The organism is Aeromonas sp. FDAARGOS 1410 (assembly GCF_019048745.1).
Taxonomy (GTDB): Bacteria; Pseudomonadota; Gammaproteobacteria; order Enterobacterales; family Aeromonadaceae; genus Aeromonas; species Aeromonas jandaei.
This window is the reverse complement of sequence record NZ_CP077401.1, coordinates 2,223,027-2,338,369: the sequence shown is the minus strand read 5'-3', so window position 1 is coordinate 2,338,369 and position 115,343 is coordinate 2,223,027. Positions and strand designations below refer to the sequence as shown.

At 57.4% G+C, this 115,343-nt stretch carries 102 protein-coding genes and 1 other RNA gene (2 of these 103 cut by a window edge); 45 read left to right on the top strand and 58 right to left on the bottom strand.

Features of this window, described 5'->3' with window-relative positions:
• Together rnt and I6L40_RS10975 are read left to right on the top strand one after the other, a co-directional pair.
• A protein-coding gene (gene rnt, locus I6L40_RS10980) for a ribonuclease T (RefSeq protein WP_041209394.1) crosses the window boundary here: on the top strand, nt 1-313 show its 3' end. 356 nt of this gene lie to the left of the window's left edge; the window shows 313 of its 669 coding nt (coding positions 357-669); its start codon lies beyond the left edge, outside the window; its stop codon occupies nt 311-313.
• A 282-nt stretch (nt 314-595) separates the two neighbouring features.
• Nucleotides 596-1,918, top strand: coding sequence for a Na+/H+ antiporter family protein (locus tag I6L40_RS10975; protein WP_071911429.1), 1,323 nt, complete (start codon nt 596-598; stop codon nt 1,916-1,918).
• A 79-nt stretch (nt 1,919-1,997) separates the two neighbouring features.
• On the opposite strand, the gene I6L40_RS10970 is transcribed toward I6L40_RS10975, so the two are convergent.
• The 6 genes from I6L40_RS10970 to I6L40_RS10945 form a co-directional block, all read right to left on the bottom strand.
• Nucleotides 1,998-3,914: a bifunctional diguanylate cyclase/phosphodiesterase gene (locus I6L40_RS10970; protein WP_071911431.1), complete on the bottom strand. Its 1,917-nt coding sequence runs from the start codon at nt 3,912-3,914 to the stop codon at nt 1,998-2,000.
• 1 nt (nt 3,915) lies between these two features.
• Entirely contained in the window at nt 3,916-4,398 is a 483-nt protein-coding gene (locus tag I6L40_RS10965; protein ID WP_071911433.1) for a molybdopterin-dependent oxidoreductase, read from the bottom strand.
• A 327-nt stretch (nt 4,399-4,725) separates the two neighbouring features.
• Nucleotides 4,726-6,621 carry a DEAD/DEAH box helicase gene (locus I6L40_RS10960; RefSeq protein ID WP_041209390.1) on the bottom strand — a complete coding sequence of 632 codons (1,896 nt, stop codon included), beginning with the start codon at nt 6,619-6,621 and terminating at the stop codon, nt 4,726-4,728.
• A 156-nt stretch (nt 6,622-6,777) separates the two neighbouring features.
• A complete protein-coding gene (locus tag I6L40_RS10955) occupies nt 6,778-7,263 on the bottom strand; it encodes a hotdog fold thioesterase (protein WP_071911435.1) in 486 nt (161 codons plus the stop codon).
• 109 nt (nt 7,264-7,372) lie between these two features.
• Nucleotides 7,373-7,861 (bottom strand): hypothetical protein, encoded by a 489-nt coding sequence (locus tag I6L40_RS10950; protein ID WP_071911437.1) that lies wholly within the window; start codon nt 7,859-7,861, stop codon nt 7,373-7,375.
• A complete protein-coding gene (locus I6L40_RS10945) occupies nt 7,861-10,917 on the bottom strand; it encodes an FAD-binding and (Fe-S)-binding domain-containing protein (protein WP_071911439.1) in 3,057 nt (1,018 codons plus the stop codon). The genes I6L40_RS10950 and I6L40_RS10945 overlap by 1 nt, the downstream gene beginning before the upstream one ends.
• Nucleotides 10,918-11,083: 166 nt before the next feature.
• Between I6L40_RS10945 and I6L40_RS10940 the strand changes: the two genes are divergently transcribed.
• From I6L40_RS10940 to I6L40_RS10925, 4 genes are all read left to right on the top strand, one after another.
• On the top strand, nt 11,084-12,010 hold the full coding sequence (locus I6L40_RS10940; protein WP_216994249.1) for a cation diffusion facilitator family transporter: 927 nt from the start codon (nt 11,084-11,086) through the stop codon (nt 12,008-12,010).
• Nucleotides 12,011-12,294: 284 nt separating this feature from the next.
• Nucleotides 12,295-13,830 (top strand): TerC family protein, encoded by a 1,536-nt coding sequence (locus tag I6L40_RS10935; protein WP_071911441.1) that lies wholly within the window; start codon nt 12,295-12,297, stop codon nt 13,828-13,830.
• A 241-nt stretch (nt 13,831-14,071) separates the two neighbouring features.
• Nucleotides 14,072-15,181, top strand: a complete 1,110-nt coding sequence (locus tag I6L40_RS10930; protein ID WP_071911443.1) for an alkene reductase — start codon at nt 14,072-14,074, stop codon at nt 15,179-15,181.
• A gap of 159 nt (nt 15,182-15,340) precedes the next feature.
• Complete coding sequence (locus I6L40_RS10925) at nt 15,341-16,327, top strand: zinc-binding dehydrogenase (RefSeq protein WP_071911445.1); 987 nt, start codon at nt 15,341-15,343, stop codon at nt 16,325-16,327.
• Nucleotides 16,328-16,440: 113 nt separating this feature from the next.
• On the opposite strand, the gene I6L40_RS10920 is transcribed toward I6L40_RS10925, so the two are convergent.
• A complete protein-coding gene (locus tag I6L40_RS10920; RefSeq protein WP_071911447.1) occupies nt 16,441-17,475 on the bottom strand; it encodes an adenosine deaminase in 1,035 nt (344 codons plus the stop codon).
• Between the two features lie 198 nt (nt 17,476-17,673).
• Here I6L40_RS10920 and I6L40_RS10915 point away from each other — a divergent pair, with 198 nt between their 5' ends.
• The 5 genes from I6L40_RS10915 (at nt 17,674) to I6L40_RS10895 (ending at nt 23,432) form a co-directional block, all read left to right on the top strand.
• Nucleotides 17,674-18,420, top strand: coding sequence for an HAD-IIA family hydrolase (locus I6L40_RS10915; protein WP_033115984.1), 747 nt, complete (start codon nt 17,674-17,676; stop codon nt 18,418-18,420).
• Nucleotides 18,421-18,471: 51 nt separating this feature from the next.
• Nucleotides 18,472-20,046 (top strand): cation:proton antiporter family protein, encoded by a 1,575-nt coding sequence (locus tag I6L40_RS10910; RefSeq protein ID WP_041209381.1) that lies wholly within the window; start codon nt 18,472-18,474, stop codon nt 20,044-20,046.
• A 129-nt stretch (nt 20,047-20,175) separates the two neighbouring features.
• The gene (locus I6L40_RS10905) at nt 20,176-20,544 is read left to right on the top strand and encodes a cupin domain-containing protein (protein ID WP_071911449.1); all 369 of its coding nucleotides are present in this window, start codon (nt 20,176-20,178) and stop codon (nt 20,542-20,544) included.
• 192 nt (nt 20,545-20,736) lie between these two features.
• Nucleotides 20,737-22,401: an asparagine synthase B gene (asnB, locus tag I6L40_RS10900; protein WP_216994248.1), complete on the top strand. Its 1,665-nt coding sequence runs from the start codon at nt 20,737-20,739 to the stop codon at nt 22,399-22,401.
• 362 nt (nt 22,402-22,763) lie between these two features.
• Nucleotides 22,764-23,432: an ATP-dependent Clp protease proteolytic subunit gene (locus tag I6L40_RS10895; RefSeq protein WP_071911451.1), complete on the top strand. Its 669-nt coding sequence runs from the start codon at nt 22,764-22,766 to the stop codon at nt 23,430-23,432.
• Between the two features lie 175 nt (nt 23,433-23,607).
• Here the strand turns inward: I6L40_RS10895 and maiA are convergent, their stop codons facing one another.
• The 10 genes from maiA to I6L40_RS10845 all read right to left on the bottom strand — a co-directional run bounded on the left by maiA (nt 23,608) and on the right by I6L40_RS10845 (nt 32,603).
• Nucleotides 23,608-24,246 carry a maleylacetoacetate isomerase gene (gene maiA / locus I6L40_RS10890; protein WP_071911453.1) on the bottom strand — a complete coding sequence of 213 codons (639 nt, stop codon included), beginning with the start codon at nt 24,244-24,246 and terminating at the stop codon, nt 23,608-23,610.
• 69 nt (nt 24,247-24,315) lie between these two features.
• On the bottom strand, nt 24,316-25,311 hold the full coding sequence (locus I6L40_RS10885; RefSeq protein WP_071911454.1) for a fumarylacetoacetate hydrolase family protein: 996 nt from the start codon (nt 25,309-25,311) through the stop codon (nt 24,316-24,318).
• Between the two features lie 10 nt (nt 25,312-25,321).
• Nucleotides 25,322-26,473 (bottom strand): homogentisate 1,2-dioxygenase, encoded by a 1,152-nt coding sequence (locus I6L40_RS10880; protein ID WP_071911456.1) that lies wholly within the window; start codon nt 26,471-26,473, stop codon nt 25,322-25,324.
• Nucleotides 26,466-27,602, bottom strand: coding sequence for a 4-hydroxyphenylpyruvate dioxygenase (gene hppD, locus I6L40_RS10875; RefSeq protein ID WP_071911458.1), 1,137 nt, complete (start codon nt 27,600-27,602; stop codon nt 26,466-26,468). Before hppD ends, I6L40_RS10880 begins: the two co-directional genes overlap by 8 nt.
• A 223-nt stretch (nt 27,603-27,825) precedes the next feature.
• Nucleotides 27,826-28,524: an HAD family hydrolase gene (locus tag I6L40_RS10870; protein WP_254204018.1), complete on the bottom strand. Its 699-nt coding sequence runs from the start codon at nt 28,522-28,524 to the stop codon at nt 27,826-27,828.
• A gap of 7 nt (nt 28,525-28,531) precedes the next feature.
• Nucleotides 28,532-29,194, bottom strand: coding sequence for a TIGR01621 family pseudouridine synthase (locus I6L40_RS10865; protein ID WP_201907050.1), 663 nt, complete (start codon nt 29,192-29,194; stop codon nt 28,532-28,534).
• A 162-nt stretch (nt 29,195-29,356) separates the two neighbouring features.
• Nucleotides 29,357-30,049, bottom strand: a complete 693-nt coding sequence (locus tag I6L40_RS10860; RefSeq protein WP_042029963.1) for an ABC transporter permease — start codon at nt 30,047-30,049, stop codon at nt 29,357-29,359.
• A 3-nt stretch (nt 30,050-30,052) separates the two neighbouring features.
• Nucleotides 30,053-30,793, bottom strand: a complete 741-nt coding sequence (locus I6L40_RS10855) for an ABC transporter permease (protein ID WP_041209370.1) — start codon at nt 30,791-30,793, stop codon at nt 30,053-30,055.
• A 215-nt stretch (nt 30,794-31,008) separates the two neighbouring features.
• Complete coding sequence (locus tag I6L40_RS10850) at nt 31,009-31,782, bottom strand: ABC transporter substrate-binding protein (RefSeq protein WP_041209369.1); 774 nt, start codon at nt 31,780-31,782, stop codon at nt 31,009-31,011.
• A gap of 50 nt (nt 31,783-31,832) precedes the next feature.
• Entirely contained in the window at nt 31,833-32,603 is a 771-nt protein-coding gene (locus I6L40_RS10845) for an ABC transporter ATP-binding protein (RefSeq protein WP_033115996.1), read from the bottom strand.
• A gap of 533 nt (nt 32,604-33,136) precedes the next feature.
• Between I6L40_RS10845 and I6L40_RS10840 the strand changes: the two genes are divergently transcribed.
• Nucleotides 33,137-34,039 (top strand): lysine exporter LysO family protein, encoded by a 903-nt coding sequence (locus tag I6L40_RS10840; protein WP_216994247.1) that lies wholly within the window; start codon nt 33,137-33,139, stop codon nt 34,037-34,039.
• A gap of 91 nt (nt 34,040-34,130) precedes the next feature.
• On the opposite strand, the gene iadA is transcribed toward I6L40_RS10840, so the two are convergent.
• Nucleotides 34,131-35,261: a beta-aspartyl-peptidase gene (iadA, locus tag I6L40_RS10835; RefSeq protein WP_064340140.1), complete on the bottom strand. Its 1,131-nt coding sequence runs from the start codon at nt 35,259-35,261 to the stop codon at nt 34,131-34,133.
• 163 nt (nt 35,262-35,424) lie between these two features.
• Here iadA and I6L40_RS10830 point away from each other — a divergent pair, with 163 nt between their 5' ends.
• On the top strand, nt 35,425-36,042 hold the full coding sequence (locus tag I6L40_RS10830; RefSeq protein WP_216994246.1) for an ACP phosphodiesterase: 618 nt from the start codon (nt 35,425-35,427) through the stop codon (nt 36,040-36,042).
• A 67-nt stretch (nt 36,043-36,109) separates the two neighbouring features.
• Here the strand turns inward: I6L40_RS10830 and I6L40_RS10825 are convergent, their stop codons facing one another.
• Both I6L40_RS10825 and arsC read right to left on the bottom strand, forming a co-directional pair.
• Nucleotides 36,110-36,493 carry a DUF2069 domain-containing protein gene (locus I6L40_RS10825; RefSeq protein ID WP_216994245.1) on the bottom strand — a complete coding sequence of 128 codons (384 nt, stop codon included), beginning with the start codon at nt 36,491-36,493 and terminating at the stop codon, nt 36,110-36,112.
• A complete protein-coding gene (arsC, locus tag I6L40_RS10820; protein ID WP_216994244.1) occupies nt 36,490-36,840 on the bottom strand; it encodes an arsenate reductase (glutaredoxin) in 351 nt (116 codons plus the stop codon). Before arsC ends, I6L40_RS10825 begins: the two co-directional genes overlap by 4 nt.
• Nucleotides 36,841-36,900: 60 nt before the next feature.
• On the opposite strand from arsC, the gene I6L40_RS10815 reads away from it, so the two are divergent.
• On the top strand, nt 36,901-37,383 hold the full coding sequence (locus I6L40_RS10815) for a TlpA disulfide reductase family protein (RefSeq protein ID WP_071911466.1): 483 nt from the start codon (nt 36,901-36,903) through the stop codon (nt 37,381-37,383).
• Nucleotides 37,384-37,467: 84 nt separating this feature from the next.
• Here the strand turns inward: I6L40_RS10815 and I6L40_RS10810 are convergent, their stop codons facing one another.
• Complete coding sequence (locus I6L40_RS10810) at nt 37,468-38,922, bottom strand: M48 family metalloprotease (RefSeq protein ID WP_367948931.1); 1,455 nt, start codon at nt 38,920-38,922, stop codon at nt 37,468-37,470.
• 121 nt (nt 38,923-39,043) lie between these two features.
• Between I6L40_RS10810 and I6L40_RS10805 the strand changes: the two genes are divergently transcribed.
• The 3 genes from I6L40_RS10805 to I6L40_RS10795 are packed head-to-tail and all read left to right on the top strand — an operon-like array spanning nt 39,044 to nt 41,215.
• Nucleotides 39,044-39,277, top strand: a complete 234-nt coding sequence (locus tag I6L40_RS10805; RefSeq protein WP_042029966.1) for a sulfurtransferase TusA family protein — start codon at nt 39,044-39,046, stop codon at nt 39,275-39,277.
• Between the two features lie 25 nt (nt 39,278-39,302).
• The gene (locus I6L40_RS10800; RefSeq protein ID WP_216994243.1) at nt 39,303-40,373 is read left to right on the top strand and encodes an AI-2E family transporter; all 1,071 of its coding nucleotides are present in this window, start codon (nt 39,303-39,305) and stop codon (nt 40,371-40,373) included.
• Nucleotides 40,374-40,408: 35 nt separating this feature from the next.
• Complete coding sequence (locus I6L40_RS10795) at nt 40,409-41,215, top strand: MipA/OmpV family protein (RefSeq protein WP_071911470.1); 807 nt, start codon at nt 40,409-40,411, stop codon at nt 41,213-41,215.
• 85 nt (nt 41,216-41,300) lie between these two features.
• Here the strand turns inward: I6L40_RS10795 and I6L40_RS10790 are convergent, their stop codons facing one another.
• Nucleotides 41,301-42,101, bottom strand: a complete 801-nt coding sequence (locus I6L40_RS10790; RefSeq protein ID WP_071911472.1) for an alpha/beta fold hydrolase — start codon at nt 42,099-42,101, stop codon at nt 41,301-41,303.
• Nucleotides 42,102-42,215: 114 nt separating this feature from the next.
• Between I6L40_RS10790 and ppk2 the strand changes: the two genes are divergently transcribed.
• A complete protein-coding gene (gene ppk2 / locus I6L40_RS10785; RefSeq protein ID WP_043849822.1) occupies nt 42,216-43,031 on the top strand; it encodes a polyphosphate kinase 2 in 816 nt (271 codons plus the stop codon).
• 108 nt (nt 43,032-43,139) lie between these two features.
• Here ppk2 and I6L40_RS10780 read toward each other — a convergent pair whose 3' ends face one another.
• The 5 genes from I6L40_RS10780 to yejK all read right to left on the bottom strand — a co-directional run bounded on the left by I6L40_RS10780 (nt 43,140) and on the right by yejK (nt 49,614).
• Complete coding sequence (locus I6L40_RS10780) at nt 43,140-44,276, bottom strand: ABC transporter ATP-binding protein (RefSeq protein WP_042029975.1); 1,137 nt, start codon at nt 44,274-44,276, stop codon at nt 43,140-43,142.
• 68 nt (nt 44,277-44,344) lie between these two features.
• Nucleotides 44,345-45,235 (bottom strand): maltose ABC transporter permease MalG, encoded by an 891-nt coding sequence (malG, locus tag I6L40_RS10775; RefSeq protein WP_041209357.1) that lies wholly within the window; start codon nt 45,233-45,235, stop codon nt 44,345-44,347.
• 12 nt (nt 45,236-45,247) lie between these two features.
• A complete protein-coding gene (malF, locus tag I6L40_RS10770) occupies nt 45,248-46,900 on the bottom strand; it encodes a maltose ABC transporter permease MalF (protein ID WP_071911474.1) in 1,653 nt (550 codons plus the stop codon).
• A 75-nt stretch (nt 46,901-46,975) separates the two neighbouring features.
• Entirely contained in the window at nt 46,976-48,157 is a 1,182-nt protein-coding gene (gene malE, locus I6L40_RS10765) for a maltose/maltodextrin ABC transporter substrate-binding protein MalE (RefSeq protein WP_033116010.1), read from the bottom strand.
• A 395-nt stretch (nt 48,158-48,552) separates the two neighbouring features.
• Entirely contained in the window at nt 48,553-49,614 is a 1,062-nt protein-coding gene (gene yejK, locus I6L40_RS10760; RefSeq protein ID WP_071911476.1) for a nucleoid-associated protein YejK, read from the bottom strand.
• A 73-nt stretch (nt 49,615-49,687) separates the two neighbouring features.
• Between yejK and I6L40_RS10755 the strand changes: the two genes are divergently transcribed.
• Together I6L40_RS10755 and I6L40_RS10750 are read left to right on the top strand one after the other, a co-directional pair.
• On the top strand, nt 49,688-49,915 hold the full coding sequence (locus I6L40_RS10755) for a YejL family protein (RefSeq protein ID WP_005344699.1): 228 nt from the start codon (nt 49,688-49,690) through the stop codon (nt 49,913-49,915).
• A gap of 47 nt (nt 49,916-49,962) precedes the next feature.
• Nucleotides 49,963-51,813, top strand: a complete 1,851-nt coding sequence (locus I6L40_RS10750; RefSeq protein WP_071911478.1) for a DUF3413 domain-containing protein — start codon at nt 49,963-49,965, stop codon at nt 51,811-51,813.
• A 79-nt stretch (nt 51,814-51,892) separates the two neighbouring features.
• On the opposite strand, the gene I6L40_RS10745 is transcribed toward I6L40_RS10750, so the two are convergent.
• Nucleotides 51,893-52,720, bottom strand: a complete 828-nt coding sequence (locus tag I6L40_RS10745; RefSeq protein WP_071911480.1) for a MetQ/NlpA family ABC transporter substrate-binding protein — start codon at nt 52,718-52,720, stop codon at nt 51,893-51,895.
• Nucleotides 52,721-53,181: 461 nt separating this feature from the next.
• Here I6L40_RS10745 and I6L40_RS10740 point away from each other — a divergent pair, with 461 nt between their 5' ends.
• The gene (locus tag I6L40_RS10740) at nt 53,182-55,056 is read left to right on the top strand and encodes a S8 family serine peptidase (protein ID WP_071911481.1); all 1,875 of its coding nucleotides are present in this window, start codon (nt 53,182-53,184) and stop codon (nt 55,054-55,056) included.
• Between the two features lie 18 nt (nt 55,057-55,074).
• Complete coding sequence (locus tag I6L40_RS10735) at nt 55,075-55,533, top strand: hypothetical protein (RefSeq protein WP_104015108.1); 459 nt, start codon at nt 55,075-55,077, stop codon at nt 55,531-55,533.
• 69 nt (nt 55,534-55,602) lie between these two features.
• On the opposite strand, the gene ppsA is transcribed toward I6L40_RS10735, so the two are convergent.
• On the bottom strand, nt 55,603-57,981 hold the full coding sequence (ppsA, locus tag I6L40_RS10730; protein ID WP_216994242.1) for a phosphoenolpyruvate synthase: 2,379 nt from the start codon (nt 57,979-57,981) through the stop codon (nt 55,603-55,605).
• 318 nt (nt 57,982-58,299) lie between these two features.
• On the opposite strand from ppsA, the gene I6L40_RS10725 reads away from it, so the two are divergent.
• Nucleotides 58,300-59,112, top strand: coding sequence for a pyruvate, water dikinase regulatory protein (locus I6L40_RS10725; protein WP_033116017.1), 813 nt, complete (start codon nt 58,300-58,302; stop codon nt 59,110-59,112).
• Between the two features lie 120 nt (nt 59,113-59,232).
• On the opposite strand, the gene I6L40_RS10720 is transcribed toward I6L40_RS10725, so the two are convergent.
• On the bottom strand, nt 59,233-59,556 hold the full coding sequence (locus I6L40_RS10720) for a hypothetical protein (protein ID WP_108572476.1): 324 nt from the start codon (nt 59,554-59,556) through the stop codon (nt 59,233-59,235).
• A gap of 348 nt (nt 59,557-59,904) precedes the next feature.
• Here I6L40_RS10720 and I6L40_RS10715 point away from each other — a divergent pair, with 348 nt between their 5' ends.
• On the top strand, nt 59,905-61,287 hold the full coding sequence (locus I6L40_RS10715) for an amino acid permease (RefSeq protein ID WP_156852039.1): 1,383 nt from the start codon (nt 59,905-59,907) through the stop codon (nt 61,285-61,287).
• Nucleotides 61,288-61,353: 66 nt separating this feature from the next.
• Here the strand turns inward: I6L40_RS10715 and I6L40_RS10710 are convergent, their stop codons facing one another.
• The gene (locus tag I6L40_RS10710) at nt 61,354-61,689 is read right to left on the bottom strand and encodes a helix-turn-helix transcriptional regulator (RefSeq protein ID WP_043849830.1); all 336 of its coding nucleotides are present in this window, start codon (nt 61,687-61,689) and stop codon (nt 61,354-61,356) included.
• 108 nt (nt 61,690-61,797) lie between these two features.
• On the opposite strand from I6L40_RS10710, the gene I6L40_RS10705 reads away from it, so the two are divergent.
• Entirely contained in the window at nt 61,798-62,874 is a 1,077-nt protein-coding gene (locus I6L40_RS10705; protein ID WP_071911487.1) for a permease, read from the top strand.
• 81 nt (nt 62,875-62,955) lie between these two features.
• Here I6L40_RS10705 and I6L40_RS10700 read toward each other — a convergent pair whose 3' ends face one another.
• A complete protein-coding gene (locus tag I6L40_RS10700; RefSeq protein WP_071911489.1) occupies nt 62,956-63,666 on the bottom strand; it encodes an HAD family hydrolase in 711 nt (236 codons plus the stop codon).
• A gap of 197 nt (nt 63,667-63,863) precedes the next feature.
• Between I6L40_RS10700 and I6L40_RS10695 the strand changes: the two genes are divergently transcribed.
• Complete coding sequence (locus I6L40_RS10695; protein ID WP_216994241.1) at nt 63,864-65,417, top strand: PAS domain-containing methyl-accepting chemotaxis protein; 1,554 nt, start codon at nt 63,864-63,866, stop codon at nt 65,415-65,417.
• A 77-nt stretch (nt 65,418-65,494) separates the two neighbouring features.
• On the opposite strand, the gene gcvP is transcribed toward I6L40_RS10695, so the two are convergent.
• The 6 genes from gcvP to I6L40_RS10665 form a co-directional block, all read right to left on the bottom strand.
• Nucleotides 65,495-68,371 (bottom strand): aminomethyl-transferring glycine dehydrogenase, encoded by a 2,877-nt coding sequence (gcvP, locus tag I6L40_RS10690; RefSeq protein ID WP_216994240.1) that lies wholly within the window; start codon nt 68,369-68,371, stop codon nt 65,495-65,497.
• Nucleotides 68,372-68,631: 260 nt separating this feature from the next.
• Entirely contained in the window at nt 68,632-69,021 is a 390-nt protein-coding gene (gcvH, locus tag I6L40_RS10685) for a glycine cleavage system protein GcvH (protein WP_033116021.1), read from the bottom strand.
• Nucleotides 69,022-69,110: 89 nt separating this feature from the next.
• Complete coding sequence (gene gcvT, locus I6L40_RS10680) at nt 69,111-70,208, bottom strand: glycine cleavage system aminomethyltransferase GcvT (protein ID WP_216994239.1); 1,098 nt, start codon at nt 70,206-70,208, stop codon at nt 69,111-69,113.
• A 417-nt stretch (nt 70,209-70,625) separates the two neighbouring features.
• Nucleotides 70,626-71,894, bottom strand: coding sequence for an FAD-dependent 2-octaprenylphenol hydroxylase (locus I6L40_RS10675; RefSeq protein WP_216994238.1), 1,269 nt, complete (start codon nt 71,892-71,894; stop codon nt 70,626-70,628).
• A gap of 108 nt (nt 71,895-72,002) precedes the next feature.
• Nucleotides 72,003-73,253, bottom strand: a complete 1,251-nt coding sequence (ubiH, locus tag I6L40_RS10670; protein WP_216994237.1) for a 2-octaprenyl-6-methoxyphenyl hydroxylase — start codon at nt 73,251-73,253, stop codon at nt 72,003-72,005.
• Nucleotides 73,254-73,430: 177 nt separating this feature from the next.
• Nucleotides 73,431-74,000: a UPF0149 family protein gene (locus tag I6L40_RS10665; protein WP_033116025.1), complete on the bottom strand. Its 570-nt coding sequence runs from the start codon at nt 73,998-74,000 to the stop codon at nt 73,431-73,433.
• A gap of 173 nt (nt 74,001-74,173) precedes the next feature.
• On the opposite strand from I6L40_RS10665, the gene zapA reads away from it, so the two are divergent.
• Nucleotides 74,174-74,506, top strand: coding sequence for a cell division protein ZapA (gene zapA, locus I6L40_RS10660; protein WP_033116026.1), 333 nt, complete (start codon nt 74,174-74,176; stop codon nt 74,504-74,506).
• A gap of 16 nt (nt 74,507-74,522) precedes the next feature.
• A non-coding RNA gene (gene ssrS, locus I6L40_RS10655) (6S RNA) lies at nt 74,523-74,705 on the top strand.
• 173 nt (nt 74,706-74,878) lie between these two features.
• Here ssrS and I6L40_RS10650 read toward each other — a convergent pair.
• Entirely contained in the window at nt 74,879-77,170 is a 2,292-nt protein-coding gene (locus tag I6L40_RS10650) for an FdhF/YdeP family oxidoreductase (protein ID WP_216994236.1), read from the bottom strand.
• A complete protein-coding gene (gene fdhD / locus I6L40_RS10645; RefSeq protein WP_216994235.1) occupies nt 77,157-77,954 on the bottom strand; it encodes a formate dehydrogenase accessory sulfurtransferase FdhD in 798 nt (265 codons plus the stop codon). Before fdhD ends, I6L40_RS10650 begins: the two co-directional genes overlap by 14 nt.
• A gap of 161 nt (nt 77,955-78,115) precedes the next feature.
• On the opposite strand from fdhD, the gene I6L40_RS10640 reads away from it, so the two are divergent.
• Nucleotides 78,116-79,024: a LysR family transcriptional regulator gene (locus tag I6L40_RS10640; protein ID WP_071911505.1), complete on the top strand. Its 909-nt coding sequence runs from the start codon at nt 78,116-78,118 to the stop codon at nt 79,022-79,024.
• 84 nt (nt 79,025-79,108) lie between these two features.
• Here I6L40_RS10640 and emrD read toward each other — a convergent pair whose 3' ends face one another.
• The 3 genes from emrD to I6L40_RS10625 form a co-directional block, all read right to left on the bottom strand.
• A complete protein-coding gene (emrD, locus tag I6L40_RS10635; protein ID WP_005333920.1) occupies nt 79,109-80,305 on the bottom strand; it encodes a multidrug efflux MFS transporter EmrD in 1,197 nt (398 codons plus the stop codon).
• Nucleotides 80,306-80,566: 261 nt separating this feature from the next.
• On the bottom strand, nt 80,567-81,229 hold the full coding sequence (locus tag I6L40_RS10630) for a glutathione S-transferase family protein (RefSeq protein ID WP_071911507.1): 663 nt from the start codon (nt 81,227-81,229) through the stop codon (nt 80,567-80,569).
• A 152-nt stretch (nt 81,230-81,381) separates the two neighbouring features.
• Nucleotides 81,382-81,837, bottom strand: a complete 456-nt coding sequence (locus I6L40_RS10625; RefSeq protein WP_042030005.1) for a hypothetical protein — start codon at nt 81,835-81,837, stop codon at nt 81,382-81,384.
• A 199-nt stretch (nt 81,838-82,036) separates the two neighbouring features.
• Between I6L40_RS10625 and suhB the strand changes: the two genes are divergently transcribed.
• Entirely contained in the window at nt 82,037-82,840 is an 804-nt protein-coding gene (suhB, locus tag I6L40_RS10620) for an inositol-1-monophosphatase (RefSeq protein ID WP_162516794.1), read from the top strand.
• A 391-nt stretch (nt 82,841-83,231) separates the two neighbouring features.
• Here the strand turns inward: suhB and I6L40_RS10615 are convergent, their stop codons facing one another.
• Nucleotides 83,232-84,863: a methyl-accepting chemotaxis protein gene (locus I6L40_RS10615; RefSeq protein WP_033116033.1), complete on the bottom strand. Its 1,632-nt coding sequence runs from the start codon at nt 84,861-84,863 to the stop codon at nt 83,232-83,234.
• Between the two features lie 387 nt (nt 84,864-85,250).
• Between I6L40_RS10615 and I6L40_RS10610 the strand changes: the two genes are divergently transcribed.
• From I6L40_RS10610 to I6L40_RS10570, 9 genes are all read left to right on the top strand, one after another.
• Nucleotides 85,251-86,183 carry a ZIP family metal transporter gene (locus I6L40_RS10610; protein WP_216994234.1) on the top strand — a complete coding sequence of 311 codons (933 nt, stop codon included), beginning with the start codon at nt 85,251-85,253 and terminating at the stop codon, nt 86,181-86,183.
• 168 nt (nt 86,184-86,351) lie between these two features.
• Complete coding sequence (gene mtnN / locus I6L40_RS10605; RefSeq protein WP_021230869.1) at nt 86,352-87,044, top strand: 5'-methylthioadenosine/S-adenosylhomocysteine nucleosidase; 693 nt, start codon at nt 86,352-86,354, stop codon at nt 87,042-87,044.
• Nucleotides 87,041-88,003: a cobalamin biosynthesis protein gene (locus tag I6L40_RS10600; RefSeq protein ID WP_216994233.1), complete on the top strand. Its 963-nt coding sequence runs from the start codon at nt 87,041-87,043 to the stop codon at nt 88,001-88,003. Before mtnN ends, I6L40_RS10600 begins: the two co-directional genes overlap by 4 nt.
• Nucleotides 87,996-88,841 carry a cobalamin-binding protein gene (locus I6L40_RS10595; protein WP_254204014.1) on the top strand — a complete coding sequence of 282 codons (846 nt, stop codon included), beginning with the start codon at nt 87,996-87,998 and terminating at the stop codon, nt 88,839-88,841. The genes I6L40_RS10600 and I6L40_RS10595 overlap by 8 nt, the downstream gene beginning before the upstream one ends.
• A gap of 104 nt (nt 88,842-88,945) precedes the next feature.
• Nucleotides 88,946-89,950, top strand: a complete 1,005-nt coding sequence (gene pseB, locus I6L40_RS10590) for a UDP-N-acetylglucosamine 4,6-dehydratase (inverting) (RefSeq protein WP_071911514.1) — start codon at nt 88,946-88,948, stop codon at nt 89,948-89,950.
• A complete protein-coding gene (gene pseC, locus I6L40_RS10585; protein WP_071911517.1) occupies nt 89,947-91,077 on the top strand; it encodes a UDP-4-amino-4,6-dideoxy-N-acetyl-beta-L-altrosamine transaminase in 1,131 nt (376 codons plus the stop codon). Before pseB ends, pseC begins: the two co-directional genes overlap by 4 nt.
• Nucleotides 91,074-91,919 carry an aldo/keto reductase gene (locus tag I6L40_RS10580; protein WP_216995394.1) on the top strand — a complete coding sequence of 282 codons (846 nt, stop codon included), beginning with the start codon at nt 91,074-91,076 and terminating at the stop codon, nt 91,917-91,919. Before pseC ends, I6L40_RS10580 begins: the two co-directional genes overlap by 4 nt.
• Nucleotides 91,916-92,671, top strand: coding sequence for an NTP transferase domain-containing protein (locus tag I6L40_RS10575; RefSeq protein ID WP_071911521.1), 756 nt, complete (start codon nt 91,916-91,918; stop codon nt 92,669-92,671). The genes I6L40_RS10580 and I6L40_RS10575 overlap by 4 nt, the downstream gene beginning before the upstream one ends.
• Complete coding sequence (locus I6L40_RS10570; protein ID WP_071911523.1) at nt 92,668-93,957, top strand: aminotransferase class III-fold pyridoxal phosphate-dependent enzyme; 1,290 nt, start codon at nt 92,668-92,670, stop codon at nt 93,955-93,957. Before I6L40_RS10575 ends, I6L40_RS10570 begins: the two co-directional genes overlap by 4 nt.
• Nucleotides 93,958-94,107: 150 nt before the next feature.
• Here the strand turns inward: I6L40_RS10570 and I6L40_RS10565 are convergent, their stop codons facing one another.
• A complete protein-coding gene (locus I6L40_RS10565) occupies nt 94,108-94,746 on the bottom strand; it encodes an HAD family phosphatase (protein WP_158025280.1) in 639 nt (212 codons plus the stop codon).
• Nucleotides 94,747-94,766: 20 nt separating this feature from the next.
• A complete protein-coding gene (locus I6L40_RS10560; protein ID WP_139731915.1) occupies nt 94,767-95,597 on the bottom strand; it encodes a bifunctional 2-polyprenyl-6-hydroxyphenol methylase/3-demethylubiquinol 3-O-methyltransferase UbiG in 831 nt (276 codons plus the stop codon).
• A gap of 66 nt (nt 95,598-95,663) precedes the next feature.
• Between I6L40_RS10560 and I6L40_RS10555 the strand changes: the two genes are divergently transcribed.
• From I6L40_RS10555 to I6L40_RS10545, 3 genes are read left to right on the top strand one after another with little or no spacing between them, the layout of a single operon-like run.
• Nucleotides 95,664-96,377 carry a hypothetical protein gene (locus I6L40_RS10555; protein ID WP_071911529.1) on the top strand — a complete coding sequence of 238 codons (714 nt, stop codon included), beginning with the start codon at nt 95,664-95,666 and terminating at the stop codon, nt 96,375-96,377.
• Between the two features lie 37 nt (nt 96,378-96,414).
• Nucleotides 96,415-97,461, top strand: coding sequence for a pseudaminic acid synthase (gene pseI, locus I6L40_RS10550; protein ID WP_071911531.1), 1,047 nt, complete (start codon nt 96,415-96,417; stop codon nt 97,459-97,461).
• 47 nt (nt 97,462-97,508) lie between these two features.
• A complete protein-coding gene (locus I6L40_RS10545; protein WP_071911533.1) occupies nt 97,509-98,180 on the top strand; it encodes a bifunctional 2-polyprenyl-6-hydroxyphenol methylase/3-demethylubiquinol 3-O-methyltransferase UbiG in 672 nt (223 codons plus the stop codon).
• Nucleotides 98,181-98,245: 65 nt separating this feature from the next.
• Here I6L40_RS10545 and I6L40_RS10540 read toward each other — a convergent pair whose 3' ends face one another.
• From I6L40_RS10540 to I6L40_RS10505, 8 genes are all read right to left on the bottom strand, one after another.
• Nucleotides 98,246-100,336 (bottom strand): 6-hydroxymethylpterin diphosphokinase MptE-like protein, encoded by a 2,091-nt coding sequence (locus tag I6L40_RS10540; RefSeq protein WP_071911535.1) that lies wholly within the window; start codon nt 100,334-100,336, stop codon nt 98,246-98,248.
• Nucleotides 100,336-100,662, bottom strand: coding sequence for a hypothetical protein (locus tag I6L40_RS10535; RefSeq protein WP_071911537.1), 327 nt, complete (start codon nt 100,660-100,662; stop codon nt 100,336-100,338). The genes I6L40_RS10540 and I6L40_RS10535 overlap by 1 nt, the downstream gene beginning before the upstream one ends.
• A complete protein-coding gene (fliS, locus tag I6L40_RS10530; RefSeq protein WP_041209323.1) occupies nt 100,662-101,084 on the bottom strand; it encodes a flagellar export chaperone FliS in 423 nt (140 codons plus the stop codon). Before fliS ends, I6L40_RS10535 begins: the two co-directional genes overlap by 1 nt.
• Before the next feature lie 33 nt (nt 101,085-101,117).
• Nucleotides 101,118-102,515: a flagellar filament capping protein FliD gene (gene fliD, locus I6L40_RS10525; protein WP_071911539.1), complete on the bottom strand. Its 1,398-nt coding sequence runs from the start codon at nt 102,513-102,515 to the stop codon at nt 101,118-101,120.
• A gap of 25 nt (nt 102,516-102,540) precedes the next feature.
• A complete protein-coding gene (locus I6L40_RS10520) occupies nt 102,541-102,966 on the bottom strand; it encodes a flagellar protein FlaG (protein ID WP_041209321.1) in 426 nt (141 codons plus the stop codon).
• A 36-nt stretch (nt 102,967-103,002) separates the two neighbouring features.
• Nucleotides 103,003-103,902 carry a flagellin gene (locus I6L40_RS10515; RefSeq protein WP_043851939.1) on the bottom strand — a complete coding sequence of 300 codons (900 nt, stop codon included), beginning with the start codon at nt 103,900-103,902 and terminating at the stop codon, nt 103,003-103,005.
• 461 nt (nt 103,903-104,363) lie between these two features.
• The gene (locus tag I6L40_RS10510; RefSeq protein WP_043851940.1) at nt 104,364-105,263 is read right to left on the bottom strand and encodes a flagellin; all 900 of its coding nucleotides are present in this window, start codon (nt 105,261-105,263) and stop codon (nt 104,364-104,366) included.
• A gap of 585 nt (nt 105,264-105,848) precedes the next feature.
• Nucleotides 105,849-106,751 (bottom strand): flagellin, encoded by a 903-nt coding sequence (locus tag I6L40_RS10505; RefSeq protein WP_041209926.1) that lies wholly within the window; start codon nt 106,749-106,751, stop codon nt 105,849-105,851.
• A 382-nt stretch (nt 106,752-107,133) separates the two neighbouring features.
• Between I6L40_RS10505 and I6L40_RS10500 the strand changes: the two genes are divergently transcribed.
• Together I6L40_RS10500 and I6L40_RS10495 are read left to right on the top strand one after the other, a co-directional pair.
• Nucleotides 107,134-107,769 (top strand): trimeric intracellular cation channel family protein, encoded by a 636-nt coding sequence (locus tag I6L40_RS10500; RefSeq protein ID WP_041209925.1) that lies wholly within the window; start codon nt 107,134-107,136, stop codon nt 107,767-107,769.
• A gap of 92 nt (nt 107,770-107,861) precedes the next feature.
• Nucleotides 107,862-108,254, top strand: coding sequence for a hypothetical protein (locus tag I6L40_RS10495; protein WP_033113821.1), 393 nt, complete (start codon nt 107,862-107,864; stop codon nt 108,252-108,254).
• A gap of 74 nt (nt 108,255-108,328) precedes the next feature.
• Here the strand turns inward: I6L40_RS10495 and thiI are convergent, their stop codons facing one another.
• Nucleotides 108,329-109,777, bottom strand: coding sequence for a tRNA uracil 4-sulfurtransferase ThiI (gene thiI, locus I6L40_RS10490; protein WP_043851942.1), 1,449 nt, complete (start codon nt 109,775-109,777; stop codon nt 108,329-108,331).
• A gap of 178 nt (nt 109,778-109,955) precedes the next feature.
• On the opposite strand from thiI, the gene I6L40_RS10485 reads away from it, so the two are divergent.
• Entirely contained in the window at nt 109,956-110,921 is a 966-nt protein-coding gene (locus I6L40_RS10485) for a hypothetical protein (RefSeq protein ID WP_216995393.1), read from the top strand.
• Nucleotides 110,922-110,976: 55 nt separating this feature from the next.
• Here I6L40_RS10485 and I6L40_RS10480 read toward each other — a convergent pair whose 3' ends face one another.
• The 3 genes from I6L40_RS10480 to I6L40_RS10470 form a co-directional block, all read right to left on the bottom strand.
• Nucleotides 110,977-111,228, bottom strand: coding sequence for a hypothetical protein (locus I6L40_RS10480; RefSeq protein WP_071911556.1), 252 nt, complete (start codon nt 111,226-111,228; stop codon nt 110,977-110,979).
• A 130-nt stretch (nt 111,229-111,358) separates the two neighbouring features.
• The gene (pbpC, locus tag I6L40_RS10475) at nt 111,359-113,785 is read right to left on the bottom strand and encodes a penicillin-binding protein 1C (RefSeq protein ID WP_216995392.1); all 2,427 of its coding nucleotides are present in this window, start codon (nt 113,783-113,785) and stop codon (nt 111,359-111,361) included.
• A gap of 10 nt (nt 113,786-113,795) precedes the next feature.
• Nucleotides 113,796-115,343: the end of an alpha-2-macroglobulin gene (locus I6L40_RS10470; protein ID WP_216995391.1), read on the bottom strand. 3,342 nt of this gene lie beyond the right edge of the window; the window shows 1,548 of its 4,890 coding nt (coding positions 3,343-4,890); the start codon falls outside the window, past its right edge; it ends in the stop codon at nt 113,796-113,798.

The following is a 115,343-nucleotide window of genomic DNA, read 5'->3' as shown; positions in this document are numbered from 1 at the left end:
CGCCACCTTCGATCACGGCTTCGTGATGGCGGCAGCCGAGCGGGCTGGCCTCAAGCGCAATCCGTTCCATCCGTTCGCCACCTTCGATACCGCCGCCCTCTCCGGGCTGGCGCTCGGCCAGACCGTGCTGGCCAAGGCGTGCCAGAGCGCCCGCATTCCGTTTGACAACAAAGAGGCTCACTCTGCTCTCTATGATACCGAGCGGACCACCGACCTCTTCTGCCATATCGTCAACCGTTGGAAGAGCATGGGCGGCTGGCCGCCAGTCGGGCCGGATAGCGACTCAGCCTCCGGAGATGAGGATCTGGAATAAGTTGCAAAGGCTGCCGCAGGCAGCCTTTCTTTATGGTGCTTTGACTCTCTTTTCCTCTATTACCCCTTCCCCGCCTGCTTTCTCCCCCAGGCGATTCCCGCACGATTGCAAGATGGGGGTCATAATGCACGAAGGGCAAATACCATCCCCGATCAACTTTGTTGCAGATGACCTTGGTCAGAAGCCAGTTTTGACCGATTTTTTTCTCGACATTTGTCACATTTTTCGCAAACTAACTCCCCTTCACATGACAGACAGCAATAACAAACATAAGGAAATCAAATGAATCCAGTTGTTATCGCAGTCGGGCTGATGCTGGTACTCAGTCTGCTGCGGATCAATGTGGTGGTCTCACTTGCGCTGGGCGCCATTGCCGGCGGTCTGGTCGGCGGGCTCTCCCTGACCGATACCCTGACTACCTTCAGCGGCGGTCTGGGTGGCGGCGCCGAGATCGCGCTCTCCTACGCCATGCTCGGGGCCTTTGCGGTCGCCATCTCCCGCTCCGGGATCACCGACCTGCTGGCCAGCAAGGTGATCAGCCAGCTGGGCAAGGATGCCAGCAGCAGCCGTATTTTGTGGGTCAAGACCCTGCTGCTCTCATCCGTTCTGGCAGTATCCATCTCCTCGCAAAACATCATCCCGGTGCATATCGCCTTTATTCCGATCCTGATCCCACCTCTCCTCCACGTGATGGCGCAGATGCAGATCGACCGTCGTCAGGTGGCCTGTGTCATCACCTTCGGCCTGACAGCCACCTATATGGTGCTGCCGATCGGCTTTGGCGGCATCTTCCTGAACAATATTCTGGCCAAAAACCTCATCGATAACGGTGTGCCGATCACCTCCAGCCAGATCCCGCTGGCCATGGCCATCCCGGGCTGTGGCATGGTACTGGGCCTGTTGATTGCAGTGTTCTTCAGTTACCGCAAACCCCGCCAGTATGACCTGGCCAAGATCCTGGAAGCCGAGCCGGAAACCGTTGAGCTCAATCTCAACCATATCTGGGTTGCCCTGCTGGCTATCGGTGTCGCACTTGGTCTCCAGCTGACGACCAACAGCATAGTGCTGGGTGCGCTGGCCGGTTTCGTCATCTTCACCTGCGGTGGCGTCATCAAGTTTCGCGAGAGCCAGGATGCTTTCACCCAGGGGGTACGCATGATGTCGCTGATCGGCTTCATCATGATCTCCGCCGCCGGCTTTGCCGCCGTCATGAAGGCGACTCACGGCGTCGAAAGTCTGGTTCAGGTCGTTTCCAGCTCCATCGGTCAGCACAAAGGCATTGCCGCCTTCCTGATGCTGCTGGTGGGTCTGCTCATCACCATGGGGATCGGTTCCTCCTTCTCCACCGTGCCCATTATCGCCACCATCTATGTGCCGCTCTGCCTGCAGCTGGGTTTCTCTCCCATGGCAATCATCGCGCTGGTCGGTACCGCCGGTGCGCTGGGGGATGCAGGCTCGCCTGCTTCGGACTCAACCCTCGGCCCCACATCGGGCCTTAACGCTGATGGTCAGCACGACCATATCTGGGACAGCGTGGTGCCCACCTTCATCCACTACAATATCCCGCTGGTTATCTTCGGCTGGATTGCCGCCATGGTGCTCTGATCTGAAAATGGCACTGTCTAGATAGCAAAGGCGGCCTGTTGGCCGCCTTTTTGTTGCTGATGGCAAGCTGTTTGCTGCTCTACCCGAGCGCCACTTCCTGCATGATGGCGCGATTTACAAAGTAGCGGTGGCAGAACTGGAGAAAGTCCTGCAAGGTCAACGGCCTTGAGTAGAAGTACCCTTGGATCTCGTCTACCCCTATGCTCAGCACCGCCTTGAGTTCGTCGTTGTTTTCCACCCCTTCGGCCACGACGCGCACCCCCAGCTGATGAGAGAGCGAGGTGATAGCCTCAACAAAGAGTGCTTGCCGGGTATCGTTGTCGATGGCGGTGATAAAGGAGCGGTCAATCTTCAGCTTGTCGAAATAGAGCTCACGCAGATATGAGAATGAGGACCAGCCGGTTCCAAAATCATCGAGCGCCACCCGCACCCCGATGTGGCGCAATGAGGCGATGATCTGCTTGCTCAGCTCGATATCATCCAGCGCTATGGTCTCGGTCAGTTCCACGATCAACTGCTGTAACCCGAGCGGACCGACACTCATCCTCTCCTCTACATTGGCGGCCAGCCCCATATTGAACATGGAGCTGGAGAGGTTGACCGAGATCTCCAGCAACTCCACCAGATCTTGCGGGAAGATGGAAAGATCACGCTGCAAACGGTGGAAAATCCAGAGCCCCAGCGCCTCTCCCAGACCGTTTTCCTCTGCCAGCGCGATGATATCGAGCGGCGGAATAAAGCCATATTCCGGATGATTCCAGCGGATCAGCACCTCGGCCCCCAGCCGGACAGCACTCTGACCACGCACTATCGGCTGATAGTAGAGGCAGAGCTGCTGGCACTCGGGGCTCTGGATCAATTCACGCAACTCGGTCGAGAGGCGGCGGTTGCGCAGGTAGTGTTGATGCATGGCTCGGGAGAAGACCACTGAACGATGAAGCCGCTGGCGCTTGGCACTATCGAGGGCGATATCGGCAAACAGCAGCATCTCTTCCGGAGTATGTACCGGACGAGCGTATTGGCTCACCCCCATAAAGACCCTGACCCGGTGCGCCGGATCTGCCGCAAAGGCCAGATCGGCCAACTCGGTGCGCAACTGCTCCAGAAAGGGGAAACGCAGATAGGTCGGCATGGCGCCGGAGATAATGATGGCAAACTCGTCGCTGCCGGTGCGGGCCACAAAAATACCTGGTGCCGCCACGCTATGAATCCGTTCGGCTAGCTGTTTCAGCAGCCCATCCCCTATCTCATATCCCAGGCTGTCGTTCACTTCACGAAAGTGGCCCAGATCCACCAGGCAGACAGTGATACTGCTGCCGCCGCCACGATAGGCTGCCCGCAACTTCAGGTGCTTGATAAGCGCCGCCCGATTGGGGAGACGGGTCAGGGGATCGTTCCACGCAAGAAACTGCTGGTGACGCACTTCGCGAAACAGCATCACCAGCATCACCATAGTTGCCGACATCAGAAAGGCGAGAATGGCAAAATTCTGGGTACGCGACTCATTGAGCAGTTCGCGCTGAGCAATGGCAGAGGGGCCGGTAAAGTTCTTCACCATGACATCACGAATAGCCGCCAGATCGCGATCGAGTTCTATCGAGAAACGAGCTAACCGGGTCGAATCGCGCGTTCCGCTCACCACATCCTGTTCGTACTCTTCAAACAGCGACATCAGCTGCCCCGCGGCTTGGGCAGCACCAAAGCGAGACCTGACCGGCTTTGCCTCTTCACCATGCAGGAAAACATCAAGTCGGTTCCAGGCGATGTCAAACCGCTTGTTCATCTCCTCCTGACTCACCGAGCTGGCGCGATAAAGCTGGAGTGATTCGCCAAAACCGTGAACTTCCAACTCCAACTGTGCCAACGCCCAGGCTGACAACTGGGTATAGCGAGTCACTGCATTGAATGCGCGGTCATAGTTCCAGACCGACCAGATGGCGACCCCCAAAAAGGCAGTCACCATCAGGATCAGGCTGACAAACTTGCCGCGCAGCATGTTACTTGCTCTCTAGCCCAATCAGCTGCCACACCATGCGGCTGTGATAGAGCTCCTTGTTCAGGTCGGGGTAATCAGAGAGCGGGTAGATAATCCAGAGAGGTCCTTTGTTGCGCAGGGTCAGCGGCTTGCCATCCTGCTTCTCGGCAACCAGCACAGGATACTTGCCACCATCCTCGACAGGCACGGCAGCCCAGTAATCATTGACGGCTATCGCCTTCACTTCGCTGCTCTTTAGGCCGTATTTCTTCACCAGCTCCCGCAGCAGCACCCCGCGGTAAGTGTGACTGCCTTCGGTCCAGGGCGTTTTGGTGGTCACTTCGCTTTGCGGCAGTGCCTCAAACTCGGCCCGGGTCAGACTAATCTGCCCCTTGCCATTGCAACACCCATCACCCTTAATCGTCAGAAACGCATCGTCTGCCAGCACCACGCTTGATACGAGACACCCAGACAACAACAGCACTCTGCCAAACCATCCGGTCATGATGAACCTCCATGTCATTGTGTTCAGTTTATTAATCGTACTCTCTTCTGCCATATGCAAACGAAAGAGAGGGGATACCGACTAAAGTCGCAGCCACACAACACAAGCAGAGGCACACCTTATTGACTACGACCTCAATGTCCTGAGACAGGATGACACCACTCCCCTATCACTCACAACCGTTTAACAAAAAAATAATGCCCTTTTGGCTCTCGTTTCTATCACCGAAGTGAGTTGTGCACCCTCGATTCGCTATGGCGAAGCACCATCAGGAAAACATAAAAAAGGCCGCTCAATGAGCGGCCTTCTGGCATTACCAATCAGGGATTAGCTATCGCGGCGCTTGCCACCGAACTTGCGACCCTTGTCGAAACCGCCTTCACGGCGATCCTTGTTGAAGGGACGGTCACCCTGCGGACGGCGATCCTTGTTGAAAGGACGGTCGCCACGGAACGGACGATCACCGCGCGGCGGACGGCTGCTGGTGTTGCCACCGGCCGGCACTTCGGTGTAGCGAGTGATCTGCAGCGGACGCTGGCAAACACGGGCTTTCTTGATCACTTCCAGCACATCGGCGCTCATGCCCTTGGGCAGATCGACGGTGGAGAAGTCGTCAGCGATGTCGATGTTGCCGATGAAGCGGCTCTCGATGTTCGCTTCGTTGGCGATGGCGCCCACGATCTGGCCCGGCTTGACGCCGTGATGGGCACCCACGTCTACGCGGTAGCGCTCCATCTCCACATCCGGGTTGTCTTTGAGCGGACGCGGCTCCAGGGAAGGCATACGACGGGCCGGACGATCGCCACGGTCACCGAAGTCACGACCGCCACGGTCATTGAAGTCACGACGCTCGAAGCCACCGCGATCGTTGCTGTTGTTGAACAGCGGATCCGGGATGGAGTCATCCAGCAGCAGCGGTTGGTCGCCCTGTACCAGCTTGGCCAGTGCGGCAGCCAGCTCCAGCGGATCGGCAGAATCTTCTTCGATCAGCTCGTTTACCAGGTTGTGGTAGATCTCGAGCTCTTCGCCCATCATGGTTTCGCGGATACGCTCTTTGAACTTGGCCAGACGGTGCTGGTTGATGTCCTCGGTGCTCGGCATCTTCATCGGCTCGATGGCCTGACGGGTTGCGTGCTCGATGGCGCGCAGCATGCGGCGCTCGCGCGGAGCCACGAACAGGATGGCCTCGCCCTTGCGACCGGCACGACCAGTACGGCCGATACGGTGAACGTAGGATTCGGTGTCGTACGGAATGTCGTAGTTCACTACGTGAGTGATGCGCTCAACGTCCAGACCACGGGCAACCACATCGGTGGCGATCAGGATGTCCAGCTGGCCCTGACGCAGCTTGTCAACGGTACGCTCACGCAGCTTCTGCGGGATGTCGCCGTGCAGCGCTTCACAGGCGTGGCCACGAGCGGCCAGCTTGCCAGCCAGCTCTTCAGCGGCGTTCTTGGTACGCACAAACACCAGCAGAGCTTCGTAAGGCTCGACTTCCAGCAGACGGGTCATGGCGTCCAGCTTGTGCAGACCGGTCACCTGCCAGTAACGCTGGCGGATGGTGGTGGCGGTAGCAGTCTTGGAGGCGATCTTGATCTCTTTGGGCTGCTTCAGGTGCTTCTGGGCCACACGACGGATCTGCTCCGGCATGGTGGCGGAGAAGAGCGCAACCTGACGACCGGCCGGGCACTGATCCATGATCCAGTCCACGTCGTCGATGAAGCCCATGCGCAGCATTTCGTCCGCTTCGTCCAGCACCAGAGCTTTCAGACCGGAGAGATCCAGGTTCTTGCGACGGATCAGATCCATCACGCGGCCCGGAGTACCGACGACAACCTGAGCACCGCGACGCAGAGCGCGGGTCTGGGTTTCGTAGGAGGCGCCACCGTAGATGGGCAGCACGTGGAAATCAGGCATGTGGTGGGCATAGCGTTGGCACGCTTCAGCCACCTGCAGAGCCAGTTCGCGAGTCGGCGCCAGCACCAGGATCTGGGTGTTGCGGTTACCAGCTTCCAGACGAGACAACAGAGGCAAGGCAAAAGCAGCGGTCTTCCCTGTACCGGTTTGCGCCTGCCCCAGCAGATCGTGGCCCGCCATCAGGTGGGGAATTGCTGCGGCCTGGATGGGGGACGGGCGCTCATAGCCCACGTCCTGCAGCGCTTTCAATACAGGCGCGGCCAGTCCAAGCTCACTAAAAAGGGGCAGTTGTTCGGTATCAGACATAGATTCTTCCAGATTAAGGCAGGCGGCTAACACCGCGGAATAGCAAAAAGGCGGCGATTATAGCGCCACTTTGTTCTGCTGTCTTGAAAAATGTGATAAGCCTCTCAAGACGTTGGCAATTATAGAGGGATCTTGCGAGTTAAGCTTGCTTATTTTTCACTCATGATGCGTTATTGCAGATCGTTCCTCTCCGGAGTCCTTGCCCCGCTTGTGCTTGAGCACCGCCATGGTCAACCGGCTGGTGCACAATAAACGACCACGTTCATCGCGAATTTCTATCTGCCACACCTGAGTCGTCGCCCCCAGATGCAGTGGCGAGCAGCGCCCCGTTACCACCCCTTCCCGCTTGGCTCGCAGATGGTTGGCGTTCACCTCCAGACCCACACAATAGCTGTCAGGCCCGACCGCCATATTGGCCGCGAGCGATCCCAGCGTCTCTGCCAGCACCACAGAGGCACCACCGTGCAACATACCGAGCGGCTGGTGGGTGCGGTGATCCACCGGCATGGTGGCCTCCAGCCAGTCGGAGCCAAAGGCGGTATAGATGATATCGAGGTGGGCCATCAGGGTATTACGGGAGCTAGCGTTGAGCCCTTCAAGGCTCATGGGTCTGCGCCAGATGGGGGATGATTCCTGACTCATGAAAAGAGAACTCCTTCAATTGCATGGGGAAAATGGAGCATCACTGCATTGCACAACAAGCCTGCCCCGGCCAGCAGCCGGGGCAGGAAAAAACCTGAAACCGGCCCCCTTACCAGGGGTAGGTGACGCCGGGCCACTCGGCCCAGGGCATCTCCCGACCCGGCAAGCGGGGCTCTGACCACTGCCACACGTTGGCGAGCCAGTCGCGCAGCAGTCCTTCCAACTCTTCATCACTGATGGGAGCCTCGGCCACCTTCCAGAAAAAGAGCTCCGCCTCCACTTCCGGCAGTACCGAAGGGTAGAGATAAACCCCGCCCCAGAATTGCGGCTCCCGATCCGGACTCCAGAGGCCATAGGCGAACGAGCGCTTGGCCAGAAACTCCGACTGCTGCCACTCCAGATCCCCTTCGTGCTGACTCAGGCTGAAATTGGCGGAGGGCCAGAGATCGTTTGGCCGAAACAGCTGATGGAGTTGCTCGCGCTCGCGCAGGATGGCGACAAACTCCACCACCGCCTGAGCGGGGGTGGCGGGCAACAACAAGAAACGCGGGTGCCGATAGGCTTTCGGCACCCGAAACCGCTTGGGAAATCGCAGCATCAGAGCAGCTCCAGCAGGGCTTGCAGCGGATGTTTGATCTTCTCTCCCTCCATCCGTTTGACCTGACTGCGGCAGGAATAACCGGTAGCCAGACAGCGATCCTGTGGCAAACGGGCCAGCGGTTCGGCCCAGCTCAACCCATAAATTCCCTTGGAGTTCTCCACCTGTTTGACATCGTGGCCATAAGTGCCCGCCATGCCGCAGCAACCGACCGAGACCGGTTGCAGTTTGGCGCCAAAGCGGCCAAACAGGGTACCCCAGTCGCCGTGGGTCGAGGGCTTGGCAGTCTTCTCGGTGCAGTGGGCAAAGAGATACCAGGGCTCTGCAGTCTGATCTTCACGTTTCGGCAGCACGTCGGCCGGAAGCGAGAGCAGCCACTCCTGCGGCAACATCACCTGAAAATCACCGCGCGCCGGCCCCAGCGCCTTGGCGTACTCGTCGCGATAGCAGAGCACCATGGCCGGATCCACCCCCACCATGGGAATGCCGAGCGCCGCAATCTTGTTGAGGAACTGGGCGCTGCTCGCCGCGGTGCGGGCAAAGGCGCGCAGGAACCCCTTGATATGCTGGGGCTTGCCGTTGGGCTTGAAGGGCAGCAGGTAGGGCTGGAACCCGAGCTTGCTGGCGAGTTTCACCAGATCCCGCACCACGGGGGCATCGTAATAACTGGTGAAGGGGTCCTGCACGATCAGCACCACCTTCTGGCGCTGCTCGGGAGTCATGGCCTCCAGACCCGGCAGGTCGAAGTAACGGGCGCGGTTATCACGCAGTTCCTCTGCCAGAGTCGGCACGCTCAAGAGCGGCACATCGACCATGCCGATGCCCTTTTCAGCCGCCTTCTGGGCCCACTCTTTTTCCAGGAAGAAGTTGACCAGCTTCGGCGCTTTGGCGAGCAGCGGCGCATAGCTTTCAACGGTGCCGACGAAATAATCCTTGGGCGCGCGCAGGTAGCGACCGTGGTAGAGCTGCATAAAGCGGGCGCGAAAATCGGGCACATCCACCTTGATCGGGCACTGGCTGGTGCACGCCTTGCAGGCAAGGCAGCCAGCCATCGCCTCCATCACCTCGTGGGAGAAGTCATACTCGCCGCGCTGTTTGGCCCAGCTGTTGCGCACCTTGTCCACCAGCTGTTTGAAGCGCACGCCGCCGGAGTGAAGTGCCACCTCTTCCGCCAACGGATCGAACCCCTGCTCCGCCAACTGACGCAGCCACTCGCGCATCAGGCCGGCCCGCCCCTTGGGTGAGTGACGGCGGTCGCGGCTTATTTTAACCGAGGGACACATGGGGGAGTCGGTTTCGAAGGTGAAGCAGAGACCGTTGCCGTTGCAATCGAGGGCCCGGGTATAACTCTCGCGCACCGCCACCGGGATCTGGCGATCATACTTGCCGCGCTTGGGCCCATCCACCGACACCAGCTCGGCATCGCAGCCATAGGGGACGCAGATCTTGCCCGGGTTGATGCGGTTGGCCGGGTCGAACGCCCCCTTGACCCGCTGCAGCTCTTCCCACAGCTCGCCAAAGAAGGCGGGGCTGTATTCGGAGCGAAAGCCCTTACCGTGCTCACCCCACATCAGGCCGCCATATTTGGCGGTAAGGGCCACCACCTGATCGGAGATGCGCCGCAGCAGCACCTCCTGTTCGGGATCGCACAAATCGAGCGCCGGTCGCACATGCAGCACACCGGCATCGACGTGGCCAAACATGCCGTAGTCAAGGCCGTGGGCGTCCAGCAAAGCACGAAACTCCATGATGAAATCGGCCAGCGACTCTGGCGGCACCGCGGTATCTTCAGTGAACGCCACCGGCTTCTTGCGCCCTTCGGCGTTGCCGAGCAGCCCCACCGACTTCTTGCGCATGGCGTAGATGGTCTCTATGCTCGGCAGGTGGTCACACACCTGATAGCCGATGATCCCGGCTTCACCGTTGGCCAGCAGCGCGTCGATACGGCGGCAGAGCTCCGCCACCTTGGCCTTGTGCGCAGCCTCGTCGGTATCGGCAAATTCGACGATGTTGAGCCCCTGCAGATCCTTGCCGGGCACATCCTGAATAAGTTCTTTCACCGAATGCCAGATGATGTCGGCGCGGGCCAGCCCGAGCACCCGGGAGTCCACAGTCTCCACCGACAGCGCTTGGGCCTCAACCATAAAGGGGGCGTTGCGCAGGGCGGAGGGGAAGCTGTCGTATTTGACGTTGACCAGGGTGCGGTAGCGCGGGATGGGTGTGATGTTGAGTCTGGCTTCGGTGATAAAGCCGAGAGACCCTTCAGATCCGCACAGCACCCGGCTGACATCCAGCGTATCGGTATCAGGTTGATAGAGGTGCTTCAGATCGTAACCGGTCAAAAAGCGGTTGAGCTTGGGGAAGGTCGCCTCGATGTCGGCGCGGCGCTCCTTGCCGATACGATAGAGGGTGCGATAGATCTCCCCTTCCCGATTCTCCAGCGCCAGCTTGTCGGCAAGTCGCTCACCGGTCAGCGGCTCGGTCGCCATCAGGTCACCATTCTCCAGCACGGCTTTGAGGCCAAGCACGTGATCCGAGGTTTTGCCGTAAACCAGCGAGCCCTGCCCCGAGGCGTCGGTGTTGATCATGCCACCCAGGGTAGCGCGGTTGGAGGTGGAAAGATCCGGCGAGAAGAAGTAGCCGTGGGGTTTCAAATAGGCGTTGAGCTGGTCTTTCACCACCCCGGCCTGGGCACGCACCCACCCCTCTTCCAGATTAATTTCCATGATCTGGTTCATATGACGGGAGAGATCGACGATAATGCCGCCGCCCAATGACTGACCGTTGGTGCCGGTACCGCCACCGCGAGGGAAAAAACTCAGAGTGTGGTACGCCGGCTCCGCCGCCAGCTTGAGCATCACTGCTATGTCGTCCGCACTGCGCGGATAGAGAACCGCCTGAGGTACTACCTGATAGACGCTGTTGTCCGTCGCCATCGCCAACCGGCTTGCATAAGACTTTTCGATATCACCACGAAAGGCGCTGCGCCCTAGCAACTCTAGGAACGACAGGGTTGTGGGTGACAAACTGTCCTGGTAATCGAGTCTCGGGATCATGAATCCTTGTTCCCTTATTTGCTTGATGCCGGCACCCCGGCGACTACGACTGACCCATCGCCCGTCAATGGTAATCAGGCCAGTCCGCTCACATGTGAGCGGGCAGTATATCAGCTCGAAAACCGCTTGCGCGTAGCAATATTAACCATTTGAAAGGAGGACTCTTATGGCTCACCACAGCCATGTTATCAGTACGCTGGTCACCACAGAGAAGCAGGCGCTCACCCTGTCGCTGTTTGGCTGCATCACTTTCGCCATCTTCGGCATCGGCTACGGCCTGTTCGTTGGCTCCAACGCCATCATGCTCGATGGTATCTTTACCCTGTTCAGCATGGGCATGACGGGCCTCGGTCTGGTCACCGCCTACCTCGTCACCCGCCCCTCCGATGACCGTTTCCAGTATGGCTATGCGCACTTCGAGCCTATCGCCAACGTCATCAATGGCTCCATTATTCTGCTGCTCTGTCTGGCGGCACTCTACAACGGCCTCACCACCCTGTTTGAAGGGGGACGGGAGATCGATCTCGGTCATGCCCTCATCTATGCCGTTGTCTCCACCTTCTTCTGCGCCATCCTCTACCGGATTGAAGCCCAGGTCGCCGAGCAGGTTGACTCCGAACTGGTGCGGGTAGACTCCAAGGAGTGGCTGGTGGATACCCTGCTCAGTGCCACCCTGCTTATCGGTTTCGTGGTTGCCATCGGCCTCGATGCCATCGGCTACGGCCAATACAACCGCTATATCGACCCGGTGCTGGTTTCACTGCTGGCCCTCTGCGCCACCCTCATTCCCATCAAGGTGCTCGGTCGCAACCTGCGGGAAGTGCTGAAAATCGCCCCCAGAGGGGATGTTTCCCAGCTGGTCGAGAACGAAGTCGAGGCGCTGCGCCAGCGTCACGGCGTCGAGTGCTACAGCCATCTGGCGAAAAGTGGTCGCCGCTTCGATCTCGAACTCAACATTCTGGTCGCCCCGGGTCAGGAGTGGCCCGTCGAGCGGCAGGATACCCTGCGTCAGGAGCTCTGGTCCCGCCTCGGCGACACCCTGGGCGATGCCTGGCTCTCGGTCTGTTTCACCCGCGAAAAGCGCTGGTTGTAACCCGATAACCGGTGGAGGCTGCCTGCCAGCCTCCACCGGCTGCGTCACATCCCGACACCGCCCACTTGCCAAATTGGCGCCAGCCGCTATCATCAGGGCTCATTTTTAACCCGAGGTTTTATTGCCCATCATGGACAATCCCCGAAGTTGCCCTTCGTTTCTTCCCGTCAAAAGCTATCTGTTTCTGCTTAACCAGCGCCTCTGAATAACGCCATTGCCTTGCTGCTGCGGCTTTCGCTAGCCCTGTTCACTGTTCGCTCTGTCTGTTTTTTTGAGGTCACATAATGGAATTGCTGCTGGATCCCCACATCTGGATCGGTCTTTTTACCCTGATCATTCTCGAGATCGTGCTCGGGATCGACAACCTGGTCTTCATCGCCATTCTGGTGAAAAAGCTGCCCCCCGCCCAGCGGGACAAGGCGCGCGTACTCGGCCTTGGCCTCGCCCTGCTGATGCGGCTGGTGCTCTTGAGCGTGATGTCGTGGCTGGTCACCCTCACCACCCCCATTTTGCATATCTGGGATCACCCCTTCTCCGGTCGCGATCTGATCCTGATGGGGGGCGGTATCTTCCTGCTGTTCAAGGCAACCTCCGAGCTGCACGAGCGGTTGGAGGCCAAACCTCACGATGATGGCCCGGTCGGCGCCTACGCCAGCTTCGGCGTGGTGATCGCCCAAATTCTGGTGCTGGACGCGGTCTTCTCGCTGGACTCCATCATCACCGCCGTCGGCATGGTGGAACACCTCGGTGTGATGATGGCCGCCGTGACCATCGCCATGGTGGTGATGGTGCTCGCCTCCAAGCCGCTGACCCGCTTCGTCAACGCCCACCCGACCGTGGTGGTGCTCTGCCTGAGCTTCCTGCTGATGATCGGTTTCAGCCTAGTGGCGGAGGGCTTCGGCTTCCATATTCCGAAGGGCTACCTCTACGCGGCCATCGGCTTCTCGGTGCTGATTGAGTTTTTCAACCAGCTGGCCCAGCACAGCGCCATGCGCCACGAAGCCAAACAGCCGCTGCGCGAGCGCACCACCGCAGCCATCTTCAAGCTGATGGGGAGCAAGGCGTATCAGGACCGACCGGATGACGATCTGGATGCCCCGGCCGCCGCACCGGTGAGCTTTGGCGAGGAGGAGCGCTACATGGTGACCGGCGTGCTGTCGCTGGCCGAGCGCTCCATCCGCACCATCATGACGCCGCGCTCCGAGATGGCCTGGATCGATATCAACGACTCCAGCGAGGATATCCGCATCCTGCTGCAACGCGAACCCCACAGCCTGTTCCCGGTCTGTGACGGGGATCTGGACGAGGTGATCGGCGTGGTCAAGGCGCGCGACCTGCTGTTTGCCCTCAACGAAGGGCAATCCTTAAGCGCGCTGGCCAAGCAGAACGACCCCATTATCGTGCCGCAGACCATCAACGTGATTAAGCTGCTGGCGGAGCTGCGCAAGGCGAAGGGGAGCCTCATTCTGGTGGCCGACGAGTTCGGCGTGATCCAGGGTCTGGTCACCACCCACGACCTGCTGGAGGCGATTGTCGGCGAACTGCCGGATGAAGATGAAACCCCAGACATGATCCGCGATGGCGAAGGGTGGCTCATCAATGGCAGCACCAACATCCACCATGTGGAGCAGGTGCTGGAGCACGAGGGGCTGGTGAGCGAGAGCGACGAGTACGTGACCCTGGCCGGCATGCTGCTCTCCCACTTCGGCACCCTGCCCACCCCGGGCCAGCAGCTGCAACTGCAGGCGCTCAACTTCGAGGTGCTGGAGGTGAGCGAGCGGCGCATCGAGCGGGTGCGGGTGATGCCGGTCGCTGGCTAATCCTGCGTAAAACCACCATGACAAGAGGGCCTGTGAGCCCTCTTTTTTTATTCGCCTTTCCTTTGCATATGATGCACCGATTGCGGCGCCCGCTTGGCCCCGCCAGCCATCCGCCGCGACGTTCATTCCCTTCCAATCGCGATTGCTGCATGCAGTGCAATTCAATGGTGCAATTACCCCTCTTTGTTGCAACGCTATTGGCGGCTAGAGTCACCCTCAATCCCACCATGAGGAACTCAAGATGAGCCACGATCACCTGTTTTGCCCGCAGCGACTGGGTCAGCTGCACCTTGCCAACCGCATCGTCATGCCCCCCATGACCCGCTCCCGTGCCAGTCAGCCCGGTGATGTGGCCAACGCCATGATGGCCACCTACTACGCCCAGCGTGCCGGTGCCGGCCTTATCATCAGCGAGGGCACCCAGATCGATCCCATGGGCAAGGGCTACGCCTGGACGCCGGGTATCTACAGCGCCGATCAGATCGCCGGCTGGAAGGGGGTGACCGACGCCGTTCACGCCAAACATGGCACCATCTTCGCCCAGCTCTGGCACGTCGGTCGGGTCACCCATCCGGACAACATCGGCGGCGCCCAGCCCATCTCGGCCTCGGCCCTGCCCGCGGTCGGCGTCAAGGTGTTTGTCGATAACGGCAGCGATGCCCCCGGTTTTGTCGAGACCGTCACCCCGCGCGCCATGACCCAGGCCGATATCGATGCGGTAGTGGGCCAGTTCCGTCAGGCGGCTCGCAACGCCATCAGCGCCGGTTTTGACGGCATCGAGCTGCACGCCGCCAACGGCTACCTCATCAACCAGTTCCTCGACTCCGAGTCCAACGCCCGCACCGACGGCTACGGCGGTTCGCTGGAGAACCGGCTGCGTTTTCTCAAAGAGGTGACCGAAGCGGTCTGCAGCGAGATCGGGGCTGACCGGGTCGGGGTGCGTCTTGCGCCGCTCACCACCCTCAACGGCACCGTGGATGCCAACCCGCAGGAGACCTATCTGGCGGCCGCCCGCCTGCTGGGCCAGCTCAACGTGGTCTACCTGCACATCGCCGAAGCGGACTGGGACGATGCCCCCCTGATGCCGGAGAACTTCAAGCAGGGTCTGCGCGATGCCTTCCCCAACACCCTGATCTATGCCGGCAAATATGACGGCGAGCGGGCGCGCGCCGCCCTCAAGGCGGGCTGGGCCGACATGATTGGCTTTGGCCGCCCCTTCGTCGCCAACCCGGACCTGCCGGAGCGGCTGCGCCACGGCTATCCGCTGGCCCCCCACGATCCGGCCACCCTGTTTGGCGGTGGCGAGAAGGGGCTGACTGACTACCCGACCTATCAGGCCGATGACGCATAAAACCGGCCGTTGCTTGCCAATGGCCAGCAAACCACGTTAAGCAGGCCCCACAGGTTGGGGCCTGCCGTATTGTTGCGCAATTGCAACAGTGGAATTTTTACTGTCTTGCTGTTGCAATAATCTCATCAAGCTCTCCCCACTGTTTCGCAAGGAGTCATCATGAATCACACCCAAGCCTGGTGCTGGCATGCCCCGGGTGAACCGGAGCAGCTCACCCTCGCCGACCTCCCGCTCTCCCCCCTTGGCCCCGATGAGGTAGTGGTGGCCAACCGGGTCATCGCCTTCAATCCGGTGGACTGGAAGCTGATCGAATATGGCCACTCCAACTGGCAGGACGGTCAGGTGCCCGGCGTCGATGGCATGGGCACGATCGTGGCGCTCGGCGCCAACGTCAGCCATCTGCGTCTCGGCGCCCGGGTCGCCTACCACACCGATCTGCGCCACCACGGCAGCTTTGCCCGCCACACCAAAGTGCCGGCACGCGCCCTGCTGCCGGTACCCGATGCCCTGAGCGACGAGGCGGCCGCCGCCCTGCCCTGTCCCGGTCTCACCGCCTGGCAGGCACTGGCCAAGCTGCCGCGCCTGCACGGGGAAGCGCTGCTCATCACCGGCGCCGGCAGCAGCGTCGGCCGCTTTGCGGTGCAGCTCGCCCTCCAGCAGGGGGCGCGGGTATTTGCCAGCGCCAGTCCACGCCACCATCAGTGGCTCAAACAGATCGGGGTGCAGGGGGTGGCCGATTATCGGGATCCCGACTGGCTGGCCACCTTGCAGGCCGCCAACGGCAGCGAGCCGTTCGAGGGGATCATCGATCTGGTCTCGAGCCAACAGGCAGAGAGCCTGCTGCCTACCCTTGGCTACTACGGCCATATGGTGACTGTGCTCGGGCGCATCCCGCACAATCCGCTACCCGCTTTTGCCCATTGCCACTCGTTGCACGAGATTGCACTGGGTGCCCAGCACGCCTTTGGCTCGGACAAACAGTGGAGCCGACTGGTCGCCGCCGGTGTCGCCATGATGGAGCAGATGGCGAGCGGCGAGCTGACCCTGCCGCCGCTGATGGTCGGCGACTTTGAGTCACTGCCGACCCTGCTCGAGCGCTTCAAGCGCGAAGGACAGGGCGAGAAGTTTCTGGTGCGGGTGGCATAGCGCTGACCTTCCTCGATAATCACACCGACCATTGAAACGAAAGAGGCCCGCCAGTGATGGCGAGCCTCTTTTTAAATCAACTGCATTTCATATCGACGGCATTGATGCCTGACTCAGTGCAGCTGCACCCCGTGGCGGGCGGCATGCGTGCGAATATCACGGGTCAGCCGCGCCTTGTCGGCCAAGCTCAGCCAGCTCGCCTCCACCGCATTGAGCGAGAGACGGCAGAGCTGATCCGCAGTGGCACCGAGATCGTCCGCCAGCGCCGCAAAGTTGGCCCCCATGTAACCACCGAAGTAGGCGGGATCGTCGGAGTTGATGGTGACGCAGATCCCCTGCTCCAGCAGCCGCAGCACATTGTGGTGGGCCATCTGGTCAAACACCTTGAGCCGGGTGTTGGAGAGGGGGCAGACGGTGAGCGGCAACCGGGTATCGGCCAGATAGCGCAGCAGCTCGGGATCGTCGGCCGAGCGCACCCCGTGATCAATGCGACACACCTGCAGCTCGTTGATCGCCTGCCAGATGTAGTCGGCAGGCCCCTCTTCGCCCGCATGGGCCACCACCGGCAGCCCCAGTTCGCGGCATTTGGCAAAAATCCGGGCAAACTTGCTGGGCGGATTGCCCTTCTCACCCGAGTCGAGGCCGATGCCGTGGATCCGTGACAGGAAGGGCATAGCCTCTACCAGCGTAGCGAACGCCTCCTCCTCACTCAGGTGGCGCAAAAAACTCATGATAAGGCGCCAGCTGATGCCAAACTCCTGCTCCCCGCGCTGCAGCGCCCGCTCGATACCGCCGAGCACGGTAGCAAAGGGGATGCCGCGGGCAGTGTGGGTCTGCGGGTCGAAGAAGATCTCCACATGCACCACCTTGTCGGCGGCGCACCGCTCAAGATAGGCCCAGGTGAGGTCGAAGAAGTCCTGCTCGGTCACCAGCACACTGGCACCGCGATAGTAGAGGTCGAGAAAGGATTGCAGGCAGTCAAAGTCATAGGCGGCGCGCACGCTGGCCACGTCGGGCCAGGGCAGCGGCACATTGTTGCGTTTGCCAAGCTCGAACATCAGCTCGGGTTCGAGGGTGCCCTCAATGTGAAGGTGCAGCTCCAGCTTGGGCAATTCGGCTATAAAGTGTTCGGCAATAGGGTTATCCATGGCGACGGCTCCATCAGCGACCAGATCCCGAGGGCAACCCCTCCACACGATTGCCCCGACTTCATGCTTATTGTGCGCTCAAGTTGCAAGACAGGGGAGACTTGTCATCAAACAGATTTATAATGGCGTCACAAAAATCATAAATGATTGAACGTCTTACCGATTGGCAGCTCGTCTGCGCCCTGACAAGGAGTTTTCATGAAGAACGTCATCTGTGACATCGACGGTGTCATCCTGCACAACAACGATCTCATTCCCGGCGCCGACCGCTTCGTCCATCGCCTGCTGGAGCAGGGCAGCAAGCTGCTGTTTCTGACCAACTACCCGGCCCAGACCCAGAAAGATCTGCAAAACCGCTTCCGCTCCGCCGGAATCGAGGTGCCGGAGGAGTGCTTCTACACCTCCGCCATGGGCACCGCCGACTTTCTCAAGCGTCAGGATGGCAAGAAGGCCTATGTGATCGGCGAAGGGGCGCTGACCCACGAGCTCTACAAGGCCGGCTTTACCATCACCGATATCGACCCCGACTTCGTGGTGGTGGGCGAGACCCGCAACTACAACTGGACCATGATCCAGCAGGGGGCCAAGTTCGTCGATCAGGGGGCCCGCTTTATCGCCACCAACCCGGATACCCACGGCCCCATGATGCACCCGGCCTGCGGCGCCCTGTGCGCCCCCATCGAGCGGATGACCGGCAAGAAGCCGTTCTACGTCGGCAAGCCGAGCGCCTGGATCATCCGCGCGGCGCTCAACCGGATGGAGGCCCACTCCGACGACACCATCATCATCGGCGACAACCTGCGCACCGACATTCTGGCGGGCTTTCAGGCAGGCCTCGAGACGGTGCTGGTGCTCTCCGGGGTGAGCAAGGTCGCCGATATCGACCGCATGCCGTTTCGGCCGAACCACATCTTCGACTCCGTGGTCGACATCGATATCGTCTGATACCCAAGGATTTAAACCGGGCAGGTCTCCCCTGCCCCAGCTGGACCTGTTATGGAACCCATTCTCATCGCCGTGGCCTTTGGCTGCGGCATGCTGGTCAATCTGATTGGCCTGCCCCCTCTGCTCGGCTTTCTGGCCGCCGGTTTTATCCTCAATGGCATGGGCTATCACAATACCCCGGCCCTCAACGAGATCGCCGATCTCGGCGTCACCCTGCTGCTGTTCACCATCGGTCTCAAGCTCAATATCAAGACCCTGATGCGGCGCGATGTGTGGGGCACCACCAGCCTGCACCTGCTGCTCTCCACCCTGCTCTTTACCGTGGTACTGCTGGTTTGCAAGGGGCTCGGGCTGGTGCTGGCCCTGTCGCTGGACTGGAAGCTGGCACTGCTGCTGGGCTTTGCCCTCTCCTTCTCCAGCACCGTCTTTGCGGTCAAGGTGCTGGAAGATCGCAGTGACATGAATGCCCTCTACGCCCGCATCGCCATCGGCGTGCTGGTGATGCAGGATGTGTTCGCGGTGGCGTTTCTGGCCTTTTCCAGCGGCAAGTGGCCCAGCATCTGGGCGCTCTGGGTGCTGGGACTGCCGCTGCTGCGCCCGCTGCTGTTCAAGCTCTTGGAGCGGGCCGGTCACGGCGAGCTGCAGGTGCTGTTCGGGGTCTTTCTGGCGCTGGTGGTGGGGGCAGCCGGGTTTGAAGTGGTCGGCCTCAAGCCGGATCTCGGAGCCCTCATCATCGGTATGATGCTCGCCTCTCATCCGGCAGCGGCGGGCCTTGCCAAGGCGCTCTTCAACCTCAAAGACCTGTTTCTTATCTGCTTCTTCCTCACCATCGGTCTCAACGGTCTGCCGACCCACGACACCATGTTGCTGGCACTGGCGCTGGTACTGGCCCTGCCGCTCAAAAGCGCCCTCTACTATCTGGTCTACAGCGGCGCTCACCTGCGGGTACGCACCGCCCTGCTCTCCACCCTGGCGCTCACCAACTTCTCGGAATTTGGCCTGATCGTCGCGGCCATCGCCGCCAAGGCGGGCTGGCTCTCCTACGAGTGGCTGGTGGCGGTTTCGCTGGCGCTGGCGGCGAGCTTTATGATCTCCGCTCCGCTCAATGCCCAGAGCGAGCGGATCTACCATCGCATCGGTCACTGGCTCAAGGGGTTGCAGGCGAGCAACCTTCATCCGGAAGACAGACCCATCGAGCTGGGCGATGCGGAGGTGATCATCCTCGGCATGGGGCGGATCGGTCAGGGGGCCTACTTCGAGCTGGAGAACAAGTACGGCAACGTCATCCTCGGGGTGGAGAACGACAGCGAGAAGCTGCCCACCCTGCGCGCCCAGGGGATGAACGTCATCGAGGGGGATGCCACCGATACCGACTTCTGGGACAAGGTACTGCTCTCCAATCAGGTCAATCTGGTGCTACTGGCGATGCCCCACCACTCGGGGAATCTCTATGCCATCGAGAAGCTGCGCAGCCACGGCTTTGCCGGCAAGATCGCCGCCATCGTTCGCTTCGAGGATGATATCGCCTCCCTCAAGGAGCAGGGGGTGGATGCGGTGTTCAACGTCTACAACGAAGCGGGCAGCGGCTTTGCCCGCCATGTGATCCGCCGTTTGCAGCCGCTCTGATCCTGCAGCCAGCGGCCCTTGGCAAGGGAATGTGCATCGTTTAAGTTATGCACAACCTCGTTTAATAAAACGAACAAACGCGGGACCGGATGGCCCCGCGTTCCTATCTGCCGAAGCCAAGGAGGCACCATGAAGACCCTCAACGACTGGATTTTGCTCGACCGCCACGAGGCGGCCCCTACCCCGCTGATGCCCGCCCCCGAGCGCATTAAAGCGGGCCACCCGAGCCAGACGGTGTGGAACCACTACTCAGATCCCAGCCAGCAGTTTCACGTGGGCTTCTGGGCTTGCGAGCCGGGCCGCTGGGCCATCCACTACACAGAGCACGAGTATTGCCAGCTGCTGGAGGGGGATGTGGTGATCCACGACAGTCAGGGCGGCCAGCTGGCCCTCAAACCCGGCGATCAATTCGTGATTCCGGCCGGCTTTGTCGGCGAGTGGGAGACCCTTACCCCCTGTCGCAAGGTCTACGTCATCTTCGAACCCGCCTCGGCTTGACGTTCACGTCACCCAGCCCCGTTGCAGCAGCCCTTATCCTGTTGATCCGCTTGACGCTTACGGCATGATTTTCTGCGGTTTTCCCGCTTGCAAAAGGTTTTTCCGCTAGGCATTGTGTCTGACGAGGAATGTAAATGGAATTTCGAGCCCAAACGTGGGGGGCTCATATAAAAATCAAGAGGATTACCGCCAATGTGTTCAATTTTCGGCATTCTGGATATCAAGTCCGATGCAGTAGCCCTGCGCAAATCGGCGCTGGAGATGTCCAAGCGACTGCGTCACCGCGGGCCTGACTGGTCCGGCGTCTACAGCTCAGACAAAGCCATTCTGGTGCATGAGCGTCTGGCCATCGTCGACCCGGGCAATGGCGCCCAGCCGCTCTACAACCCCGAGCGCACCCATGTGCTGGCGGTCAACGGCGAGATTTACAACCACAAGGAGCTGGAGAAGACCCTCAAGGTCGACTTCCAGTTTCAGACCAAATCTGACTGTGAAGTGCTGCTCGCCCTCTACAAGGAGAAGGGCCCGGCGTTTCTCGACGATCTCAACGGCATCTTTGCCTTCATTCTTTATGACGCCGAACAGGATGCCTACCTGATTGGTCGCGACCACATGGGGATCATCCCCCTCTATACCGGCCGCGACGAGCACGGCAACTTCTATGTCGCCTCCGAAATGAAGGCGCTGGTACCGGTCTGCAAGAGCGTCGAAACCTTCCCGCCAGGACACTACCTGTGGAGCAAGGATGGCGAACTCAAACAGTGGTACAAGCGCGACTGGATGGAGTACGCCGCGGTCGAGCACAACGTCAGCGACAAGGCCGAGCTGAAAGCGGCGCTGGAAGCGGCGGTCAAACGCCAGCTGATGTGCGACGTACCTTATGGCGTGCTGCTCTCCGGCGGGCTGGACTCCTCCGTCATCTCCGCCATCACCAAACTCTATGCGGCGCGCCGCATCGAGGACGATGGCAAGAGCGAAGCCTGGTGGCCGCAACTGCACTCCTTCGCCGTGGGGCTCGAAGGCTCACCTGATCTCGCCGCCGCCCGTAAAGTGGCCGATCACCTCGGCACCATCCACCACCAGATCCACTTCACCGTGCAGGAGGGTCTGGATGCCCTGCGCGACGTCATCTATCACCTCGAGACCTATGACGTCACCACCATCCGCGCCTCCACGCCCATGTATCTGATGGCCCGCTACATCAAGGCGATGGGGATCAAGATGGTGCTCTCCGGCGAAGGCTCTGACGAGCTGTTCGGTGGCTACCTCTATTTCCACAAAGCGCCCAATGCCCGCGAGTTCCACGAAGAGAACGTGCGCAAGCTCGCCTCCTTGCACCTCTATGACTGCCTGCGTGCCAACAAATCGATGGCCGCCTGGGGTGTGGAGGGTCGCGTGCCCTTCCTCGACAAGGAGTTCATGGACGTGGCGATGCGCTTGCAGCCGGCTGACAAGATGTGCGGCAAGGGCAAGATCGAGAAACACATTCTGCGCGAAGCGTTCGAGGCCCTGCTGCCCCACGAAGTGGCGTGGCGTCAGAAGGAGCAGTTCTCCGACGGCGTGGGCTATTCGTGGATCGACAGCCTGAAAGCCATGGTAGAGCAGGAAGTGACGGATCAGATGTTCGAGGCGGCCGCATTCCGCTTCCCCATCAACACCCCGCTCACCAAGGAGGCCTACTTCTACCGCGCCATCTTCGACGAGCACTTCCCGCTGGAAGCTGCCGCCCGCACCGTGCCCTACGGCAAGTCGGTCGCCTGCTCCACCCCCACCGCGCTGGAGTGGGATGCCAAGTTCAAGGAGATGGCCGACCCGTCTGGCCGCGCCGTAATGGACGTGCACCAGCAGGGCTACTAAACCCGGACAGAGCAACCCAAGCGGATAAAGGCCAGATAGCAAAAAGCCCTTCACCACGGTGAAGGGCTTTTTCTTATGGCAAATAGAGTAAACCGACGATCAGAACATGGCCCACAAAACCGACGTTGAAAGTGTGAGCATAGGCTCGGACAGAGCACCACGTATCGAAGAATGGGATGGTGTATTCCCCTGCTACATAACTGGCACTATGGCATTCGTCATGTGGAGGTGAAATCAGGGTAGCTGACACTGAATTAATGTAAGTATCAATTAACAGCAATCCTTTTTTCAGATGCCGATATTTGAAATAGTGATATTGTCAGCAACCATGTGTCCCTGAATATATTATCGATGAGGTATCTATGTTGAGAAAAAAACTAATTTTGCTTGCTCTGGCATTACCGCTACATGTGCACGCCAACATTTTTTTCATCAAGGGAAATACGGTCAATGACACAGATGTAGATAAGGCAGCCATCTACTTCAATGCAGGCATAGATCCGCAGACAGTGGCCTGGCTGTTATCCTCTGTTGATGAAATTAACGGCAATTATCGCAACATTAAAAATATAGACATATACCTCAATAGCGGAGGCGGCGATATGGACTCCGGGTATATGGCCTACGAGGCGTTGCGTAAAAATCCAACGAAGCTGAATATGATTAACGCATCAAATGTCGCCTCTTCTGCAACTATAATTTACTGTGCATCGAATGAGCGTTATGCCATGCCAATGGCATCTTTCTTACTTCATCCTGCTGCCGCGGCAAATGAAATCAATGATTACCTGAAGCCGGATCAGGCACAGCGTATTTTGGACGACGCTGAAAAATACAACTCGCTCTTTCGCACCATTTACTCCTCCTGCACCAAAATTCCGGCAGAGGAGCTAAAGGCCATCACCTCGTCTGAGAGTCGACGTGCAACCTACAACATTGAAAATGCCAAAAAAGTAGGTCTCGTGAATCAGGACATGAAAAAACCGATAACATATCCCGTGACCTATTACATCACGGATATGCAGAACTAATTGATGCCAATCCCACCATGGCAGCCATTCCAACACACAGGAAGGGCTGCCATGGCAGTTCACAAAACAAGCTGAGTTTTGGCAACAGCGCGAACATATTTCGTGAGTGAGCCAGTCATCTCACTGGCTCAACGAGTATTTGCTGCTTTAACCATCAAAATGCAGCATCGCGCGCTCAGGGCTGCGCATCCGGCTGGTTGGCAGGGGCTGCCTTGATAAAGGCCTGCAACTGTTCGCAGTTGGCGACGATGCGGCGGATAGTGGGGTAATCGTCCAGCGTCATCTCGTAGCGGCGGGCGTTGTAGACCTGGGGCACCAGCATGCAATCCGCCAGAGTGACCTCGTTGCCGACGCAGTAGATACCGGCGGTGGTCATCAACAGCTGTTCAAGGGCGGTAAAGGTTTCGTCAATCCAGTGGCGATACCAAACCGCCTCCTGCTCCTTGCCCACCCTGAAGTGCTCTTCCAGATAGTTGAGCACCCGCAGGTTGTTGAGCGGGTGGATATCACAGGCGATCATGTTGACTATCTGGCGTACCTTGGCGCGTGCCTCGGGGGCCGAGGGCATCAGGGGGTGGGCGGGATAGGTCTCGTCAAGGTACTCCATGATGGCGACCGACTGACCGATCTGCACATCGCCATCCACCAGAAAGGGCACCAGCCCCTGCGGGTTGATCCGTTTGTAACTCTTCTCGCGCTGCTCCCCCTGCCGCAAATTGATCGGGTGCTGCTCATAATCCAGTCCCTTGAGCTGCAACACGATCCGCACCCGAAAACTGGCTGACGAGCGCCAGTAGCCAAACAACTGCAACATACTTCGTCCTTCTTTTGTCAACCGACAGGCAGCCTCGCCCCCTGTCGGCCCCCCATCTCTCGGGGATCATCACTCTGTCTGGCTGCCACCCTGCACCACTTGCTGGGAGAGTGTGCCAAACAGACTCTTGCCATTGCGATCCAGCATGGTGATGGCCACTCTATCACCAAATTTCATATAGGGGGTTATAGCTTGATCACAATCAAGAATTTCCAGCATGCGCCGCTCGGCGATGCAGGATGAACCGGCGCTGCGATCGTAGTTGGAGACGGTGCCGGAGCCGATGATGCAGCCCGCACCAAGGGGCCGGGTCTTGGCCGCATGGGCAATCAGCTCGAAGAAGTTGAAGGTCATGTCCACCCCGGCTTCTGGCGCACCGAACAGCGCACCGTTGAGGTGGGTCAGAAGCGGCAGATGCACTTTGCCATCACGCCAGTCATCGCCGAGCTCGTCCGGAGTGATGGCCACCGGCGAGAAGGCGCTGGACGGTTTGGACTGGAAGAAGCCAAAGCCCTTGGCCAGCTCCCCCGGGATCAGGTTGCGCAGGCTTACATCGTTGACCAGCATCAGCAGCTTGATGTGGCTGGCAGCCCCCTGCGGGCTTACCCCCATCGGCACATCATCGGTGATGATGGCCACTTCCGACTCGAAATCGATCCCCCACTCCTCGGAGCCCATGACAATCGGCCCACGGGGGGCGAGAAAACTGTCGGAGCCCCCCTGATACATCAGCGGATCGTGCCAGAAGCTCTCCGGCATCTCGGCGCCGCGGGCCTTGCGCACCAGCTCCACATGGTTGACGTAGGCGCTGCCATCGGCCCACTGGTAGGCACGCGGCAGCGGAGATAGGCAAGACGCTTCGTCAAAGGGGAATGCCTCGGTCACACGGCCCTCGTTAAGCTGCTGATAGACAGCCTCCAGCTTGGGGGCAACCTCGGCCCACTCATCGAGGGCGGCCTGCAGGGTGGAAGCAATCTCGCTCACCCGCACCGCCCGGGTCAGATCCCGGCTCACTACCACCAAAGCGCCATCGCGCTTGCCATTATTCAATGTTGCCAATTTCATAAGCGATTCCTTATTTGCCAGCAGCCGCGTCCGGGCGCTGCCAGCTGGAGACATACCGGGTGTTCTCGATCCGTTCGCACAGACTGCCGACGTTCAGCGCATCGCGGGTATCTAGCATCACCGCCACCTCGTCGGTGAACTTCTTGGCATAGGCCTGCCCTGCCGCAAACGCCTTGGGATGGGGGCCGTGGGTGAATCCGGCAGGATGGAAGGTGACCATTCCCCGCTCGATATTGTCCCGGCTGAAGAAGTCCCCGGCGTGGTAAAAGAGCACTTCGTCGTAATCGTCGTTGCTGTGATAGAAGGGCACCTTGAGGGCGCCGGGGTCGCTCTCGATGGGGCGCGGCACGAAGGTACAAATCACGAAGCGGCTCGCCACAAAGGTCGAATGAGCCGACGGCGGCAGATGGTAGCGGTGGCTCATCAGCGGGCGGATATCCCGCCAGTTGAGGCGCACCACGCACAAATCCCCGTGCCACCCTTGTGCATCCAACGGGTTGAACGGCCAGGTGATGACCGACACCTGATCGTGGCGTTTGACCTGCAGCGACCAGGGATTCTCATCCTGCTGGGCCAAAAAGCGTTCGTTGATGGCGGGCACATCCAGCGCCGCCGGGTCGAAGATGGCGTGATTGCCCACCAGCCCCTTCTCCGGTAGCTGATAGCTGTCGTTGGTCGCCTCGATCATCAGGATGAACAGGGGCGCCGTCGGCTCAATGCGCCACATGGTACCGCGGGGGATCACCACATAGTCGCCATCGCGAAGAGTCAGGTGGCCGTAGTCGCAGAAGAACTCGCCGCTCCCTTCGTGGATAAAGAGCAGCTCGTCGCCGTCGGCATTGCGCACCAGAAACGGCATCGCCTCGGATAGCCGCCAGACTCGGTAGCGGCAGTGGGGGTTGCTGAGAATGTCGGGGGCCACCCAGGGGGAGTGTGAACTCACCTCCTCCTGGAGGGCATTCAAGTCAAACAGCCGTGGCCGCAGCGGCCCCTCCCAACTGCTCCAGTCGGTAGGGGCATGCTTGTGGTGCATGTGGGTGGCGGGGCCGAAAAAGCCACTACGCCCCAGCTCGCGCTCATAGATGGCCTGTTCAGGCAGGTCGGCATGAGCCTGTCGGGAGTGGGTTCCCTCCCGGTGGGGAAAGTTAATCCAGTTACGCATTGCTCGCTCCCTCTTTGCGGGCACCCTTCTCATCCTCGCAGCCATCCAGCACGCCGCGGCGGATCTGGTCCAGCTCGATCGATTCAAAGAGCGCCTTGAAATTGCCCTCGCCAAACCCTTCGTTGCCCTTGCGCTGAATGATCTCGAAGAAGACCGGGCCTATCACGGTATCGGTAAAGATCTGCAGCAGGATGCCATCCTTGGTGGGGGAGCCGTCGATGAGGATGCGTAGCTCTTTGAGGGCAGACAGATCCTCCTGATGCCCCTCGACCCGGCTGTTCACCTTCTCGTAGTAGGTATCCGGCGTCGGCATAAAACCGGTGCCGCGGCTGCGCAGGGTGCGGATGGTGTGGTAGATGTCGGCCGAGGAGAGTGCGATATGCTGGATCCCCTCCCCCTTGTACTGGCGCAGGTACTCCTCAATCTGGGACTTGTCATCCGCCGACTCGTTGATGGGGATGCGGATCTTGCCGCAGGGAGCCGTCATAGCGCGTGAATGCAACCCGGTCAGCTTGCCCTCGATATCGAAGTAACGAATTTCACGGAAGTTGCCGATCCGCTCGTAGAAGTTGGACCAGACATCCATATTGCCGCGATGGACGTTGTGGGTCAGGTGATCGATCTCGATGAGACCGGCATCCACCTCCGCCATCCGGGCCTGCCAGTCGGGGTAGAAGACAAAATCCACGTCATAGATGGAGCCCTTGTCGCCGTAGCGGTCGACAAAGGAGAGGGTGCTCTCGCCGATACCGTAGATGGCGGGAATGTTGAGCTCCATGGGGCCAATCTTGCCGACAAAGGGCTTGGCCCCCTTGGCGATGGCGAACTGCTGTGCCTTGCCCGCATCGCTCACCCGAAATGCCATGCCGCAGACGCTAGGCCCGTGCAGGCTGGCAAACTGCTCCGCCTGGGAGTGGGGCTCGGCGTTGACCACGAAGTTGATATCCCCCTGCCGGTAGAGCCAGCACTGCTTGTGTTTGTGCTTGGCGACCTCGGCAAACCCGAGCGACACAAACAGGCTCTTGAGGGCGGCAATCCCCTTGGCATCGGGGGCCGTGTACTCGACGAACTCGAAACCGTCAGTGCCTAACGGATTGATGGTATGGGTGGCGGAAGAGGTGGCATTCATCGGGCGCTCCTTGCTCTTGATTCGGTTAAAACGGATTGCGGCACGCAGCGCGCAGCAAGTGTTAACAACTTGTTTCATTAGAGGCAGGGCGTAGCAGGAAGAGAAGAGGCAGGTTGCAGATAGTTTTTCGTAGCTGGCAGCAAAAGATGTAAATGGATTGTGACATTCAAGCCGCAGCCCTGCGGATCAAAGTGTGACGACCCGCATGGCTGTCAGCTTTGCCTTACAGTTGCCAGTTTTTGACCATCAGATGGGGCAAGCGGGCACGGGCTTTTTGCAGTCGCGTGGGCGTCGGATTGATCAACCACGCCTCTTTCCCCAACCCCAGCAGCGGCAGATCGTGCAGGCTATCGCTCAAGGCCAGCTCGGTATCAAGGGCGCAGATCTCTGGCAGCAGCTTGTGCTGACCGTGGCAGTAGAAGCGCGGCATCAGGCCGCCAAGCCGGTAGTGCATTTGCGAGCCAATAATCCGGTGGGGCAACTGGCCGGGCAGTTGCTGATAGAGCTGGGCTCGCACCAGTGCGCAGGGGCTGGCGGAGATCACCCAGCAGCGATGCCCTTCTTCTTCAAGCAGCCGATGCGCCTCGCGAAAGAGCCCCGGACGAGTGTGGCAGTAGGCGCGCACCAGCTTGCGCCAGCCGAGGGGAGAGAGCCAAAGCGTGATGGCCCACCAGATAAGGGATATACCTCGCCGCCGCTGGCTGGGCACCAGATAGACCAACCCACCCAGCGCAATCACCGGCAACAACAGCAGCGGCCAGATCCGGCGCCGCAGGATATAGCGCAGCAGACCAGCGTGGCTGTCGCCGGGGGCCAGGGTGTCGTCAAAGTCGGCAAGGATCCAGCGCGCAGCACTCCCGCACTCTCGATTCCCCCCACTCTCTTTCGGCACCACTGGTTCAGCTGGCGAGCGGCTTATCATGGGAGCCTCAAGGTGCAAGAGCGGCAATCGCGGCGGTCAGCTCGGGGGTGACAAACTCTGCCCCCTGCGTGGGGGGACAGACAAAGTCGAAGGGCTCGCCGGCCAGGGTGAAACTGAGCCGCCAGGCATGCAGATAACCGCGATCGGCTGACGTACCGCCATAGCGCTCATCCCCGAGAATGGGGGCGCCGATGCTTTTGAGGGCAACCCGGATCTGGTGGGTCTTGCCGGTCTGCGGTTTGATGCGATAGAGCCGCAGCCCCTCGCGCACCGATACCGAATCAAACCAGCTGATGGCAGGATTATCCAGAGTACGCGCCAGCATCCAGCTGCCGCCGCGCCCCTTTTGCATATCCCCCTTCACCCAACCCTGTTTCTTCTTGGGTTTGCGATCGGAGAGCGCCAGATACTGTTTACTCACCTCACGGGCCGCAAAGGCCATGCTCAGTTCGCGGTTCGCCTCCGTGGTGCGGGCCAGCAGCACCAAGCCGGAGGTCATCTTGTCGAGCCGGTGTACCGGATAGAGGGTCAGACCCGTATCGGCCTTCACCCGATTGACCAGCCCGGGCGCAGTCTCTCCTCCCTCTTCTCCCTTCTCGTCATGCATGCCGATGCCGGGCTGCTTGTCGATAACCAGAAAATCGGCGTGTTGAAACAGGATCCGGTACATAACACCTCGTCGAACTGGAAAAAGGCCAGCAACCGGTACGCCGGCAGCTCTCGGGCAGGCATTGTCCCTGCTCGGCCACAATTTGGCAAACGGCCGATGGCAATTGCCGGGCGAAAAAAAGCCCCGTCGACGTGGCGGGGCTTTTCATCTGGCGTTAACCGGTCACACACTGCGCGGCCGCAGATGGGCGTGCCAGCGTGTCTCCCACTTCTTGAACAGCCAGACGATGACAAAGGTGAGCAGCATATAGAGCAGACCGGCTGTCAAAAACGCCTCGAACGGACTGTAGTAGCGGGAGTTGATGATCCGCGCAGCGCCGGTCAGATCGACGATGGTGATGATGCCCGCCACCGCCGAGCCTTGCAGCATGAAGATCACCTCGTTGCTGTAGGCAGGCAGCGCTCGGCGAAACGAGTTGGGCAGAATGATCCGGGTCAGGGTCTGCCAGCGGGTCATGCCAAAGGCGTTGGCCGCCTCAATCTGGCCACGCGGCATGTTGTGTACCGCCCCGCGCACGATTTCTGCGGTATAGGCGCCGGTGTTGAGGGTAAATGCAAGCAGCGCGCAGAACCAGGCCTCGGAGAAGAGCGACCAGGCTGCACTGTTCTTCAGCCACTCCCACTGGGCAGCGCCGTAGTAGATGATAAAGAGCTGCACCAGCAGCGGAGTGCCGCGAAAGAAGTAGATGTAGGCCCAGATCGGCCCCTTGATCAGCCAATTGCGGCTATTGCGCAAAATGCCCAGGGGGATGGCGATCATCAGGCCAAGCAGCAGGGAGAGTGCCACCAGCCAGACCGTGGTGTAGAGGCCCTCCCAGTAGGTGGGCCACTCTTTGAGAATGATTGAAAAATCCATGGCTTACCTCGTTTTGATGGCGTAGTGACGCTCGGCCCACTTGAGCGCCGAGGTAGAGACGGCAGTGAAGATCAGGAAGATGAGCGCCACGGCCATGTAGAAGGTAAAGGGTTGCTGGGTCGAACCCGCCGCCAGCGACGCTTTGCGCACCATGTCATCGAGCCCGATGATGGAGACCAGCGCGGTGGTTTTGAGCAGCACCAGCCAGTTGTTGCCAAAGCCAGGCAGGGCGTGGCGCATCATCTGGGGGAAGAGGATCCGCACAAAGAGTTGACTCGAACGCATGCCAAAAGCACGGGCGGCCTCCAGCTCCCCCTTGTCCACCGCCAGAATGGCGCCGCGGAAGGTCTCGGTCATATAGGCGCCGAAGATAAAGCCGATGGTCGCCACACCGGCGGCAAACGGGCTGATATCCACATAATCGGGCAGCAGGGAGACCCACTCCTGAGACGGGTTGCTCTGCAGCAACCAGTTATTGTAGGTCTCGTTGACCCAGGAACAGACAGCGTTGATGAACACCTGGCCGCCAAAGAAGAGCAGCATCATCAGCACCAGATCGGGAATGCCGCGGATCAGGGTGGTATAGCTGCTGGCAATGGCGCGGGCCCACTTGTAAGGGGAGAGCTTGGCGAGCGCCCCCAGCATGCCGAGCAGCAGCGCCAGCAGCAGGGAGGCGAGCGCCACCTCCAGGGTGACCCAGGCGCCCTCCAGCAACGAGGCTTCGTATCCTTTCAAATCAAACATATGCAGCTCCATTGCAACTTCTTGAGTGGGCTGATGCCTCTGAACAACAAGAGAACCCACATCCTTAACACGGTCAGATGCAGCTCCATTGCAATTAATAGGGCCCATCGCTCCACACGGAGAGAACGGGCCCGATGACGACTGACGAGGTGAGCCGGTCGGCCTGTTATTCGCTATCTATGTGGCGAATGACTCAGCGTGCACGGCTCCAGTTTTTACTCGCCGTATACGTCGAACTCAAAGTACTTGTCGTTGATCGCCTTGTACTTGCCATTGGCACGCAGCGCCAGAATGGCGGCGTTGAATTTCTCTTTCAGATCCTTGTCAGCCTTGCGCACTGCAATACCGGCACCCTCGCCAAACCACTTGGGATCGGTCAGTTTCGGGCCGACGAATTCAAAGGCATCGCCCCCCTCTTTCTTGAACAGACCGTCGGTGATGGCAGCGGAGTCGGCCAGCACATAGTCGACACGGCCGGATTTCAGATCGAGATAGGCTTCATCGGCAGTGCCGTAACGCTTGATGGTGGCGTTCGGGAAGTTGTCGGTAATGAAGGTATCCATGGAGGTAGCACGCTGCACCGCCACGGTTTTCCCTTCCATGAAGGCCTTGTCGAGCTTGACGTCAGTCCCTTTCTTGGCGGCAAAGCGAGCCGGAATGTGCTGGTACTTCTGGGTGAAGTCCACCTTCTTCTTGCGCTCTTCAGTGATGTCCATGGTGGCGATGATGGCGTCAAACTTGCGCGACAGCAGCGCCGGAATGATACCGTCCCAATCCTGCTTGACCAGGGTGCACTTCACTTTCATCTCTTCGCACAGGGCATTGGCGATGTCGATATCAAACCCTTTTACCTCGCCATTGGGCTCGGTCCAGGAGAAGGGGGGATAAGCACCCTCCACCCCGATACGCACCTCTTTCCACTCCTTGGCCATCAGGCTGCCGGAAGAGAGGGCAGCAATCACGGTAGTCGCCAGCATCAGCTTGTTCATGTATCTCTCCTTGATAAAACAGTCGATCGTGTAAATCCGGGCTCCGGCCATCAATAGATGGAGGAGATGAATTGTTTGAACCGCTCGGACTTGGGATGGGCAAAAATCTCTTTGGGGTTGCCCTCCTCCTCCACTCTTCCCTGATGCAGGAACATCACCTTGTTCGATACATCGCGGGCAAATGACATCTCGTGGGTCACCACCAGCATGGTACGCCCCTCTTCGGCCAGCTCGCGCATCAGGCCGAGAACTTCTCCCACCAGCTCGGGATCGAGCGCCGAGGTGGGTTCATCAAAGAGCATCACCTCGGGCTCCACCGCCAGCGCACGGGCGATGGCGGCACGCTGCTGCTGACCGCCGGAGAGGTGACCCGGGTAGTAGTCACGCCGCTCCCAGAGTCCAACCCGGTTGAGCAGCTGCTCCGCCTTGGCGATCGCCTCGGCACGGGGCACCTTGAGCACCTGGATCGGCACTTCGATGATGTTCTGCATGATGGTCATGTGCGACCAGAGATTGAAGCTTTGGAAAACCATCGCCAGCCGGCTGCGAATGCGCTCAACCTGACGCATATCTTCCGGCAACCGTTCGCCGGAACGGCTGGTTTTCATCCGGATCAATTCACCATGGAGGGAGACGCTGCCGGATGAGGGGGTTTCCAACAGATTGATACAGCGCAGAAAAGTCGACTTCCCCGAACCCGAGGAGCCGATAAGGGAGATGACATCCCCCTTGTGGGCAGTCATGTCGATGCCCTTGAGCACTTCGTGGGTGCCAAAATATTTGTGCAGATCACGTACTTCCAGTGCGGCAACGTCGCTCATCCATTACAACCTTGTCTGTCCCTAGACGCCGCAGGGGCGTGACTCCACCATCGCCAACTTAACAAAAATTTAACCGATGGTAACCTTCAGCGAAAATATCACCCGGATAGTGAAAAAACAATATGGAACGCGGGGATCCTGGTTAATCGCTCTATTTTTATTCGACTATCACGTATTTTTCAGCACTTTGTTTGCATAAACAGCCGTTTCATCGGCGTTTGGAATACCGCCTTTTTATACCCCAATCATGGCCGTGGCAAGAGAAAAACCACATTCAGTCCGTAACGACTCCAAAATGGCTTTATGCAACCACTCCCCATGCAGATTCTGGCTGGAGCAAATGGATCAAACTGATTTTATTGGCCCCTTGTCAGGAAGCTGCGTTCCCCTTCGCACACCCCACATCAAGCTGAAAAGTAACAACTCCCTAATAAATGGCCCCGAAACCCCATGGAAAGCGAGAGAAATGTGACACAGAGCCAATAAGTAATGATAAGGTGGGATTTTTATCAGTTTTTGTGTTCGAGGCCCCGATGTTGCTCAATGTCTTGCTGATCCTGTTGCCACTGGTGATCGGCTATCTGGTTCCCCTCTCCTCCGCCCGATTGATCAAGCTGGTCAATCAGGGGCTGGGCAAAATGGTCTACCTCATTCTCTTTCTGATGGGGCTGGGGCTTGCCTATGTGGAGAACCTTGGCAGCAACCTCGCCGTCATCTTCAAAGTGGCCGGGGTCATGCTCGGCGCCATTACCCTCTGCAACCTGCTGGCCCTCTGGTGGCTCGACAAGCGCTCGCCGCCGACCCATGCCGCCAGCGATGCCAAAATGCCGGGCAAGCTCCATCTCCTGTGGGAGTCGCTGCAGCTCTGCTTTGTGGTACTGGGCGGTGTGCTGCTGGGTCTGCTGGTAGATCTGCGCGCCCTGCCCATCGACAAGTGGAGCGAGTGGGCGCTGATGCTGCTGCTCTTTCTGGTCGGGGTGCAGATGCGCAACTCCGGCATGCGGCTGCGCCAGATCCTGCTCAACCCCTGGGGAATGAAGATCGCCGCTACCGTCATTGTCAGCAGCTGGCTCGGCAGCCTGCTGGCGGCCCAGTTGCTGGGCATGCCCCAGGCTCACGGGCTGGCGCTGGGATCGAGTTTCGGCTGGTACTCGCTCTCCGGTATTCTGGTGGCCGACAAGCTGGGGCCTGTGCTGGGCTCTGCCGCCTTTATCAACGATCTGGGACGCGAGCTTATCGCCATCCTGATCATTCCGATCCTGATGCGGCGTCACCCCTCCGCGGCTATCGGTTATGGCGGCGCCACCGCCCTCGACTTCACCCTGCCGGTCATCCAGAAGTCAGGCGGCATCACCGTCGTGCCGGTGGCTATTGTCTCCGGCTTTATCCTGAGCCTGCTCGGCCCCATCCTGATCCTCGGCTTTCTGGCTATCTAGGCTGCCTCTCCCCAGCAAAAAGCCCGACACGGGTGTCGGGCTTTTTGTTTGGTTGTTTGGAAATCGATACGCGCACTAAAACGCCAAGAGCTTAGCTACGCCACTGACCGCCGCTCATCACCTTCGTGATGGCGAGCGAAGCTGATTTGATCAACAGCAAGTCAGCATCCTGACCGACCCCGATCCGCCCCTTGCCGCCAAGCCCCAGCGCCTGCGCCGGGTTGGCGCTCACGACCGCCAGCGCTACCTCGAGCGGCACCCCGAGCTGGCAGGCACGAACGCACTCCTGCCACAGGCTGGCGATCTGGCCGCAGCGCATCTCGATAAGGCGCCCCTCGCCATCAAAGCGCGGCAGACTGGCGTTGGCATCGGAGCTGAAGCTGATGCGATCGGCTGGTACGTTGGCGGCCAACAGCTCCACCAGCGCATCGGCCGCCAACCGTTCGCCATCCTCAACCAGATCGGGAAAGCTGGAGGTGGTGAGATCGACCCAGCCTCCCGCCTTGCCCCATTCGATCGCCTCGGCGAAGAGCCAGGGGTTGCGGTTGCAGTGGGTCGGATAGAGCTGGCGCAGCGGAATATCGGTTTTGTCACGCAGGGCCCGCAGTGGCGCCAGGGCGCCCTGACCATCGCCCAGATGAAAGAAGCTGACCCCGCTCTTGCCCGCGAGCAACCCGGCCACCCGTGCCTCGCTCACAAGACGGGCCAGCTCGTCGTGGGTTGGTGCACTGGATCTGTGGTCGCTGATAGCCACCTCTCCCACCCCCAGCACTTCGGGGATCAGGATGATGTCGGACTCCACCGTGCCGGTGATGCTCTTGACCGGCAGATGGTAGGAGCCGGTATACATGAAGGCGCTCACGCCGGCGGCGCGAAACTCACGCACCTTGCCGAGCACCTGAGCCGGCGAGCGGGTCAGACTGTCGGTGCCAAGCGCCGCCACCAGCGTGGTCACTCCGGCCTTGAGCGCCTCGCTCGCCGCCAGTTCCGGGGTGCGAAAGGCAAAGCCCCCCTCACCGCCACCTCCCGTAATATGCGCCAGCGGATCCACCATGCCGGGCACCAGATAGTGACCCCGTCCATCGACACGCATCAGTGGCCAGTCGGCGGGCACGCTCATTCCCTTGCCCATCCAGGCGATGCGGCCATCCGCCACCAGCAGATCCTGCTGGCCAAGGTAGGCGGGGCTGAAAATTTCGGCCCCCTCGATCAGGGTCAACATCATGGTTACTCCTCGCTCAATACCGTGACATGCCATCAGGCAGATGAACTATTTACCCACTATTGGCGCGCCGGTGAAAGCACTTCCTGAACAAGACTTTCATGAGAGATGGAAGATCCGCTACTCTCAGCGGCACTATCCGTTCGCAGGCCCCGCTTTCATCATGAACTTTCTGGCTCACCTTCATCTGGCCGCCCACACCGGAAGCTCCCTCACCGGCAACCTGCTCGGCGATTTCGTTAAAGGTTCTCTGCCAACGGGTCTTGCCGCACCGTTTGACGAGGGGATCTGGCTGCACCGCAAAATTGATGCCTTCACCGATGGCCATCCCGAGCACAAGGCGGCCGTTGCCTGTTTCGAGGCCCCCTGGCGCCGTTTTGGCGGCATAGTGGTGGATATGCTTTACGACCACTGGCTGAGCCAGCACTGGCAAGCCTTCAGCGCAGATCCCCTGCCCCGCTTTCTCACGCAGAGCTATGGCCAGCTGCTGGCTGACCACCACGTCCTGCCAGAGGGGTTGCCGCTTCCCCTCAAACGGATGGCCGAGCAGAACTGGATCGCCTCCTATCAGCGCAAAGAGGGGCTGGCGCAGGCCCTCAATGGTATTGGCCGCCGGCTACGCCGCCCGATGCCGCTCGGCGATGCGCTGCTCACCCTTGATGAAGCGCAATGGCGAGGGTGCGAAGCAGGATTTCTGCGCTTCTACCCGCAACTGATGGGTCACAGCGTGCAGCAGCTGGCCCTGCTCCGGGCTGATTCGGGTCTGATATCACCGCCATAAAAAACGCCCCTTGCGGGGCGTTCTTCATCACATTGCTGCACGTTACTTCTTGCATTACTTGGCTTCGTCACTTGGCTTCGTCTTTCTTCTTGCGAATGCTGAGGCCCAGTTCGCGGCCACGCAGACGGGCGTAGTAGATGGTGCCGACAAACGCGAGGGTGGTGAACAGCAGCTCCACCACCGCCAGCCAACGCTCCCCCTCATCCGTGGTGATCAGGGTCAGGGCGTGGAGGAAGTAGGGCATCAGCACGAAGTTGCCCCAGGCGTGGGTATAGGGGTTGCCCTGCACTATCCCCTTGAGGGGGAAGAGCAGCGGCACCGTCCAGATCACCGGCAGCAGCCAGGGGTTGAGGTCGGGATGGGGCGAGAGCCACAGATGCCAGAGGATGACCCAGCCCAGCAGACCAAAGAAGCCGACCAAAGTCAGCCAACGTGCGAAGCGGGTGCTCACTGGAGGATCTCCAGCACCTGCTCCGGCGGGCGACCAATACGGGCCTGACCGTTCTTGATGACGATGGGGCGCTCGATAAGCTTGGGATGCTGGTGCATGGCACGAATAAGGTCGTCGCCATTCACTTCGCCGAGGCCCAGCTCCTTGTAGAGATCTTCCTTGGTGCGCATCAGCTGGCGCGGGTCGCTAAAGCCAAGCAGGGTCAGCAGCTTGCGGATCTCCTCTTCACTCGGGGCCTGCTCCAGATAGAGCACCACATCAGGGGCGATCCCGTGCTGTTCCAGCAGCGCCAGGGTTTCACGGCTCTTCGAGCAGCGCGGATTGTGGTAGATTTGGGTCTCGCTCATGGTAACTCCCTGATTAATCGCAAGATGGGATTAGAAACGGCGCTATTGTAGGGGAAAGTGATGGTCAGGGTAAGCGGCAGTGGAAAGGAATTGAAACGAATTTGTTGGCTGATTGTGGCTGGCCTGCTGGGCGCCTGCACGCCCGCCCCCGAATTTACCGACGCGATGGGGCAAAGGGTGGCCCTTGACCACTTTGCCGGCAAGCCGCTCTTGGTCAACTACTTCGCCCCCTGGTGTGCCCCCTGCCTGCGAGAGATGCCGCACCTCAACGCGCTGGCTACCGAAGGAGAGATCGCCGTGGTGGCGATCAACTACGACCCGACCACCCCGGCAGAGCTGGACAAGCTGGCCGCCCAGTACCACATCAAGGTGCCGCTCCTTATTGCCAATGAGGATGCCAGGCTCCCCTTCCCTCGCCCAAGCGGGCTGCCTACCAGCTACCTGCTCGATAGTGAGGGCAAGCTCAAACAGACGCTGGTTGGTGAACTGGGTCAATCGCAGATCGACGCCCTCAAGGCATCCATCAGGCATCCGGGCAACTGAGCGGCCCACAGCGCTCAAAGCTGTTTCTCTGACTCACCATAAACAACAAGGGCGCACTCTGGTGCGCCCTTGAATAACCTCTCGTCACCCCTTGAGGCTGTCGAGATCCTTCTTGGCTCGCTCCAGCTCGGTGATACGCGCCTCCAGTCGAGCCAGAGTCATCCGGTCACTGGTGGTGCCGCGCGCCACGATCAGCTCGTCGATAGCCGCCTGATAATCACCGCGCAGAGAGAGGATTTCAGCCCGCGCCATGTGCAGCTCGGTCATTCTACCCGCCTTGCGATAGGCGTCAGAGAGCAGGTTCCAGGCCAGATTGTTCTCCTCATGCGCGCGAGCATAGGGGTCAAGGATGGCGATGGACTTCTTGTAGTTGCCGCTTTCGAGATAGGCGTTGCCAAGGTTGACCACCACCACCTCGTTGTCCGGCATCTGGCTGCGGAACTTCTCGAGGCGCGCGATGGCCTGGGCACTGCGCCCCTTGGCCAGATCGATGTCGGTCTGGGCATCGACGATAAAGAGATCTTCCGGATGACGGGTGGCCAGCTCCTTCATCAGCGTGTCCGCTTCGTCGGTGCGTTTAAGCTGGATCAGCGCCAACGCCTTGCCATAGATGGCGGCATCCTTGAGCGGGTAATCCCCTTTCTGGATCCGGCTATCGAAGTAACTCAGCATCCCCTGCGGGGTATCGGTGCCATAGCGCACCTGAATGCGCACCTTGGCCAACCAGAAGTCGAGGCTCGGCGGCAAGTCGCGGCGGCCATAGCTGCTCGCCCGGGCACGGGCCTCGCTGATCCGGGTCTCCGGCAGCGGGTGAGTCAGCAGCATTTCGGGCGGCTTGCTGGCATAGCGATACTCGGCAGCCAGTTTCTGGAAGAAGTTGGCCATCCCCATGGGATCGAAACCGGCATCGTAGAGGGTCTTCATACCGATCCGGTCCGCTTCGTATTCGTTGTCGCGGGTGTAGTTGATGGCAGACTGCATGGAGAGGCCCAGCGTGGTCTGCAACGCCGCAATACCGGCGGTCGGGTTGATCACCGCCAGTGCGATGGAGCCCACCAGACCGGCCAGAGTCACCGCAGAGCTGCTTGCCTGCGCTTCCATATAGCGGGCGATGTGACGCTGGGTCACGTGGGTGATTTCGTGGGCCAGTACCGAGGCCAGCTCGCTCTCGCTATCGGCGTAGAGAAACAGGCCGGTGTGCACCTTGACCCGCCCGCCAAGGAAGGCGGCCGCGTTGATGCTGGGGTCATTGATGAGGAAGAAGGTAAACGGGAAACGCACCCCATCGGCGTTGGAGAGCAAGCGCTGCCCCAGATCGTCGATATATTGGCTCAACACGGGATCATCGATGATCGGCAAACCGGCACGGGCAAAGCGCATGAAGGCGTTGCCATAGCGTACCTCCTGCTCGATGGGCAGGGCCGATACCCCGGCGGTACCTATATCGGGAAGCTGATTGTTCGCCTCGGCATGAAACGTGGCGCCCATCAGGGAAGCCAACAGGGGAAGTGATGCCATCAGGGGGGAAAAGCGTGCCACGTTATCTCTATCTCCATCAGAAAGGGCCTCGGCAGAATACCCTTGCCCATCAAGGGCTACAAGCGTTGTTTCATGCTCTTATCACGGCCATAATAGCGGCCATCTGCGTGATGGAGCCACCATGGAATATCTCGACCTGACCCCCTGGCGCTGTCCCGAGCCGCTGATCCGGCTCAAGCTCTGGTTGCGGGAGGCCAAAACCGGTCAAACCGTGACCATACGGCTGGCCGATGCGGGCTCCCGGCAGGATATTCCGGCCTATCTGCAGCGTCTCGGCCACGGGGTCATTCTCACCCCGGAGCCGGACAATACCCTCTCTTTGCAGCTGGTTGTCGGGGCGACACAGCCATCTTGAGCCCCTGTCGTGTAAGGATGCAGTCATGTTAGAAGTCTTGAAGCGCTGGTATCAGACCCGGTTCTCCGATCCCGATGCCGTTACCCTCTTCCTGTTGCTGGTCTTCTGCTTTGCCATCATCTGGCTGTTTGGCGATCTGCTGGCCCCCCTGCTGGTGGCGCTGGTGATGGCCTATCTGCTGGAGTGGCCGGTGGCCCGGCTGCAAAAGGCGGGGTTGTCGCGCACCCTGGCCACCAGCGTCATTCTGATCCTCTTTATTACGGTGGCGGTCGCCGCCATGTTGGGCCTTATCCCGACGCTGGTCAGTCAGGGGATTAATCTGGCCAAAGAGGCGCCGGCCATGCTGACTCACGCTCAGGATTATGTCCGCACCCTGCCTGACCGCTATCCCGAACTCATCGACGTCAGTCTGGTGGAGACCGTCATCGACAATATCCGCCAGCGCATTCTCAGTGGCGGCGAGCATCTGGTGAGCGCCTCTCTCAGCTCGCTGGTGAACGTGGTGGCCATCATGATCTACCTGATCCTGGTGCCGCTGATGGTCTTCTTCATGCTCAAGGACAAGCGAGTCTTGATGGGCAGCCTGCGCCGCTTCCTGCCGCGCAACCGCACCCTGGTCAACCGGGTGTGGGTCGAGATGAACAACCAGATCATCAACTACATCCGCGGCAAGGTGATCGAGATCCTGATCGTCGGCATTGCCACCTATGTCCCCTTCGCCCTGATGGGGCTGCGTTATTCGGTGCTGCTGGCGGTCGCTGTCGGCTTCTCGGTGCTGATCCCCTACATAGGCGCTGCCGTGGTGACGGTGCCGGTAGCCATGGTCGCCCTGTTCCAGTGGGGCCTCACCCCGGAGTTCGCCTGGCTGATGGTGGCCTATCTGGTCATTCAGGCCCTCGATGGCAACCTGCTGGTACCGGTGCTCTTCTCGGAGGCGGTCAACCTCCATCCGGTCGCCATCATCATCGCCGTGCTGGTCTTTGGCGGACTATGGGGATTCTGGGGGGTCTTCTTCGCCATTCCCCTCGCCACCCTGGTCAAGGCGGTGATCAATGCCTGGCCAAAACGCGAAGATCTGCCGAGCGCCGCGAAATAACCGACTTCCCATGCAATCGTGACAACGGAGTGTCCATGACCTTTTTTCGTCAAATCAGAGCGGCAGGGCTGACGGCCCTGCTCCTCGCTGCCGCCCTGCCCGCCCGCGCCGATATCGACCTTGGCTCCATGGATCTGCTCACCAGCGACAGCCCCACCAGTCCGGTGCCACAAGGCTTTGTCGCCGGTGCGGCGCTCATCGGGGGACAAGCCCGCTATGAGGCGCAGGATAATGCCACCTACGCAATCCCGGGCTTTATCTACTTCGGCAAGCAGTTCATGTTTCTCGGCGATCGGGCGCGCTACTACTTCCACAAGGATGAACATGTCGCCCTGTATGGCTATGGCCGAGTGCGTTTTGGCAATCTGGATCCCGAGGATTCGCCCGTCTTCAGCGGCATGGAACAGCGCAAATGGCAGCTGGAAGGCGGGATCGGTGGCAACATCATCACCCCCTACGCCCTGCTGACCGTGCGCGCCAACAGCGATATCACCGGCCGCAGCAAGGGTCAGGAGCTGCTGCTGTGGGCCGACTTCCCCATCCAGCGCGACAACCTGCTTATCATGCCGGGGATGGGGGTGATGCTGCGCAGCGACAAGATGGCCAACTACTACTTCGGCGGCATCTCCGAAAGCGAGGCCACCGCCCAGCGGCCCGCCTGGGATACGGGCTCAACCCTCTCCCCCATGGCGGCGCTCATCACCAGCTACCGCTTCAGTCCCAACTGGATTGGCATGTTTGCCATGAACTACGAATTGTATGATCGGGACATTAAAAACAGCCCCATCGTCCAACACGACGGCGAGCTCTATGCAGGATTTGCCTTGGGCTATATCTGGTAACGGTGATGAGCCGTGAGATACGAACAAACAACAGGGAGCCCTCGGCTCCCTTTTTCACGACCATCTTCAGGCTACCCATTCAGGCTTATAGCGCCGCCAGAAACCCGGTCAGCTGCTGATTGACGAAGGCCGGATTTTCCAGCGATGAGATGTGGCCAGCTGCCGGGATCTCCCTGAACGGGCAACCCAGTACCTCGGCCATCAGATAGCCCTCCAGCACCGGGCGCGCCTTGTCCTCGCAGCCGGTCATCACCAAGGCAGGAGTGGTGATCTCCTCCAGCCACTCGATGCGATCTTCACGGGTCACAAAGCTGCGGCCCACCGCCACCATGGCTGCAATCTTATCCTTTGGCCAGGCGGCAAGACGCGCCTTGAAACCACTCATCAACGCTTCATCAGGCTGATTGGCAAAAAAGAGCGGCGCCACCTGTTCGACGATAGGCGCCGGCACGGTGCCAAGCTGCTCGATCATCGCCAGCATGCCAAGGTAGCGCTCGCAGGTGATCTGCGGCTCGAGGCCAACGAAGCTGTCCATCAGCACCAGTCCCTTGAGGCGAGCTGGGGCCATGCGCTCCAGTTCCACACCCCACATGCCACCGATGGAGAGGCCCACCAGCACGAACTCATCGACGCCGAGGGCATCGAGCAGCGCCAGATGATCGCGCGCCAGGGTTGCCAGCGTGCAGGCGCCTTCCGGAAGCAGATCGGAATCGCCGTGGCCCCACAGATCGGGAACGATGCAGCGATAGCTGCCCTTGAGCGCCTCTATTTGCGGCGCCCACATGGCGCTATCCCACAGGTAGCTATGACCAAACAGCAGCACCGGCCCTTGCCCTTCATCCAGATAGGCCATCCGGCGGCCCGCTATCTCCATAAAATGCTTCATGTTATCTCCTGTTGCCAGCGATGGGCGGGCAGTGTATCACGTCCCCCTTGGCAGTCGACTCTCCCTGGTGCAAGCTGAAGTGACGGCAAGAAGGGACTCAAAGAGGAGAAGAAGATGCCGAAGGACAAGAGCAAGAAGCGGCCACGTCTGGACAAGAAATGTTATGAACACCACCTCGCCCACCTGCAGGAGGAGCTGGTCAAGCTGCAGGAGTGGGTCAAGCAGGAGGGGCTCAAGGTGGTGGTACTGTTCGAGGGACGGGACGCTGCCGGCAAGGGGGGCGTCATCAAGGCGATCACCGAGCCCCTGAATCCTCGGGTCTGCCGTGTGACGGCGCTGCCCGCCCCCTCGGACCGCGAGCGCTCCCAGTGGTACTTTCAGCGCTATGTCGCCCACCTGCCCGCTGCTGGCGAGATGGTGCTGTTTGATCGCTCCTGGTACAACCGCGCCGGGGTAGAGCGGGTGATGGGCTTTTGCAGCGACGCCGAGTATCGCGAGTTTCTGCGCGCCTGCCCCGAGTTCGAGCGGATGCTGATCCGCTCCGGCATCACCCTGATCAAATACTGGTTCTCGGTCTCCGATGAGGAGCAGGAGAAGCGCTTCAAGGAGCGGATCAACACCCCTATCAAGCGCTGGAAGTTCAGCCCGATGGACTTGCAGTCCCGCTCGCGCTGGGTCGAATACTCCCGCGCCAAAGATGACATGTTCACCTACACCGACACCCAGGACAGCCCCTGGTTTGTGGTGGAGGCCGACGACAAGCGCCGCGCCCGCCTCAACTGCATCGCCCATCTGCTAGGCAAGGTGCCCTACGAGGCGATCCACTACGAGCCCATCAAGCTCCCCCCCATCAAGACCGAAGGGTACGAACGCCCGCCCCTGACCAGCCAGACCTTTGTGCCCGATATTACTGCCGATCTCGAGGGCTAAGCGCAGCTACCGCGCCTGCCGGTTTAGCCAAACGGCAGGCAATAAAAAGCCGGTCGCAAGACCGGCAAAAAGGCATTGAAGATACGGAAAACTTGCACCAAACCGCGATCAGGTACGGATGTACTTGGCAGTGCGGGGGAACGCCTGCTCCTTGGCATCGAACAGATAGCAGGCTTCAGCCGGGATCCCCACGCTGTAGCTCTGGCCGGTCGCCACATCCACGTCGGAGGTGGTCTTGACGGTAAAGTCGTGACCATCCACATCCATATAGACGAATGATTCGGCCCCCAGATGCTCGGCAACCTGCACTACGCCGCTCAGCTTGCTGTCGGCATGGGCGTGGCTCAGCGGCACCAGATGCTCCGGGCGGATACCCAGCTCAACCTTGTCACCCACCGCGCCACGACGGGCATCGACCCGCACCCGCACGCTGTCGCCGGTAGAGAGCTTGACCACGCACTCCTGCTCGCCAATCTCCATCAGCTCGGCAGCCAGGAAGTTCATCTTGGGCGAACCGATAAAACCGGCCACAAACTTGTTGTCCGGGTTGTGGTAGAGGTCGAGCGGTGAACCGAACTGCTCCAGGTTGCTGGCGGCATCGGCCTTGAGCGGACTCAGCACCACAATCTTGTCAGCCAGGGTCATCGCTTCCACCTGATCGTGGGTCACGTAGATGATGGTGGAGTTGAGCTCCTTGTGCAGCTTGGCGATCTCGATCCGCATCTTGACCCGCAACGCGGCGTCGAGGTTGGAGAGCGGCTCGTCAAACAGGAACACCTGCGGCTGCTGCACGATGGAGCGACCGATGGCAACCCGCTGGCGCTGACCGCCGGAGAGTGCCTTGGGCTTGCGCTCCAGCAGCGGCTCCAGACCCAGAATTTCAGCGGCACGCATCACCCGCTTGTGGATGTTCTCCTTGTCCATCTTCTTGAGCTTCAGACCAAAGGCCATGTTCTCGTAGATGTTCATGTGCGGATAGAGGGCGTAGGACTGGAACACCATGCCGACGTTGCGCTCTACCGGCGGCACGTCGTTCATGTAGCGACCGCCGATGGTCAGCTCACCGCTGGTGATGTCTTCCAGACCCGCGATCATCCGCAGCAGGGTGGATTTGCCGCAGCCGGACGGACCGACGAAGACGATGAACTCGCCCTCCTTGATGGAGAGGTTGATATTGCGCAGGGTGTCCTTGTGAACAGCCGGGTCGTAATTTTTGCGAACGTTGTTGAGTACTACTTCAGCCATGACGAGCTCCGCTCTTGAATCTTTGCAAATCGTGATAGCGGGGGGAGTCAGCTCCCCCGGCCATAAACTTAACCTTTCACACCACCGGCAGTCAGACCGCCAACCAGCCAGCGCTGTGCCAGCAGGAACACCACTGTGATGGGGAAGCCGGAGAGCACAGCGGCTGCGGCAAAGTCACCCCACAGGTAGTTCTGCGGATAGAGGTACTGCTGGGCTCCGACCGCCAGGGTCAGATTGTTCACATCCTGCAGCAGGATGGAGGCCATGGGCACCTCGGTAATGGAACCGATAAAGGCCAGAATGAACACCACCGCCAGAATGGGCACCGACAGGGGCAACAGGATCAGGCGGAATGCCTGCCACGGAGTCGCACCGTCGATGGCCGCAGCCTCCTCCAAAGAGGAGTCGATGGTCTCGAAGTAGCCCTTGATGGTCCAGACGTGCAGGGCGATACCGCCCATGTAGGCGAGGATCAGGCCACCGTGGGTGTTGAGACCCAGCCAGGGGATGTAGTCACCAATCTTGTTAAAGAGCGCGTAGATGGCCACCAGTGCCAGCACTGCCGGGAACATCTGGAAAATCAGCATGCCCTGCAGGATGGTGGACTTGCCACGAAAACGCAGACGGGCAAAGGCGTAGGCACAGGTGGTGGAGAGCGTCACGATCATCAGGGCAGTGATGCCGGCGATCTTGATGGAGTTCCACAACCAGGTCAGCACCGGGAACGGCGGCGGTGTGATGCTGCCGTCGGCGTTGGTGATGGAGATGCCCAGCGCCAGTTTCCAGTGATCCAGGGTCGGATTGGAGGGGATGATCTCCCCTACCGCAAAGTTACCGTTACGGAACGAGATGGCGATAACCATGATCAACGGGAAGATGATCAGTGCCAGGAAGCCCCACATGACCAGGTGGGTTGCCCACACCCGGTATTTGACTGATTTGGGTTGTACGATTGCCATGTTGAAGCCTCCTTACAGCTGTTTGTCGGCTTTGGACAATTTCAGGTTGAGCAGCGCCAGCGCACCTACGATGAGGAAGATGGCGGTGGCGATGGCACTGGCCAGACCGTAGTCCTGACCACCCGATCCCTGGAATGCAATCCGGTAGGTGTAGCTCACCAGCAGGTCGGTAGTACCGGCCGGAGTGCTGGCACCGATGATGTCCGGAGCACCGTTGGTCAACAACTGGATAAGTACGAAGTTGTTGAAGTTGAATGCGAACGAGGCAATCAACAGCGGGGTCAGCGGCTTCATCAGCAGCGGCACGGTGATCTTGAAGAAGTTCTGCACCGGACCGGCACCGTCCATGGCGGACGCTTCATAGAGATCTTCCGGGATAGCTTTGAGCAGGCCCATGCAGAGGATCATCATGTAGGGGTAGCCCAGCCAGGTGTTGACGATCAGGATCATCACCTTGGCCAGCATGGGATTGGTATACCAGTCCGGCTTGATGCCAAAGGCCGCTTCCAGGAACATGTTGATCTCACCGAAGTTCTGGTTGAACAACCCCTTGAACACCAGGATGGAGATAAACGCTGGGATCGCGTAGGGCAGGATCAGCATGACCCGATAGAAGCCGCGCCCCTTGAGCGATTCCCATTGCACCAGACAGGCCAGCACCATACCGATGGCCAGAGTGAACGCCACGGAACAGGCAGAGAAGATCACGGTCCAGACGAAGATCTGCAGGAACGGCGCCTGAATACCCGGGTCAGTCACGATGCGGGCGAAGTTCTTCCAACCCACGCTGACCACAAAGCCCGGAGCAATGCCCTTGCCGACAAACTGGCCCTGATCGTCGATGTACTGGTAGAAACCGGTCTCGCCGTTGGGCAGCATCAGCTCGCCGCTCTGGTTGTCGCGCAGCAGGTTGCTGTCTTTGATCACCACGCCGGATTTGAGCACGGCGCCATCCATCAGACGGGTGTACTGGGACTTCTGGGCGGCAAACTTGCGCAGGCTGCTCAGGGTCAGATGGGTGGAACCATCGGGCAGCACCAGATCCAGCGCGCTCAGGTGGGTGCGATGATCCACGATGGCACGAATGGGGGCCGGTTTGCTGGCGATCTCGCCAGTGACCGGAATCAGCTCGATGACCTGAGGAGTTGCCTGTGCCCGACCTTCACTCACGGCCAGCTCGCGGGCCTTGTTGTTCATCAGGGTAACGGGTTGGCTGATATAGGCGTGATCATCCTGGTTCAGCTGCAGCTGGAACTGGCCGTTGTCGCCACCCAGCAGCGTAAAATCGAATTCACCGCCCGCCACCTTGTAGGTTTTCTTCAGATGATAATCACGAGCCTGCTCCACGGAGAGCAAGTTGGTGCCTGAATAGTTGGTGAAGGCGATGCCAATCGTGTAGGCAAGAGGGAAGATGATAAATACAACCATGCCAGCCACACCCGGAAAGATGTAGCGATGGGCATAGGTCTTCTTGTTCATGAAGACATACAGACCGACGGATACCACCACCAGATCCAGCAGCGCGAATACCCACTCGCCACTGGCGTACATCATCACGGCTGCGTAGCCGTTGAGGATGGCGACCAGGGCCGCGATAGTCCACTTAAGCCAGGTGTGCTTATCCTTCGGACCGGCATAGGACTCAACAGAAGGTACTACTTCCATGCCAATTAACCTTTATAACGCCAAGAGATATTTGAGAGAGAGGGAGGCCATTGCGGCCTCCCGGGTAGTGCGTGCTTACTGAACGATACGCTTGGCAGCGGTATCCAGCGCTTCGTCAACACCTTGACGACCGGAGGTCACGTTCTTGAGGGCAGTTTCGAAGGAGGACCAGAAACGGCTCATCTCGGGCACGGACGGCATCGGCTCGCCAGCCTGGGCGTTCAGCATGGTGGCCTTGATGTGCGGATCGGATTCCAGAGTCTTCTGGAAGGATTTCAGCGCAACGGCACCCAGCGGCTTGTCGGCGTTGACCGGAGCCAGACCGGCATCGGTCAGCAGGTAGTTTTCCAGGAACTCGATGGCCAGATCCTTGTTCGGGCTGGCGGCGTTGATGGTGGCACCCAGTACGCCAACGAAGGCTTTAGCCGGTTTGCCCTTCAGGGTCGGCAGCGGCGCTACGCCGTACTTGATACCGCTCTTGTCCAGGTTGCTCCAGGCCCAGGGACCGTTGATCATCATGGCCACTTCGCCCTTGTTGAACTTGGCATCCATTACGCCGTAGTCGATACCCTTCTCCAGGTGACCGGATTTGATCATCTCGGAGATGTAGCCTACGCCGATCTTGGCGCCAGCGTTGTTCACGCCGGTGTCTTTCACGTCATAACCGGTAGCGGTTTTCTTGAAGGCGTAGCCACCGTTTGCAGCCACCAGCGGGTAGCTGAAGTAGGGGGTGTCATACGCCCACATGATGGCGCGCTTGCCGTTCTTCTTCAGAGTCTCGTCAATCTTGGCGATCTCTTCGAAGGTCTTCGGCGGCTCAGGCAGCAGATCCTTGTTGTAGATCAGGCTGACTGCTTCCATGGCAACCGGGTAGCCATAGGTTTTACCGTCAACAGTCATGGCATCCCATGCCAGCTGTTCGAATTTGGCTTTGGTGGCAGCGCTCGGCGTTACCGGAACCAGCAGACCGGCCTTGACCCACTCACCGTAACGGTCGTGAGCCCAGAAGAAGATGTCCGGGCCGTTGCCAGTGGCGGCGGCTTGCTGGAATTTCACTTCAACCTGATCCGGGTGAGCAACAGTAACCTTGATGCCGGTTTCTGCTTCAAACTTCTTACCCACTTCAGCCAGACCGTTGTATCCCTTGTCACCGTTGATCCAGATGGTCAGCTGGCCTTCATCGATGGCAGCAGTAGCAGTGCAAGCGACGCCAAGAGTGGCCAGACCGATCAGGGATGACAGCAATTTCTTTTTCATGAGCCTTTCCTTGTAGTAGTTCCGCGCTGTAAGAGCATTGTGTGCGAAGTGAATATTATCCCAAGCGTCATTCGCCTCACATGACGCAACTCGCATTTTTGAAATGCAATTACGTATTTCCTTCCAGAAAGTTTTGAAAACATTTTCTTAAATCGGGGAAATAACCCTGTTTATCGGCTTATTTCAAAACAACAACCGAAATATAATTACCAAACTGAAATATAATTACCTCAATGAAAGGGTTTTCACTTGAATGAAAACCCTTTCAGGTGGTTTATTTTGTTTGATCTGTTAACAAAGCACCGGCCCGGTTTCGCCCAGCCCCTTTCGCCCAATAAAAAAGAGACTCTGCCAAGGCAGAGTCTCTTTTTGCCGGAAATGACGGCTTGATCACATTACGACTGGCGCAGCAGCTGATCCTTGAGGTTGGGCGGTACCCCCTTGATGGTCAGGGTGTCGGTCTGCGGGTCATAAAACACGCGGCTGTTCAACAACTTCTGCTCAAAACTCAGGGTCAGACCGCCGCCGGAACCAACAAACTTGGTCAGCCCGCGCAGGGTAGAACGGTCGGCCGGGAAGCGCTCTTCCAGTTCGTACTCCTGACCAATGAAGCTGTAAAAATCGAGGTCCCCCTCGCCGGCATCTTTTGCGGAGAGTTCCGCCGACAGCTCCTTGATCTCGATCTCTTCACCGGCACTCGCCTGTTCGGTGCAATATTTGAAAACCTGCTTTTTATAGTCATTGCGCTCTGCCGGTTCGAGCTGACGACTCTCGCAATAATCTTCAACCGCCTGCAGCAGCCCTTTATTCTGGATCTTGGCATCCATTCCTTCACGGGCACCCAGCAGATCCATAAAGAAGTCGCCCAGCTTGCGACCAATGCGTCCCTTGCTGAAGGTAATATAACGGCGTGACTCGGGTTGGGTTTTCCACTCGGTCAAATCGATGCGGGCCACCAGATTGAGTTTGCCAATATCGAGATACTGGATATGACGCAACTCCAGCGCTTCGCTGACGGTGACGCTCTCCTTGCCCTCCAGCAGGGCGATCATCAGATAATCGACACCGACATAGTTGTATTTGGCAATCAGCAATACCCCCTGCTCATCGAGGGCGTGCTCCACCAGCTGTTTGACCAGCATCTGGGTCACATTGACCGAGAAGGGCACGAATTCGGTCTGCTCGCCGAGCAGCTGTTCGAGAGCAATGCGAAACGCGGGAGAGGGCTGCTTGGGGGCCTCTTCCCCCTCCGCCAGCTCGGCGACGGCAGGCTCGGGGTCGGCGAAGAAGCCAAAGCCCTTGCCTCCCTTGCCGTTATAGATGCGATGCAGTTCCGCCATCAGCCCCTGTACCGCCTCGTCGGGAGGCAGGGTCTGGCTGCGGGTATCGGCGTGTGGTTGACCATCGCCGCCCTGGCGCAGGGAGTGAAGTATGATCTTGTCGATATCGAGACTCATGTCACAAAGCCATAGTGTTAGCCGAAAGGGTGAAGTATTATAAGGCGCTTTGAACCGAGATGAACTGAAGATTATGCCCATCGTATCAAAGTACAATAACGAGCAGTTTGACGCCCTGATGAACGACCTGATCACCGCCCTGGAGAAGCACAAGGCGCCGGTGGATCTCAGTCTGATGGTGCTCGGCAACCTGACTACCAATATCATCAACGGTATGGCTCCGGCCCAGCGTCAGGCCATCACCGAAAAGTTTGTCCAGGCCCTGACCGCATCGGTCGATAACCGCCACGACACGCACTGAGTCCCCGACTCTGTTGATTTGACGTTTCTCAACGCAGATGGATCACTATGGTCGAAACCGGTAACCCCTATCGTGATAATGTCTCTCGCCTGATCACCTGGGGGCATTGGTTCTCCTTCTTCAACATCATTCTCGCCATGCTGATTGCCACCCGTTATCTGGGCGCCATCAGCTGGCCGTCGACCACCCTTGGCGTGGTCTACCTCGTTGTAAGCTGGATTGGCCACTTCTCGTTCTTAAGTTTCGTCACCTACCTGCTGACGATCTTCCCTTTGAGCTTCGTATTGCCCAAAGAGAAGCCCCTACGCTTCATCTCCACCGTCGTGGCGACGCTGGCGCTTGTGCTGCTGCTCATCGACACCCAGGTATTCCGGCTCTTCAAGTTCCACCTCAATGCCCAGGTGTGGCAGTTGTTGCTGGATCAGGCCCAGACCGAGGAGGGCTCGATCTGGAGCATCATCTTCGTCGCCGTGCCGACCATCTTCCTGCTGCAACTGCTGCTGTCTGCCTATGTCTGGCGCAAGATCAACAAGCGCAAGCGCCGTCAGTACGGCAATCAGGTAGGGCTGGCGCTGCTGGTCTGCTTTATCCTGACCCACGTGGTCAACAGCTGGGCGGATGCCACCCTGTATCAGCCCATCACCATGCAGCGCGCCAACTTCCCGCTCTCCTACCCCATGACGGCCCGCTCCTTCCTGGCCAAACATGGCTGGCTGGATCTGGATCAGTACGAGAAGCAGGCAGCCAGCCAGAGCGATGACAGTGACAGCCGGATCCGCTATCCGTTGCGGCCGCTCAACGTCAATGCGCCCCTCACCCACAGCAACCTGCTGATTGTGGTGGTCGATTCGCTGCGCTTTGACATGCTCAACAACATCAACATGCCCAATCTGCAGCGCTATGCGGATCAGCATCTCAGCTTCCGCAATCACCTGAGCGGCGGCAACGATGACTTGATGGGGATGTTCAGCCTCTTTTATGGCCTGCCCGGTCACTACTACAAAGAGATCAGCAGCGACAAACGCCCGCCGGTGCTGTTTGACGAACTGCTGCGTCAGGATTACCAGTTCGGCCTGTTCGGGGCGATAGAAGATGGTCAGAAGTATCGCAAGAGCATCCTCGCCGGTCTGCGCAAACAGGTGTTTGTCTCCGAGCAGACCAACGACGGCAAGCTGCTGACCGACTGGCTGCAGTGGCTGGAGAAACGCACGCTGGAGCGCCCCTGGTTCTCGCTGGTCTATCTCTCAAGTCCTGGCGACTACCAGCTGCCCGCGACTATGAAGGGTCCTTTCCAGCCGGAGCTGACCAACTTCAATCCGGCCACCGCCTATCGGGCGGAAAACCTGGTGAAGCTGGAGAATCGCTACAAGAACTCGGTCTTCTATACCGACCAGTTGCTGGAAGAGATGCTGACCAAACTGCAGTTGCAGGGCATGGACAGCAATACGGTGGTGGTCATTACCTCCAACCATGGCCAGGAGTTCAACGACACCCAGAGCAACAGCTGGGGCGCTGGCAGCAACTACTCCCTCTATCAGGTACAGGTGCCCATGGTGGTGGCCTGGCCTGGCCGCAGCAGCCAGGTGATCGAGCAGCCGAGCAGCCATTTCGACCTGGCGCCGACCCTGATGCAGGGAATGCTGGGGGTGCGCAACCCGCCGCGTGATTACAGCATTGGTCGCTCGCTGTTCGACTTCAGCCCGCGCAACTGGCTGCTGGCCGGGGATCTGAACGACTTTGCCATCTACCAGAGCGGAACCATCACCCACTTCAACAAACAGGGTGACTTCGAGCTGCTGGATCGCAACAGCTATCAACCCATCAAGCGGGCCACCCCCGACATGGGCGCCATGATCCAGGTAATGAACGAGCTCAACCGCTTCTACCGTCACCCCTGACAGCCATCTCTCTCAAACAAAACGCCCCGGCATTCGGGGGCGTTTTTTTGGAGTGGCGCCAAGCAATTGTTGGTGTGGATTATTGAACCGGCCCGGTCGACCATGCCTGCGGCAATTTGTAGCCGGCAAACCGCTTGGCGGCATATGCCTTGAACTCCGCCGAGTTGTAGGCGGCCGCCACATCCCTGACAAATGGCTTCTCGCTGTCGGCCTGCTTCACAACCACCCAGTTGATAAAGTCGTAGCTGCGTTCAAGAAAGAGCCCCTGGCTAAACGGGATGCCGCTTGAGGCGGCAAAATTGCCGTTGATCACCGCAAAATCCACATCCTCCCGCGAACGGGGCAATTGCGCAGCCTCGAGCAGTACCAGCTTGAGATTGTGCGGGTTGTTCACCACATCAAACTCGCTCGCCTTGAGCGGGTTAATCCCCTTCTTGAGAGTGAGCCAGCCCAGATCCTGCAGCATCAGCAGGGCTCGCGCCTGATTGGTGGGATCGTTGGGGATAGCCACCGTACTCCCCTCTTTCAGCTGATCGAGTGTGGCCAACTTGCCTGAATAGAGCCCCATCGGCCCGGTGGGCACCTGCACAACGGGTGTCAGTGACAAACCGCGGTCTTTGCTAAAGCTCTCGAGATAAGGCTTGTGCTGGAAACAGTTCACATCGAGCGAGCCATCCGCCAGCGCAATGTTGGGGGAAACATAGTCGGTAAATTCCACCAGCCTGACCTTGTACCCTTTGGCCTCCAGCTGCGGCTTGATGGAGTCGGTCACCATGTCGGCAAAATCCCCCACCGTAGTGCCGATCACAATCTCTTGGCGATCCTGCTCACCCGCCCGGGCAGTGCCAGCCAGAGTGCCGCTCAGCAAGAGCAATAGAGAATAAAACCAGAAGGTGCGACGCAACATACAAGACTCCCTGTCACAAGACTCATCAAGGTGATAGCGGACGACTGATTTCAAATTGGAAATCTGGACGTCCAAATGGCTAATGAAGAACAACCTATCAGAGTCGGCCACCAATACCAAGCGACAAAAATGAGAAAGCTGATGAGCCGGACGACGCAGAGATGGGGAATGAAGAGAACGAAGTGCAAACAAACAGCGCCAGTGTGGCAGTGCTCAGCGGGCATCAGTTAACAAAGACAGCTAACCACCTGAGCTAACAACAAAAAGATCAATAGTGAGCGCTGATAAATGCTCTCAATAAAACACACGATCAGCTCCAATGGAATATCTAACATAAAAAAGATCAGATTTCTTTGAGGCCGATCTAACTTATGAAAACAGGTTCTTTTGGCTCTTAATCATCCATGTGTAGATTCCATTCGCACCCAGGAAGGTGCTCTATAAGATGGAGTTTAAAAATAATGAAGCAAACATCGTTAGCACTGGCGATCACAGCACTGCTGTCGGCGCTGCCAGTTGCATCTGTTCAGGCAAATGAAAGTTGTGCCCCCCTGACCGGCAAGGAAGCCGGACTGGATACCGGCCGCAGCAGCAGCGAACGCTGTCTGCCCGGCATCAACCCGCTGCAGGATCAGCAGTGGTATCTGCTCAACAGTGGCCAGGATGCCTTCAGCGCCCGTGGTGGCGTAGCAGGCAACGACCTCAACCTCTGGTGGGCACATCGCACCGGCGTGCTGGGACAGGGGGTCAATGTGGCCGTAGTGGATGATGGCCTGGCTATCGCTCACCCGGATCTGGCGGACAACATCCGTCCGGGCTCAAAAAACGTGGTGACCGGCAGCGATGACCCGACCCCGACGGATGCGGATACGGCGCACGGTACCTCGGTCTCCGGCATTATTGCGGCGGTAGACAACGCCATCGGCACCAAGGGGATCGCCCCGCGGGCCCAGTTGCAGGGGTTCAACCTGCTGGACGACAACAGCCAGCAGTTGCAGAAAGACTGGCTCTACGCCCTTGGCGACAGCGATGCCAGCCGCGATAACCGGGTGTTCAACCAGAGCTATGGCATGAGCCTGGTCGATCCCCGTCCGGCCAACGATCTGGATCAGGCCCAGCTCGACCGTCTGTTCGAACAGCAAACCCTCAAGGCGCAAAGCGCCGCCTATATCAAGGCTGCCGGCAACGGCTTCAACAAGATAGCGGCGGGCGGCTATGTGCTCAATCGCACTGGCAACGGCCCCAAATTGCCGTTTGAGAACAGCAACATCGACCCCTCAAACAGCAACTTCTGGAACCTGGTGGTGAGCGCGCTCAACGCAGATGGCGTCAGATCCTCCTACTCCAGCGTCGGCAGCAACGTCTTCCTGAGCGCCACCGGTGGCGAGTACGGTACCGACTCCCCCGCCATGGTGACCACGGATCTGCCCGGCTGCGATATGGGCTACAACCGCACCGACGATCCCCGCACCAACCGGCTGCACGGCAACCCGCAGCTGGATGCCAGTTGCGACTACAACGGCGTGATGAACGGCACCTCCTCCGCCACCCCCAGCACCTCCGGCGCCATGGCACTGCTGATGTCCGCCTACCCGGATCTGTCAGTACGCGATTTTCGGGATCTGCTGGCGCGCAGCGCTACCCGGGTCGATGCCAAACATCAGCCCGTGATGGTCAGCTACACCAGCAGCACCGGCAAGGTGCGCGACGTGAAAGGGCTGGAAGGGTGGGAGCGCAATGCCGCCGGCATGTGGTTCAGCCCGACTTACGGTTTCGGTCTGATCGACGTCAACAAGGCACTTGAGCTGGCAGCCAATCACCAGCCCCTCCCTCCGCTGGTGCAGCTGCCGTGGCAGAAGATCAATGTCACCGGCAGTGCCGCTGCCATCCCGGATGTGGGCAACAGCCCGACCAGCTCGACGACCCGCATTGCCACACCGTTGACGGTCGAAGCGGTTCAGGTGATGGTGAGCCTGGATCACCAGCGTCTGCCTGATCTTCTGATCGAACTGGTCTCCCCCGCCGGCACTCGCAGCATCCTGCTGAGCCCCTTCAACAGCCTGGTCGGCCAATCTCTCGACCAGCAGCAGCTGGGCTTTGTGCGCACCAAGGGATTGCGTGACATGCGCCTGCTCTCCCACAAGTTCTACGGTGAATCGGCGCAAGGCACATGGCGACTGGAGGTAACCGACGTTGCCAACGGTACCCGTCAGGTCTCTCTGCTCAATCGCAAGACCAAGGAGCGCACCACCCTGACCGAGCGCAACAACCGTCAACCGGGCAAGCTGATCTCATGGTCCCTGCGGGTCCTGGGTCACGATGCCAACCGCAGCTAACACGCTAGGAGTATTACCATGAACAAACCTGTTACCTTGCTTCTGGCAACCCTGCTGGCCCCCCTCTCGGGACAGCTCTGCGCCGAGGAGTCCGTCACCATGGATGGCAAGCAGTACAGCACCATAGAGGTGAACGGCCAGACCTACCTCATTCCCGACAACGGCAGCAAGAAGCGGGTTGCCCGTAGTCTGGATGACAAAGTGCCGCAGCAAAGCCTGCGCCGCGGCGACGTATTGATGCAGGGGGCGGCCAGCCCCGAGCTCACCGTCAGCGGAACCCTGCTGGTGGAAGCTGACGATGCCACAGCCAAGGCGCTGGCGACGCGCCACGGCTTGAACTTCAAGCAGAGCAGCGGCGGTATCGCCCTGCTGGAGGCCAAATCGGGCACCGATCTCAACGCCATCGCAACCAAGCTACAGAGCGAGGGGGTGAAGGTACAGATCGAGCTGTCGGGGGCCGAGCGGCAACCAAAATAGGTCTCGTCAGCGGGATAACAAAGGGGGCCATCATGGCCCCCTTTCTATTATCTTCACTGCGACAGCGGCTTACTTGCGGCCATGCTGCTCCGCCAGATAGAGCCAGGTATCGACCACGGTATCCGGGTTGAGCGACACCGAGTCTATCCCCTGCTCCACCAGCCAGGCGGCGAAGTCCGGATGATCAGACGGCCCCTGACCACAGATCCCCACGTACTTGCCCGCCTTGCGGGCAGCAGCAATGGCCATTGCCAGCAGCGCCTTGACCGCCTCGTTGCGCTCGTCGAACAGGTGGGCGATAAGCCCCGAGTCCCTATCAAGTCCAAGGGTGAGCTGGGTCATGTCGTTGGAGCCGATGGAGAAGCCGTCCACGTGCTCGAGGAACTTGTCTGCCAAGAGGGCGTTGCTCGGGATCTCACACATCATGATCACCTTGAGCCCCCGCTCGCCACGGCGCAGACCGTTCTCTGCCAGGATGGCGATCACCTGCTCCGCCTCGTTCACGGTGCGCACGAAGGGGATCATCACCTCGATGTTGGTCAGCCCCATGACATCACGCACCCGCTTGATCGCCTCGCACTCGAGGGCAAAACAGGGGCGGAAGCTGTCGGCGATGTAGCGCGACGCGCCACGAAAACCGATCATCGGGTTCTCTTCGTGAGGCTCGTAGTCACGGCCGCCCACTAGGTTGGCGTACTCATTGGACTTGAAGTCCGACATCCGCACGATCACCCGCTCCGGCCAGAAGGCGGCGGCCAGGGTGGCGATGCCCTCGGTCAGCTTGGCGACGTAGAACTCGCGCGGGCTCTCGTAGCCGGCGATCATCTTGCCGATGGTGGCCTTGAGCTCGGGGCTCTGGCTGTCGAACTCCAGCAGCGCCTTGGGGTGCACCCCGATCATCCGGTTGATGATGAACTCGAGACGGGCCAGACCGACACCGGCATTGGGCAGCTGGGCGAAGTCGAACGCTCTGTCCGGGTTGCCGACGTTCATCATGATCTTGATGGGCAGGCGCGGCATATTGCCCACCTCGGTCACCGCCACGTCGAAGTCGAGCTCGCCGTCATAGATAAAACCGGTGTCCCCTTCCGCACAGGAGACGGTAATGAGCTGGCCCGGTTCAATGCGCTTGGTGGCATCACCGCAACCCACTACTGCCGGAATGCCCAGTTCGCGGGCAATGATGGCGGCGTGACAGGTGCGCCCGCCCCGGTTGGTGACGATGGCGGAGGCCCGCTTCATGATGGGCTCCCAGTCCGGGTCGGTCATGTCGGTGACCAGCACGTCGCCGGGCTGCACTTCGTCCATCTGGCTGAGGGATGAGATGACCCGCGCCGGGCCCGCGCCGATCTTGTGGCCGATGGCGCGCCCCTCGATCAGCACCTTGCCCGCTTGCTTGAGGGCAAAACGCTCGAGGGTGTTGGCCTCCTGGCGGCTGCGCACGGTTTCCGGGCGAGCCTGGACGATGTAGAGCTTGCCATCCTGCCCGTCCTTGGCCCACTCGATGTCCATCGGGCGGCCATAATGCTGCTCGATGATAAGGGCCTGCCTGGCCAACTCCATCACCTCGGCATCCGTGATGCAAAAGCGGCTGCGCTCGGCTTCATTGGTGTCGACGATCTGCACCTGACGGCCATGGCTGGCATCGCCGGAATAGGTCATCTTGATAAGCTTGGAGCCGAGGGTCTTGCGCACCACCGCCGGGCGTCCTGCCTTGAGGGTCGGCTTGTGCACGTAGAACTCGTCGGGGTTGACGGCGCCTTGCACCACCATCTCGCCAAGGCCTTGAGCGCCGGTGATGAAGACCACATCGTTGAAGCCAGACTCGGTATCCAGGGTGAACATGACACCGGAGGCGGCGAGATCCGAGCGCACCATGCGCTGGATCCCGGCCGACAGGGCGACGCCCTTGTGGTCATAGCCCTGATGCACCCGATAGGAGATGGCGCGATCGTTGAACAGGGAGGCAAAGACATGCTTGATAGCTACCATGACGGCATCGATGCCGCGCACGTTGAGGAAGGTCTCCTGCTGGCCGGCAAAGGAGGCGTCCGGCATATCCTCGGCGGTGGCGGAGGAGCGCACCGCAAAAGAGGCATCCAAACCTGCACTCAGTCTGGCGTAAGCCTCCCGGATCGCCTGCTCCAGCGCGCTCTGGAACGGGGCTTCGATCACCCAGTCACGGATCTGCTGACCGGCCCGATTGAGGGCGGCAATGTCATCCACATCCAGATTGTCGAGCAGATGGTGGATCTTGCCGTTGAGGCCGCTTGACTCCAGAAACTCGTTAAACGCAAAGGCGGTGGTGGCAAACCCGCCCGGCACCGATACACCGGCGCCAGAGAGGTTGCTGATCATCTCGCCAAGGGATGCGTTCTTGCCGCCAACTCGTTCTACGTCCTGCATTCCGAGTTGCTCGTACCAGAGTACGTACTGTTGCACTTGCATGTCTCCAGGTTGGTGGGCAAGGTGCCATGGCACCTTTTTTGTGCCCGATTTTTATAGGTGAGTAAGGTGCGTTATTGTCTCTTTCTTCTATTGCCAACGACCATGAAAACGTTTTCTACTTATTATCAAAAAAATCCCCGAGCAAGATAGGGGATGGTCGAATGACCCGAACATTCTACAATGCCGACACAAAAAGATAACGACTCAGGTTTGCTAGCCACTTCACAACTTGGGCATGGCAGATCGGTTGACAACAGGAGGATGGTTTCGACAGATACTTCCTGGCCAGCCCCCTGGTCGATGTAACAGGAGCTCAACGTGCACACCGTATTTTATGTTTCCGATGGGACCGCCATCACCGCCGAAGTGTTCGGCCACGCGGTACTGAGCCAGTTTCCACTGGCCTTCGAGCAGATCACCATCCCCTTCGTGGAGAGCCGTGAAAAGGCGCGGCAGGTGCGGATGCGGATCGATGAACAGTTTCGCCAGACCGGGGTGCGCCCCATCCTGTTTCACACCATCATCGATCCCCAGGTGCGCGAGGAGGTACTAAAAGCCGAAGCGAGCAGTCACGACTTTCTCAACACCTTCGTCAGCCCGCTGGAGCAGGAGCTGGGGGTGAAGGCCGAGCCCCGCCCCCATCGCACCCACGGTATGGAGAACCGCAAGCTCTATGACGATCGCATCGAGGCGGTCAACTTTGCGCTGGCCAACGACGATGGCATCACCACCAAAGAGTACGATGAGGCGGACATCATCCTGATCGGGGTCTCCCGCTGCGGCAAAACCCCCACCAGCCTCTATCTGGCGCTGCAGTTCGGCATTCGCGCCGCCAACTACCCCTTTATCGAGCAGGACATGGGTGGGCTGGAGCTGCCGACGCCCCTCAAGGCCAACCGTCACAAACTGTTTGGCCTCACCATAGCGCCACAGCGGCTGCACGAGATCCGCAACCAGCGCCGCGCCAATAGCCGCTACGCCTCGCTGGAGCAGTGCGAGCAGGAGTTGGCCAGCGTGGAGCGGCTGTTTCGTCAGGAGGCGATCCGCTTTCTCGATACCAGCTCCCACTCGGTGGAGGAGATCAGCGCCAAAATCCTCGAGGCAACCGGCCTGCGTCGCCAGCTCTGTTAAGCCAGCTTGACAGCAGATAAGCCACGCCAGATGCAAAGAGGGGATAAGCCATCAAGCTTCTCCCCTCTTTTTCTGGTTATTACCCCATGGCCGCCGTGATGAAAAGCCGTCCGGGATTGCCTAACGATTGAGTTCGGGATTGTTCAGCAAACGGGCATAAAAGGGCAGCAGGCCGTGGCGCCTGCGGATCCGCTCGGCCAGCAAACAACCCGCCAGCGCCCCCACCACACCTCCGGCCAGCAGAAGCAACGGCCAGTGGTGCAACAACCCCTCATCACCCAGTACAAACCAGCCCCCCATCATGGCCGTCATCCCGACCAGCAGCAGCGGACTGGCGGCAATCAGCAGCCAGATCGTCACCAGCAATCCGCTGGCAACCCAACGCTGCAGCAGTGTTACCTCGTCACGAGTATGCCGCAGCTCATCCTGTTGCCTCTCCATCATCAGCCCTCTCCTCCCGGTCAAACACCCAGAAATCAAAACAACTCAACAAATGTCAACAAAACACAATTCGATTGGTTGAATTTCAAGCAAAACCTATCTCATCACCAGAAAATCTAATGTAAAAGCTGGTTTGCGACCAAAACACCACCACTTGACGCGGAAAAAAGGTGCATTTATGGCGAATTATCACTATTCTGCTTCCGTTGCCAGTCCAGATTAAAAATTGAAAACGACATGGCGTAACGAAATAAATACGGATTTCGTCAGGTTTTGGCTACGCATCGCGATGCTGCTCAGGAAGAGCCCAACACCGGCAAGAGACAACAGAGATAGGTAAAGGACAGATCCATGGATTTGAAACAAGACGGTGAAGAGCTGAAACGCGGCCTCAAAAACCGCCACATTCAGTTAATTGCGTTGGGCGGTGCCATCGGTACCGGCCTCTTTCTGGGGATTGCCCAGACCATCAAGATGGCAGGCCCCTCCGTACTGCTGGGTTATGCCATCGGCGGCTTTATCGCCTTCCTGATCATGCGCCAGCTCGGTGAAATGGTGGTGGAAGAGCCGGTAGCCGGCTCCTTCAGCCACTTTGCCTACAAATACTGGGGTGAGTTTGCCGGTTTCGCATCCGGCTGGAACTACTGGGTGCTCTACGTGCTGGTGAGCATGGCCGAGCTGACTGCGGTGGGTATCTACGTCCAATACTGGTGGCCCGAGATCCCGACCTGGATGTCGGCAGCCTTCTTCTTCGTGCTGATCAACACCATCAACCTCTCCAACGTCAAAGCGTTTGGCGAGATGGAGTTCTGGTTCGCCATCATCAAGGTGGTCGCCATCATCGGCATGATCGGCTTTGGCGGCTATCTGCTCATCTCCGGTGCCGGCGGCCCCGAGGCGAGCGTCACCAACCTGTGGGCTCAGGGCGGCTTTTTCCCCAACGGCATCAGCGGTCTGGTGATGGCGATGGCGGTGATCATGTTCTCCTTCGGTGGTCTGGAGCTGGTCGGTATTACCGCAGCCGAAGCTGACAACCCCGAGAAGAGCATCCCCAAGGCCACCAATCAGGTGATCTACCGGATCCTGATCTTCTACATCGGCGCCCTGGCCATCCTGATGTCCCTCTACCCCTGGGGTAAAGTGGTCGAAGGCGGCAGCCCGTTCGTGATGATCTTCCACGCACTGGACAGCGATCTGGTCGCCACCGTGCTCAACATCGTGGTGCTGACAGCGGCGCTGTCGGTCTACAACAGCTGCGTCTACTGCAACAGCCGCATGCTGTTCGGTCTGGCCAAACAGGGCAACGGCCCGAAAGTGCTGCTCAAGACCAACAAGAGCGGTGTACCGCTGGTTGCCCTCTCGGTCTCTGCCATCGCTACCCTGCTCTGCGTGCTGATCAACTACCTGATGCCGGGCAAGGCCTTCGGTCTGCTGATGGCGCTGGTGGTCTCCGCGCTGGTGATCAACTGGGCGATGATCAGCCTCGCGCATCTGAAGTTCCGCAAGGCCAAGGTCGCGGAAGGTGTCCAGCCCAAGTTCAAGGCGTTCTGGTATCCCTTCGGCAACTACCTCTGCCTCGCGTTCATGGCCGGTATTCTGGTGATCATGTATATGACCCCCGATTTCCGCATCTCGGTCGAACTGATCCCGGCCTGGCTGGTCGTACTGGGCATCGGCTTCGTCATCAAGCGCAAGGGACAGGCCCAGACCAAGGCAGCCGTCAATCTGGGTTGATAACCTGGCGTCTCCATAGCAAAAACGCCGATCATCTGATCGGCGTTTTTTATGCAAGCGAATCGCTCACTGTTCACCAGCCGGTGCCTTGGCGGATAACGGCTCTGTACGGGTAGGGCTGTTGACGCAGCACTCCTCCTGAAAAAAGGCGATGATCTCTTCCAGTACCGCATATTGGGAGACGCAAAGCAGGGTGCGGCTCTCGCGGTTCTGCTTCACCAGCCCGACTGAGACCAGTGCCGCAATATGATGGCTGAGGGTTGATCCCGGGATCTCCAGCTGCTTTTGCAGCTCACCCACCGGCAACCCCTGCTCTCCCGCTTTGACCAGATGTTTGAAGATAAACAGACGGGTTGGATGACCCAGCTCCTTCAACGCCTTGGCAACCTCTTCCAGCTCCATTCTCATCCCCCTGTGACGCTGCAATATTTCGATAATACCAGAAATATCTTGACCGCCACATCATTTCGAATATTTTAGAAATATAGTTTTCACCAAGAGAGTATGATGATGAACCACTGGTTACCGATGCTGACTGATGCATCCCATATGTTTTTATTCCTGGCTTTTGAGCTTTCCATCCTATTTCTGGTCATCAGTGCAGGGGTCAGCTTGCTACGGCAAAAGATCCCCGATGAGAAGATCCAGCGCCTGCTGGGGGCACGTAAAGGCAGAGGCTACTTGCTCTCTGCGTTGCTCGGTGCCGTCACCCCTTTTTGCAGTTGCTCCACCATCCCCATGCTGAGAGGATTGCTCTCCGCCAAAGCCGGTTTTGGCCCGACCATCACCTTTCTTTTCATCTCCCCGCTCTTGAATCCCATCATCGTCGGCTTGATGTGGGCCACATTCGGCTGGAAAGTGACACTGCTCTACGCAGTGATTGCCGCCAGCGTCTCCATGCTGGCCAGCCTGCTGTTCGACAAAATGGGGTTCGAACGGCATGTCATTGATGCCAAAGAGGCCATCTCCGGTAGTTGCACCACCGGTTGCAAACCCGGCACCAAGAGATCCTCTCCGGCGCAAACCGCCTGCTGCATAACCAACGCAAGTCCCATCAAGGCCATGCGGCCGATGGCAAGCGCCGCCTGCTGTAGTACCTCAGCCCTGAGTGCAGAGGTCCCCCCCCTCTCGTGCTGCCCGGATATAGCTACGACCCCGGTTGCTACAGAAATGCTGCCTGCCCAGTTGCGCAAGGCAGGTGCCGATGCCTGGCAGCAGTTTCGCGATGTAATGCCTTTCCTGCTGCTTGGCGTACTCATCGGCTCTTTCATCTATGGCTTTATTCCAGCAGAGTGGATCGCCGCCCATGCCAGCGCCGACAACCCGCTGGCCATCCCCTTCAGCGCCATCGTCGGGATCCCGCTCTATATTCGTGCCGAGGCAGTGATCCCGCTGGCGTCGGTACTGCTGGGCAAAGGGATGGGAATGGGCGCCGTGATGGCCCTTATCATCGGCAGCGCCGGCGCCAGCCTGACCGAAGTGATCTTGCTCAGATCGATGTTCAAAGCCCCTATGATAGTGGCCTTCCTGACCGTGATCCTCGGCATGGCTGTCCTGATGGGCTACCTCACGCAGTTGCTGTTCTAACAACCCTCCCCCCAGATATGAAAAACGCCGATCGGATGATCGGCGTCTTATTTATTACGGACAAAAATCCGTGGCTCACCGTTACAGATGCTGCTGGATGATGGGGTACAACTCCTCAACTTTACGGGCAATATGATCGGGTTTGTGCTCCCACAGCTCCGGGGTTGAGTGGCTATAGGCGACAGCAACAGAGATCACCCGGGCGGTGCCGCCAAGCTCGGCTTGCAGATTGCGGGCAAACTGCACATCCGCCTCATGATCGCCGATATAGAGCAGTGATGCGCTGCGTACCGTGCCCAAAATGGACTCCAGGCATTTGATGCCGCCCAAGGGGTGCGGTTTTTGCTGCTGCGCGGGGAGATCATCGTAACCTACCACAGCCTTGAACTGTCCGTTTACGCCATGCTGCTCCAGCACCCGGCGGATATTTTTTTGGGAGTTTTGCGAACAGATCCCGTGGGGAATGGCTGAGAAATGGCCTATCACCGCCTCCAGCCCGGCAAAGAAATGCACGTCTGTTTGGTTCATCTCCTGATGCTTTGCCCAGAGCGAACCGGCCAGCAGCATCTCGGCCTGTGACATGCCGTAGTAGTCGACATAGAGGGCCTGCCAATTTTTGGCAGCATGGTTGGCATAGTGATAGTCGGCTTCACTGCGCAAATAGCGGGGTAGATTGTCGCCGGTCAGATGAGGCGCCACCTCGGCCAGAATATTTTTAGTGATGTCGATATTCTTGGGCACCGAATTGACCAGGGTGCCATCGTAATCCCACAAAATTGCGTCCAACTTCATTCTCTTGCCCTTTTACTGCGTTACATCACGTGATGCCATGTTACTTGGCCAAAGCGTTCATACCAAACAGTGGCGCCAATAGCAGAGAGGCCAGTGCTGCTGCAGTAGCACAATTTTTTAATGTGTAAAGACACAATAATAAGGCTCTCTGTCATACTCAGATGAAGCATTCCGTTACTCAACACCGGAGCCTGATCATGGCCAGCAGCGCGCTTCACACCATAGATACCGAAGTAGAGTTGACCGACAACATCCAGCTGGTATCGACCACGGACCTCAAAGGGGACATCACCTACGCCAACCCGGCGTTTTGCCAGGTGGCAGGGTACCGCCTCGAAGAGATGATCGGCCAGCACCACAATCTGGTCCGCCACCCGGACATGCCCAAAGCGGCATTTGCCGATCTCTGGGCCCATCTGCAAGCTGGGAAACCATGGCGCGGGCTGGTCAAGAATCGCTGCAAGGATGGCCGCTACTACTGGGTTGACGCCTATGTCACCCCTATCTATGAGGGGGGTAAGATCTCGGGTTACCAGTCGGTACGCTGTCGCCCCGCCCAGGAGCACAAGGCTCGGGCCGATAAAATGTACAAGGTGCTCAGAGCCCGAGAAAGCGGCTCAGCCATCCGCTTTGGCCAGAACCTGCTGACGCCGACCATGTTCAGCATTCCGCTGCTGCTGGTTTGCGCCGCCATGGCTCTCTGGCTACTCCCCCCCATCCAGGCCTTGCTGATCATCGCTCCCCTGCTGGCCGTGCTCTGGCTAAACCGCCACCCGCTCTTTTTGACACCAAGATACCTGCAGCGGCTCGAGCAGGATTACGACAGCATCAGCCGCCTCATCTTCTCGGGGGATGCCCCCCACAGCATCGCCGATTTCCATATCAAACTCGGGCAAGCGAGGATCCGTACCGTGCTCGGCCGGGTTGACGATGCAACGGGCTCGCTCAACAGCATGGCCAACGATCTGCAAGGTTCAGCCTCGCTGGCCAGTAAGGATATCTCCTCGCAGGATACCCAGATCCAGCAGATAGCCACAGCCGTGACCCAGATGGCCTCAGCGGCAGAGGAGATCAATCGCAATATTCAGGACAGCAACCAGCAGATTGAAGAGGCTCGCCACCACTGCACCACCACCAACAAGCAGCTCTGCGAGGCGGGAGAGGAGATCGCGACACTGGCAACCCAGGCGGAGCAGGCATTCCAGTCAGCCGTCGAGCTGGCCAGCGAATCGGAGCGGATCGGCAGCATCATGACTGAAATTCGCGGCATTGCGGATCAGACCAACCTGCTGGCACTCAATGCTTCCATTGAAGCGGCACGAGCGGGCGAACAGGGGCGCGGTTTTGCCGTGGTCGCCGATGAGGTGCGCAACCTGTCTACTCGTACCCACAAGGCTACCGAGCAGATCCAGAGCAGCATCGGCCACATCCAGCACACGCTGGGGGGATGGAAAGAGATGATGCACCTCAATGTGACTCGTACCAACGCCTGTCTTGCCACTACCCGGGCAAGTACCGGCAACCTGAATCAGGTCGTAGTCGAGATCGACAAGGTCTCGGATTTTTCCAACCAGATTTCCGCCGCGGCCACCCAACAGCAAGCAGTCATCGAAGAGATCAGCCGCAATATCAACCTGATCTCCTCGCTCTCCCACGACAACAGCCTCAAGATCGACAAGGTGAGCGAGACCAGCGCCAGCCTGCTGAACAAGGCAAGCCAGCTCAAAGAGCTGAGTCGCACTTTCGGCTAGCGGCCAGCCCTCCCATAGCAAACAGGGCCACCCGTTTGGGTGGCCCTGTTGTTTATAGGCTTACTCCGGGCACGTCCTTATTTGGCGTAATCCTCGGTCGGGATGCAGGCGCAGAACAGGTTTCGATCACCATACACATCGTCGATACGGTTGACCGATGGCCACAGTTTGGCGGCGCGCACGGCCTCGGACGGGAAAACCGCCTCGGCGCGGCTGTAGCCACGATTCCACTCTGCATCCATCACATCATCCTGGGTGTGCGGCGCATTGACCAGCGGGTTGTCGGTGAGACTCCACTGCCCCTCCTGCACCTTGGCAATCTCGGCGCGGATGGACGTCATCGCCTCGACGAAGCGGTCCAGCTCGCGCTTGGATTCCGACTCGGTCGGTTCGACCATCAGGGTGCCCGCCACCGGGAAGCTCATGGTCGGTGCGTGGAAGCCGTAGTCCATCAGCCGCTTGGCTACGTCCATCTCGCTGATGCCGGAAGCCTCCTTGAGCGGGCGGATATCCAGAATGCACTCGTGAGCCACCCGGCCGTTACGGCCGGAATAGAGCACCGGGAAGGATTCACCCAGCTTCTTGGCCAGATAGTTGGCGTTGAGGATGGCCACCTGAGTGGATCTCTTCAGCCCCTCGTCCCCCAGCATGGCGATATACATCCAGCTGATGGGCAGGATGCTGGCCGAACCGAACGGTGCGGCCGACACGGCGCCGTTATCACGGCTCTCCTTGTCGGTCTTGACTACGGCGTGACCGGCCACGAACGGTGCCAGATGCTTCTTCACGCCGATGGGGCCCATGCCCGGGCCGCCACCGCCGTGAGGAATGGCGAAGGTCTTGTGCAGGTTGAGGTGAGAGACGTCCGCCCCGATAAAGCCCGGCGCCGTCAACCCGACTTGCGCGTTCATGTTGGCGCCGTCCAGATAGACCTGACCACCGTGCTGGTGAACGATGTCGCACACCTCCTTGATGGTCTCCTCATACACCCCGTGGGTGGAGGGGTAGGTCACCATCAGACAGGAGAGTTGATCCCCCGCCTCGGCGGCCTTGGCGCGCAGGTCATCGAGATCCACGTTACCGGACTTGTCACAGGCGGTGACGATCACCTTGAGCCCCGCCATCTGGGCAGAGGCCGGGTTGGTACCATGGGCAGAAGCCGGAATGAGGCAGATGTCGCGATGCCCCTCGCCGCGGGATTCGTGGTACTTCTTGATGGCCAAGAGACCAGCGTACTCACCCTGAGCCCCGGAGTTGGGCTGCATGCAGACCGCATCGTAACCGGTCACCTTCACCAGCCAGTTTTCGAGGTCGGCCAGCAGCAGCTGGTAACCCTTGGCCTGCGCCAGCGGAGCGAACGGGTGCAACTTGCCAAACTCGGGCCAGGTCACCGGGATCATCTCGGCGGTGGCGTTGAGCTTCATGGTGCAGGAACCCAAGGAGATCATGGCGTAGTTGAGCGCCAGATCCTTGGCTTCGAGGCGGTGGATATAACGCAGCATCTCGGTTTCGGAGTGGTACTTGTTGAACACCTCGTGGGTCAGCACGGCGTCGGTGCGCAGCAGATCCTGCGGGATGGCATGATGGGCCTGAGCCGCCTTGTCGAGAGCCTCGATATCGAGCCCGTGACCTTGACCGAGGAAGAGATCGAACAGCTCGACCACATCAGCGCGGGTGGTTGTTTCAGAGAGTGACACCCCTACCGCGCCATCCAGATCGGCGCGCAGGTTGATGCCCAGCCCCTCGGCCTTGGCGATCAGCGCCGCTTTGTCGGCAGTCTGCACGGTCAGGGTATCGAACCAGCTGGCATGCTTGAGGGCCACACCCTTGGCCTTGAGGCCGAGCGCCAGAATGGTGGTGAGACGGTGCACGCGGGAGGCGATGGTTTTCAGCCCCACCGGGCCGTGGTAGACGGCGTAGAAGCTCGCCATGTTGGCCAGCAGCACCTGAGCGGTACAGATGTTGGAATTCGCTTTCTCGCGGCGGATATGCTGCTCGCGGGTCTGCATAGCCATACGCAGCGCGGCCTTGCCACGGGCATCCTTGGAAACGCCGATAATGCGGCCCGGCATGGAGCGCTTGTAGGCATCGCGGGTAGCGAAGAAGGCGGCGTGCGGGCCACCGTAACCCATGGGCACGCCAAAGCGCTGGGCGGAGCCCAACACCACGTCGGCACCCAGCTCGCCCGGGGATTTGAGCAGCAGCAGGGAGAGCAGATCGGCGCTGACGCAGGCCAACCCTTTCTGGGCCTGTACTGCGGCAATCAGAGCACGCAGATCTTTCACCTCACCTGTGGTGGTGGGGTATTGGAACAGGGCACCGAACACCTCTTCGCTCACCGCATCGCTCGCGGCGCCGACCGCCACGTCGAAACCAAAGTGCACCGCGCGCTCCTTGACCACGTCGATCACCTGCGGGTGCACGTCATCGGCCACAAAGAAGAGGTTGGATTTGGACTTGGCCATCCGCTTGGCCAGCGCCATCGCCTCGGCGGCGGCGGTCGCTTCATCCAGCAGGGAGGCGCTCGCCAGATCCATGCCGGTGAGATCCAGCGTCAGCTGCTGGAAGTTGAGCAGGGCTTCGAGACGGCCCTGTGCCAGCTCGGGCTGGTAGGGGGTGTAGGCGGTATACCAGCCCGGGTTTTCCAGCACGTTGCGCAAAATGACATGGGGCACATGGGTATCGTGATAACCCATGCCGATATAGCTCTTGGCAATCTTGTTCTGGGCGGCATAACCCCTGAGCTTGGCCAGCGCCTCCACTTCGGTCATGCCGGCACCGATGCCGAGCGGGCCCGGCAGGCGAATGGCGGCGGGCACGGTCTGGGCAATCAGATCGTCCAGACTCTCGGCCCCGACGGTCGCCAGCAGCTGGCGCAGCTCTTCCTCGCCCGGGCCGATATGGCGGCGGACAAAATCGTGTTTTTGTTCGAGTTCAAACAGTGACTGGGTCATTTCCCTGATTCCTGATAAATAGGTCCTGCTAATAAATCCTGTATAGACAGTGCTGATAGCCAGCCGTGCCGGCTTCACTCATGTTCGCTATGCCGCTGTCAGAACAAAGTGGTACCGGATGCTCACGGGCATCCCGGGGGTCACCCTGTAAACAGACCTCAAACCGTACCTGAGGGTTGAATATGGGTCACTTCACCCGCCTGCAGACCCGGGGCCTGCAGCCATACAAATAGGCCCCGCACTCGCAGGGCCCAAGGGCATTACTCTTCGTCCACCACGTTCTGGTAGCCCTCGGCATCCAGCAGGTTGGCCAGTTCACCTGCGTCATCCAGCTTGATGCGATAGAGCCAGCCTGCGCCGTAGGGGTCGGAGTTGACCAGCTCGGGGCTCCCCTCCAGCTCTTCGTTGACGGCAATGATCTCGCCGCTCACCGGGCTGTAGATGTCGGAGGCAGCCTTGACCGACTCGGCCACGGCGCAGTCGTCACCGGCACTCACCTGCTTGCCCACTTCCGGCAGCTCGACAAACACCATGTCACCCAGCAGCTCCTGGGCGTGCTCGGTGATGCCGACCACGGCCTCACCGTTGCCTTCGACACGGATCCACTCGTGGGAAGTGGCATATTTCAGTTCGCTCGGGATATGGCTCATCTCTGTTTCCTTTGATCTTTGAGTCGGGTTGAAACGCTCATTGCTAAATCGGGCAGGCGGACGCCTGCCCGCCTGCAAATGTAAGGGGGTTATGCCAGCTTCTGGCCGTTGCGCACGAAAGCAGGCTTGGTGACCTTCACGGTGACCAGCTTCTTGCGGATCTCCACCTCGGCCCGCTCGCCAATATCGCGGGGCACCCGCGCCAGCGCGATGCTGTAGCCGAGGGTGGGCGAGAAGGAGCCGGAGGTGATCACACCTTCCCGCTTCTCACCGTTTGCCGCGGTGAAGGTGACCGGCATGCCGGCACGCAGCACCCCTTTCTCCTCCATCACCAAGCCCACCAGCTTGGGCTGGTTGCCCGCCGCTTTCTGGGCTTCCAGCGCAGCGCGGCCGATAAAGTTGCGATCAGTCGGCTCCCAGGCGATGGTCCAGGCCATGTTGGCGGCGAGCGGAGAGATTGACTCGTCCATATCCTGACCGTAGAGGTTCATGCCAGCTTCGAGGCGCAGGGTATCGCGGGCACCGAGACCACACGGGGCGACCCCGTTATCCAGCAGTGCCTGCCACAGCTCGCAGGCTTTCTCTTGCGGCACCACGATTTCATAACCATCCTCGCCGGTGTAGCCGGTGGTGGCGATAAAGAGATCGCCAGCCTGCACGCCGAAGAAGGGCTTCATCCCCACCACGGCAGTGCGCTGGGCGGCGCTCAGCACGGTAGCCACCTTGAGCTTGGCGTTGGGCCCCTGCACCGCGATCATTGCAAGCTCGGGGCGCTCGGTCACGGTGACATCAAAGTCGATGGCGTGATGGCGGATCCAGGCCAGGTCCTTCTCGCGGGTGGCGGAGTTGACTACCAGTCGGTAGAAGGTATCGGTCAGGTAATAAGTGATGAGGTCATCGATCACCCCGCCTTCCGGGTTGAGCATGCCGCTGTAGAGGGCCTTGCCGGAGACGGTGAGTTTGGCCACGTCGTTGGCCAGCAGGTGTTGCAGAAAGGCTTTGACCCGTTCGCCGGTCAAATCGACGATGGTCATGTGGGAGACGTCGAACATGCCGGCATCGCTGCGCACCGCGTGGTGCTCTTCCAGCTGGGAGCCGTAGTTGATGGGCATCTCCCAACCGTGGAAGTCCACCATCTTGGCGCCCGCTTCCAGGTGTTTGGGATGCAGTACTGTAGTCTGGATCATCGCATTCTTTCCTTAGCAAAAAGCCTTTTCGCTTCAGCGACAGCCCTTGCGATCCGCATCTTCACCCCGGCAGCGCTGCGCCGCAGCGGGAATACTATCGGATCACAGGGTGTGGCTCGCTCCTGCCCTTGCCAGGCAAGAGGGATTCCTTGAACGGAGCGGATTATATGACAAGCCGTCGAGCGTGCCGCTCAAAAAAAACTAATCCCCTCCCCGTAAACTGACTCAAGACACTAAGATAAATGGCGCGATAAAAACAGCCTCAAGCGGCCATAGCCGAGATTAAATTTTGATTTTTACCGTTTCGTCACAATTTGCAGAAAAACGTTTCGCCACACACCAAAATTAAAGGCTGATGCCCAAAATGGGGCATCAGCCTTGTCGGATTACTTTTGTTGCCAAAAGCGGCCAGTAATATTAGTTTTTTTCACCTTTTAGCCGGGTAGGTGCAGGCGTAACAGCCGCCACAATCCCGTCAAGACGGGCCAGTGCCGGCAGTTCACCCTCCAGCCCCATGGCCGCACGGATTACCCCCTCCTTGAACGGAGTCAGCAGGTTGGCCGCGCGCAATCCCACGCCCCGCACCAGCTTCTTGAGCGGGTTGGCACCGCTGAACAGCCGCTTGAGCCCCTCCATCGCCGCCAGCATGCGAGCCGCCTCGCTCTTGCGCCAACGCTCGTAGCTACGCAGGTTGGCGAGCAGGCCGATATCTTCGCCCATGGCATGGTTTTGCAGGATCTGTTCGGCCAGCGCGGCAGCATCCAGCAGGCCGAGGTTGACCCCCTGCCCTGCCAGCGGGTGGATGGTGTGGGCGGCATCACCCACCAGCACCAGCCGCTCGCGGGCAAAATCGCGGGCATAGCGGGCGGTAAGAGGAATCGCGCTGCGCGGCCCCTCCACCTTGCACAGACCGAGCCGTGCATCGAAGGCGGCGGTGAGCTGGCGATTGAACTGCTCGTCATCGCAGGCGCAGAGCGCCTCGGCACGGGCCGCAGGCAGCGACCAGACGATAGAACAGAGGTTCTCCTTCCACAGCGGCAAAAAGGCGAGCGGGCCATCCGGGGTGAAGATCTGGCGAGCAACCGCTTCATGGGGTTCGGCGCAGCGCACCGTCGCCACCAGGGCGTGGTGGCCATAATCCCAACTGGTGAGCGGGATATCAGCCTGACGGCGTACCCAGGAGTGGGCGCCATCGGCAGCAACTACCAGTTTGGCCGAGATGGCCTGACCATCTTCAAGGAGCAGCAGGGCGCCCGCCGGGCCGCTCTGCAGGCTCTTGGCTCTGGCGGGGGTCAGCAGCTGGATATTGCTGACACCTTCAGTCGCCTCAAGCAGCGCCAGCTGGATCACCCGATTCTCGACGATATGGCCGAGGTTGGCCTGACGCAGGCTGGCGGCATCGAAGTCGATATGGCCAAAACTGTCCTGCTCCCACACCGCCATCTTGTCGTAGGCCTGCAGGCGGCGCGCTTCAATGCCGTCCCAGGCGCCAACATGGCGCAGGATCTGCTGGCTGGCGAGGCTCAGGGCGCTGACCCGATTGTCGGCCACCTCCCCCAGCTGCGGGTCGGGTAGTTGCCCCTCGACCACCACCACCTTGAGGGCGCTCTCCTTGAGGGCAGCGGCAAGCCCGAGGCCCACCATGCCACCACCGACAATCACCACATCGACACTTTGCATCTGCATTATCTCATCCTTTCATGGCTGGCCATCGGCCAGCAGAGGGAGGCAGCCTGGCCTCCCCGTTTGCAACTGTTGGACTCTTTGCTGGGCTCTTTGTTGAACTCTGGCGATTTATTGCTGCTGATTATTGCTACAGAGATCGGCAACGAACCCCAGAGTTCGTGCAGCGAGCGGCGCCTTGAGACAAGGCAGGCGCCCCATCAGGGAGAGCGCAAGATTGCGCCCAAACACCAGCGGATCGTGGCTGTTGGAGAAGAGCTGAGCCAGCGAAGAGGTGAGCCAGACGGTCTGCTCCTGATCGCGCTGACGCTGCTGCCAGTAACCGCTCAGCACCTTGAAGCTGCCGATATCCTCGCCCTCCGCCAGCGCCTTGGCCACCGCCCCTGTGAGCAGGTCGAGATCCCGCATGCCGAGGTTGAAACCCTGCCCGGCAATGGGGTGCAGGGCATGCGCTGCATTGCCCACCAGTACGGTACGTTGGGCCAGCGGGTAGTCACAGGCGGTCAGGATCAGCGGATAGATGTTACGCACGCCACATCGCTCGAAGCGACCGAGCCGCCAGCCAAAGGCCTGCTGCAAGCGGGCAAGGAAGGCGGCATCATCGAGCGCCATCAGCTCATCCACCTCGTCCCGTCTGACACTCCACACCAGCGAAGAGAGGCCGCCCTGCATCGGCAGCAGCGCCAGCGGCCCACTCTCGGTAAAGCGCTCGAATGCACGGCCCGCCGGATCCTGCTGGGTTTTAACGGTGGCGATGATGGCGCTCTGCTCATAGTCGTGACGGCTCACCGGCAGCGTTAATTGCTGGCGCACGAAGGAGTTGCCCCCGTCTGCAGCCACCAGCAGGCGGGTATCAATCTGCTCACCGCTCTCGAGGGTGAGAGTCACCCCCTCCTCCCGTGGCGCCACCTCGCGCAATTTGGCCGGACAGATCACCTTGATGTGCGAAATGGCGGCCATCGCCCGCTGCAACTCACTGCCCGCCGCCGCCAACTCGATCACCTGACCGAGCGCAGGCAGCCCATACTCCGCCGCCGAGAGACGAGTCTGACCGCTGTGGCCGCGATCCGAGACATGGATATGGGTAATGGGGGCGCAGTGGGAAGCGAACAGCGGCCAGAGCCCGCGCCGCTCGAGGGCTTCGCAGGTACCAGCCGAGAGCGCAATGGCGCGCGCATCAAAACCGGGGTGAGCAGGAGTTGCGGATGGTTGCGCCTCGGGGGCACTCGCCTCCAGCAGCAGGATGTCGAGGGGCGAGCCGTCCGGCTTGCGCAGGGCCGCCAGCGAGAGGGCCAGCACGGCACCACTCATTCCACCACCGACCAGCGTCACATCGACCTGTCGCACATCAGATTGGGGCATAAGCAGAGAGGGAGAAGTGAAAAACGTGGCCTCATGCTACCACAAAGGCGACCGGCGGATGTGCGCTTGAGGGCAAAAAAGCGGTTATGGCTCACAGGGTTAGCCAGAATATGGCTGACAAAAAGAGCGCCTGTTGGCGCTCTTGCAAAAGGAGGCTGGCTTGCCTGCAACAATCTATCAGTGCAGGGTCGGCGGCGCGCTCGGGGTATCGGGGCGCTTGCCAAACTCTTCGAAGGCCATCATGACCCCCAGCTTGACGTGTTCGTAGAGCACCAGGAAGGAGGCTTCGTTCTCGTCATCTTCCTGATCGAACTCGGCAGAGACCTGAGTGATGCTGGCGATATCCTGGATCATCTCCTGCAGCTCTTCCGACGCACGCGACAGCTCCTGCTGCACTACACCGAAACCGGCCAGAAATGCCTGTGACCAGTCCACCAGCGCATCGATCCGCTCATCGAGGGGAGCATCATCGCTTGGCAACAACAACTCCACCCCTTTTTGAGCCATCAGGCTCTCGACCACATTGTGATAAAGATCGGTCATCACCTGGCGCACCGGGGCCGGCAGCCCGAAACCGTCGTTCACCAAATCGTTGAAATGGGGGACCCAACTCTTCTCATCCAGTGCCACACCACCACACACCAGACCGCAGATCACACCATGGGCCTCGACTGCACTGGCCATCAGCTCATGCTGCTCCATGATGTCGGCCACAGCCGCATATTTAAGGGGGTTTGTTTTGCTCATAGAGGATCCGCTCAAAGTTCAGGCAAATTTGCAGAATTAATGGTCAGGATCCTAGCATTCTCCCTCTTCCAGAGCCAGCAAGGCCTTGAAACTTATGTATCTGCGCTATATAGTCCCGCCCAGTTGTCCACGTGGATAAAGGCGGAAATCAGCTCCGCCGTATTGAGGAAGGCATGAGCACAGAGGCCGTAGAAATCGTCATTTTGGGACGTCCCTACAAGGTATCCTGTCCCCTGGGACAGCAGGATGCCCTGCGCCAGGCCGCCGACCAGCTGACCGATAAACTGATCGACCTGCGTCAACGCTCCAAAGTCTCCAGCAACGAGCAATTGGCGGTCATGGCGGCGCTTAATTTCTGCCATGAGCTCTGTCTTGAAAAAGAGAAGAACCACCAATACTCTGAGACCATGGACAAGCGGATCAAGATGCTGCAGCGCACTATCGAAGCGGCCCTGATCGAGCACGGTCAATATGGCGATTCCAGCGAAGAGGGGCAGCAGCCCTAATCGCAAACTGTTTTGAAATACCCTGGGGTGTTTGTCAGCCGGTTCAAGTCCCCGAGCCGATATTCATACCAAACAGGGGTTCTGCCTTCTGGCTATTGCGCATGCTCGGCACGACCGAGAAGCCTGCGGTCAGATCCGAACCCCGCCTTGAACCGACGGTTCAAGGGCCCAAACCGGCAACGGCATCTCCGGGGTTCCAACTGCAAAAAGCCCGTCACTCATGTGACGGGCTTTTTCTTTTCCTGCTTGTCCACGCAACCAGCCAACCCCCCAGCCCCGCACACCAGAAAAATGCCCCGGATGAACTGTTCATCCGGGGCATCACGGCATTCAAAGTGCAGACGGTGAGCGCAGCCAGCCGCGTTAGTCCGTTTATTTGACCAGCAACAGGTTCTCTGGCTGGCGGGAGGCTGTCACCAGCACCGGAATGGACTTGGAGGTGGGGGTAAACGAGCCGGCGCCGATACTGTCGATGGGCACCAGCGGATTGGTTTCCGGATAGTAGGCCGCGATGTTGCCACGCGGGATCTCGTAGATCACCACCACAAAACCGGTCACGCTGCGCTCGCGCCCATCGTTGCAGATGGCCGCCATGTCGACCCGCTCCCCTTCGGTAAAGCCAAGCTGGCGAGCATCCGCCTCGTTCATGAACACCACGTTGCGCTGGCCCTTGATGCCGCGATAACGGTCATCCATGCCGTAGATGGTGGTGTTGTACTGATCGTGAGAGCGCAGGCTCTGCAGCAGCAGTACCGGCTGATCCGCCATCTGCTCGGCATGGCGGGTACACTCTGGCAACACTGATTGCGGCAGGGTGCTGGCACGAAACTCGGCGCAGCCGCTGGCGGTATTCCAGGTCAGCAGCGCCGCGGAGTTATCGAGATGAAAACCACACGGCTGCTGGATGCGGGCATTGAAATCGGCAAAGCCGGCGATGGTCTGCTCGATAAGATCGCGAATACGAGCATAGTCATCGCGCAGGGCCAGCCAGTCGACCCGCTCGCTGCCCACGGTGGCGTGAGCCATCCGAGCCACAATATCAGTCTCGGAGAGGCAGAGCGGCGACACCGGCTCTGCCGCACCGGTCGAGGCGTGCACCATGCTGAAGGTGTCCTCCACCGTGATCTTCTGGTTGCCGCTGCGCTGGATATCGAGCTCGGTACGGCCGAGACAGGGCAGGATCAGCGCCGCTTTGCCCACCTGCAGGTGGCTGCGGTTGAGCTTGGTGCTGATCTGCACGTTGAGCTCGGCCCTTTTCATCGCCCCATAGGTGAAGTCGGTATCGGGCGCCGCTGCCGCCAGGTTGCCACCCAGGCAGATGAGCACCTTGCTCTTGCCCTCGTCCAGCGCCTTGAGCGCCTCGTAAACGTTGTGGCCACGGGCCCGCGGCAGGCTCACCTGCAGGTGACGCTCGAGCCGGTCGATAAAGGCAGCGGTCGGCTTTTCGTTGATCCCCATGGTGCGGTTGCCCTGCACGTTGCTGTGGCCCCGTACCGGACAGAGTCCCGCTCCCGGCTTGCCAATCTGGCCACGCATCAGGTGCAGGTTGACGATTTCGCGAATGGTATCAACCGAGTGCAGGTGCTGGGTCACCCCCATGGCCCAGCAACTGATAATGCGCTGGCTGGCGGCAAAGACCCGGGCAGCCTGCACGATGTCGGCGCGGGTCAGGCCGGATTGCTGCTCGATCATGGCCCAGTCGGTGGCACGCACCTGCGCCTCATACTCGGCAAAGTGGCGGGTGTGGCGGGCGATAAAGTCGCGATCCACCGCCTCCGGAGCCTCTTCCAGGATGTACTTGGCCATGCCGCGGATGGCGGCCATGTCGCCACCCAGTTTCGGCGTCAGGTATTGGTGGCTGATGGTGGTGGCCGCCGGGGTCAGCAGCTCGAGCGGGCTCTGCGGGCTGGCAAAGCGCTCCAGCGCCACCTCTTTCAAGTTGTTGAAGCTGACGATCTTGCAGCCGCCGCGCGCCGCCTGGCGCAGGGCATTCATCATGCGCGGGTGGTTGGTACCCGGATTCTGGCCATAGACGAACACCGCATCGGCCTGCTCGAAATCATCCAGCACCACAGTCCCCTTGCCGATGCCGACAGACTGGATCAGCGCTACCCCGCTCGCCTCGTGGCACATGTTGGAGCAGTCGGGGAAGTTGTTGGTACCAAACAGGCGGCCAAACAGCTGATAGAGATAGGAAGCTTCGTTGCTGGCACGCCCTGAGGTGTAGAACTCCACCTCATCCGGGCTATTCAGCCCCTTGAGAGTGCCGGCAATCAGGGTGAAGGCATCGTCCCAGCTTACCGGCTCATAGTGATCGGTCGCCGGGTTGTAGCGCATCGGCTCGGTCAGCCGCCCCTGATACTCGAGCCAGTAGTCGCTCTGGCTGGCCAGCTGGCGCACCGAATGGGCGGCGAAAAACTCGGCCCCCACCGTCTTGCCGGTAGACTCCCATGCCACCGCCTTGGCGCCGTTTTCACAAAACTGGAAGGTGCCGTGGTCGTTGTCACCCCAGGCACAACCCGGGCAATCGAAACCGTCGGTCTGGTTGACCCGCAGCAGGTTCTTGATGTTCTGACGGGTCTTCTGGCTGCGCAACACCTGTTTCATGGTGGATTGCAGGGACGAAAAACCGCCGGCTTTGGCGGGCTTTTCAATATGACTCATGGCACTCTCCGATGGGATCCGCCGGGCGATAGCTCGAATAGCTGACCGGGGCATCAAACTTGGGAATATGAACGACGTTGAGGTTGTATTTGAGGGCCAGCCTGACCGCCAGCTGGCTGGGCGATGCCAGGCAGATGAAGTGACGGGCACCAAAGCGGGCGGCTTTTTGCACCAGCTCGCTGCCGCAGCGGCTGGTCACCACCAGGGTGTCGCACGCACTGTGTTGACGCAGCAGCAGGCCGATCAGCTTGTCGAGGGCATTGTGGCGCCCGATATCTTCCCGGCAATGCAGGATCCGCCCCTCGGCATCCAGCGCCAGCGCCGCATGCAGGGCGCCGTATTGCTGTCCCTTGAGCTGCCACAGGGCGATCTGCGCACGCAGCCCCGCCAGCCATGCCCCATCCAGCGGCGGCGTCAGCGGCAGCACCGACAGTGCGGGCAACGCCTGCTCTACCGCCGCTGCGCCGCAGATACCGCAGCCGGTCACCCCGGTCAGCCGGCGCTTGTGCTCGGTCAGAGCGGCCAGGGAGCGGTTGGCGATGGTCACATCCAGCACAATACCCTGTTCGGCTGGCGCGACCTGGATGTCGTGGACTTCGTGGTTATGCCGGATGATCCCCTCACCAAACAGAAAGCCGACGGCAAAGTCGTCGAGATCGTCCGGGGTCGCCATCATCACCGCGTGGTTGATGCCATTGATGTTGATGGCTACGGCTACCTCTTCCACCAGATGACCCAGTGACGGCAAGTTGGCGGGGGTTACGACGGGAGAATGGGCAGGCATGCAGGTTGGCCTAAAAATGCAAACTGCATTCAAGTTTAGAGAGGCGACTGACGCAAAACCAATGAAATAAATCTATATCCTGATAGAGTTGTTCTATCGAAGATGTTTTTTCAATTGATTAATTCTTCAATAGCCGGTTCCACTGCCTCCACTACAACCAGATGAATATCAAGCAACTTCACTACTTTCACGAGCTAGCCAAACACCGGCATTTTGCCAAAGCGGCCAAAGCCTGCCACATCACCCAGCCCACCCTCTCGGCCAGCATTACTGCCCTGGAAAAGAGTGTCGGCACCGATCTGGTGGTACGCACCAGCCAGTTTGTCGCCCTGACCGAGGCTGGCGAGCTGGTACGCCAGTATGCCGAACGGATGTTGCTGGAACAGGAGGCGCTCAAGCAGGAGCTGGCGCTGTTCCAAGGCGAACTCTCCGGCACCCTGCGCATCGGCATCGTGCCCCAGTCCAATCTCGACATCATGCCGTTTATCGCCCGCTGCAAGCAGCGCTATCCCGACATCGCCATTCGCCTGTCGGTGCTCAGCAACGAAACCCTGCTATCACAGCTGGAACTGCATCAGTGCGATATCGGACTGGGATTTGATGAACCCGCCGGCGGAGCTGGCCGGCGCGCCTTTCATGTCTACCCGCAAGGCGCCAACCAGATGGCGGTGCTGATGAACCGTGACGAAGCGGATCTGTACCCGCACAGCGGCGACATTGCGCTTGCTGAACTACAGCAACAGCCGTTGGTGCTGCCCAGCCGCACCATGCAATTTCGTCAATATCTGGATCGCGCCGCCGAGCAGGGTGGGATCTCGCTCAACGTGGTACTGGAGACCGACTCGCTGTTCCATCTGGTCAGCGCCGTACGCCACCGGCTGGGCTGGGCCATCGTCAGCGCCGGCCTCGCCCGCTCTGCCAGCAAGCTCTCGGATCTTGTCTGCCTACCACTCGCTCCGCTGGAGAATATCGGCCATACCGCCTTTTTGACCCGCCAGCAGAGCATTACCCCCGCCATGCGTGCCTTTCTTGAACTGGTAGCAGAAGGTGAACCGGCAAACGCGCCTTGACACAGGACGAGCGGTAGACCTCATTCGGTTCTGGCAAAGAAAAAGCCCGCCAGAAGGCGGGCTTTCAGAGAACAAGCGCGGGCATCAAATCGCCATCTGCTCATGCGGCGAGCCGTGGTGGCGCAGCCAGACAAAACTCAGCGCCACGATCAGCACCATCAGGGTCATGATGGCCCCCAGCGTCACCTGACCGGTCATCGGGAAACCGGCCGCCAGCAGGGTCACCACACCGGCCCCCAGATTCTGCATCCCGCCGAGAATGGCACCCGCGGTGCCGGCCTGACCCGGGAAGGGCTCGATGGCACAGGAAGTGGCGGTCGGGTAGAGAATACCACTACCAATGAAGTAGACAGCCGCACCACCGACCAGCGAGGCGGCACTCACCACCCCGAACAGCCCCGGTACCAGAATGATGAGAGAACCGAGCGCCAGAAAGGCGATGCCAAGACGCATCAGTTTGCCCTGAGTCAAACGGAAGCTCAGCTTGGCAGAGAGCCAGGCACCGAACAGATAGCCGGGCAGCGGCAGCACGAACAGCACGCTCACGGTACGGGCGCTCAGTTTCAGCACATCGCCCAGCAGCACACCGGCCGCCGCTTCAAATACCGCGAGTCCCGCAAAGGTCGCCATCAGGCAGAGCAGGTTACCCTGAAACTTGGGGTTGCCCAGTACATGGCGATAGGCAGCACCGACGCGCAGTGGCTGACGGGCAGCAGCAGGCAGCGTCTCACCAAACCAGGCCATGATCGCCAGAGTGGCTACGGCACCAAAACCGAACAGGAACCAGTAACCGGCACGCCAGTTGAACAGCTCGGTCAGCCAGCCACCCAGCACCGGTGCCAGCAGCGGGGAGAAGATCACCCCCATGCTGACCAGACTGTTGGCGCGGTTGAGCTCGGCACCGTTGTAGCGATCGCGCATCACGGTACGGCTCATGGCGCCACCGGCACCGGTACCCAGCCCCTGAATAAAGCTGCCCACCAGCAGGGCGGCAAAATGGGGGATGACCTGAATGATCAGGGTGCCCACCAGAAACACCATCATGCCGACGATCAGCACCGGACGACGGCCGATGCGATCCGACAGCGGTCCGTAGACAAACTGGGAGAGGCCATAGGGGATCAGATAACAGGCCATCACCGCCTGCAACTGGCCCGAGGCCACATTGAAGTCCCCCGCCATCATGGGAATGGAGGGGACATAAAGGGTCTGGGTCATCTGGCCCACAGCGACCATCAGAATGGTCAATAAAAACAACGGATAAAAACTGTGCCGATCCATATCAGTCCCAAAAAATCGAAAAAATGCTGCCGCCCTCTGGCACAAAATGGCCCAGAGGAATCTGATCACAGAGGCTGTGATGCAATCAAAAACAGTGTTGGAAACAGTAGGCGGGGAGCCCGCCAGACCACCGCACAGGACGCTTGGTGGTATGGGGGCATCATAGTGATTCAGCTCACAGAAAACGAACGAATCTTTATAATCGGCTTGCCTTAGTTTTTCTAATATTACGGGGCAATACGCCCCGTCTGCGGTTCAAAATCAACGTGTTACCATCTGTTGTGCCTGCTTGATCAGCTCATCCGGCTGCTCTTTGCGCGGCGGTATGGTGATCCCCTTCTGGCTGGCAGGCTTCTCGGCCATCCGATCCATCCAGGCTTGCAGATGGGGTAACCCCTCGATGGAGATGCCGCTCCAGTCATAAATCCGCACCCAGGGCCAGGTGGCGATATCGGCGATGCTGTACTCGTCCGCCAGATATTCGTGATGAGCCAGATGGCTGTCGAGCACCTCAAACAGGCGGCGCCCCTCCTTCTGGTAGCGTTCGATGGCGGCGGGGATCTTCTCGGGGAAGTAGCGGTAGAAGACGTTGGCCTGCCCCATCATGGGCCCTACCCCGCCCATCTGGAACATCAACCACTGAATGGCCTGAGAGCGGCGTTTGGGGTCCGCCGGCAACAATTTGCCCGTTTTCTCCGCCAGATAGATAAGGATGGCGCCCGACTCGAATACGGCAAAATCGTCATTATCCCGATCGACGATGGCCGGAATGCGGCCGTTGGGGTTGATGGCCAAAAATTCCGGCTTCTTCTGATCCAGTGCCGAGAGATCGAGAGGAATAACCCGATAGGGCAATCCCAGCTCTTCCAGTGCAATGGCCACCTTGAAGCCATTGGGGGTTGCGGCGGTATAAAAGTCGATCATCCTTCACTCCTTCCTTGCTGATTTGATCACACGAAAAACGGAACATCCTGATGCCCGCGATTGCACCAGATATGGTTTTACCATAAAGAGTACGGCGCACTATCTGCCAGTGATGACAGATCGTGCGCCGCTTGCATAGCTTGCCGAGGGGATCAGTTCAAGACGACGGCCGACTTGCGCTGACGCAGCAGGATAAGACGAGAGAGCAGCGGGAAGTAGGATTCCAGCTTGCGCAGCAGCACCCTACTACACGAGGGGTCTGCCAGCTCTGACTCCTCCAGCACGATGCCGTTGGAGACAAAGTAGAAACGGGGATCGCGCACATCGGGGCCGCAGATGGTGAGATCCTTGTCCCCCTTTCGGATCAACAGCGGCAGTACCGGCAATCCGATGGCATCATCTTCGCCACGGATAAACCCGGCATCCTGCCAGGGGGTATCGCCATCGATCAGCAGGATCGCCGCTTCGGCCTTGGCCGGTTGCCACTCGGTCAGTGGCGTCACGCTGATGTGGGCAAAATGGTCACCATACTCGGGTGATGACCGCAAAATGGCCAGCAGACCTTCACTGGCGCCTGACACGTTTTGACTCACTAATGACAAATTCATGGCTCATATCCCTATGCTCATGGCAGCCAGTATCCGGCTGCTGCCATAAGACTAGCGCAGATCAGGGCTATATTGGAGCCGTCAGATCTGGCAGTCGCAATCAATTGGTCGTAGGGGGATAACAGTTGCCATCGCACAAAATACTGGTATCATACCGCGTCCTTTTATCCCCCGTTCTTTAACATCCAGTGGTGAACCTATGCATCCGATGCTGAATATCGCCGTGCGCGCTGCGCGCAACGCCGGTCAAGTTGTAGTAAAAGCCTTCTCCCAGCCCGAGAACATTGAGGCTATCCAAAAAGGCAGCAATGACTTCGTGACCAACGTTGACCGTGAAGCTGAAGCGGCCATCATTCACACCATCAAAAAATCTTACCCGGAACACAGCATCGTCGCTGAAGAGTCTGGTGAGATTGCCGGTACCAATCCGGACTACCAATGGATCATTGACCCACTGGATGGCACGACCAACCTGGTCAAAGGCATTCCGCACTTTGCCGTCTCCATCGCCCTGCGCGTCAAGGGCAAGACTGAACAAGCCGTTGTTTACGATCCGATCCGTGACGAGCTGTTTACTGCTACCCGTGGTAGCGGCGCCCAGCTGAACGGCTACCGCATTCGTGTCGGCAAGGCCAAAGAGCTGGCTGGCACCGTGCTGGCGACCGGCTTCCCATTCAAGCAGAAGCATCACATCGAGCCTTACCTGAAGATGTTCCAGAGCATGTTCATCGAATGTGCCGACATCCGTCGCTCCGGCTCTGCCGCACTGGATCTGGCCTACGTGGCTGCCGGTCGTGTCGACGGTTTCTGGGAAATCGGCCTGAAACCCTGGGACACCGCTGCCGGTGAGCTGCTGGCAAAAGAAGCTGGCGCCATCGTCACCGACTTCGTTGGTGGTCACAACTACGAAAACTCCGGCAACATCGTGGTTGCCAACCCGCGCGTCCTGAAAGAGATGCTGGGCAAGATCCGCGAAGATCTGCCGGAGTCTCTGGCCAAATAAGCCAGCCTTCGAGCAGACAGATAAAAAAACCGGCGCAAGCCGGTTTTTTTATTGCTGCGATATACCCTGTCAGAGCATTCCAACCAACTGCTTATGCTCTTCTTCCCCGTAGCGCACGCCCCGTTCCCCGTCCCCAAAACAGTTCGCCGCCCTTCTCTCATTAGCAAATACGCCTTAACCAACCTTCTTGAATATCACCGCACACAGGCCGGGATAAGTACCTGGCCTCCTGTTTGTCCTGAGCGTCATCCTCTTGCGAAGAACCCCGACCATCAGGCCTCGTACCCATCGCCAGATAAAAAACACCCGGCACATGGCCGGGTGTCGTGAGGGCATGCAAAACGCCCCGACTTTTTATGAATGAAGAGGCCGGCGTAAGCCAGCCCCTTTATCAGGCGAGGCGGAAGCGGCCGATGGTCTGCTTCAGACCCACCGCCAGCTGGCTCAGCTCCAGACAGGCGCGGGCAGTATGATCGGCGCCCAGAGCCACCTCGTTGGCGGACTCGTTGATCCGCTCGACGTTGCGGCCCAGCTCATCGGAGACCGCATCCTGCTCGCCGCAGGCGCTGGCAATCTGGATCGCCATGTCGGCAATCTGGGCGACCGCCTCTTCAATCTGCTGGATGCCGTTGCTGGTCTGCTCGCTCTGATCCACACACTGGCGGATCATTTCGCAGCTCTGGCCCGTCACCTCTTTGGCCTGATTGGCACGCGCCTGCAGGGTTTCGATGATGGCCACGATCTCGCCGGTCGATGCCTGGGTACGACCCGCCAGGGTGCGTACTTCGTCGGCCACCACGGCAAAGCCACGACCTTGCTCGCCGGCACGGGCTGCTTCGATGGCCGCATTGAGGGCCAGCAGATTGGTCTGCTCGGCGATGCCGCGGATCACATCCACAACGACGTTGATCTGGGCGGATTCACGCTCCAGCTCGGTCACCAGCGTACCGGCCTGCTCGATCTCCTCGGCAACCCGGGTGATGGCCACCAGCGAACGCTGCACATCCTGATTGCCGCTGCGGGCCAGCGCATTGGCAGAGCTGGCAGAGCTGGAGGCGGTTTCGGTATTGCCAGCCACATCGGCCACGGTCGCCTTCATCTGGGTCATCGCGGTCGCCACCAGCGAAATCTCCTGCTGCTGGCTCTGAATGCCCTTGGCGGACTGCTCGGAGACGGCGCTCACCTCCTCGATGGCAGTGCCAAGCTGGGTGACCGCAGCCACCACCTCTTCAATCAGACCGCGCAGGTTGTCCTGCATCTTGAGAGAGGCTTTGGCCAGCATGCCCAGCTCGTCGCGGCCGATATGCTGACGCTCCAGCTGATGGGTCAGATCGCCGGCAGCAATGGCGTTGGCCTGAGCCACCACGGCTTGCAGCGGCAGGCAGATCTGGCGAGTCAGGAACCAGGTCATCACCACCATGAACACCAGCAGGGCACCGATGCTCACCATGGCGAAGGTGGTCACCATGCTGACGCTGCCAAGCAGGCTGCCACGGTTCTCTTTGACGAAACCGAGGTTCACCTGGATCAGCGAGTTGACCGCCTGCTCCAGCGCCCCGAAGAGCGGGTTGGAGGCAAACAGCTGGGTTTTGGCCTGATCATGCTGACCCTGCACCAGCAGCATATCAAACTCGTTTACCGAACGTTGATAAGTGAGCCACTGTTGTTTGGCTTGGTTAAACACCTGGCGCTCGTTGTCGGCCCCTACGGTCGCCTCGTAGGCACGAAATGCCTCGTCAACCTTGCGAATATTCTCCTGAATGCGGCCACGACGGGCCTGCAGGTCGGCAGCATCATCCACCATCAGCAGGGCAAACTGGGCCCGACGTACATAAGAGACGTCGTAGAGCAGGGTTTCGACCGAGAGCACGCTCGGCAAAGTGGAGTCGGTAAAATTCAGCACCCGATCGCGCACGCCGCGCAATTCACTGGAGAGAAAAACACCGAAGACAACGTTGACTGCGGCAATGACCGCAAAAACCACGGCAATCTTTTTGCCGATGGAGAGATTCTTGTAAAACATGATTGGCTGTTGATCCTCAACTGCTGACAAGCAGGTAAACAGTAGCGATCACATCCGTATGAGCTGATCCCGGCCATTCCTGACGGGAGATGGAAGGTTGCGAAAGCGGGGGAAGGACGATTTCGCGAGGCGCGCACTCTATCACAATATCGCCTAATCCTTCACCAGATTTCACCAAATGAATGCAAGCTGATTTCCTTCACAACCCGACATTCATCACAAAATATTTATAGCGACCAAATCATTTCAAATAGTTAACCGATAAATGCAATCGAGGCAGTGGCATGGACAAGGGGCCATCAACTCGTTGTAATGACCAACATAATCCGATGGCGGAGCGCCATCCCCCTTCGTTGTAACCATTTGCTGTAACAAGAGGCCCTGTTTATGGATAACAGCTCATATCTGCCCGCTTCAACCTGGTCTGCCCAGCTGCGTGAACAACTACAGGCGCGGCCACTTACCGCCCTCGGTCTCTTTATCGCGCTGGCTGCCGTCTTGTTGCTGCTGTTGCAGAGTCTCATCATGCTCGCTACAGGCGAGGTGACCAGCGGCGTGCGCTACGGCCTGAGCGGTGGTGCCGCTGGGTTTGCAGCCACCGCCATCGGCGCCCTGCCCGCTCTGTTTCTGCGCTCGGTACCGCAAAAGGTAGAGGACACCATGCTGGGCTTTGCCGCCGGCATGATGCTGGCGGCCAGTGCCTTCTCCCTGCTGCTGCCGGGGCTGGAGGCCGCCGAGGGGATCACCGGCAACGGCTTTAGCGCCGCCGCCGTGGTGGTGGTCGGCATGATCCTCGGGGTGCTGTTGATGCTGGGGCTGGATCAGTTCACCCCGCACGAGCATGACAAAACCGGCCCCTGCGGCCCCGGCCATGAGAGCTGCTCTCGGGTCTGGTTGTTCGTCTTTGCCATCGCCCTGCACAACCTGCCGGAGGGGATGGCTATCGGAGTGAGCTTCTCGCAGGGTGATATGTCGGTGGGGCTGCCGCTCACCACCGCCATCGCGCTGCAGGATATTCCGGAAGGATTAGCGGTGGCACTGGCCATGTGCGCCGCCGGTTTTCGCCCCTCGGTGGCGGTGCTGGTTGCCATCGCCAGCGGCCTGCTCGAACCGGTTGGCGCCCTGCTCGGGGTGGGACTCTCCAGCGGCCTTGCCATCGCCTACCCCATCGGACTTGGGCTCGCCGCCGGCGCCATGCTGTTTGTGGTCTCGCACGAGGTGATCCCGGAGACTCACCGCAACGGTCATCAGACCTATGCCACCCTTGGCCTGATGGCAGGCTTTGCCCTGATGATGACCCTCGACACCGCGCTCGGCTAAAGGCCCCCCTCCTATCTCATCAATGCTTTTTGTCACCTACGGCGCTCCCATATGGAGCGCCGCGCTTCATCTCTCCTTTCGCTTGTGCCTCTCGGCGCCGACGCCATCTTTTGTTATGATCTACAGCAACTTAAATTCAGCCACACGGCTATCAAGACGAGGTCAGCAATGAAAGTAGGTATTATCGGCGCCATGGAGCAAGAAGTGGCCCTGCTGCGCAGCCAGATGAGCAACCCCACCACCCTGCAACTGGGCGGCTGCGAGTTCTATCAAGGGGAGCTGGCGGGCAAAGAGGTGATCCTGACCCGCTCCGGTATCGGTAAGGTCGCCGCCAGCGTGGCCACCAGCCTGTTGCTGGAAAAATTCGCCCCCGACTGCGTCATCAATACCGGCTCTGCGGGCGGCTTTGCCCAAGACCTGCACATCGGTGATGTGGTGATCGCCAGCGAGATGCGTTTCCACGATGTCGATGTGACCGCCTTTGGTTACGAGATGGGCCAGATGGCACAGCAACCCGCCGCCTTCCCCTGCGACGAGAAGCTCATCGCGGTCGCTCAGGATTGCATCGCCGAGCAGGGCAAGCACCAGACCAAGGTCGGCCTTATCTGTACCGGCGATCAGTTCATGTGCAAACCGGACGCCATCGCCAAGGCTCGCGCCGACTTCCCGCAGATGCTGGCGGTCGAGATGGAAGGTGCCGCCATCGGTCAGGTGTGCCACATGTTCAAAGTGCCCTATCTGGTGGTACGCGCCATGTCCGATATCGCAGGCAAGGAACAGGTTGAATCCTTCGATGCCTTCATCGAAGTGGCCGGCAAGCACTCCGCCGAAGTGATTATCAAGATGCTCGGCAAGCTGTGATCGAGACCGGCTCGCTTGATTTGATGGCCGACGCCCTCCTTTCGACGACGGCGGCCATTCTGGTAGGTGCTGCCCTGCTGGAGGCGGTGATCCCGTGGCCATCCCATCTGCGTCTTTCGGCCGTCACGCCCCTGCTGACCCGGCTGGGGCACAAGGTACACAGACCTGATGGTTCGCCCGGCCAGCAAATGCAGGCCGGCCTGCTGGCAATGCTGGTAGTCTGGCTCCCCTGCGCCGCCGGGATCTGGTCGCTGCGCAATCTGGCCCTTAGCGAGCCAGTCTTCGACCTGCTGTTCCTACTGCTGATGCTCGAATCCCGTCCGCTGCGCGAACTCGCCCATGCCACCCGCTCGCTCGCCACGCAGGAGACCCTGCCGCTGGCGAGATTGCAGTCTGCCCCCTGGCTCAAACGGGAAACCGGCAAACTCTCGGCCATGGGGCTCGCCAAAGCGGTGACGGAGAGCTGCGCCCTGCGTCTGGTCGGCCAATGGGCTGGCCCGCTGCTGGGATTTGCTCTGGCCGGCGTACAGGGCGCCCTGCTCTGGCGGCTGGTGCAGCTGATGAATCAAAGCTGGAGTCGCAAAGATCCCGCCTTCGACCACTTTGGTCGCGCCGCCAGCGCGCTCTATCAGGGGCTCAATGCCTCCGTCATTTTGCTGCTGGGGCTGCCACTGCTGGCAAGCCGTCTCAAACAGGCCGCACAGCTGCTGCGAAGTGGCGCGCTCTGGCTCTATCCCGCCATGGGGATGCTGCTCACTCTGCTGGTAGACAAGTGCCGGATCCGCCTTGGTGGCCCTCGCTACTATCAGGGGGTTCTCCAGCGTTGGCCCGTCATCGGCACTGGTGCTGAGCCAGATAGCGAGACACCGCGCAAGGTGCTCAACATTCTGCAAGGGTGCGGCTGGGGCTGGTTGATACTGGCGCTGGTTGTCACGGTAGCGGGGTTATTTCATGGATAGAGTGTTGCGCTTGCCGATCTGGCTGCCCTGCGTGCTGCTTGCCTGGTTGCCCGGTGCCCTGCTGGCCGCCACGCCGACCCGGGTGGTGAGTGTTGTTCCTCACCTGACCGAATTGCTCTACGAGATTGGCGCCGGCGACAAACTGGTGGCCATCGACGATGCCTCAGACTATCCCCCCGAGGTCAAAACCAAGCCAAAGGTGGCGAACTATCGCAGCATCAATGTCGAGGCTGTGCTGGCGCAAAAGCCGGATCTCATTCTCGGCTGGCGCTCGGCTCAATCACGGATACTGGCCCCGTTGGAGCAGCTGGGTATCCCGGTTTTCTACTCAGAGCCTACCGATTTTGCCTCGCTGGCCGAAGAGATGCGGGCGCTGGGCAAATTGCTGGGGGTGGAAAAGAGTGCCAACGAAGCCGCAGATCGCTATTTGGCACGCCTGCATTCCCTGCAACAGCACTATGGCCAACCAACCGGCGTCAAGGTGTTCTACCAGCTCTGGTACCCGCCGCTCACCAGCGTGAGCGGTAACGCCTGGCCCGCTCAGGCCATCGAACTCTGCGGCGGAGTCAACGTCATGAGCAATGCCAGAACACCCTATCCTCAGGTGAATATGGAACAGGTCATCAGGGCCAACCCCGCGCTGATCCTGGCCGGGAGTCAAGATCCTGACGCCCTGCATCACTGGCAGCAGTGGCCAAACCTTGATGCGGTGAAACATCACCGACTGATGCTGGTCAACTCCGATGAGCTGCACCGATTCACCCCAAGAGCCCTCAATGCGGTGGAGGATATATGCCGCACTCTCGCTAAAGCTAGCTCAAAACGTGGTGATAAATAGCCAAAAAACTGCCATTTGAGTTGCCATCGCTTGCATTAAGCTGCACATGGCATAAAAAGTGCTTTAGAATTACATAGATACTAATTTGATCATGGAATGACATCATGTTTAATGGAAAAACAATTCTGGTTACCGGTGGCACGGGGTCATTTGGCAAAAAATTTATTGCAACCGTGCTATCCCGCTACCAGCCTGCACGACTGATCGTCTACTCCCGTGATGAACTCAAGCAGTTTGAAATGCAACAGTGTTTCAATAACCCCTGCATGCGCTACTTTATCGGCGATGTGCGCGATGGCGAACGCCTCGACACTGCGATGTGCGATGTCGATTTCGTGGTGCACGCAGCGGCGCTCAAACAAGTACCGGCCGCGGAATACAACCCGATGGAGTGCATCAAGACCAACGTTGGGGGGGCCGAGAACGTCATCAAGGCTGCACTCCACAATGGTGTCCAGAAGGTTATCGCACTCTCGACCGACAAGGCTGCCAACCCGATCAACCTTTACGGTGCCACCAAGCTCTGTTCTGACAAGCTCTTTGTCGCCGCCAACAATATGGCTGGTAAGAATCCAACCATCTTCTCGGTCGTGCGTTATGGCAACGTCGTCGGCTCACGGGGCTCGGTCGTACCCTTCTTCGACAATCTGATCAAGAGCGGCGCCAATACGCTTCCTATCACTCATCCAGAGATGACCCGTTTTTGGCTGACTCTGCAGCAAGGGGTGGATTTTGTACTAAACAATTTCAAGCGCATGCGTGGCGGAGAGTTGTTCGTACCTAAAATACCGTCGGTCAGGATCACCGATCTTGCTACCGCTATGGCCCCGTCGCTCAAGCAGGAGATTATCGGTATTCGTCCCGGGGAGAAGCTCCACGAGGTGATGTGCCCGGCAGACGACGCCTTCCACACCTATGAGTTCAACGACTACTACGTGATAGCTCCCAGCATCAGCTTCAATAGCCGTAACAATGATTTCAGCATTAATGCTATGGGTGAAACAGCCAAACTGGTCGCTTCAGATTTTGAATACAATTCTCTAAATAATCCTCATTTTTTGTCGATAGAGGATATAAGTCAGGTAAACGCTGAGGTACTGACACTATGATCCCGTACGGGAGACAACAAATCACATCGGACGACGTTGAAGCTGTATTGGATACGCTACAGTCCGATTTTTTGACTCAAGGGCCCCAAGTACCTGCGTTTGAGCATGCGCTTGCTCATTATTGCGCAGTACCGTATGCAGTTGTGTGTAGCAATGGAACTGCAGCGCTCCACTTGGCATGCTTGGCTGCAGATGTTAACCATACATCTCTGGTCTGGGTCTCTGCTATCAGCTTTGTTGCATCAGCTAACTGTGCTCGTTATTGTGGTGCTGAAGTTGACTTTGTAGATATTGACCCAGAAACGGGAAATATTTCAATTCAAGCATTGAGAGATAAACTTGCTTGGACTAAACGACGTCCGAATGTATTGATAATTGTTCATTTGGCAGGTCAGCCTTGTGAGCTTTTTGAAATTCATTCTATCTGTAAGCAATATGGCATTACTCTAATTGAGGATGCCTGCCATGCACTGGGAGCTAGCTATCTCGATAGTAAAATTGGTGAGTGTCGCTATAGTGATATGACTGTATTTAGCTTTCATCCTGTAAAAGCTATTACTACAGGTGAAGGGGGCGCAATTACTACTCGTCATCCAGAGTTTGCCAAACGCCTTCAATTATACCGGGGGCACGGCATTACCCGTGACAGCGCGGATTTCAATACAGGTGCACCTGGCGACTGGCATTACGAACAGCACGAGCTAGGCTATAATTATCGTTTGACAGACATACAAGCTACGTTGGGTATTAGCCAACTCAAACGTCTTGACTCCTATATTTCTACAAGACACCAAAAGGCAGATTATTACAACCAAAAACTAGGTGACTTGGGAATATCGCCTCTATTACAAATATCTAATATTCACCATGCATTTCATCTTTATGTTGTGCGTGTTGAACAAGGACGTAATGCTTTACTACAAGGTCTGCGTGATAAGGGGATAATGGCAAATCTCCATTATCAGCCAATTCCCAACCAACCTTACTATAAAGCATTGGGTCAGATTCCCACTAATTATCCTGGGGCAATCATTTATGGGGATACAGCGTTGAGTTTACCGCTATTCCCGACAATGACAATTCAGGAGCAAGATGAAGTCATAGACGTGCTTAAGCAATTATCATGAAGTTAGCCTTAGGCACGGTGCAATTCGGTCTGGATTACGGGATCAGCAATCACGACGGACAAGTCTGCGATGAGGAACTCGACGAGATCATTGCATTGGCCCGTCATGCAGGTATCGATACCCTGGATACTGCGCAAGCCTATGGCAATGCCGAGCAGAGGCTGGGACAAAGAGATATCACCGGCTTCACAATCATCGACAAACTGGCGCCTGGGCTACCGCTGTCCGATGTTAAGGCCACAGTCAACAACAGTTTGCATTTGCTGGGGCGAAAACGGCTCGATGGTCTGCTGCTGCACCGCAGCCAGGATGCCTCACCGGCCATGGTCGAGTTGCTCACCGATTTGCAGAAAAAGGGCTCGATCGGAAAACTCGGGATCTCCGTCTACTCCCCGGAGGAGCTCGATGCTTGGAGCGCAGCTGGCTATCCTCTGGAACTGGTGCAATTACCTGCCAATTTGCTCGATCAACGCTTTTTACGTACTGGATGGCTCGACAAACTGGTAGATATGGGTTGTGAAATCCATGTTCGCTCGCTCTTTTTGCAGGGACTGTTGTTGATGCAGCCAGCACAGCGACCTGACTATTTTCAGCGTTTCGCTACCGCACTTGAACGGTTTGACCAGTGGCATCCCTCAATGGCCCCGCTTGGCAGAGCCCTCTCCATCATGACGGCCCTACCACAGGTAAGCCGCTTTGTTGTCGGTGTTTGTCATGCCCAAGAGCTGGCCGCTATCATTGCGGCCAGTCAAGCGCAGCACGAGTGCTACGAGGCCGATATCGCCCATCTGGCGTCTATGGAACAGGAACTTATCAACCCCGGACTCTGGAGAACACAATGATCCTAGGTATTCTGCAGGCCAGAACCAGTTCTTCCCGCCTGCCCAACAAGGTACTGAAAGAACTGCTGGGCGACCCCATGCTGGCAAGGCAGATTGAACGGCTGCAACAGAGCAAGCTGCTGGACAAGCTGCTGGTTGCCACCAGCAATAAGCCAGAAGATCGTGCCATTGCCGAACTGTGCGAAAAGTTGCATATCCCCTGTTTCTGCGGTCCTCTTGACGATGTGTTGCTGCGTTTCTATCTAGCGGCCCAACCCTACAGTCCGACCCATGTTGTGCGTCTCACCGCTGACTGTCCACTGGCAGACCCAATGGTAATAGACGAGCTGATAGCCCTCCATCTCTCGGGCAAGTTCGACTACAGCAGCAACTGCGGCAATCCCAGTTATCCGGATGGGCTGGATGCCGAGATCATGACTGGTGCGACTCTGGCAACCTTGCAGGAAAAAGCCACCACGCAGACCGAGCGGGAACATGTCACCTATTACGTTCGCTGTCATCCCGAGCAGTTTTCCATCGGCGAATTGCAGCGCTCGCCTTCGCTGGCCCACCTGCGCTGGACTGTCGATGAGCCTGCCGATTTTGAGCTGGTAGAGCGCATTTATAAGGCTCTCTATCCTGTCAACCCAACCTTTACGACCGACGATATCCTCGACCTGCTGGTGCAGCAGCCGGAGCTGGCAACACTTAATACCCGGCACCAACGCAACGAAGGATTGGCTAATTCGCTAGCCAAGGAGAATCACATATGACCTCACGTTATCAACATTCACTGGCTCTCTCGGTTCGGGCGGAACAGAGCATTCCTCTTGGCTCCCAAACCTTCTCCAAAAGCCGCCTCTGTTTTCCCTATGGCGCCGCCCCACTCTTTATCGAGCGCGGCAAAGGTGCACATGTTTGGGATGTAGATGGCAACGAGTATCTTGATTTCGCCAGCGGCCTGCTGGCCATCAGTCTTGGATATTGCGATCAGGATGTGAATGAGGCAGTAATGGAACAGCTCAATCTGGGCTCGATCTTCTCCCTTCCCCACCGGCTGGAAACCGAGGTCGCTGAACAACTCATTGAGCTTATCCCCTGTGCCGAAATGGTTCGCTTTGGCAAAAACGGGACTGATGCCACCTCAGCCTGTATCAGGCTCTCCCGTGCGGTCACAGGCCGCGAGCGGGTGGCCGTTTGTGGCTACCACGGCTGGCAAGACTGGTATATAGGCTCGACCACCCGCCATTTGGGGGTCCCCGAATGCGTAAGAGAGCTGACGCACAGATTTGACTACAACGATCTTGCCTCGCTGCAGCGTCTGCTGGACGCTCACCCGGGCGAGTTTGCCGCCGTCATTCTGGAACCGATGAATGTAACCTGGCCAAACCCGGATTTTCTGCCTGGTCTGCGCCAACTCTGCGATGCCCATGGAGCGCTGCTCATCTTTGATGAGACCATTACCGGCTTTCGAAATCATCTTGGAGGGGCACAAACTCTATTCGGAGTAACGCCAGACCTTGCAGCTTTTGGCAAGGGGATGGCTAATGGATTCCCGATATCTGCCGTCGTCGGGCGTAAGAAGTATATGAAGCGTATGGAAGACATTTTTTTCTCAGGAACTTTTGGCGGCGATGTTATTGCTTTAGCTGCGGCTAAGGCCGTCATCAAAAAAATGCGTCATTACGATATACCTGCTTGCCTAACGGAACGAGGACAATTTCTCCTTGATGGCTTGAACACCATATTAACTGATATAAAAGCACCAGAATGGATAAAAACCGCAGGACACCCTACATGGTGTTTTTTGTTAATCACCGACTCTCACAATCACTCAAGTTGGTTATTGAAAAGTTATCTGATGCAAGAGTTATGTAAGCGAGGTATCCTGACACTAGGAAGTCATAACCTCAACTACTCTCATACCTACGCGGATATCAAGAAAATATTGAAAATATACACTGAAGTACTACCTGCGCTGATAGATCACGATAGTAAAATGACAATTGAAAAAAATCTTGACGGTGAACCTATTCAACCTGTCTTTAAAGTACGTTGACTAACAAAAATATCCATAAGTGCGCATACAACAATAATTTTATTCTATGCGCACTATTTAGTTAACTTGTATATGTTACATAACAGACTTCAATAATTACATTGAAGTAATCCATTTATCCCTAAATATATCTACCACTCAAAACCACAATTACTTTTCACTAAATAATGAAATTGTCAAATCTGATAGAGAACGAATGCATTTAAAGTCATTCTTTTCTTGTGGAATATCCAACGTGTCTGTAAGTAAATAAGTAACTAGACCTGCCTGGAGAGCAGATGTAGCACCTTGGATAGAATCCTCCACCGCAACAACATTACCAGGAGATAGCCGAGATTTTTTCAGTGCAAGCAGATATGGTTCAGGATGAGGCTTCCCATTACGAACATCTTCGCCATCGATAATTAAATAGAAGGTGTCCTTCAAGCCATTCAGAGCTAACCATGCCTCAACTCTACTTCTCTTATTCGATGTCACTATAACTAAACGATACGAATGCTTCACCGCCTCATGAATCAACTTTATCGCCCCTACACTAGGGGGAGAATTAATATATAATTCATCTATCAAATCATTATACTCAGCAAGCAATGATTGGTTGCTTTCAGGTAAATTGCGCCACTCTTTTAGACAACGAACAACCTCGATTAAAGGAGGGCCATTTAACTTTTCAAATTCAAGTTTAGACGCCTGTTCTCCCCTTCGAGACAGGAATAAAGAATAAACATGAAACATTGACTCCAAACTTTGAACCAATGTTCCATCAAAGTCAAAAAAAATCCCTTTCATGTATTTACCTTGACCAAACATTATTGTTTTTTATATAGATACAATCTATTTTGGCCATAATCTCCTAACATTCCATAGTTATCTTCGGTTAGAGCACATGATAATTTTGCAGCAGCTTCAACCATGGGGTTTTCATAGTCGACTTTGCCACCATTAATCATTGGCAGAAGAACATAAAGAACGACATCATGCAATGTTGAGAAACAGCTGTTTTTAATTTCAACGAAACCCAACGATTTTAATTCATCATGAACCAGCTTTTCATTCATAAAGTGATTAAATTCCGCTGGTTCTCTCTCCTCAAGACCAACAAGTGTTCGCAAATGATTTTGTCTCGAGTAAGAGCCTATAGAATTTTCAAGCATCAAAAAATACCCACCTGATTTTATTTTTTCTGCTATATTGGCAATGGCTTTCATTTGCAGCGAATCTGTATTTAGGTTTATCAAGCATCGAACAGTAAAAATTAAGTCGTATTGCTCAACCGGACATTCCAAATTGAGAACATTACCCACATCAAAGCAAATTGATTCATTATCGATTAGTTTGCTTTTCCTAAGTTTCTCCGCCGACATAATCATTTCTTCAATAAAATCTATCCCCTGGTATCTATAATTAGGAAAGACTTCATGCAACGAAAAAATATTGTAACCATTGCCACAACCGATCTCCAAAATTCTCGAGTTAATTGGGAGCGACTCTTTCAAAGATGAAATGGTTTTTTTTAATTCAGCCAACTCGATTAGTTTTGCTGTTCCCGTTTTAGTGGTAGCCCGGAGCTCGGTGCCATAGGTAATAGCCCAATTTTTCCAATGCTCATGAATCTGAATCAAATCAAACTTATCTTTCATAAGTTTACCTCCATACATACTATCTGTTAAGATAGCATAACATTCCACTTTAAGGGAAGATATAATATGCTAAGCGTGCATGAGCTTTCAGATAACGCAGTGCTTCTCATAGAAAGAGATCGAGCTAAACATGATGATGCACTGCTTACTATAGTCGATAAAATTTGGTGTGAAGCGCAAAGAAAAAACAGTCGCCTTTTCGATGGAAGTATACTCTCTTGCATATCAGACTCATCAAACAAAATTACATCAGTCATCGATAATTACAAATTTTTCTTTTCAAAAAAAAGCCATCCGGAGCTTCTTGAAAAAATTCAAATAATGCCCATTGCAGTTTCTGGCATTCTGGAATGCCAAGATGGTTTTGTTTTTGGAAAACGAGCCAAATTCACAACCCAAGATGCAGAACTCTGGGAGTTAGTACCAAGTGGTGGGTTAGATGCTTCCATAACAAACGACATAAATACATATGATTTCAAGCAACAATTGCTGACTGAGCTATATGAAGAAATGGGGATAAACCAAGATATGCTTCGCACAATAACTCCTTTTTGCTATGTTATTGACCATGAAGCATCTGTGCTAGATATTGGTATTTATATGTATAGCGATGTAAACCAAGAGACGATTAATCACTGCTTTACAACAGTCCGCTCTTTTGAGTATGAATCAATTATTTTTATCCCTAGGAACATAATTATTGATTATATTGCAATGGAAAGACAAAATATATCTTCTATTTCTATTGCAATTATGGAATTTTTCTTAAAAAAAAGATAAATTAACAAGTATAAATAGACCACGTGAGTATTTACCTATGATTCCTTTCTCTATTAATGGCCGTCTGATTGATCAGAATTCCCCACCTTACATTATTGCCGAATTATCTGGTAATCATAACGGGGATCTAGGCAGAGCATTAGCATTGGTAGATGCTGCAGCTGATGCTGGTGCTGATGCAATCAAACTTCAGACCTATACAGCCGACACTATGACACTCAACTGTGATCTGCCCGATTTTCACATCGAGGGTGGATTATGGAATGGCTATACACTTTACGAGCTCTACACCCTGGCACATACCCCGTGGGAATGGCACCGACCTCTCTTTGAACGAGCCAAGTCACGCGGATTGACCATTTTCTCCACTCCATTCGATGAGAGTGCTGTTGATTTTTTGGAAGAACTGGGTACTCCCGCATACAAAATTGCCTCATTCGAAATTACCGACCTTCCCCTTCTCAGCTACATAGCTCAGCAAGGAAAGCCGGTCATTATCTCTTCTGGCATGTCGAATGAAATTGAAATTGCCAAGGCCCTGACCATTTTGCGTGAAAATGGCTGCCCACAGATCCTGCTACTTCATTGTGTCAGTGGCTACCCAACCCCTCTTGCCGATATCAATCTCAAGCGTATTACCCGCTTGGCAGAAACATTTTCAGTACCTGTTGGTCTATCTGATCACACGCTGGGGAATACCGCAGCTCAGCTGGCAATAGCATTGGGCGCTGTGGCCATCGAGAAACACCTGACCTTGGCTCGCGCTGATGGCGGCCCAGATGCCGAGTTCTCCATTGAACCACATGAACTGAAAGAACTCTGTAGCCAGACAAAGCTCTGCTGGCAAGCGGTGGGATCCGGAGAAAGTGGTGGTAACCAAGCTGAACAGGCAAACCTGAGATTTCGTCGTTCTTTATATTTTGTTGCCGACATTCCTGCGGGTACAACAATAAAGCAGGAACACATCCGAAGGATCCGGCCTGGCTATGGGCTGCCACCAGAATCACTACCACAAATATTGGGCAGAAAAACTCGCCATGATATTAGTCGTGGGAAGGCTGTTCATATAGATGACTTTTTATAAAAGCTAAAAGCAATGATTTATAACTCTCATATTATAGGATATTTTATATGAAACAAAAAAATGTATTCATTAAAGAGGAAGCAGATGCATGGTATGAGAGAAATAAACTCTGCATCAACCAAAAGTCTCTGAATAATGATCAAATATTCATAGCACTACAAAACATCGATTGCCAACCAAAACGAATCCTTGAAATTGGCTGCGCAAATGGCTGGCGATTGGCACAACTGGCTAACCATTATGGTGCCAGCTGCTATGGAATAGATCCATCAAAAACAGCTATTGAGGATGGCACTCTGAGCTATCCCGCATTAAATCTAAGCGTTGGAACTGCAGATGGTTTACCTGATATTGAACCTGTCGATCTTATTATTTTCGGTTTTTGTTTATATCTATGTGATCCACAGGATCTTTTCAAGATTGCGGCCAATAGCGACAGATTACTAAAAGATAAAGGTGTAATGGCTATTTTGGATTTTTGCCCTCCGGCAGGGCACTATCGAAATGACTACCAACATTATGCTAACCTTTTTAGCTATAAAATGAATTACAGTAGTATGTTTAGTTGGCATCCAAGTTATTGTCGAATATATGAGCATGTCACACATCATGATGGCACCAATGAGCTGGAGCCAGATGCATTGGTGTCTGTTCAGCTATTAAAAAAAGACTCACAGCTTCTTGACGCGAAAAATCCATACTCCAAAAAATATTGCTAATAGTAATGGGAGGTTTTTTACCTCCCATTGTGAGTAATAATACCTTATGCACTACACTAAAAACATCATTCCTTTCTAAAAAAGGACATGATTTCATTATCAATCATATCAACACTATCGAAAGATCTTGGATACATCTCTTTTGCCTTTGCTAAAAAATCTAACCATAAGCAGATCGCGGGCCTCATCAGCTCTATTGTTTTCTCCTCTCCCTCAAATGAGTAAAGAATGGAACTCAATAGAGTAAACACATAGTTCATTGAACCAATCATGATCTGAGATATATGTTTTTGTCGAGTTACTGCAATCTGCGAGAGATAGCCCATATTGCGCAACATCAACTGATTGATTTCATTTCTAGATGAGAACTTATGTTGCCACTCACCCATCATCTTATCGATTAAAATATCAAAAAACTCAACATCCAGATATGGTTTGAAGTCTTCTTTTGACAAAGGGATTGGGGCTGATAGTTGCGTAATTTGGTGAATCAGCTCAGCTTTATCTATGATTTGTGAAAAACTGATTTCACTATCAGGCAATGGTCTTGCTTTTGCAATTTTAGCCCCATCGCTGCAGTTAAAGCACTGAACATGTTCATTCGCAGCTAATACTTGTTCAATCACTCTTCGGGATGTATTAAACATGGCATTGCTTATTACGACACCACCAAAGTTACCTTCATGCTGCCACTGACTATCTCCATACATCAACTCTCCAAGTACCTCAGCGCCTTTATCACTATTGTAATACGCACTAAATTTCGAGTGATGATGCCCTTTGTTTTTATAACCATTATCAAGGCCAAATAAATAGATGTTTTTAAAACCAAGATGAATTGGCGCAGTGACTCCAATATTGCCAACTAAAGGATTCACCCCCCCCAAGGCCGCGTATTTTTGCAAATGTGGGAAATTTACATTATAGAGGAGAACACCAGGCTCACTGCGCTTAAACATTAATACTGATTTTTCAAACAGCGTAGAACAATAGGGATGGATAACATCTGTACTTAGGAAAAGTATATCTCTAAGATAATCTTGGTCATTCATATTAACCAAGAAGTCATAAACAATCTTAGTTCGTTCTGTCTCAACATGAATGTCAGGCTTTATACCTACTTTATGCAATGCAGAAATCGCGCTGCCACAAGAAATTAAAATTGCTTTTTCTTTATTGTTTTCAATAACAGGAAGAGAGGCATCCAAAGATGGACCATTAGCAATAACAAAAATCGGAGTTCGATTGTATTCAGATGGTATCTTATTATCCTGTATAAGGAATGGAACAGTTCGTTCAATATTATCAACTGTATGAGAAAGAGCTATCAGATTATCATCAAAAAAACCCCACCCCATCACCAGCAGATAATACTCACGCTGGATTCTCTCAATTAAACTTTTGATTTTATCATTTTGGTAGCCCCACATGATAAAGGCATTAGCGATAAGAAAAGAACCTCGGCTATGAATAGCCGATGCAAAATCATTAAAAATAGTATCTTCATCCTGGCCTAATAGGATATGTAGACCGAGGTTCTCTTTATGTAAATAATCAAGCAGAGGTGCCCAATCGAAACAGAAAAGAGATGCATAAAAAAGATCTAGATCTGGTTCAAAAAGAAATAGAGTGCCAATTTTGCATTGTTCATAAAGATAACCAAGGTGATACCCCAAACCAACCCCAAACACCAGTGCGGTAGGAACTTCAGTTGGCACTTTTCTTAATGGATCTTCTCGAATGGAAATATCATCTAGATAAGCATTGAGTTTATTAAGATACTCAACGTGCATAAATCCGAGTGGGTTGGCTTCTTGACTAAATGAGAACTTGGATAAACCACCTTTATCCATGAACTCTTTAACTAACGTCTCGCAGATAAGATACGGTTCATCACCATATACCGCGACATCATCATCAATCCAAGCCATGTTTGGCTGGCCATTTTCATTACAAAAAAAACGAAATGGTCGGATTGGTTGATATGACTCATACATGTCTGCAATATGGGGGATATATTTACGAAATGCAGCAATATTCTGTGAGAATCGAAGTGGCAAAGCAACCGACATGGCAGCCTCTTGCTCTGCACGTTCTTTTAGTCGTAAAGCAACACCTTCGGCTTTTTTCAAAATATCATCAATATTTTCCGACATCAGAACTCCTTGCTACTCACACTATTATAAATTTGCTTTGCTTTACTCGCCAACCCAATAGCAGATAACTCATTGAAAATAAGTTGATGGTGATCAGATGCCACTTTTTTCATGCTTTCTTCTTGTCGAAAAAGTAATGTAGCCAATAAATTGGCATCTTGCTTCAGTGAAGGTTCACGTTCAACGAGATACAGCAAACGATCAATCAAAGAAATTCGATAATCCATACAGACCAGAGCATCATCATAGCTTTTTATGGCTAATAGATATTGAAGTTGCTCGTAATTTTCTGTGAGAGCTTGTTGCAAAGAGGCTAAAGTGGTCATTACAACTCACCCAGTTGCTGTCTCATCTGATAGCCCTGTTGTTTAGCAGAATCGGGTAACTGATCCCAGCCAGATTTTATAGTTACCATCAAAGCCATAACCTCTTCAATCGGGGCTGCATCCAATGCAAGGCTCGCATCCCAAATTCGCTCGTCCATGTAGGAGTAGAGGCTATATAGATCTTCAGCAATAGCCCCTTGACTCATATCAAGCGCATCCTGCAAACCATGTAATAACCCCTGAGCTTTCGATACAGCGGTAGATTTGGCTTCCATATCGCGACGCTCAATTGCACCTTTGGCTTGAGCCAAACGTTCAAGTACACCTTGCATCATGAGCTGAATCACACGATGAGGATCAGCAACAGCCAAGTCAGCAGCGACACTGGTTGCCTTATATGCTTTTAGATTACGCTGGTACATCGCCTGCTCCTCGTAATGTTTGCAATATATAATTTATTTGTTGTTGATTTGTAGTGATTGTAGCGCAGCCGCAGAGTGATTCATTTTCGCCAGCAACGCATCCAAGCTGCCATATTGAGCACGTAGTGATGCTTCATATTTTACCAGTTGGGCATTGGATGTAGCTTGTTTTTGGTTCAAGCTACGCAGATCAGCATTTAAAACATCTGTACGTTGATCCAACATACCGCCAGACTTGGAATACTCTTTTAAACCCGTATTCAAGGTTGCAGCAATACCCTTTTCGCCACCAAAAAGACCAACAACCTGGTCAAAGTTTTTATCCACAGCCTCATCAAATTTGGTTTTATCCAGAGACAACTTACCTTTATTGTCCATCTTAATACCCACTTCGAAGATGGTTGAATAAGTCGTACTGGTACCTGCTTTATTTGTTACGGTATTAGCCATAAAACTGCTAATGGTACGTGTGCTCGCATCACCAGCAAGCGCGCCACCATCATCTTGTCTAACTCCGCCAACGATACTATTGCGCTTGCCCAGCGCATCCATTTTATCTTGCAGTGCGTTATAACCATCAATAAACTGCTTGACCATATCCTGAATTGCAGTTTTATCTGTTGTTATCGCAACCTTGTTGGATTTCAGAGTCGTGCCATCACTTTCTTTATCGGATACACGCAAAACCGTTAATTTCAAATCCTGAATAGAGTCGTCAAATACATTGGTATCACTTTTAAGTGTATTACCATCAACAGTAATCTCAGCACTACTAGCAGCTTGCTTCTGGCTCATCACCGAACCTGCCGCACCTGTAGCAAAGATATCCAGCTCAGAATTATTGCCAGTGATCACCAAATCTTTGCCATCTCCAGATATACCGGAGTCAATAACAAATTTTGCCTTACCATCTGCCGTATTGACGATATTTGCACTAAGACCGAAGTTATCGCCATTACTATTGATACTTTTACGAATGTCTTGCAGAGTATCCCCTGCTTTGACATCAACTTTGAACTCCTTGGTACCAGCTTTAAAAGTTAATTGACCGTCTTGAGTCACAAGTGGGGTGGTCGAACTGGCAAATTCACCTTCAACACGGCTAGTAGTAGCCAATTTATTGACGGTAATGTTGTACTGGCCATTGGAGCCACCACTTTTACTCTCCACCTTCATCACTGGATTATCTTTATCCTGGGTGATAGTAACGGCTCGCTTGTTGAAGGCCCCAGGTTTGCTCAAGGTATCGAGAATATCGGTGAATGCGGTGAGAGATGACTTCAACTGGCCTATACCTGATATGCTGATCTGGGTGCTGTTTTGCTTGGTGACTATGGGCTTCTGTAGTTGAGCCTTCTTGGCAGCCACGCTAGAGGCAATAACGCTCTCGAGATCCAGCTGAGAGCCCGCCCCGGCAGAAGTAATGGCCATGTTATCTTCTCCTCATCAATTCGATTCAAATCTCGCTATCAAACAACAATCCGCGTTTGGGGTTCGCCCCTGCTTCACCTTGCTGCAACGCCTGGATCCGCTTGTGGATAGCAATCAACTCTTCCGTAGGGATCTGGCGGATCACCGAGCGGGTATCAGAGTCCATTACCTTTATTACCATCTGGCCAGACTCCTGCTCCATGCTGAAATTAACGGTCCACCCTTGCAATTTGCCAAATTCCTGCAAGTTTTGTACCTGTTTTTCAACATCTGCCTGGCTCTGCACTTGTTGAAGCTCAGTTTCCTTTGCCTGCTCCTGACTTTTCTGCTGTACAGTCCCGGCATCCTCTACCGTGCCAGAAAGCAGTTGAGCGGCCACTTGGCCGCTCTTGTCACTTAGCTGTAAGGAAGCGCCATTGGCAGATGACAGGTTGCCTATTTCGGTTGCCATCTTATCTCTCCCATCTTAGTCAGCCTGGTCCACTCATTACCCGAGCAGGGAAAGAGCAGACTGCGGTCTCTGGTTAGCCTGAGCCAAGACACTGGATGCAGCCTGTTGCAGAATATTCTGCTTGGTCATGTTGGCTGTTTCGGTTGCGAAGTCCGCATCACGGATACGAGAGCGTGCAGCACTGACGTTTTCCGAGATATTGGCCTGGTTACGAATGGTAGAATCCAAGCGGTTTTGCACTGCACCTAGCTCGGCTCGCTTGCTATCGACGACTCCGAGCATAGCATCAGCAGCTGCTAACACTTGCTGTGCACCATTTTGGGTACTGATGCTGATAGAACTACCTGCGACAAAGATAGCTGTCACGTTGATAGCTGTACCTATAACAGTACCAACATCCACTGTTGTGTTTGCCGCAGCAGCAATACCAGAAATACTGAAACCGTTTGCTTGGGTCAAACTGAAACTGATGGTCTGGTTGGCATCAGCACCGACCTGGAAGCTGCCAGAAAAAGTCCCATCAAGTAATTTGGTGCCAGCAAAGCTGGTATCTTTGGAAATCCGGTTGATTTCAGCACCCAGCTGATCAACCTCTTTTTGCAGCGCTTCACGATCCTTGGCTGAGTTTGAGCCGTTGGCAGACTGTTGCGCCAAGGTACGCATGCGCTGCAGCATACCGGTCACTTCATCCATCGCCCCTTCTGCCGTTTGTGCCAGAGAGATACCGTCGTTGGCGTTACGGTTACCCTGATCCAGACCGTTGATCTGGGAGGTCAGACGGTTGGAAATCTGCAAACCCGCAGCATCATCTTTTGCGCTGTTGATGCGCAGACCGGATGCCAGACGCGTATACGAGGTATCCAGAGATTTGGTGGTATTCATCAAATTACGCTGAGCGTTCAGTGATGACGTGTTGGTGTTAATGAACATGGCCATAATAAATTCTCCCGAAGAACATGCGACTGCGGGTTGCGCTGCCAAAGCTGACAACGGCCCACCGTAGAAGAGGAGGTTGAACGAGTCTCTCTCTTCTGGCGGGTATCTGTTTGAACGGACAGGCTACCCGCAGCTATGCAAACGTTGGATTCCGAACACCCCTCGATTGCCTCATCCTCTTTAACGGCAGTAAAGATGCAACCTTTAGAAAAATAATGTGCACAACGGCAGATAATCTGACGCATCTGATTTCAAACGTTAAGAATGAAACATCGTCTAAAGTGAGTAGCCAAAACTTTGACGCCAGTGCGCTTGTAGCCCTCATTTCTGCGAAATGAAGTGCGCTTGGGCAAAAGAGGGGGGCTGAAAATGTGTCCTGATTCGGAATGCATAGAAGATAAAAAAACAAAAAAGCGGCCTAAAGAGGCCGCTTTCTCATACTTGATGAAGCTCTGGCATTGTTATCCCAACAGTGACAATGCAGATTGCGGGCGCTGGTTGGCCTGAGCCAAGACGCTGGACGCAGCCTGCTGCAGGATGTTCTGCTTGGTCATGTTGGCAGTCTCGGTTGCAAAGTCCGCATCACGGATACGAGAGCGGGCTGCACTGACGTTTTCCGAGATGTTGGCCTGGTTGCGAATAGTGGAATCCAGACGGTTTTGCACCGCACCAAGCTCGGCTCGCTTGCTATCTACTACAGCTAGCATTGCATCGGTTGCGGCAAGCACGTTTTGAGCATTACTCTGGCTACTGATGCTGATCCCCCCAGCACTGCCGCCAACAAAGATCGCTGACAGCAACACCGTTGCACCTGTAGCAGTAGTGATAGAGGTGTTAGCTGCAGCTGAGATTCCCGAAATGCTAAAGCCATCAGCTTGGGTCAGGCTGAACCCGATAGTCTGGTTAGCATCGGCACCAACCTGAAAACTGCCAGCAAAAGAACCATTCAGCAGTTTGGTACCAGCAAAGCTGGTATCTGTGGAGATACGGTTAATCTCCGAACCAAGTTGATCTACTTCTTTTTGCAGCGCTTCGCGATCTTTGGCTGAGTTGGAACCGTTGGCGGATTGTTGAGCCAAGGTACGCATGCGCTGGAGCATACCGGTCACTTCGTCCATAGCGCCTTCTGCCGTTTGTGACAGAGAGATACCATCGTTGGCGTTACGGTTACCCTGATCCAGACCGTTAATCTGGGAGGTCAGACGGTTGGAAATCTGCAAACCCGCGGCATCATCTTTTGCGCTGTTGATGCGCAAACCGGATGCCAGACGGGTGTACGAGGTATCCAGAGACTTGGTGGTATTCATCAAATTACGCTGGGCGTTCAGTGATGACGTGTTGGTGTTAATGTACATGGCCATAATAAATTCTCCCGAAGAACATGCGACTGCGGGTTTCGTCACCATTACTGCATGACGGCCCACCGTAGAAGAGAAGGTTGAACAGACCTTTCTCTTCTGGCGGGTATCTGTTTGAACGGACAGGCTACCCGCAGCTATGCAAACGTTGGATTCCGAACACCCCTCGATTGCGTCATCTTTTTAGCGGCAGAATTTAGCCAAGCTTTAGGAAAATTGTTGCCGTTAGCGGCAAGCCTTCTCCGGTGAGGGGTAACATACTCAATCGCCCCACCCTCTATGGGGGAGCCTTCCAGCCATGCCCATAGATGAGCCTGAGGAAATATAATTTTGGCATGATGTATGCAGATATTGGGAGGAGTGACGCCAATTTGGCGACACAATAAAAAATGGCCGGAGAACCGGCCTAAAAATGAGCATATGCTCAGGAGAATATGACCAAGCGTGACAGAACTGAACAGCTGGACAACACTTGGCATTACTAGTAGAGAATTATATCTCTCCCGATAGAACAGAGTGCGAACCCGAACACCCCTTTGTTCCATCTCTTGACCAGGGCGGCCTGAACAACCGCCCTGTTTTCTTTTGTTAGCCTTGCAGCAGTTGCAGTGCTGACTGAGGTCTCTGGTTGGCCTGTGACAGGATACTGGAAGCTGCCTGCTGCAGGATATTCTGCTTAGTCATATTGGCAGTTTCGATCGCGAAGTCAGCATCACGGATACGTGAACGAGCTGCACTGACGTTTTCCGAAATATTAGCCTGGTTGCGAATGGTTGAGTCCATACGGTTTTGTACTGCACCGAGCTCGGCTCGCTTACCATCTACTATTGCGAGCATGGCGTCTGTGGCAGCAAGCACGTTTTGTGCATTACTCTGACTGCTGATACTGATCCCGCCAGCGCTACCACCGACAAAGATGGCTGACAGCAGCACGGTTGCACCAGTAGCTGTAGTGATTGATGTATTCGCGGCGGCTGCGATCCCCGAGATACTAAAGCCATCTGCTTGCGACAGGCTAAAGCTGATGGTCTGGTTGGCATCGGCACCGACCTGGAAAGTTCCGCCGAAAGAGCCATCCAGCAGTTTGGTACCGGCAAAGGTGGTCGAGGTCGAGATACGGTTGATCTCTGCCCCCAGCTGATCCACCTCTTTCTGCAAGGCATCACGATCCTTGGCAGAGTTGGAGCCGTTGGCTGATTGCTGGGACAGGGTACGCATGCGCTGCAGCATACCGGTCACTTCATCCATTGCCCCTTCGGCAGTTTGTGCCAAGGAGATGCCATCGTTGGCGTTGCGGTTACCTTGATCCAGACCATTGATCTGGGAGGTCAGGCGGTTGGAGATTTGCAGACCCGCCGCATCATCTTTTGCGCTGTTGATGCGCAGGCCGGAAGCCAGACGAGTATAGGAAGTATCCAGTGATTTGGTCGCATTCATCATGTTACGCTGAGCGTTGAGTGATGAAACGTTAGTGTTGATAAAAAGGCCCATGACTATTCTCCTAAGCTATTAAATTTACTCTTCTATTTGCTCGAGCTTTATTATGTTTCGTGCCCGATGCGTCTTATTTAACGGCTCGTTTTTCGATGTCTTTAGCATTTTTTTCAACGCTTCATCGCATTAACGCCGCTTACCCTATTTATCGGCATGTCATCGATTAACTTAAGGAAAAAATCGCCACTTCAGTGAAGATAGGAAGGCCTGTATCAACGCGCTCCTCGCAGCACCACAAGCAACCCATACGGCACCGACGCTTCCAGGAAGAGGAAAAAAATCGGGGCAGACTCGCAATTTTGTCGACGGCATCTTGGCGGTTGACGCCGCCAGCCCCTAAAATCGCCGCCCCATCAACAATTTGACGTGAGTTGTTTCCATGCAGACAGTGGTTGAGCAGCTTGTTTACATCAGCGACATGTTTGGTACTGCGGTATTCGCGTTTTCAGGGGTTCTGGTGGCGGGCCGGCTCAGGATGGACGGATTTGGCGTCATGGTTTTGGCGGCGGTCACCGCCATCGGTGGCGGTACCATTCGCGATATGATCCTGGGGGCTACCCCCGTGTTTTGGGTTCGTGACCCTCTCTACATCTGGGTGGTCATTGCAACGGCACTCATTGGTATGTGGATGGTCAAACTGCCGCGCCGCATGCCCTGGTATGTCTTGCCGGTGGCGGATGCCTTTGGGCTCGCCCTCTTTACGGTGATCGGCGCCCAGAAAGCCCTCAACTTTGGTACTTCGGGGCTAATCGCCGTGCTGATGGGCACCATGACCGGAGTAGCTGGCGGCATGATCCGCGATGTGCTGGCCCGGGAAGTGCCCATGGTGCTGCAAAAAGAGATCTATGCCACCGCCTGTATCCTCGGCGGCATTCTCTACACGCTGGCACTGGAGGCCGATATGGATCGGGTCACCGCCATGCTTATCTGCATGAGCGCCGTATTTGGCCTGCGGGTTGCCGCCATCTATTGGCATCTCTCCCTGCCCACCTTCTCGCTACAGCGCAGCAATTGAGGGAAGCCCCGCACAGTGTGCGGGGCTTCGCGTTGAACCAAACCCGCTTTTCTGTTGTCATACAACACAGTTGTTGTTAGCTGGGACTTCTCATGCAAAAGATCGGAATGTTCGCCACGCTCTTTCTCACCAGCGTGACGGCACTTCATGCCGAGGCACAAGCGGTGTTTGGTCGATTGGCCTCGGCGCCAGTACAGCAGTTTAATCAGGTAATACGTCAGGCCAGCAACGAGCAGCAAGGCTGGGTCAATGATTATCGGGAAGTGGCACTGCGCTTTGTCGGCCATGGCGACATGGCCAGTCGTATCCACGCCCAGCAGCTGGATAACGATCTGGTTCTCTCTGTCGCACTGGATGGCGCCCACAGTGACATGCTCTATATCCTGACCCTCTATCGCAGCAACAATCTCTGGCAGATGCGAGAAGCCGAGATGGGCTGGCGCTGTCAGGGACAAGATTCTTTCACCCCGGTCCCCTGCCCCTGACAGGCATGACAAAGCAGGTGAAATAAAAAATCCGGCACACTGGCCGGATTTTTTATGGGAGATTGAGCGTCAAATTACGGACGGTAAACTTTGACGTTGGCAAAGCCCTTCTCTTTCAGGTAAAGCGCCTGCAGCTTGCTCATCACGCCGCGATCGCAGTAGAGCAGGTAGGTCTTCTCCTTGGGCAGATCGCCAAAGGCGGTAGCCAGCTTGAAGAAGGGGATATGCATGACCTCACGCCCTTCCACCAGCAACGGCTTCTCGTCGTGCTCGTCCATGGAGCGGATATCGAGGATCACCTCGTTGTCACCGCTCTCGGCGGTAGTCTCCACTTCCTGCACCTCGGCGGCGGTCTCTTCACCAATGCGACGAATGTCGAGGTAACGGGCCTCGGCCACCACCTTGTCCAGAATGGCGAAGTCGAAGTTGCCCTCTTCCTCTTCAATGCGCGCCAGATCTGCCTTCACGGTCGGTTTCTTGGAGATGACCCCACAGTACTCCGGCATGGTCTCGGCAAACTCCAGGGTGCCGATACGGCGGGCTTCACTGATGATGTCCGGCTTGTCCCAGGTGATAAGCGGGCGCAGGATCACCTTATCGGTCACCCGATCGATGACGTTCAGGTTGGTGAGGGTCTGGCTGGATACCTGGCCCACACACTCGCCGGTCACCAGCGCCGGGATCTGGAACTCGTCAGCCACTTTGGCAGCCGCACGCATCATCATCCGCTTGAGCACCACCCCCATCTGACCGTTATCGATCTTCTCGAGGATCTCGGCGACCACCGGCTCGAAGTCGACCGCAGTGAAACGCACTCGATGGGATGAACCGAAACGGTTCCACAGGTGATAGGCTACCTGCTTGACGCCGATTTCGTGAGCGGCGCCGCCCAGATTGAAGAAGCAGTAGTGCACCCGGCAGCCACGCTTGATGAACTGGAAGGAGGCCACACCGGAGTCAAAACCGCCGGAGATGAGGCTCAGCACATCTTCCTGAGTGGCGATGGGCATGCCGCTCAGCCCCTGATGGATGGCGCTGACGATGAAGAGCTCTTCGCCATCGATCTCGAGGTTGATCTTCACATCCGGATTCTTGAGGCGCACGCCGTTGCTTTCACAGTGCTGGTTCAAACCACCGCCCACGTAGCGCTCAATCTCAAGAGAGGAGAACTCGTGCTTGCCGTGGCGCTTGGCGCGCACACAGAAGGTTTTGCCCTTGAGCTGGTCGCCCCACACGGCTTTCACCTGCTCGAAGATGTCGTGCAGATCGGTGAACTTGCTGGCCTGAACCTCGAGGAAGGCCTGAATGCCCGGAATACAGGCCAAAGCTTCGATAGCCTGCTCGCGGAACTGGTCATTGCGGGAGCTCACAATCAGCTTGTCCCAATCCATCCGTACGCGGGCATCGTCGTCGAAGCGGCGCAGGACGTTGCGGATATTGCCCTGCAGGATCTTGATAAAGCGCTGGCGAACCGACTTGCTCTTGATGGTGATTTCCGGGAACAGCTTGATAATGAACTTCATGGTAATGACTCGGGTGACCTTGATTTAAGGGCGCGAATTATATCAGAACTTTGTGGCCAGCGCCTACTGGATGAGCGTTTGCTCACATTCCCCCACGCAGTGTTTGCCGTGCAGCGCCAATCTTGCGTATATTCCCGACCCTGCACCCCGGCACCACTTCTGGCGACAGACCGATACGATGAAGACCTATATCTACTACCCCGGTATGGAGGTACGTGACGAGCTCTGGCTCAAGTTTGCCCTGCTCTATCTGGAGCGGCTCGCCTTTGTCTTCACCGTCAGCGAAAAGAGCGGTCTCACCGCCCTGCAGCAAACCCTCGAGCAAGAGACCGATCTGCTGGCCGAGCGACCCGATGCCGTCTTCTTTGCCGCCATCACTCCGCAACTCGAAAGCCAGTTAAGCAGTTTGCTTGCTCCCGATTTTGTCCGTCACAAGGTGTTTGGCAACAAGGAGCTGGTCACCCGCTGGCGTCAGGGGGCCAACCACGACTGCTTCTGCCCGGATCAGGCGGGGCTGGAGCGGCTGCACGGTTTTTGCCTCAACCATGGTTTTGCCAGTCGGGATCAGGGGGGGATCAGAATGGCACGGCGCTTTGCCAATCTGCTCTCCATGCGTCTCGCCCGTGAGTGGGCACTCGCCAATGACGGGGCGCTCATTACCGATCACGACTATCTGGACCGCCTGCTCCATCTGCTCGAATCCCGCTACCACAATCGTGGTGGTCAGGATTGCTTCCACCTCGAGATCCCGTTGCAAGTACCCACTCACCTCGGCGAGATCTCTTTCGCCGAGCTTATCGCCCTGCGCGGGCGCAGCGGCTTTCGCCAGCAGTTGGCCGAATTTCATCTGGCCCTCGACAACCTGCTCACCATGCTGGGTAGCGGCTATGCCGACCCGGCGGCCCTGACCCGCTTCGAGCAGGCCCGGCAAGGTCTCAATCAACTGCTCGGCCCCGAGACCATCAACATGCCACTCACCACCCTGGTCAGCACCAGCCTGCCCGCCGTGGCGATGCTCCATCAGTTAAAGGCGAGCCATCCCGAAAGCGACCTCATCTTCCATCCCATCAAGAAGAGCCACTTTCACCAGCGCAAGAGCCAGCACTTCTTCACCCGGCTCGGTCATCTGCGCCAACCGGGCTGAACCGGCAGAATGAAAAAGGGGTTGGCATCTGCCAACCCATCTCGTTTTCTGCGGCCTACCAATCATCACCCCGGTGATTGGCCCGCTCTTGTGCGTCACGGCGCGCTTCCATCGCCCTGTCACGGCGGATATTGGCAGGGGTACAGGCAAACTTCTTCTCGACACAGCGATACCAGCCATCGTTGGCCGAGCCAAAGGGAGCGCCATATTGTGGCTGCTGCGAGCGGCCAAATTCGCCGCGCTCCTGCATCGTTGCACAACCTGAGCCCACCAGTACCAGCAGGGACAACAGAATGCGAAGGGACATTTCATACTCCTCAGGATTTGAACGAACCCTGAATTATGCCCACACCTGCCGTAACGCTCAACAATTCATGCATTTCAAATGGTTAATTACATACCGCTTAATGATCGCAGGCAAAATACTCACAGTGAAGTCAACGGATAACGCTACCAGCCTCATCACCATCGGGATGCACCATGCGAAACTCGATGCGATCGCTGTTGCCCGCCTCGTCCACCACCACCAGCTGATAACGACCCGCCACGCTCAGCACCTGATCGCCATCCCAGCGCAGCCGCTGGCCGTTGAGAAACCAGGCCGGCTTGCCGACCCCGCCGAGCACCTTGGGCTGCAGCCGATAACGCTGACTGCGGATAAGATTGCCCTCCCCCAGCGCCACGATGCGAATGGGAGCCTGCAGCTCGGCACTCCGCCCTTCCCCTGCACAACCGCTGGCCAGCAGCGCCTGCCGTCGCTCGCCGGGGGACCGCCACGGCTCCAGCGACAATGGCCAGAGGGCCCGAAAACCGGATTGCGCCGCATCTTGGCAGCGGGCCAAGGTCGGCTTGCCCACGGCGGTCAGTGCGACCTGGCGCAGCGGCGAGGGCCAGTCCATGGGATCCGGCAAGGTGGGAGGATCGCGCCCTTCCAGCAACCAGGCGCTCTGGCGCTGCAAACAGGCTTCAGGCAGGGTTGCGCTGGCCTTGCGCCCCAGAGGCCAGCAGATCTCTGCTTCGCTCACCGTGTTGGGTTGTGCCGGCAAGGGGCTGTTGTCCGAGAGCCGCGAATAGACAGAGAGCAGCAGCGGCACCGCCGCGCTCTGGCCGTAAAAACCAGGCATGGGGGTACCGTCGGGGCGCCCAAGCCAGACGCCGATGGTCCAGCGACCGGAGACCCCCATGGCCCAGCTGTCGCGATAGCCGTAGCTGGTACCGGTCTTCCAGGCCAGCCGGTTGACCCGGCCGGTCGCCTCGCTGGCAAAGGGTTGGTCCGCCCGTCCCTGCGCGCTCAATATTTGCCAGATGATCCAGGCCGCGCCCGGACTCAGCAAGGGGCGCGACACCGCCTGCTGCCCCGCCAGCCAGACCGGCATCGCCACCTGCCCCTCCCGGGTCAACGCACTGTAGAGCGCCACCAGCTGTTCGAGCCGAATGCCCGCCGCCCCCAGCGCGATGGCAGGATTGGGTTTGTCGGAGAGCGCCAGCCGCACTCCGGCGTTGTCGAGGCGGCTGACCAGTTTGTCCGGCCCAAGCGCCTCCAGCACCTGCACCGCCGGCACGTTGAGGGATTGCTGCAGCGCCTGCGCAAGGGTCACCGGCCCCTGAAAGGCGCCGGAGAAATTGGCGGGGCGGTACTCCGAGCCCAGCCTTGGCGCATCGGAGAGCAGGGAGGCCGAGTGCACCAACCCTTCATCCATCGCCAGACCGTAGATGAAGGGCTTGAGGGTGGAGCCGGGAGAGCGGATCGCCTGCACCATGTCGAGGTAACCGTGGCGGCGCAAATTGCCATACTCGGCGCTGCCCACATAGGCGCGCACCGCCATGGTTTTGTTATCTACCAACAGCAACGCCGCTGAGGTCTGCTCGGGGAAGCGACGGATATAGCTCGCCACCCGCCCCTCCAACCAACGCTGCAGATCGCCGTCGATGGTGGTGTGCACCAGCGCCCCGGCCTGATTGTCAGCGGCAAGGCGGGCAAAGAGCGGCGCCTCCATCGGCGTGAAGTGGCCGCGAGCCAGCACCGGCTCGATGCGTCCCTCCAGCCACGCCTGTTCGGGCCAAACGCCTTGCGCCACCAGCCGCTGCATCACCTTGTCACGGGCGGTGCGGGCCCGCTCGGGATGGCGGTCCGGCCGGTTGCGGCTGGGAGCCTGCGGCAACACCGCCAACAGCGCCGCCTCGGCATAGGTCAGCTTGGCGGCGCTCTTGCCAAGGTAGGCAAAACTTGCCGCCTGCACCCCCTCCAGGTTGCCGCCAAACGGCGCCCGGTTGAGGTAGACGGTGAGCAGGGTGCGCTTGTCGTAGTGCCACTCCAGCTGCAGCGCACGGGCCATCTGGCGCAACTTGCCGGGCACGCTCCTGTGGTAGGGCTCGATAAGACGCGCCACCTGCATGGTAAGGGTCGAGCCGCCCGACACGGCGCGCCCGTAACGCAGCCACTGCCAGACCCCGCGCACCATGGCCACCGGATTTACCCCCGGATGACGCCAGAAGTAGCGATCCTCGTAGCCGAGCAGCGCCTCGATATAGCGGGGGGAGACCTGCTCCAGGGTCACGGGGTAGCGCCACACGCCACTGGTATCGGCAAAGGCGCGCAGCGGTCGCCCCTTCATGTCGAGCACTACCCGCGCATAGGCCGGGTCGAGTGGCGGCGGCAGGAATAGTCGATCCAGCGCCAGCAATGACAGCAGCAGTGCTACAACTCCCAGCACCGAGAAACGCAGCCAGCGTGGCAGGCCACCAAGCCAGCGCCAACCAGCGCGGCCACTGCGACCCAATTTCAGCCAGCCACGCTGCCAGAAAGTGAGCGGGCGAACCCGCTCACTGGAAGGAACGTTGCTCAGAGGGCGTCTGCGACTCATCAAGCGCCAGCTACTCAGAGATAGTTACCTCATGGATATCCTCACCCACTGCCCGCAGCTCGGGCCGGTACATATCCTCCACCTGGGTCGGCGGCACCTGATAGCGACCCGGCGTCACCGCCCGCATCAGGTAGACCAGTTGCTGGTTGCTCCCCTCGCTCAGATCCAGCGCTGCCGTGTAGCGGTCATCGCGAAACTCCTGATGCTTGAGATAGTCGTTCCACTCGCTCTGCCACGCCGGTTTCCCCTCGATGGAGAGATCTTCCAGCTTGATGCTGTTGCCAAGGGCCGGGTTCTCCAGCTCGAAGCCGGCGGGCACCATTTCTACCAGCAGGGCATCGGGCACCGCCGATTCACTGCTGACATTGAGCCGCACCACCACCAGATCGCCGACCCTCACCTTGGCGGGATCAAACGGCTGACCGTCGCTGTTGAACCAGCTGCGGGTCACGCTCATCCCCTTGCTGATCCGTGCCGGTGCCTGTTCGGGGTAACCTACCAGAGTACGCTGCACATAGAGGGCCCCCCTGCCCTCGTTGGTGACGGAGCTCGCCGCCAGCGCCTCGGGGGCGCCCTGCTGCAGCGGAGCAGAACCGCTCAGGGATCCACTGCCAAGAGAGGAAGTCACCCTGGCCTGCCAGTCGGCGGCCGGATCGAAGCGGGCGAGTCGCAGCAGGGCGAGCCGCTCCTGAGTGCTGAGCCACTGACGATGTGCCAGGGTATCGGCTACCTTGGCGCTGAGAGCAGGCCAGCGCTCCGCAGCCAGCTTGTGCTGGCGCAGCAAAGAGAGCTCAAGGGCCTGATCGCGCAGCGGCGAGCCGTAATCCCCCAGATAGTCATCACCGCGCTCGGTCGCCAATGCCCGACTGAGGGCCTTGGCGGCGTTCTGCTCATCCCCCATGGCCGAGAGGGCCAGCGAGAGGTGGAGCAGCGGCAAACCAGAGCGGGCGTGATCGGCCTGCTGCTCCCAGATAAGACGCAGGGTAGCGAGCGGTGCCTTGCCCATCCGGGCCAGCACATAGGCACTGTAGGCCTGATAGGCCAGCCGGCTGTGCTCGGGGGCACTGCTCCAGCGCTCACCATACTGACTGTCGGTGAGATAGCTTTGCAGCCGGTTCAGCGCCTGATTGAGCATTGCCTCCGGCACTGCATCGCCCGCCTCCTTGCGCGCCAGCAGGTAGTCGGCTGCATAAGCGGTGAGCCACTGCTCCTCGTCGGAGCGACCATCCCACAGGCCAAAGCCGCCGCTGGGCAGTTGCAACCGCTGCAACCGTTGCAGCAGGGCGCGTTGCACATCCGCCTCACTCGCCGCTTTCTTGCCCTCTGCGGGTTTGCTCCAGGCGGCCCGCTCATCCGCCGTGGTCAGCAAGTAAGGCCAGGCACGGGACAGAGTCTGCTCCAGACAGGCGTAGGGGTAGTCGGCCAGCGCCTGCCACTGGGCTGCCGGATCCCAGGGGGGAGTGCCGGAGAGGCTGAGCAGCCCCTGCAGATTGGCGCGATCCAGCCCGGCCAGCTCAGCTGGCGCAAAGCTCATCTGCTGGCCGGGAGCCAGCATCTG

Excerpts from the sequence above, each read along its gene's own strand:
- I6L40_RS10575 (WP_071911521.1), top strand. The coding sequence starts at position 91,916 with ATGATCCTAGGTATTCTGCAGGCCAGAACCAGTTCTTCCCGCCTGCCC.
- I6L40_RS10870 (WP_254204018.1), bottom strand. The coding sequence starts at position 28,524 with ATGATAAGCCGCTCGCCAGCTGAACCAGTGGTGCCGAAAGAGAGTGGG.
- pseI (WP_071911531.1), top strand. The coding sequence starts at position 96,415 with ATGATTCCTTTCTCTATTAATGGCCGTCTGATTGATCAGAATTCCCCA.
- yejK (WP_071911476.1), bottom strand. The coding sequence starts at position 49,614 with ATGAGTCTCGATATCGACAAGATCATACTTCACTCCCTGCGCCAGGGC.
- I6L40_RS10520 (WP_041209321.1), bottom strand. The coding sequence starts at position 102,966 with ATGGCAACCGAAATAGGCAACCTGTCATCTGCCAATGGCGCTTCCTTA.
- I6L40_RS10515 (WP_043851939.1), bottom strand. The coding sequence starts at position 103,902 with ATGGCCATGTTCATTAACACCAACACGTCATCACTGAACGCTCAGCGT.
- I6L40_RS10920 (WP_071911447.1), bottom strand. The coding sequence starts at position 17,475 with ATGGATAACCCTATTGCCGAACACTTTATAGCCGAATTGCCCAAGCTG.
- I6L40_RS10615 (WP_033116033.1), bottom strand. The coding sequence starts at position 84,863 with ATGTTTTACAAGAATCTCTCCATCGGCAAAAAGATTGCCGTGGTTTTT.
- I6L40_RS10965 (WP_071911433.1), bottom strand. The coding sequence starts at position 4,398 with ATGACCGGATGGTTTGGCAGAGTGCTGTTGTTGTCTGGGTGTCTCGTA.
- I6L40_RS10815 (WP_071911466.1), top strand. The coding sequence starts at position 36,901 with ATGGTCAGGGTAAGCGGCAGTGGAAAGGAATTGAAACGAATTTGTTGG.
- I6L40_RS10535 (WP_071911537.1), bottom strand. The coding sequence starts at position 100,662 with ATGACCACTTTAGCCTCTTTGCAACAAGCTCTCACAGAAAATTACGAG.
- I6L40_RS10595 (WP_254204014.1), top strand. The coding sequence starts at position 87,996 with ATGGATAGAGTGTTGCGCTTGCCGATCTGGCTGCCCTGCGTGCTGCTT.
- emrD (WP_005333920.1), bottom strand. The coding sequence starts at position 80,305 with ATGGATCGGCACAGTTTTTATCCGTTGTTTTTATTGACCATTCTGATG.
- I6L40_RS10905 (WP_071911449.1), top strand. The coding sequence starts at position 20,176 with ATGAAGACCCTCAACGACTGGATTTTGCTCGACCGCCACGAGGCGGCC.
- pseC (WP_071911517.1), top strand. The coding sequence starts at position 89,947 with ATGATCCCGTACGGGAGACAACAAATCACATCGGACGACGTTGAAGCT.
- thiI (WP_043851942.1), bottom strand. The coding sequence starts at position 109,777 with ATGAAGTTCATTATCAAGCTGTTCCCGGAAATCACCATCAAGAGCAAG.
- ubiH (WP_216994237.1), bottom strand. The coding sequence starts at position 73,253 with ATGCCCCAATCTGATGTGCGACAGGTCGATGTGACGCTGGTCGGTGGT.
- I6L40_RS10935 (WP_071911441.1), top strand. The coding sequence starts at position 12,295 with ATGGAATTGCTGCTGGATCCCCACATCTGGATCGGTCTTTTTACCCTG.
- I6L40_RS10745 (WP_071911480.1), bottom strand. The coding sequence starts at position 52,720 with ATGTTGCGTCGCACCTTCTGGTTTTATTCTCTATTGCTCTTGCTGAGC.
- I6L40_RS10790 (WP_071911472.1), bottom strand. The coding sequence starts at position 42,101 with ATGAAGCATTTTATGGAGATAGCGGGCCGCCGGATGGCCTATCTGGAT.
- I6L40_RS10705 (WP_071911487.1), top strand. The coding sequence starts at position 61,798 with ATGAACCACTGGTTACCGATGCTGACTGATGCATCCCATATGTTTTTA.
- I6L40_RS10855 (WP_041209370.1), bottom strand. The coding sequence starts at position 30,793 with ATGTTTGATTTGAAAGGATACGAAGCCTCGTTGCTGGAGGGCGCCTGG.
- gcvP (WP_216994240.1), bottom strand. The coding sequence starts at position 68,371 with ATGACCCAGTCACTGTTTGAACTCGAACAAAAACACGATTTTGTCCGC.
- I6L40_RS10720 (WP_108572476.1), bottom strand. The coding sequence starts at position 59,556 with ATGATGGAGAGGCAACAGGATGAGCTGCGGCATACTCGTGACGAGGTA.
- I6L40_RS10975 (WP_071911429.1), top strand. The coding sequence starts at position 596 with ATGAATCCAGTTGTTATCGCAGTCGGGCTGATGCTGGTACTCAGTCTG.
- I6L40_RS10955 (WP_071911435.1), bottom strand. The coding sequence starts at position 7,263 with ATGAGTCAGGAATCATCCCCCATCTGGCGCAGACCCATGAGCCTTGAA.
- gcvT (WP_216994239.1), bottom strand. The coding sequence starts at position 70,208 with ATGATCCAGACTACAGTACTGCATCCCAAACACCTGGAAGCGGGCGCC.
- I6L40_RS10735 (WP_104015108.1), top strand. The coding sequence starts at position 55,075 with ATGAACAAACCTGTTACCTTGCTTCTGGCAACCCTGCTGGCCCCCCTC.
- I6L40_RS10710 (WP_043849830.1), bottom strand. The coding sequence starts at position 61,689 with ATGGAGCTGGAAGAGGTTGCCAAGGCGTTGAAGGAGCTGGGTCATCCA.
- I6L40_RS10950 (WP_071911437.1), bottom strand. The coding sequence starts at position 7,861 with ATGCTGCGATTTCCCAAGCGGTTTCGGGTGCCGAAAGCCTATCGGCAC.
- ppk2 (WP_043849822.1), top strand. The coding sequence starts at position 42,216 with ATGCCGAAGGACAAGAGCAAGAAGCGGCCACGTCTGGACAAGAAATGT.
- ppsA (WP_216994242.1), bottom strand. The coding sequence starts at position 57,981 with ATGCAAGTGCAACAGTACGTACTCTGGTACGAGCAACTCGGAATGCAG.
- I6L40_RS10545 (WP_071911533.1), top strand. The coding sequence starts at position 97,509 with ATGAAACAAAAAAATGTATTCATTAAAGAGGAAGCAGATGCATGGTAT.
- malE (WP_033116010.1), bottom strand. The coding sequence starts at position 48,157 with ATGAAAAAGAAATTGCTGTCATCCCTGATCGGTCTGGCCACTCTTGGC.
- I6L40_RS10925 (WP_071911445.1), top strand. The coding sequence starts at position 15,341 with ATGAATCACACCCAAGCCTGGTGCTGGCATGCCCCGGGTGAACCGGAG.
- I6L40_RS10960 (WP_041209390.1), bottom strand. The coding sequence starts at position 6,621 with ATGTCTGATACCGAACAACTGCCCCTTTTTAGTGAGCTTGGACTGGCC.
- I6L40_RS10795 (WP_071911470.1), top strand. The coding sequence starts at position 40,409 with ATGACCTTTTTTCGTCAAATCAGAGCGGCAGGGCTGACGGCCCTGCTC.
- I6L40_RS10580 (WP_216995394.1), top strand. The coding sequence starts at position 91,074 with ATGAAGTTAGCCTTAGGCACGGTGCAATTCGGTCTGGATTACGGGATC.
- I6L40_RS10665 (WP_033116025.1), bottom strand. The coding sequence starts at position 74,000 with ATGAGCAAAACAAACCCCCTTAAATATGCGGCTGTGGCCGACATCATG.
- I6L40_RS10560 (WP_139731915.1), bottom strand. The coding sequence starts at position 95,597 with ATGAAAGATAAGTTTGATTTGATTCAGATTCATGAGCATTGGAAAAAT.
- I6L40_RS10565 (WP_158025280.1), bottom strand. The coding sequence starts at position 94,746 with ATGAAAGGGATTTTTTTTGACTTTGATGGAACATTGGTTCAAAGTTTG.
- I6L40_RS10755 (WP_005344699.1), top strand. The coding sequence starts at position 49,688 with ATGCCCATCGTATCAAAGTACAATAACGAGCAGTTTGACGCCCTGATG.
- I6L40_RS10740 (WP_071911481.1), top strand. The coding sequence starts at position 53,182 with ATGAAGCAAACATCGTTAGCACTGGCGATCACAGCACTGCTGTCGGCG.
- pseB (WP_071911514.1), top strand. The coding sequence starts at position 88,946 with ATGTTTAATGGAAAAACAATTCTGGTTACCGGTGGCACGGGGTCATTT.
- I6L40_RS10780 (WP_042029975.1), bottom strand. The coding sequence starts at position 44,276 with ATGGCTGAAGTAGTACTCAACAACGTTCGCAAAAATTACGACCCGGCT.
- I6L40_RS10485 (WP_216995393.1), top strand. The coding sequence starts at position 109,956 with ATGAAGACCTATATCTACTACCCCGGTATGGAGGTACGTGACGAGCTC.
- I6L40_RS10845 (WP_033115996.1), bottom strand. The coding sequence starts at position 32,603 with ATGAGCGACGTTGCCGCACTGGAAGTACGTGATCTGCACAAATATTTT.
- I6L40_RS10715 (WP_156852039.1), top strand. The coding sequence starts at position 59,905 with ATGGATTTGAAACAAGACGGTGAAGAGCTGAAACGCGGCCTCAAAAAC.
- asnB (WP_216994248.1), top strand. The coding sequence starts at position 20,737 with ATGTGTTCAATTTTCGGCATTCTGGATATCAAGTCCGATGCAGTAGCC.
- I6L40_RS10915 (WP_033115984.1), top strand. The coding sequence starts at position 17,674 with ATGAAGAACGTCATCTGTGACATCGACGGTGTCATCCTGCACAACAAC.
- I6L40_RS10970 (WP_071911431.1), bottom strand. The coding sequence starts at position 3,914 with ATGCTGCGCGGCAAGTTTGTCAGCCTGATCCTGATGGTGACTGCCTTT.
- I6L40_RS10695 (WP_216994241.1), top strand. The coding sequence starts at position 63,864 with ATGGCCAGCAGCGCGCTTCACACCATAGATACCGAAGTAGAGTTGACC.
- I6L40_RS10895 (WP_071911451.1), top strand. The coding sequence starts at position 22,764 with ATGTTGAGAAAAAAACTAATTTTGCTTGCTCTGGCATTACCGCTACAT.
- I6L40_RS10850 (WP_041209369.1), bottom strand. The coding sequence starts at position 31,782 with ATGAACAAGCTGATGCTGGCGACTACCGTGATTGCTGCCCTCTCTTCC.
- I6L40_RS10840 (WP_216994247.1), top strand. The coding sequence starts at position 33,137 with ATGTTGCTCAATGTCTTGCTGATCCTGTTGCCACTGGTGATCGGCTAT.
- I6L40_RS10865 (WP_201907050.1), bottom strand. The coding sequence starts at position 29,194 with ATGTACCGGATCCTGTTTCAACACGCCGATTTTCTGGTTATCGACAAG.
- I6L40_RS10805 (WP_042029966.1), top strand. The coding sequence starts at position 39,044 with ATGGAATATCTCGACCTGACCCCCTGGCGCTGTCCCGAGCCGCTGATC.
- zapA (WP_033116026.1), top strand. The coding sequence starts at position 74,174 with ATGAGCACAGAGGCCGTAGAAATCGTCATTTTGGGACGTCCCTACAAG.
- I6L40_RS10510 (WP_043851940.1), bottom strand. The coding sequence starts at position 105,263 with ATGGCCATGTACATTAACACCAACACGTCATCACTGAACGCCCAGCGT.
- I6L40_RS10885 (WP_071911454.1), bottom strand. The coding sequence starts at position 25,311 with ATGAAATTGGCAACATTGAATAATGGCAAGCGCGATGGCGCTTTGGTG.
- pbpC (WP_216995392.1), bottom strand. The coding sequence starts at position 113,785 with ATGAGTCGCAGACGCCCTCTGAGCAACGTTCCTTCCAGTGAGCGGGTT.
- malG (WP_041209357.1), bottom strand. The coding sequence starts at position 45,235 with ATGGCAATCGTACAACCCAAATCAGTCAAATACCGGGTGTGGGCAACC.
- malF (WP_071911474.1), bottom strand. The coding sequence starts at position 46,900 with ATGGAAGTAGTACCTTCTGTTGAGTCCTATGCCGGTCCGAAGGATAAG.
- fliS (WP_041209323.1), bottom strand. The coding sequence starts at position 101,084 with ATGTACCAGCGTAATCTAAAAGCATATAAGGCAACCAGTGTCGCTGCT.
- I6L40_RS10860 (WP_042029963.1), bottom strand. The coding sequence starts at position 30,049 with ATGGATTTTTCAATCATTCTCAAAGAGTGGCCCACCTACTGGGAGGGC.
- I6L40_RS10625 (WP_042030005.1), bottom strand. The coding sequence starts at position 81,837 with ATGAATTTGTCATTAGTGAGTCAAAACGTGTCAGGCGCCAGTGAAGGT.
- I6L40_RS10555 (WP_071911529.1), top strand. The coding sequence starts at position 95,664 with ATGCTAAGCGTGCATGAGCTTTCAGATAACGCAGTGCTTCTCATAGAA.
- mtnN (WP_021230869.1), top strand. The coding sequence starts at position 86,352 with ATGAAAGTAGGTATTATCGGCGCCATGGAGCAAGAAGTGGCCCTGCTG.
- arsC (WP_216994244.1), bottom strand. The coding sequence starts at position 36,840 with ATGAGCGAGACCCAAATCTACCACAATCCGCGCTGCTCGAAGAGCCGT.
- I6L40_RS10640 (WP_071911505.1), top strand. The coding sequence starts at position 78,116 with ATGAATATCAAGCAACTTCACTACTTTCACGAGCTAGCCAAACACCGG.
- I6L40_RS10910 (WP_041209381.1), top strand. The coding sequence starts at position 18,472 with ATGGAACCCATTCTCATCGCCGTGGCCTTTGGCTGCGGCATGCTGGTC.
- I6L40_RS10650 (WP_216994236.1), bottom strand. The coding sequence starts at position 77,170 with ATGAGTCATATTGAAAAGCCCGCCAAAGCCGGCGGTTTTTCGTCCCTG.
- suhB (WP_162516794.1), top strand. The coding sequence starts at position 82,037 with ATGCATCCGATGCTGAATATCGCCGTGCGCGCTGCGCGCAACGCCGGT.
- I6L40_RS10540 (WP_071911535.1), bottom strand. The coding sequence starts at position 100,336 with ATGTCGGAAAATATTGATGATATTTTGAAAAAAGCCGAAGGTGTTGCT.
- I6L40_RS10505 (WP_041209926.1), bottom strand. The coding sequence starts at position 106,751 with ATGGGCCTTTTTATCAACACTAACGTTTCATCACTCAACGCTCAGCGT.
- I6L40_RS10800 (WP_216994243.1), top strand. The coding sequence starts at position 39,303 with ATGTTAGAAGTCTTGAAGCGCTGGTATCAGACCCGGTTCTCCGATCCC.
- I6L40_RS10500 (WP_041209925.1), top strand. The coding sequence starts at position 107,134 with ATGCAGACAGTGGTTGAGCAGCTTGTTTACATCAGCGACATGTTTGGT.
- hppD (WP_071911458.1), bottom strand. The coding sequence starts at position 27,602 with ATGAATGCCACCTCTTCCGCCACCCATACCATCAATCCGTTAGGCACT.
- I6L40_RS10610 (WP_216994234.1), top strand. The coding sequence starts at position 85,251 with ATGGATAACAGCTCATATCTGCCCGCTTCAACCTGGTCTGCCCAGCTG.
- maiA (WP_071911453.1), bottom strand. The coding sequence starts at position 24,246 with ATGTTGCAGTTGTTTGGCTACTGGCGCTCGTCAGCCAGTTTTCGGGTG.
- I6L40_RS10700 (WP_071911489.1), bottom strand. The coding sequence starts at position 63,666 with ATGAAGTTGGACGCAATTTTGTGGGATTACGATGGCACCCTGGTCAAT.
- I6L40_RS10945 (WP_071911439.1), bottom strand. The coding sequence starts at position 10,917 with ATGATCCCGAGACTCGATTACCAGGACAGTTTGTCACCCACAACCCTG.
- I6L40_RS10880 (WP_071911456.1), bottom strand. The coding sequence starts at position 26,473 with ATGCGTAACTGGATTAACTTTCCCCACCGGGAGGGAACCCACTCCCGA.
- I6L40_RS10630 (WP_071911507.1), bottom strand. The coding sequence starts at position 81,229 with ATGATCGACTTTTATACCGCCGCAACCCCCAATGGCTTCAAGGTGGCC.
- I6L40_RS10940 (WP_216994249.1), top strand. The coding sequence starts at position 11,084 with ATGGCTCACCACAGCCATGTTATCAGTACGCTGGTCACCACAGAGAAG.
- gcvH (WP_033116021.1), bottom strand. The coding sequence starts at position 69,021 with ATGAGCCATATCCCGAGCGAACTGAAATATGCCACTTCCCACGAGTGG.
- I6L40_RS10495 (WP_033113821.1), top strand. The coding sequence starts at position 107,862 with ATGCAAAAGATCGGAATGTTCGCCACGCTCTTTCTCACCAGCGTGACG.
- I6L40_RS10570 (WP_071911523.1), top strand. The coding sequence starts at position 92,668 with ATGACCTCACGTTATCAACATTCACTGGCTCTCTCGGTTCGGGCGGAA.
- I6L40_RS10750 (WP_071911478.1), top strand. The coding sequence starts at position 49,963 with ATGGTCGAAACCGGTAACCCCTATCGTGATAATGTCTCTCGCCTGATC.
- iadA (WP_064340140.1), bottom strand. The coding sequence starts at position 35,261 with ATGTTGACCCTGATCGAGGGGGCCGAAATTTTCAGCCCCGCCTACCTT.
- I6L40_RS10930 (WP_071911443.1), top strand. The coding sequence starts at position 14,072 with ATGAGCCACGATCACCTGTTTTGCCCGCAGCGACTGGGTCAGCTGCAC.
- fdhD (WP_216994235.1), bottom strand. The coding sequence starts at position 77,954 with ATGCCTGCCCATTCTCCCGTCGTAACCCCCGCCAACTTGCCGTCACTG.
- I6L40_RS10830 (WP_216994246.1), top strand. The coding sequence starts at position 35,425 with ATGAACTTTCTGGCTCACCTTCATCTGGCCGCCCACACCGGAAGCTCC.
- I6L40_RS10480 (WP_071911556.1), bottom strand. The coding sequence starts at position 111,228 with ATGTCCCTTCGCATTCTGTTGTCCCTGCTGGTACTGGTGGGCTCAGGT.
- I6L40_RS10675 (WP_216994238.1), bottom strand. The coding sequence starts at position 71,894 with ATGCAGATGCAAAGTGTCGATGTGGTGATTGTCGGTGGTGGCATGGTG.
- fliD (WP_071911539.1), bottom strand. The coding sequence starts at position 102,515 with ATGGCCATTACTTCTGCCGGGGCGGGCTCTCAGCTGGATCTCGAGAGC.